The sequence below is a fragment of the Pseudomonas sp. QS1027 genome (assembly GCF_002814235.1).
Lineage (GTDB): Bacteria > Pseudomonadota > Gammaproteobacteria > Pseudomonadales > Pseudomonadaceae > Aquipseudomonas.
This window is the reverse complement of the sequence record NZ_PHSU01000019.1, coordinates 115,344-230,686: the sequence shown is the minus strand read 5'-3', so window position 1 is coordinate 230,686 and position 115,343 is coordinate 115,344. Positions and strand designations below refer to the sequence as shown.

Annotated in this window: 66 protein-coding genes and 4 pseudogenes (2 of these 70 cut by a window edge); 36 read left to right on the top strand and 34 right to left on the bottom strand. The window is 61.7% G+C overall.

The genetic code is table 11. The features are described 5' to 3' along the window. Nucleotides 1–1,297, top strand: a pseudogene (locus tag CWE01_RS18620) (hypothetical protein) (its annotated part extends 540 nt beyond the left edge of the window); the annotation flags it as partial. A 5-nt stretch (nt 1,298–1,302) separates the two neighbouring features. Then, the gene (locus CWE01_RS18615; protein ID WP_157815245.1) at nt 1,303–2,358 is read left to right on the top strand and encodes a hypothetical protein; all 1,056 of its coding nucleotides are present in this window, start codon (nt 1,303–1,305) and stop codon (nt 2,356–2,358) included. Between the two features lie 53 nt (nt 2,359–2,411). Here CWE01_RS18615 and CWE01_RS18610 read toward each other — a convergent pair whose 3' ends face one another. The 3 genes from CWE01_RS18610 to CWE01_RS18600 all read right to left on the bottom strand — a co-directional run bounded on the left by CWE01_RS18610 (nt 2,412) and on the right by CWE01_RS18600 (nt 5,575). Then, nucleotides 2,412–3,026, bottom strand: a complete 615-nt coding sequence (locus tag CWE01_RS18610) for an aspartyl/asparaginyl beta-hydroxylase domain-containing protein (RefSeq protein WP_100942000.1) — start codon at nt 3,024–3,026, stop codon at nt 2,412–2,414. Between the two features lie 165 nt (nt 3,027–3,191). Then, the gene (locus CWE01_RS18605; protein ID WP_100941999.1) at nt 3,192–4,574 is read right to left on the bottom strand and encodes an MFS transporter; all 1,383 of its coding nucleotides are present in this window, start codon (nt 4,572–4,574) and stop codon (nt 3,192–3,194) included. Further along, nucleotides 4,571–5,575: a cupin-like domain-containing protein gene (locus CWE01_RS18600; protein ID WP_100941998.1), complete on the bottom strand. Its 1,005-nt coding sequence runs from the start codon at nt 5,573–5,575 to the stop codon at nt 4,571–4,573. Before CWE01_RS18600 ends, CWE01_RS18605 begins: the two co-directional genes overlap by 4 nt. 232 nt (nt 5,576–5,807) lie before the next feature. Here CWE01_RS18600 and CWE01_RS18595 point away from each other — a divergent pair, with 232 nt between their 5' ends. The 5 genes and pseudogenes from CWE01_RS18595 to CWE01_RS18575 all read left to right on the top strand — a co-directional run bounded on the left by CWE01_RS18595 (nt 5,808) and on the right by CWE01_RS18575 (nt 38,339). Beyond that, the gene (locus CWE01_RS18595) at nt 5,808–21,971 is read left to right on the top strand and encodes a non-ribosomal peptide synthetase (protein ID WP_100941997.1); all 16,164 of its coding nucleotides are present in this window, start codon (nt 5,808–5,810) and stop codon (nt 21,969–21,971) included. 133 nt (nt 21,972–22,104) lie between these two features. Further along, a pseudogene (locus CWE01_RS18590) lies at nt 22,105–35,577 on the top strand (amino acid adenylation domain-containing protein); the annotation flags it as partial. 284 nt (nt 35,578–35,861) lie between these two features. Next, nucleotides 35,862–36,695 (top strand): helix-turn-helix transcriptional regulator, encoded by an 834-nt coding sequence (locus tag CWE01_RS18585; RefSeq protein ID WP_100941995.1) that lies wholly within the window; start codon nt 35,862–35,864, stop codon nt 36,693–36,695. Next, the gene (adeC, locus tag CWE01_RS18580; RefSeq protein WP_157815244.1) at nt 36,695–38,113 is read left to right on the top strand and encodes an AdeC/AdeK/OprM family multidrug efflux complex outer membrane factor; all 1,419 of its coding nucleotides are present in this window, start codon (nt 36,695–36,697) and stop codon (nt 38,111–38,113) included. The genes CWE01_RS18585 and adeC overlap by 1 nt, the downstream gene beginning before the upstream one ends. A gap of 19 nt (nt 38,114–38,132) precedes the next feature. Then, nucleotides 38,133–38,339 (top strand): hypothetical protein, encoded by a 207-nt coding sequence (locus CWE01_RS18575; protein WP_100942012.1) that lies wholly within the window; start codon nt 38,133–38,135, stop codon nt 38,337–38,339. 108 nt (nt 38,340–38,447) lie between these two features. Here the strand turns inward: CWE01_RS18575 and CWE01_RS18570 are convergent, their stop codons facing one another. From CWE01_RS18570 to CWE01_RS18560, 3 genes are read right to left on the bottom strand one after another with little or no spacing between them, the layout of a single operon-like run. After that, a complete protein-coding gene (locus CWE01_RS18570) occupies nt 38,448–39,788 on the bottom strand; it encodes an MFS transporter (RefSeq protein WP_100941993.1) in 1,341 nt (446 codons plus the stop codon). 41 nt (nt 39,789–39,829) lie between these two features. Beyond that, nucleotides 39,830–41,371 (bottom strand): AMP-binding protein, encoded by a 1,542-nt coding sequence (locus CWE01_RS18565; RefSeq protein WP_100941992.1) that lies wholly within the window; start codon nt 41,369–41,371, stop codon nt 39,830–39,832. Between the two features lie 2 nt (nt 41,372–41,373). Next, nucleotides 41,374–42,552 carry an acetyl-CoA acetyltransferase gene (locus CWE01_RS18560; RefSeq protein ID WP_100941991.1) on the bottom strand — a complete coding sequence of 393 codons (1,179 nt, stop codon included), beginning with the start codon at nt 42,550–42,552 and terminating at the stop codon, nt 41,374–41,376. A gap of 149 nt (nt 42,553–42,701) precedes the next feature. Between CWE01_RS18560 and CWE01_RS18555 the strand changes: the two genes are divergently transcribed. Continuing rightward, nucleotides 42,702–43,274, top strand: a complete 573-nt coding sequence (locus CWE01_RS18555; protein ID WP_100941990.1) for a LuxR C-terminal-related transcriptional regulator — start codon at nt 42,702–42,704, stop codon at nt 43,272–43,274. A 174-nt stretch (nt 43,275–43,448) separates the two neighbouring features. Continuing rightward, nucleotides 43,449–44,015 (top strand): TetR/AcrR family transcriptional regulator, encoded by a 567-nt coding sequence (locus tag CWE01_RS18550; protein ID WP_100941989.1) that lies wholly within the window; start codon nt 43,449–43,451, stop codon nt 44,013–44,015. 25 nt (nt 44,016–44,040) lie between these two features. Here the strand turns inward: CWE01_RS18550 and CWE01_RS18545 are convergent, their stop codons facing one another. The 3 genes from CWE01_RS18545 to CWE01_RS18535 are packed head-to-tail and all read right to left on the bottom strand — an operon-like array spanning nt 44,041 to nt 49,892. Next, on the bottom strand, nt 44,041–45,534 hold the full coding sequence (locus CWE01_RS18545; RefSeq protein WP_100941988.1) for an efflux transporter outer membrane subunit: 1,494 nt from the start codon (nt 45,532–45,534) through the stop codon (nt 44,041–44,043). Then, nucleotides 45,534–48,668, bottom strand: coding sequence for an efflux RND transporter permease subunit (locus CWE01_RS18540; RefSeq protein WP_100941987.1), 3,135 nt, complete (start codon nt 48,666–48,668; stop codon nt 45,534–45,536). The genes CWE01_RS18545 and CWE01_RS18540 overlap by 1 nt, the downstream gene beginning before the upstream one ends. A 9-nt stretch (nt 48,669–48,677) precedes the next feature. Beyond that, entirely contained in the window at nt 48,678–49,892 is a 1,215-nt protein-coding gene (locus CWE01_RS18535) for an efflux RND transporter periplasmic adaptor subunit (RefSeq protein WP_100941986.1), read from the bottom strand. A 580-nt stretch (nt 49,893–50,472) separates the two neighbouring features. On the opposite strand from CWE01_RS18535, the gene CWE01_RS18525 reads away from it, so the two are divergent. From CWE01_RS18525 to CWE01_RS18510, 4 genes and pseudogenes are all read left to right on the top strand, one after another. Beyond that, complete coding sequence (locus tag CWE01_RS18525; protein ID WP_100941984.1) at nt 50,473–50,661, top strand: KGG domain-containing protein; 189 nt, start codon at nt 50,473–50,475, stop codon at nt 50,659–50,661. Nucleotides 50,662–50,886: 225 nt separating this feature from the next. Next, nucleotides 50,887–51,444 carry an ATP-dependent Clp protease proteolytic subunit gene (locus tag CWE01_RS18520; protein ID WP_100941983.1) on the top strand — a complete coding sequence of 186 codons (558 nt, stop codon included), beginning with the start codon at nt 50,887–50,889 and terminating at the stop codon, nt 51,442–51,444. A 367-nt stretch (nt 51,445–51,811) separates the two neighbouring features. After that, a pseudogene (locus tag CWE01_RS18515) lies at nt 51,812–52,089 on the top strand (type II toxin-antitoxin system RelE/ParE family toxin). A 14-nt stretch (nt 52,090–52,103) separates the two neighbouring features. Then, the gene (locus tag CWE01_RS18510; RefSeq protein ID WP_100941982.1) at nt 52,104–52,391 is read left to right on the top strand and encodes a HigA family addiction module antitoxin; all 288 of its coding nucleotides are present in this window, start codon (nt 52,104–52,106) and stop codon (nt 52,389–52,391) included. A 30-nt stretch (nt 52,392–52,421) separates the two neighbouring features. On the opposite strand, the gene CWE01_RS18505 is transcribed toward CWE01_RS18510, so the two are convergent. From CWE01_RS18505 to CWE01_RS18485, 5 genes are all read right to left on the bottom strand, one after another. After that, nucleotides 52,422–53,471, bottom strand: coding sequence for a HAMP domain-containing sensor histidine kinase (locus tag CWE01_RS18505; RefSeq protein WP_100941981.1), 1,050 nt, complete (start codon nt 53,469–53,471; stop codon nt 52,422–52,424). Between the two features lie 9 nt (nt 53,472–53,480). Beyond that, nucleotides 53,481–54,941 carry an ATPase domain-containing protein gene (locus CWE01_RS18500; protein WP_100941980.1) on the bottom strand — a complete coding sequence of 487 codons (1,461 nt, stop codon included), beginning with the start codon at nt 54,939–54,941 and terminating at the stop codon, nt 53,481–53,483. Beyond that, complete coding sequence (locus CWE01_RS18495) at nt 54,938–55,372, bottom strand: hypothetical protein (protein ID WP_256579380.1); 435 nt, start codon at nt 55,370–55,372, stop codon at nt 54,938–54,940. The genes CWE01_RS18500 and CWE01_RS18495 overlap by 4 nt, the downstream gene beginning before the upstream one ends. A gap of 149 nt (nt 55,373–55,521) precedes the next feature. Next, nucleotides 55,522–56,763, bottom strand: a complete 1,242-nt coding sequence (locus CWE01_RS18490; RefSeq protein WP_100941978.1) for a M20/M25/M40 family metallo-hydrolase — start codon at nt 56,761–56,763, stop codon at nt 55,522–55,524. Between the two features lie 66 nt (nt 56,764–56,829). After that, entirely contained in the window at nt 56,830–57,720 is an 891-nt protein-coding gene (locus tag CWE01_RS18485) for a LysR family transcriptional regulator (protein ID WP_100941977.1), read from the bottom strand. Nucleotides 57,721–57,951: 231 nt separating this feature from the next. Here CWE01_RS18485 and CWE01_RS18480 point away from each other — a divergent pair, with 231 nt between their 5' ends. Both CWE01_RS18480 and CWE01_RS18475 read left to right on the top strand, forming a co-directional pair. Continuing rightward, nucleotides 57,952–59,151, top strand: coding sequence for an MFS transporter (locus CWE01_RS18480; protein WP_100941976.1), 1,200 nt, complete (start codon nt 57,952–57,954; stop codon nt 59,149–59,151). 53 nt (nt 59,152–59,204) lie between these two features. Further along, nucleotides 59,205–60,143, top strand: coding sequence for an alpha/beta hydrolase (locus CWE01_RS18475; protein WP_218274289.1), 939 nt, complete (start codon nt 59,205–59,207; stop codon nt 60,141–60,143). Nucleotides 60,144–60,275: 132 nt separating this feature from the next. Here the strand turns inward: CWE01_RS18475 and CWE01_RS18470 are convergent, their stop codons facing one another. The 3 genes from CWE01_RS18470 to CWE01_RS18460 all read right to left on the bottom strand — a co-directional run bounded on the left by CWE01_RS18470 (nt 60,276) and on the right by CWE01_RS18460 (nt 61,675). Continuing rightward, nucleotides 60,276–60,719, bottom strand: a complete 444-nt coding sequence (locus CWE01_RS18470; RefSeq protein ID WP_100941975.1) for a hypothetical protein — start codon at nt 60,717–60,719, stop codon at nt 60,276–60,278. Between the two features lie 613 nt (nt 60,720–61,332). Next, the gene (locus CWE01_RS34335; RefSeq protein WP_315975349.1) at nt 61,333–61,494 is read right to left on the bottom strand and encodes a type II toxin-antitoxin system RelE/ParE family toxin; all 162 of its coding nucleotides are present in this window, start codon (nt 61,492–61,494) and stop codon (nt 61,333–61,335) included. Further along, nucleotides 61,481–61,675 (bottom strand): stability determinant, encoded by a 195-nt coding sequence (locus CWE01_RS18460; RefSeq protein ID WP_100941974.1) that lies wholly within the window; start codon nt 61,673–61,675, stop codon nt 61,481–61,483. The genes CWE01_RS34335 and CWE01_RS18460 overlap by 14 nt, the downstream gene beginning before the upstream one ends. Nucleotides 61,676–61,807: 132 nt before the next feature. Here CWE01_RS18460 and CWE01_RS33900 point away from each other — a divergent pair. Next, nucleotides 61,808–62,005: pseudogene (locus tag CWE01_RS33900) on the top strand (IS4 family transposase); the annotation flags it as partial. Nucleotides 62,006–62,135: 130 nt separating this feature from the next. On the opposite strand, the gene CWE01_RS18455 reads toward CWE01_RS33900, so the two are convergent. Beyond that, nucleotides 62,136–62,495 carry a hypothetical protein gene (locus tag CWE01_RS18455; protein WP_100941973.1) on the bottom strand — a complete coding sequence of 120 codons (360 nt, stop codon included), beginning with the start codon at nt 62,493–62,495 and terminating at the stop codon, nt 62,136–62,138. Nucleotides 62,496–62,504: 9 nt separating this feature from the next. Continuing rightward, nucleotides 62,505–73,715 (bottom strand): filamentous hemagglutinin N-terminal domain-containing protein, encoded by an 11,211-nt coding sequence (locus CWE01_RS18450; RefSeq protein WP_100941972.1) that lies wholly within the window; start codon nt 73,713–73,715, stop codon nt 62,505–62,507. A gap of 377 nt (nt 73,716–74,092) precedes the next feature. Between CWE01_RS18450 and CWE01_RS18445 the strand changes: the two genes are divergently transcribed. The 10 genes from CWE01_RS18445 to CWE01_RS18400 all read left to right on the top strand — a co-directional run bounded on the left by CWE01_RS18445 (nt 74,093) and on the right by CWE01_RS18400 (nt 84,573). Continuing rightward, the gene (locus tag CWE01_RS18445) at nt 74,093–75,010 is read left to right on the top strand and encodes an ABC transporter substrate-binding protein (RefSeq protein ID WP_100941971.1); all 918 of its coding nucleotides are present in this window, start codon (nt 74,093–74,095) and stop codon (nt 75,008–75,010) included. Further along, a complete protein-coding gene (locus tag CWE01_RS18440; RefSeq protein ID WP_100941970.1) occupies nt 75,010–76,179 on the top strand; it encodes a phosphotransferase enzyme family protein in 1,170 nt (389 codons plus the stop codon). The genes CWE01_RS18445 and CWE01_RS18440 overlap by 1 nt, the downstream gene beginning before the upstream one ends. Further along, nucleotides 76,176–77,060, top strand: coding sequence for a sulfurtransferase (locus tag CWE01_RS18435; RefSeq protein ID WP_100941969.1), 885 nt, complete (start codon nt 76,176–76,178; stop codon nt 77,058–77,060). The genes CWE01_RS18440 and CWE01_RS18435 overlap by 4 nt, the downstream gene beginning before the upstream one ends. A gap of 120 nt (nt 77,061–77,180) precedes the next feature. Further along, nucleotides 77,181–79,349: a TonB-dependent siderophore receptor gene (locus CWE01_RS18430; RefSeq protein ID WP_100941968.1), complete on the top strand. Its 2,169-nt coding sequence runs from the start codon at nt 77,181–77,183 to the stop codon at nt 79,347–79,349. A gap of 36 nt (nt 79,350–79,385) precedes the next feature. Next, nucleotides 79,386–80,000 carry a nicotinamide riboside transporter PnuC gene (gene pnuC / locus CWE01_RS18425; RefSeq protein WP_100941967.1) on the top strand — a complete coding sequence of 205 codons (615 nt, stop codon included), beginning with the start codon at nt 79,386–79,388 and terminating at the stop codon, nt 79,998–80,000. A 73-nt stretch (nt 80,001–80,073) separates the two neighbouring features. Further along, nucleotides 80,074–80,811, top strand: coding sequence for a UTRA domain-containing protein (locus CWE01_RS18420; RefSeq protein ID WP_100941966.1), 738 nt, complete (start codon nt 80,074–80,076; stop codon nt 80,809–80,811). Between the two features lie 130 nt (nt 80,812–80,941). Next, complete coding sequence (locus CWE01_RS18415; protein WP_256579379.1) at nt 80,942–82,540, top strand: lactate dehydrogenase; 1,599 nt, start codon at nt 80,942–80,944, stop codon at nt 82,538–82,540. Nucleotides 82,541–82,957: 417 nt separating this feature from the next. Next, nucleotides 82,958–83,443: a Spy/CpxP family protein refolding chaperone gene (locus CWE01_RS18410; protein ID WP_100941965.1), complete on the top strand. Its 486-nt coding sequence runs from the start codon at nt 82,958–82,960 to the stop codon at nt 83,441–83,443. A 167-nt stretch (nt 83,444–83,610) separates the two neighbouring features. Next, nucleotides 83,611–84,171: a YSC84-related protein gene (locus CWE01_RS18405; protein WP_100941964.1), complete on the top strand. Its 561-nt coding sequence runs from the start codon at nt 83,611–83,613 to the stop codon at nt 84,169–84,171. Between the two features lie 60 nt (nt 84,172–84,231). Next, complete coding sequence (locus CWE01_RS18400) at nt 84,232–84,573, top strand: hypothetical protein (protein ID WP_100941963.1); 342 nt, start codon at nt 84,232–84,234, stop codon at nt 84,571–84,573. Between the two features lie 12 nt (nt 84,574–84,585). Here CWE01_RS18400 and CWE01_RS18395 read toward each other — a convergent pair whose 3' ends face one another. Together CWE01_RS18395 and CWE01_RS18390 are read right to left on the bottom strand one after the other, a co-directional pair. After that, the gene (locus CWE01_RS18395; protein WP_100941962.1) at nt 84,586–84,786 is read right to left on the bottom strand and encodes a hypothetical protein; all 201 of its coding nucleotides are present in this window, start codon (nt 84,784–84,786) and stop codon (nt 84,586–84,588) included. Nucleotides 84,787–84,873: 87 nt separating this feature from the next. Beyond that, the gene (locus CWE01_RS18390) at nt 84,874–85,158 is read right to left on the bottom strand and encodes a hypothetical protein (RefSeq protein WP_100941961.1); all 285 of its coding nucleotides are present in this window, start codon (nt 85,156–85,158) and stop codon (nt 84,874–84,876) included. A 362-nt stretch (nt 85,159–85,520) separates the two neighbouring features. Here CWE01_RS18390 and CWE01_RS18385 point away from each other — a divergent pair, with 362 nt between their 5' ends. After that, on the top strand, nt 85,521–87,104 hold the full coding sequence (locus CWE01_RS18385; RefSeq protein ID WP_100941960.1) for a diguanylate cyclase domain-containing protein: 1,584 nt from the start codon (nt 85,521–85,523) through the stop codon (nt 87,102–87,104). Nucleotides 87,105–87,109: 5 nt separating this feature from the next. On the opposite strand, the gene CWE01_RS18380 is transcribed toward CWE01_RS18385, so the two are convergent. From CWE01_RS18380 to CWE01_RS18350, 7 genes are all read right to left on the bottom strand, one after another. Next, a complete protein-coding gene (locus tag CWE01_RS18380) occupies nt 87,110–87,841 on the bottom strand; it encodes a Crp/Fnr family transcriptional regulator (RefSeq protein ID WP_100941959.1) in 732 nt (243 codons plus the stop codon). Between the two features lie 104 nt (nt 87,842–87,945). After that, the gene (locus CWE01_RS18375; RefSeq protein ID WP_100941958.1) at nt 87,946–88,860 is read right to left on the bottom strand and encodes a LysR family transcriptional regulator; all 915 of its coding nucleotides are present in this window, start codon (nt 88,858–88,860) and stop codon (nt 87,946–87,948) included. Between the two features lie 188 nt (nt 88,861–89,048). Next, nucleotides 89,049–89,675 (bottom strand): isochorismate family cysteine hydrolase YcaC, encoded by a 627-nt coding sequence (ycaC, locus tag CWE01_RS18370; protein ID WP_100941957.1) that lies wholly within the window; start codon nt 89,673–89,675, stop codon nt 89,049–89,051. A gap of 69 nt (nt 89,676–89,744) precedes the next feature. Beyond that, entirely contained in the window at nt 89,745–91,583 is a 1,839-nt protein-coding gene (locus CWE01_RS18365; RefSeq protein ID WP_100941956.1) for an amidohydrolase, read from the bottom strand. Next, complete coding sequence (locus tag CWE01_RS18360) at nt 91,580–92,212, bottom strand: antibiotic biosynthesis monooxygenase (protein ID WP_100941955.1); 633 nt, start codon at nt 92,210–92,212, stop codon at nt 91,580–91,582. Before CWE01_RS18360 ends, CWE01_RS18365 begins: the two co-directional genes overlap by 4 nt. Continuing rightward, nucleotides 92,205–93,152, bottom strand: a complete 948-nt coding sequence (locus tag CWE01_RS18355) for a LysR substrate-binding domain-containing protein (RefSeq protein ID WP_100941954.1) — start codon at nt 93,150–93,152, stop codon at nt 92,205–92,207. Before CWE01_RS18355 ends, CWE01_RS18360 begins: the two co-directional genes overlap by 8 nt. A gap of 20 nt (nt 93,153–93,172) precedes the next feature. Further along, entirely contained in the window at nt 93,173–93,997 is an 825-nt protein-coding gene (locus CWE01_RS18350) for an alpha/beta fold hydrolase (protein WP_100941953.1), read from the bottom strand. A gap of 130 nt (nt 93,998–94,127) precedes the next feature. On the opposite strand from CWE01_RS18350, the gene CWE01_RS18345 reads away from it, so the two are divergent. Further along, nucleotides 94,128–96,929: a winged helix-turn-helix domain-containing protein gene (locus CWE01_RS18345; RefSeq protein ID WP_100941952.1), complete on the top strand. Its 2,802-nt coding sequence runs from the start codon at nt 94,128–94,130 to the stop codon at nt 96,927–96,929. On the opposite strand, the gene CWE01_RS18340 is transcribed toward CWE01_RS18345, so the two are convergent. After that, nucleotides 96,876–98,372 (bottom strand): winged helix-turn-helix domain-containing protein, encoded by a 1,497-nt coding sequence (locus CWE01_RS18340; RefSeq protein ID WP_100941951.1) that lies wholly within the window; start codon nt 98,370–98,372, stop codon nt 96,876–96,878. The genes CWE01_RS18345 and CWE01_RS18340 overlap by 54 nt on opposite strands. A 187-nt stretch (nt 98,373–98,559) precedes the next feature. Continuing rightward, on the bottom strand, nt 98,560–99,510 hold the full coding sequence (locus tag CWE01_RS18335; protein WP_100941950.1) for a GlxA family transcriptional regulator: 951 nt from the start codon (nt 99,508–99,510) through the stop codon (nt 98,560–98,562). Between the two features lie 223 nt (nt 99,511–99,733). On the opposite strand from CWE01_RS18335, the gene CWE01_RS18330 reads away from it, so the two are divergent. From CWE01_RS18330 to CWE01_RS18315, 4 genes are all read left to right on the top strand, one after another. After that, nucleotides 99,734–100,456, top strand: coding sequence for a pirin family protein (locus tag CWE01_RS18330; protein ID WP_100941949.1), 723 nt, complete (start codon nt 99,734–99,736; stop codon nt 100,454–100,456). A 268-nt stretch (nt 100,457–100,724) separates the two neighbouring features. Next, a complete protein-coding gene (locus CWE01_RS18325; RefSeq protein ID WP_100941948.1) occupies nt 100,725–102,251 on the top strand; it encodes an efflux transporter outer membrane subunit in 1,527 nt (508 codons plus the stop codon). Between the two features lie 101 nt (nt 102,252–102,352). Beyond that, nucleotides 102,353–103,462: an efflux RND transporter periplasmic adaptor subunit gene (locus CWE01_RS18320; RefSeq protein ID WP_256579382.1), complete on the top strand. Its 1,110-nt coding sequence runs from the start codon at nt 102,353–102,355 to the stop codon at nt 103,460–103,462. Between the two features lie 12 nt (nt 103,463–103,474). Next, nucleotides 103,475–106,534 carry an efflux RND transporter permease subunit gene (locus tag CWE01_RS18315; protein WP_100941946.1) on the top strand — a complete coding sequence of 1,020 codons (3,060 nt, stop codon included), beginning with the start codon at nt 103,475–103,477 and terminating at the stop codon, nt 106,532–106,534. A 47-nt stretch (nt 106,535–106,581) separates the two neighbouring features. Here CWE01_RS18315 and CWE01_RS18310 read toward each other — a convergent pair whose 3' ends face one another. Continuing rightward, entirely contained in the window at nt 106,582–107,451 is an 870-nt protein-coding gene (locus CWE01_RS18310) for a LysR family transcriptional regulator (protein ID WP_177410495.1), read from the bottom strand. Between the two features lie 109 nt (nt 107,452–107,560). Between CWE01_RS18310 and CWE01_RS18305 the strand changes: the two genes are divergently transcribed. Then, the gene (locus CWE01_RS18305) at nt 107,561–108,622 is read left to right on the top strand and encodes an alkene reductase (RefSeq protein WP_100941945.1); all 1,062 of its coding nucleotides are present in this window, start codon (nt 107,561–107,563) and stop codon (nt 108,620–108,622) included. Nucleotides 108,623–108,687: 65 nt separating this feature from the next. Here the strand turns inward: CWE01_RS18305 and CWE01_RS18300 are convergent, their stop codons facing one another. After that, nucleotides 108,688–109,974 (bottom strand): MFS transporter, encoded by a 1,287-nt coding sequence (locus CWE01_RS18300; protein WP_100941944.1) that lies wholly within the window; start codon nt 109,972–109,974, stop codon nt 108,688–108,690. A 259-nt stretch (nt 109,975–110,233) separates the two neighbouring features. Then, on the bottom strand, nt 110,234–110,851 hold the full coding sequence (locus CWE01_RS18295; RefSeq protein WP_177410494.1) for a TetR/AcrR family transcriptional regulator: 618 nt from the start codon (nt 110,849–110,851) through the stop codon (nt 110,234–110,236). Between the two features lie 86 nt (nt 110,852–110,937). Here CWE01_RS18295 and CWE01_RS18290 point away from each other — a divergent pair, with 86 nt between their 5' ends. Then, nucleotides 110,938–111,549 carry an NAD(P)H-dependent oxidoreductase gene (locus tag CWE01_RS18290; protein ID WP_100941942.1) on the top strand — a complete coding sequence of 204 codons (612 nt, stop codon included), beginning with the start codon at nt 110,938–110,940 and terminating at the stop codon, nt 111,547–111,549. Between the two features lie 115 nt (nt 111,550–111,664). Here the strand turns inward: CWE01_RS18290 and CWE01_RS18285 are convergent, their stop codons facing one another. Beyond that, complete coding sequence (locus CWE01_RS18285) at nt 111,665–112,300, bottom strand: TetR family transcriptional regulator (RefSeq protein ID WP_100941941.1); 636 nt, start codon at nt 112,298–112,300, stop codon at nt 111,665–111,667. A 762-nt stretch (nt 112,301–113,062) separates the two neighbouring features. Here CWE01_RS18285 and CWE01_RS18280 point away from each other — a divergent pair. Both CWE01_RS18280 and CWE01_RS18275 read left to right on the top strand, forming a co-directional pair. Then, a complete protein-coding gene (locus CWE01_RS18280) occupies nt 113,063–113,686 on the top strand; it encodes an isochorismatase family protein (RefSeq protein WP_100942008.1) in 624 nt (207 codons plus the stop codon). Next, nucleotides 113,683–115,343: the 5' portion of an anthranilate synthase family protein gene (locus tag CWE01_RS18275; RefSeq protein WP_100941940.1), read on the top strand. It continues 283 nt past the right edge of the window; 1,661 of the gene's 1,944 nt are visible here — the first part of the coding sequence; its start codon is at nt 113,683–113,685; the stop codon falls past the right edge of the window. Before CWE01_RS18280 ends, CWE01_RS18275 begins: the two co-directional genes overlap by 4 nt.

The following is a 115,343-nucleotide window of genomic DNA, read 5'->3' as shown; positions in this document are numbered from 1 at the left end:
TCAGCAACAACAAGCCGCGCAACAGCAACAAACCAGAGCTCAAGGCGCCTTGCAGGAAACGCTGAATCGCTTCGAGGCGCAGAAGAGCAGCACGGTGTATCGAGTGCTGGATTCACTGCCGTTCACGGCGGCGGTGTTGATGTTGGAGTTGTGGAATGTAAGGAATGAGTTTGACGCGTGGGATCAGACGAAACGAGAGAAAGGAGAGTTGAGAGCGAAGTCAGGAACAAGAGCAGCGTGGCTTGACTTGATGATTGCAATAGAAGCCTTAACCGTCAAATTGGTGGGAAGTCAATCGGTACTGGCTTTCGCTCGACGCACGCTCTTCACGATACCCGAGGCGTCAGCCAAACGGGTTTTCGGGTCACTGAGCGAATACATGCTGAAAGAGTTCAGCCCCCGTGTGCTCCTTCAAACCTCTGCTGGCCTGCTCTTCGTCGGCCTCAACCTATATGACGCCTGGTACACCTATCAATGGGGTGATAGTGCTTATTGGGGTTATTTGACGATGGCCTCCGGCGGACTTGCCGGCGTTATCGGCGGCCTGACGGTGGGTGGCCCGACCTTCCTGGGTTTGGGGCCGGCCGGCTGGGCCGCGTTGATCCTGATTCTTGCAGGGGCCGGAAGCGCCTACCTGCTGAGCAGCACCCCCCTGGAGGACTGGCTGAAGCGCGGCCCCTTCGGACCGGATATCAACCACCTCGGCGCTCATCTGCAAGAACCGAAACAGGCCTTCTACTACTTGGTCAGCCTGTTTGCCGATCTGCGTATTGCCGTCGAACGCAATCCCTATCACGAACCCGATCCCAAGATCAGTTTCCTGGACGACGGAAAACTGGCCTATGACGTTCGCAAAGCCAACATGCGGGTACGCGTCGAGAGCAATCTACCCGGGCTACTGGCGAGTTTCGGCCACCTCAGTCTGAGCGTGGATTATCGCCTCCAGAAAACCCAGCAATACAACGACGGCGAACACATCCATCAGCAAAGCTCACACTCGCCGACACCCCGGCGTCTCCTGGCCCATCGCCTGCTTCCGGAGGCCCTCGAACTTTACCTCGACAGCCCTTACAGCCAATCGGTCGATCCAACGCGGCCAGGACCAAGCACTTATTACACCTGGCTGGTACGAGCCCAGGTGATCCTCAACGACGGCGACGACATCTGGGTCTTTCCGGCGCCACTACCCAGGGACCCCACAGCCTTCGGCCCTCAGCACGCCAAGCCGGACTTCGACAAGCTCGGACAGCCCTTCTGGGCAGATCAGACCACCCATAAAGCGCGACAGGAACAGTAAGCCGTATGAATGAATATTACGCATCCACCGCCTACCGTTCCGACCGTCTGCCTAACCAACCGCCTTCCAGGGAGCGACCTTGGCTTAAGCGTTTTTCCTGCATTCGCCTGCCTTGGGGAGACACCGAGGATATCGCTCCCGAGGCTTTGCTGACGAAACTTTCTCCTGAAAGCCTGCGCTTTCGGGAAAATGCCGTGAAGGAAAGGGAAGAACAACTTGCAGCGGGCACTTATGTACCCGCCCCCTACGAGCACGTGGACTTTCATGATCGGCACGACCATGAACGTTTCAGGTTTGCCGTATGGTCCAAACGCTCGCACTTTTGGCTTTATATGCTCGGGGGCGGGCGCGTCTTGTTTTATGTGGCCATAGTGATATCGCTACTGAGCTATTTTTCAACTCTGAGCCTCACAAACGAATCATGGAAAGAACATCTTTATAGCTCCCTCCCATTTGAGGCTGTATGGATTGGAACCCCCCTACTCTGCTGGGCCCTGGGCGCCCTGGTCGTCTACAAATTCCCCCGCCTCTGGGTCAAGCCTTCCCGAGGCCCCCTCTGGGAACTCAACCGCCGCACCGGCCTGGTCACTCTCTTCGACTACGACAATAACGGTGCCTACAAAAAACACGGCACCATCGGCGAAATCACCGCACCGTTCCACGAGTTCGACGCCTATCTGGTGAGCTTCCCCGACCGCCAGGGCCTGATGATGCACAAGCTGGTCCTGGGCCATCGCTACCGCGACATCCTGATCGACTTTGGCGCCCTGGTCTCAATCGGCCCCGCGCACCAGTTGCCCTGTGCCCTCTGGGACTTTATCCAGAACTATATGGATACCCGCAACCCATTGCCCGATCTGCCGCGCTACGAGGAATACCGCCACCTCGACCCCACCACCGCCGACTACGACCGCCTCTACGCCCGCCCGCCACGTCTGTGGATCGACATGGGCGACGAACTGTTCAAGGCCTGCGTCCAGGACATGCTGATCCGCATCGACAATATCACCACCCTGCAACGTCCCAACCAGATGGCCCGTCATGTGGAGTATGTCGATTGAGGCTCGCACCGAGGAGCGGCCCGATCACCCGGACCACCCCGCCCCTGCCGACCTCAGATATCCATATGTTTTTCGCGATGGAATTCGAGGTACATCACCGTGCGGTTTTCCTTTTCCGAGCCATTGAGCGCGAAGTGGTCGAGGGAGCCGTCAAAGATCACCAGGTTGCCGTTGGTGCTCTGGTTGAAGCTGCCGTTGACGTTGAGGTAGGCATAGCTCTGGTCGATCGGCGCATCGATCGTCAGTTGCATGTGCAACAGCCCCTCTTCCCAGGTACCGCCATGGGAATGGGTACCGATGAACACATTGGGCTCCATGCGCAGCAGGGCGCAAAGCTTGACCCCGGGAAGCTGGCTCAACAGCTCGATGGTCTTCGGCATGGCGGCCTGGGCATAGGGGATCGGATTGTCGTAGGCCATCAGGGCATACTGTGTCCACGTGGGCATGGGCACGTCACCGTGACCCCAACCCCAGAGCCAGCCATATTCGCCACCGGCTTCCATATGCTCGGTCATTTCTTCGACGAGCTGGGTGATCGACTTGCCCACGCGGTCGATGGTCAGGGTCGGCGCATCAAGGGCGAGAAACTCCTCACGGATCACTTCCCAGTTATCGGCAAGGTTCTGAAGCTTGGGGAAGCGCTTGAGGTCATAAAACGACGGACGCATAGGTCCTCCTTTATCGATTGTTGTCGGTTCGGATGGCGGTGCAGACACGGTCCTGTTGGATCCGGGAAACTGCGCGAAAGCCTACAAAGGTTGACCCAGCGGCCGGGGCCTGTCTGTCACGGGAATCCGGTACAGCAGGCCGGCCACCGGGTGCCCGAGGCCGTTTCACAAGGCATCGACCTGCGGTGTATCGCCCGTCCGCAGGGGCGATACCTCGGACGGCCGCCCCTCCAGGCGCCGCATTGGCCCGTAGAACAGGGCACCCAGGGCCAGCAGCGCGAAGCTGGCGCCGGTCATCACGTAGAGCATGCCCACGCCGCGCCCCTCACCGACCCCGATCCAGCGCCCGATCGACCCGGCATAGGCCCCACCGGACTGCAACGCGGGCTGCAACCAGTGATCCACCAACAGGCCTCCGCCGAAGATCGCCAGGCTGCTGCCGGCAATGGTCAACATGCTGATCAGCGCAAAGACACTGGCACGATTGCCGGCGGGGATCCGGCTCATCCACAGCGCATTGACCCCGGCATCGGCAATGCTCGCCACCATGATCGCGCCGAAGGCCATGACACAGTAGGCAATGGTCTGCGACGCCAGTCCCAGGGCGATGATGCAGAGCGCCAACAGCAAGTCGGCGATCGCCGCCATCACCATCAACCGGCGCTGGCTGCCCATGTACACCAGCAACCCGGCGCCGAGCAGCCCGCCCAGGGCCGCCCAGGTATAGGTCAGGCCCAGGCTCTGGCTGCCGAGGGTGGACAACAGCAACGGCGTCATCATCAGCGTGACCATCGATAGCAGCGCGTTGCGCATCACGGTGTAGACCAGCAGCCAGGCCATCAGGTGACTGGTGAAAAAGAATTTCAGCCCCGCCGTCACGTTGCCCAGCGCACCGCCCGAGACCGCCTCCTGGCCAGGACTCTCGTCATGCTGCGTCGGCACCCGGCGCACATAGGAAAACGCCTTGATCACCAGCAAGGTGCCGGAACAGAAGGTGATCAGGTCCAGCGCCAGCACCGTCACCAACCCGGCCTCGGCCATGATCACCCCCGCCAGCAGCGGAGCGACCAACGACGCGGCATTCTTGCTGAGGCCCATCAAGCCCGAGGCCTGGGTGTATTTTTCCGGGGTCACGATCGAGCTGACCGCCGCCTGGTACGCCGGGGTACGGAAGGCCGAAACGGTAGAGGCCAGGCAGTTGAAGATATACAGGTGCAACGGCTCCAGGCGGTCGAACCAGAGCAAGCCGATGACCCCGAGGAGGAGCACGGCCAGGCTGACGTCGCAACAGACAATGATCAGCCGGTGACTGAAGCGGTCGGCAAGTCCGCCGGCAAACGGCAGGAATATGATCGCCGGCAAGGTGGCCGCCAGCACCACATTGGCAAAGGCAACCGCCGAACCGGTATGGGAGTAGACCCAGACGCCAAGGGCGAACTCCATCAGCGCCGTCGCCATGATTGCCAGGGACTCGCCGGACCAGAGGAAGTAGAAACTCCGCCCCAGATCGCCCCCCGTGGATGAACGCCCGCGCCTCCAGAAACTCATGGGCGCAGATCCTCGGGCACGGCGGCACCACTCAACTTGCGCACCAGCCGATAAACCTTCGAGTAGAGCACCGCGCCTACCACCAGCAGCGCCCGACGGGAAAAGAAATGGGTGCGCAACACCCGCCTGGCGATGGGCGAGCGCAGATCGCCAATCACGTGCAAGGGCGTCTGGAACGTCGCCGCGACCGTCACACCGACGGCCTCATCCATCGATTGCACCGCGTGCCACCAGTAGACCGGGATGTACAGCGCATCGCCCGGCTCCACCACTGTGCGCAAGGCTTTCAAGCTCCGGGTACTCGGGAAACGCTGGGTATCGATGTTGTACAGGTATCCGACCTCTTCGATCACCGGCCGCAACGCTCGCCAGCTGGTTTCGTCCGGTGGCAGCAACAGGACTTCCTTGGAGCCGACCACCTGCGCCATGAAGGTCTCGTCGGCGCCGTGAAAATGCCAGTCGGTATAAGAGTCGCGGTACACAAAACTGCGAAACGGTGGATAGTGCAGCGGCGTGGACAGCTCCGGCATGAACGGCAGGCCGCCCACGTCATGCCTCAGCGGCTCGAGCGCCTCGCCCTCTTTGAAACCGCAACTGTCGGCCACCAGCGGATTGCGGCCCACGCCGAGACTGTCGAGAAACTCATGGAACGGGATGTCCTTGTGGACCACGTCCGAGTACTCGGTCAAGGCCGCCTTGACGTCGGGGCTCGACCAACCCATGACCTCCGAGATGACCTTCGAGCGCACCACCACGTCACTGTTGCGCGAATGGGCCTTTATATAGTCCAACTGCTTCCACTTGCTGAACGCCGGCCAGTGCCGCACGGCATTCTTGACCAGGCACGGACGGTTGTAATTGACGTAACGGCGGACGAAGTCTTCCCTGGAAATCGTCAGCGCATCGATCACTTCCACAGACCCGGCCTGGGGGTGATTGGGAAATCGGGACAGACTCCAGAACTTCGAATCAGGACGATCCACTTCAGCGATCAATGACATTGTACGACCCTCGCAAGAACACTCAGGGCCGTTGATATAACAGACTCGCGCGCGTGTTCCCAAGCGCACCGATGGCCCCCGCACGGGGTTGTCCCTGCTTCCCATGACAGACATCGCCCAGTGGATGCTCTAGTTTTTTCCCACGCTTTTCCTTCGTCCCGCCGACAGGCAGTTGACCACACTCCTACGTAGCGGAGACGAACCCACTGATTCTGCAAACAGGTGCTCTGAAATGGATTCGTCGACCGACAAGCTGTCCGCGCAAGCCTGCGCGTCCCACGAACTGGCTTCGGTCCAGCAGGGTATCTGGCTCGATCAGATCGCACACCCTGACCTGCCCTACTACAACATCGGCATGTCCCTGGAGATCAAGGGCGAGGTCAATATCCCGCTGTTCGAGAAGGCCATCGAGATGGTCGCCAACCGCAATGACACCCTGCGCCTGTGCTTCAGCCACGAGGGTGGCCTCGGTCGCCAGCGGGTCCTGCCCGAGGTCAAGGTCAAGCTGGAAGTGGTGGAGTTCTCCGAGGCCGACGACGATGCCGGGCTGGCCATGGCCTACCTGCGCGACGCCTTCCGCCAGCCCTTCGAATCGCTGACCGGGCAACTCTGGGAAGCGCGCCTGGTGCGTTGTGGACCGCAGCGCCATTACTGGCTCAACCGCTATCACCACCTGGTCACCGACGGTATCGGCGTGGCGCTGATCGGCCATGCCGTGGGCGCCGCCTACAACGGTTTGCTGGCCGGCAACGAAGAGGTTGCCGAAGGCCATTCGTACCTGTCGTTTCTCGAAGAAGACCGAGCCTACCTGCAGTCTTCGCGATACGAGCGCGACCGCCAGTTCTGGCTGGACACCTACGCCCAGTTGCCGCCGTCACTGCTGCAGCGCCGGGCCGACTTCAAGGCCGGCAAGGCCAACGACCTGGCCCCCAGCGAGCAGGTCCAGGCCATGTTGCCGCGCGCCCTGTACAACGCCCTGACGCAGTTCGCCAGCGAACGCAGCCTGTCGGTGGCCCATGTACTGATCAGCGTGGTCAGCACCTATTTCTGCCGCACCGTGGGCGTCGATGAAATCGTCATCGGCATGCCCGTGCACAACCGCACCACCGCTCGCCAGAAAGCCACCGCCGGGATGTTCTCCTCGGTCAGCCCGATTCGCCTGGCGGTGGACCCGCAAGGCTCGCTGCTGGACCTGATGAACGCCGCCGGCGGGCAACTGCGCCGCTGCTATCGCCACCAGCGTTTCCCCATCGCCGAGCTCAACCGCACCCTGCGCCTGGCCCAGACCGGTCGCCGGCAGCTGTTCGACGTTTCGCTGTCGTTCGAAAGCCTGGACGGCGACGATCAGTTCGGTGGCACCTCGTCGCGGGTGATCACCATGGACAACGGCTACGAGCAGACGCCGATGGCGATCTTCGTCCGCGACTACCACCCGTTCGAAGACGTCCACCTCGACTTCAACTTCAACACCGCCTACTACAGCCTCGAAGAAGCCCAGCGCCTGCAACAACGCATGTTCGCAATGCTCGAAGCCGTGCTGGAACAGCATGACACGCCGGTGGCGCACTTCCCGCTGATGGCCGAAGACGAACGCCAGCGCCTGCAAGTCGAATTCAATGCCACCGCCCGCGAGTATCCGCGCGATGTACTGATCCACCAGTTGATCGAACAGCAGGCCGCCCAGCGTCCGGACGCCTGCGCCGTACGCGGCGACGGCGGGCCGTTGCTCAGCTACGCGCAACTCAACCGCCGGGCCAACCAGCTCGCCCATCGCTTGATCGAACTGGGCGTGGAGCCGGACAGCCGGGTGGCCGTCAGCCTGCGCCGTGGCCCGGAAATGGTCGTCGCGCTGCTGGGCATTCTCAAGGCCGGCGGCGCCTATGTGCCGATCGATCCGGACCTGCCGAGCGCCCGCCAGGCCTACATGCTGGGCGACAGCAGCCCGCGCGCGGTACTCACCACCCATGAGTTGCTCGACGGCCTGGCATCCTTGAACGTGCCAGTGCTGGTGCTCGACGATACCAGCGACAGCGCGCAACTGGCCGCGCAGCCGACCTACAACCCGGACACCCAGGCCCTCGGCCTGCTGCCGACGCACCTGGCTTACGTGCTCTACACCTCGGGTTCCACCGGCACGCCGAAAGGGGTGATGAACGAACACCTGGGCGTGGTCAACCGCCTGCTCTGGGCCCGCGACGAATATGCCGTCGACGCCAGTGACCGGGTGCTGCAAAAGACTCCGTTCGGTTTCGACGTATCGGTCTGGGAGTTCTTCCTGCCGTTGCTCACCGGTGCCGAACTGGTCATGGCCCGTCCGGGCGGCCACCGGGAGCCGGACTACCTGGCCCAGGTGATGCGCGACAACCGCATCACCCTGCTGCACTTCGTGCCGTCGATGCTCGACCTGTTCCTCGAACACCGCGCGGCCCGCGACTTCCCCGACCTGCGTCGGGTGCTGTGCAGCGGCGAAGCCCTGCCCCGTGGCCTGCAACGGCGTTTCGAACAGCAACTGACGGGGGTCGAACTGCATAACCTGTATGGCCCGACCGAAGCGGCCATCGACGTCACCGCCTGGCAGTGCCATCCCACCGATCCGGGCGAAAGCGTGCCGATCGGCCGGCCAATTGCCAATATCCAGATGCATGTGCTGGATGCCCTCGGCCAGGTGCAACCCCTCGGCGTGGCCGGGGAACTGCATATCGGCGGTATCGGCGTGGCTCGCGGCTACCTGAACCAGCCAGAACTGAGCGCCGAGCGTTTTGTCGCCGACCCGTTTTCCAGCGATCCCCAGGCGCGCCTGTACAAGACCGGCGACCTCGGCCGCTGGCTGGCCAACGGTGCCCTGGAATACCTGGGGCGCAATGACTTCCAGGTGAAGATTCGCGGCTTGCGTATCGAGATCGGCGAAGTCGAAGCCGCCCTGGCCCTGTGCGCCGGTGTCCGCGAAGTGGTGGTGATGGCCCGCGAGGACGATCCGAGCCAGCCGGACAGCAAGCGCCTGGTCGCCTATCTATGCGGTGAACCGGCACCGGCCGGACAACTGCGTGTCGAACTGCTCAAGCATCTGCCCGAATACATGGTGCCCAGCGCCTTCGTGCACCTGGACAGCCTGCCATTGACCCCGAACGGCAAGCTCGACCGCAAGGCCCTGCCGGCACCGGATCTCGAGGCACTGGTCAGCCATGTCTACGAGGCACCCGAAGGCGATATCGAAATCGCCCTGGCGCAACTCTGGCAAGAACTGCTGGGGCTGTCCCGGGTCGGCCGGCATGACCAGTTCTTCGAACTGGGCGGCCACTCGTTGCTGGCAGCGCGCCTGATCTCGCAAATCCGCCAGCAACTGGGGGTCGAACTGGGCCTGGCGCCGTTGTTTGCCCATCCCGAACTGGCGGCCCTGGCCCAGGTGATTGCCCAGGCCGGGCGCAGCACGCTGCCGGAGATCGTGCCGGTAGAACGTAACCAGGCCTGGCCGTTGTCCTTCGGCCAGCAGCGCCTGTGGTTCCTCGCCCAGATGGAAGGCGCCAGCGCGGCCTACCATATGCCGGGCGGCCTCAACCTGCGTGGCACTCTGGATCGCGAGGCTCTGCAGCGGGCCCTGGAACGCATCGTCGCGCGCCATGAAGGCTTGCGCACCACCTTTGTCCTGGGCGATGACGAACAGCCACTGCAACGGATTGCCGCGGCGGACGCCGGCTTCAGCCTGCAACTGCACGACTTGCAGGGATTGGCGGATGCCGAAGCCAAACTCCAGGTCCTGGCTGCCGAGGAAGCACTGCAACCGTTCGACCTCGCACAGGGGCCATTGATTCGTGGTCGCCTGGTCAAACTGGCCGAGGACCATCATGTCCTGCTGGTGACCATGCACCACATCGTCTCCGATGGCTGGTCGATTAACGTGCTGACCCGCGAGCTGGCCGCGCTCTATGCAGCGTTCAGCCAGGGCCAGGACGATCCGTTGGCACCGTTGGCGCTGCAGTACCTCGACTACGCCGTGTGGCAGCGCCGCTGGCTCAGTGGCGAGCTGTTTCAACAACAATGCAGCTATTGGCAGCAGACCCTGGCGGAGGCACCGGCACTGTTGATGTTGCCCACCGACCGGGTCCGTCCGGCGCAGCAGGACTATGCCGGTGCCACGCTGCCAGTGAGCTTCGACGAGAACCTGACCCGTGGCCTCAAAGCCCTCGGTCAGCGTCACGGCACCACCTTGTACATGACTGTCATGAGCGCCTGGGCAGCACTGTTGGGGCGCCTGGCCGGCCAGGAAGAAGTGGTGATCGGTTCGCCGGTGGCCAACCGCACCCGCAGTGAAGTCGAAGGGCTGATCGGCCTGTTCGTCAATACCCTGGCAATCCGTGTCGACCTCAGCGAGCAACCGACCGCCCAGACGCTGTTGGCGCGGGTCAAGGACGTCACCCTGGGCGCCCAGGCGCATCAGGACCTGCCATTCGAACAAGTGGTGGAAGTGGTCAAACCGGTGCGCAGCCTGTCCCACAGTCCGGTTTTCCAGGCGATGTTGACCTGGCAGGACCTGGGTAGCACGGACCTCACCCTCGGCGATCTGCAACTCGAAAGCCTGGATGTGACCAGTACCCTGGCCAAATTCGATATCTCGCTGGATCTGGGCGAGACCCAAGGCCGTCTGCTCGGTTCGCTGGAATACGCCACGGCGCTGTTCGATGAAAGCACCATGGTTCGTTACCTCGGTTACTTCCAGCGCTTGCTGGAAGCCATGGTTGCCGACGACGGCCAGGTGCTTGAACACGTACCGTTGCTCGATACCGTCGAGCGTGAACTCCTGCTGGTGGGCCTCAACGCCACCGAAGTGCCTTATCCGCAGGACAGCACCATTCATCAATTGTTCGAGGAGCAGGTCCGGGCACAACCCGAAGCCATCGCGGTGGCCTTCCAGGCACAGCGCCTGAGTTACGCCGAACTGAACCGCCAGGCCAACCGCCTGGCCCATCACCTGGTCGGCCTGGGCATCGGCCCGGACGATCGGGTGGCGATCTGCGTCGAACGTGGCGTCGAAATGATGATTGGCCTGTTGGGCGTGCTCAAAGCGGGCGCGGCCTATGTGCCATTGGACCCGGCCTACCCGGCCGAGCGCCTGGCCTACATGATTCAGGACAGTGCACCATCAGCCTTGTTGACCCAGCGTGCATTGCAGGATGGTTTGCCAGCCCTGGAATTGCCGTTGGTACTGCTTGACGATGATCAGCGCCAGGGTTTCGCAGACCGTGACGACAACCCCGTGGTGCCAACGCTGGGGGCGCGCAACCTGGCTTACGTGATCTACACTTCCGGCTCCACCGGCAATCCAAAAGGGGTGATGATCGAACACCGTGGCCTGGTCAACTACAGCCTCGATGCCGCACGTCTTTTCGGTCTGACTCCGGCGGACACCGTGCTGCAACAGAACACCCTGAACTTCGACCTGTCGGTGGAAGAAATCTTCCCGGCGCTGCTGGCCGGGGCAACCCTGGCACCAAGCCGCGAGATCTTCGGCAGCGAAGGCAGCGAAAATCACGGCATTCGTCCGACCTTCCTGCACATGACCGCCGCTCACTGGCACACCCTGGCTGCCGAATGGCACAGCCAGCCGCAGGTTGCCCAGCAGCGTCTGGCCGATGTGCGCCTGATCAACGTCACCGGCGATGCCCTGTCGGCACAAAAGCTCAAGCTCTGGGATGAAGTGCGGCCGGCACATACGCGACTGATCAACACCTATGGTCCGACCGAGGCGACGGTGTCCTGCACCGCGGCCTACGTCACCCATGATGCAATGGCCGGCAGCGAGGGCAGCGGCAACGCGACCATCGGCAAGCCGATGGCCAACACCCGTATCTATCTGCTCGACGCCCATCAGCAACCGGTGCCATACGGCGTAGCCGGTGAAATCTTTATCGGTGGCGACGGCGTGGCCCGAGGTTACCTGAACCTTGAACAGGTCAACGCCGAGCGTTTCCTCGTTGATCCGTTCAGCACCAACCCTGAGGCTCGGATGTACAAAACCGGTGACCTGGCGCGCTACATGGCCGACGGTCGCATCGAGTACCTGGGTCGTAACGACTTCCAGGTCAAGGTTCGTGGCTTCCGTATCGAACTGGGGGAAATCGAATCGCGCCTCGGCAACTGTGCCGGGGTCAAAGAGGCCGTAGTGATCGCCCGCGAAGACCGTCCGGGAGAAAAACGCCTGGTGGCCTATGTGGTCGCCCAGCCGGAAGCGAGCCTGGATGCCGCCGGCTTGCGCGCCGAACTGGCACCGCAACTGGCCGAGTACATGCTGCCGAGTGCCTTCGTGATTCTCGACGCACTACCGTTGACGCCAAACCGCAAGCTTGACCGCAAAGCCTTGCCGGCCCCGGCGGACGATGCCTTTGCCAGTCGCGCCTACGAGGCACCGCTCGGCAGGATCGAGCAGATTGTCGCGACTATCTGGCAAGACCTGCTGGGCATTGAGCAGATCAGCCGTCACGACCGTTTCTTCGAACTCGGCGGCCACTCGCTGCTGGCCGTCAGCCTGATCGACCGCCTGCGCAAGCAGGGCCTGAATGCCAGTGTCCGCACCGTGTTCACCGCGCCCAGCGTGCAGGAAATGGCCCTGGCCATCAGCCTCGACAACCAGACCCTGTTCCAGGCGCCGGCCAACCGTATCCCGGCCGACTGCACGCAGCTGACACCGGACATGTTGCCGCTGGTGGAACTGAACGCTGCCCAGCTTGAACAGATCGTCAACGCCGCTCCCGGCGGCGCTGCCAATATCCAGGACATCTACCCCCTGGCACCGCTGCAACAGGGCATCCTTTTCCATTATCTGCTGGACAATGAGAGCGACGCCTACGTGGTCCGCTCGATGATCGAATTCGACGACCGCCCGCGCCTCGACGCCTTTCTCGAAGCCCTGCAAGGGGTCATCAACCGTCATGACATCCTGCGCAGCTCGGTGCACTGGGTCGGCTTGCCGCAAGCGGTCCAGGTAGTCCATCGCCAGGCGCAATTGCCGGTACAGACCCTCACACTGACGCCGGATGAAGACCTCCATACGCAGCTGGATCGCCTGACCGATCCGCAGCACGTGCGCCTGGACCTGCAGCAGGCGCCGCTGATGCGCGCCTGCATCGCCCGCGACCCGCACTCCGAGCAGTGGCTGCTGGCCCTGCTCGACCATCATATGATCAGCGATCACGTGACCCAGGAAATCGTCCTCGAGGAAATTCGCCTGCTGATGCAAGGCCAGGCGGCCGACCTGCCAGCCCCGCAGCCTTATCGGGAGTTTGTCGCGCATATCCTCGCCTCCCCCACCGAGGTCCACGAAGACTACTTCAGCCGCCGCCTGGCCGACGTCGAGGAGCCCACTGCGCCTTTCGACCTGCTGGAAGTCCAGGGCGACGGCAACCACATCGAAGAAGCCGAGGTGCAACTGAGCGACGCCCTCAGCCAGCAGATCCGCGACCTGGCACGGGAGCGCGGGATGCCCGCGGCCGTGTTGTTCCATGTGGCCTGGGCCCAGGTGCTGGCCCGCTGCACCGGTCGCGATGACGTGGTGTTCGGCACCGTGGTCGCCGGCCGCCTGCAAGGTTCGGCAGGCGCCGAACGGGCCCTCGGGGTGTTTATCAATACCCTGCCGGTACGGGTGCAACTGGCCGCGCAAGGCGCCCATGAACTGGTGCTGGCGACCCACCGTGACCTCAGCGAACTGCTCGCCCACGAACAGGCGCCCCTGGCCCTGGCCCAGCGTTGCAGTGGCGTGGCCACGGGTGTGCCGTTGTTCACCAGCCTGCTCAACTACCGTCACCAGGGTCAGGACAGCCGGTTGCAATGGCCCGGCATGCGCCTGCTGGAAAGCGCCGAGCGGACCAACTACCCGCTGGCCCTGGCGGTCAACGATTACGGCGATACCTTCGGCCTGTCGATGCAAAGCGTACGGCCGGTGGACCCGCAACGCCTCTGTGCCTTGATGCAGTGCGCCCTGGAGCAATTGACCGAGGCCCTGATACACACGCCGAAGATCGAGCTCACGCAACTGGATGTACTGCCGCTCACGGAACGCACCCTGTTGCTGGAGACCTTCAACCAGAGCCGGCAGGACTACCCGACGGACGTCTGCATCCATCACCTGTTCGAAGAGCAGGTGCGCCAGGCGCCCGAGGCCATCGCCCTGGTCTTCCAGGATCGGCACCTGAGCTATGCCGAACTGAATCGCCAGGCCAACCGTATCGCCCACCGCCTGATCGGCCTGGGCATCGGCCCGGATGATCGGGTGGCGATCTGTGTCGATCGCAGCCTGGAAATGGTTGCCGGGCTGCTGGGGATTCTCAAGGCCGGCGCGGCCTATGTGCCGCTCGACCCGGCCTATCCGCTGGATCGCCTGGCCTACATGCTGGAGAGCTGTACGCCGGTGCTGATTCTCACCCAGCAAGCCTTGCAGTCGGTACTTCCAGCCAGCGCCGTACCGGTGCTGTTGCTCGATCCGGAACATGCCGGGCGCGAAGGTTTTCTCGCGCAGCCCGAGCTCGATCCCGTGCGGGCCGAGCTGCGCCCTGAACATCTGGCCTATGTGATTTACACCTCGGGCTCCACCGGGAACCCGAAAGGCGTGCAGATCCCCCATCGTGCCTTGAGCAACTTCCTCCGTTCCACAAGCCGGGAACCGGGACTTTCGGCGCAGGATCGCTTGCTGGCCGTCACCACCATTTCCTTCGACATCGCCGCGCTTGAGCTGTACCTGCCCCTGGTCAACGGTGCCTGCGTAGTCCTGGCTTCCCGCGAGGCGGCCATGGACGGCCTGCAATTGCAGCGCCTGCTGGACGAGCAGCGAATCAGCGTGATGCAGGCGACCCCGGCCACCTGGCAAATGCTGGTGAGCAGTGGCTGGACCGGTAACCAGGACCTGCGCATTTTCTGCGGTGGCGAAGCCCTTCCTCGCAGCCTGGCGCGCGAGTTGCTGTCGCGCAGCCGTGAGCTGTGGAACCTCTACGGCCCCACGGAGACCACCATCTGGTCCTGCGTCGAGCATGTCGATGGACAGGGCGAAGCGATCTTCGTGCCGATCGGCAAACCGATGGCCAACACACAGACCTACCTGCTGGACGAGCACCGCCGGCCGGTACCGCTGGGTGTGGCGGGTGAACTGTATATCGGCGGCGCCGGCGTGGCTCGCGGCTACCTGAACCGCGACGACCTGACCGCCGAACGCTTCCTCAATGACCCTTTCAGCCAGGACGCTTCGGCACGCATGTACCGCACCGGCGACCTCGCTCGTTATCTGCCGGACGGCACCCTCGAATACCTGGGGCGGAATGACAACCAGGTGAAGATCCGCGGTTTCCGCATCGAACTGGGGGAAATCGAAGCCCGTCTCGCCGCTTATCCCGGGGTCAAGGAAAGCGTGGTACTGGCACGGGAAGACCATCCGGGCGACAAACGCCTGGTGGCCTACTTCACCACCCAGCAGCCGGAAGCGCTGCTGGAGGCCGAGAGCCTGCGCGGTCATCTGCAGGACGCGCTGCCGGAGTACATGGTCCCGACGGCCTACGTGCAGCTCGACGCCCTGCCATTGACGCCGAACCGCAAAGTCGACCGTAAAGCGCTGCCGGCACCGGAGGGCGCCGCACTGGCCAGCCGCGAATACGAAGCGCCACAAGGCCAGACCGAAGAACGCCTGGCCGCGATCTGGGCCGACCTGCTGCGTCTGGATAGGATCGGTCGCCAGGACAACTTCTTCGAACTCGGCGGCCACTCGCTGCTGACCGTGCAACTGCAGGCCCGCCTGCACCAGGACCTCGGCGTCGAGATCAATCTGCGCAGCCTGTTCGGCCTGAGCTCCCTGCCGGCCCTGGCCGAGTCCGTGGACCAGGCGACCCGGTCGCAGGTCCAGCCCATTGAAGTGACGTCGCGCGACCAGGACCTCCCACTGTCCCTGGCCCAGCAACGCTTGTGGTTCCTCGACCAGTTGGACCATGCCGCCAGCGTTGCCTACCACATGCCGGCGGCCCTGCACCTGCGCGGCCGGCTCGACCGTGATGCCTTGCAACGGACCCTGGACCGCATCGTCGCCCGTCACGAAAGCCTGCGTACCACCTTCGAACGGCAGGACGATAACGTCCGCCAGCACTTTGCTCGCGAAGACATCGGCTTTGCCCTGGCCGAGCACGACCTCCGTGCCCTGGCCGACGAAGCCCGACGAGAGCAGGTCGAGCAACTGAGCCAGGCCGAGGTCCAGGCGCCTTTCGATCTGAGCCAGGGCCCGCTGATTCGCGGACGCCTGCTGCAACTGGCCGAAGACGAACATATCCTGCTGGTCACCCAGCACCATATCGTCTCCGATGGCTGGTCCGTGGCGGTGCTGATCGACGAATTCAACCGCCTGTACAGCGCCTTCAGCCAGGGCCTCGACGACCCGTTGCCGCCATTGGCCCTGCAATACGCCGACTACGCGACATGGCAGCAACAGCACCTGCAAGGCGAGCGCCTGCAAACCCAGACCCGTTTCTGGAGCGAGCAGCTCAGCGGTGCGCCAGGTCTGCTCGAACTGCCCACCGACCATCCACGGCCGCAGGTGCAAAGCTATCGCGGCGCCACCCTGGCACTCGAGCTGCCCGCGCCGCTCAGCCGCCGGTTGCGGCAGTTCAGCCAGCAACAGGGCCTGACCCCGTTCATGACCCTGCTGGCGGCCTGGTCGGTCCTGCTCTCACGCCTGAGCAATCAGGCGCAGGTCGTGATCGGTACCCCGGTGGCCAACCGTCCGCGCCAGGAAACCGAAGCGCTGATCGGCTTCTTCGTCAACACCCTGGCCCTGCGCGTCGATGTCCAGGCCCACAGCCGCGTCGACCAGTTGCTGGCACAGATCAAGGCCCTCACCCTCGACGCCTACAGCCATCAGGACTTGCCTTTCGAACAGGTGGTTGAAGCCCTGCAACCGGAGCGCAGCCTTGCTCACAGCCCGCTGTTCCAGGCGATGCTGGTACTCGGCGATACCCCGCGTGACCAGGTCCTGGCCCTGCCCGGCCTGGAACTGACACCACTGCCCCAGGCCACCGGCGGCACCCAGGTCGACCTGAGCCTGTCGCTCAACGACGACGGCGAAAGCATTCACGGCCAGTTCGAATACGCCACCGACCTGTTCGATGAACGCACCATCCAGCGCTGGAGCCGTCACCTGCTGCAACTGCTCGATGCCCTGCTCGGCGACGTCGCACAACCGCTGGCGAGCCTGCCATTGCTCGATGCGGAGCAACGCCAGCAACTGTTGACGACCTTCAATCCGCCCCAGGCGCCCCTGGACGAAAACCCGCAGCGTCTGCCCCAGCGTGTCTTCGAGGCACAGGCGGCGCTCACCCCCGACGCCGTGGCGCTGGTCTGCGCCGGGCAAACCCTCGGCTACGCCGAACTCAATGCCCGGGCCAACCGTGTCGCCCACCGCTTGATCGCCCTGGGGGTGCGTCCAGACGACACCGTCGGCCTCTGCGCCCGTCGCAGCCCGGAAATGGTCATCGGCTTGCTCGGTATCCTCAAGGCCGGTGCCGCCTACGTCCCACTGGACCCGCAATACCCGGCGCAACGCCTGGCCCATATGCTCGCCGACAGCGCGCCACGGGCCCTGGTGTTCCAGCAAGGGCTGGACGAACTGCCATTGCCTGCGGGCCTGGCAACCCTTGAGTTGAACGACCCGACGCTGCTCGACGTGGCGGATCACAACCCGCAGGTCCCGGCGCTGAACTTCAGCCATCTGGCCTACGTGATCTACACCTCCGGCTCAACCGGGCTGCCCAAGGGCGTGATGGTGGAACATCGCGGCCTGCGCAACCTGCTGGACTGGTACCTCGAAGACCTGGCGTTGCATGCCGGCGATGCGGTATTGCTGGCCTCCTCCTACAACTTCGACCTGACCCAGAAAAACATCCTCGCCCCGCTGATGATCGGCGCCGCGCTGCACCTGGCCGAAGAACCGTTCAACCCCGATGCCATCGTCGCGCAGATCGCCGCGGCCGGCCTGACCCACCTCAATATGTCGCCCAGCGCTTTCCACGCGCTGGTGGAGTCGGATACCCGGCAAGCCCTGGCGTGCCTGAAACGAGTGGTGCTGGGTGGCGAACCGATTCAGATCGCCATGCTGGAAAAACTCGGCCAACCGCGCCCCATGGTGGTCAACAGCTACGGTCCCACCGAGTGCAGCGACGTCGTTGCCTGGCACAAGGCGGACAGCGACCTGGCGACTTACCAGGATCGCTCGATGCCGATCGGCAAGCCGATCCGCAATATGCAACTGCATGTCCTGGACGACCACGGTCAACTGTCGCCGGTGGGTGTGCGCGGCGAGATCCATATCGGTGGTGTCGGCGTTGCCCGTGGCTACCTGAACCGCGCGGATTTGAGTGCCGAGCGCTTTATTGCCGACCCGTTCTCTGATCTGGCCAACGCCCGCCTGTACAAGACCGGCGACGTCGGCCGCTGGTTGCCCGACGGCACGCTGGAATACCTCGGCCGCAACGACGACCAGGTGAAAATCCGCGGTCTGCGCGTCGAGCTGGGGGAAATCGAAGCGGTTCTCGCCGCCCTTCCCGGGGTCCGCGAAGCGGCGGTCATTGCCCGCGAGCACCAGGGCGACAAGCGCCTGGTGGCCTATCTGTGCGGTGAGCCGGCAGCGGCCGAGCAACTGCGTGCCGAACTGCTGACCCGTCTGCCCGGCCATATGGTGCCGAGCGCCTTCGTGGTGCTGGATGCCTTGCCCCTGACCCCCAACGGCAAGCTGGATCGCCGTGCCTTGCCCGAACCGGACCAGGACGCTTACGCGAGCCGTGCCTACGAGGCACCTCAAGGTCCGGTGGAACAGGTGATTGCCGAGATCTGGCAACAATTGCTCGGGCTTGAACGTGTCGGCCGTCACGACCGCTTCTTTGAACTCGGCGGCCACTCGCTGATGGCGGTGAGCCTGATCGACCGCCTGCGCAAGGAAGGCCTGAATGCCAGTGTCCGCACCGTGTTCACCGCCCCCAGCGTGCAGGAAATGGCCGAGGCCATCAGCCGCGACAAGCAAGCCCTGTTCGAGGCACCGGCCAACCGCATCCCGGCCGACTGCACCCACCTGACCCCGGACATGCTGCCACTGGTGGAACTGAGCCCCACCGAGCTTGAACGGATCGTCGCCGCCACACCTGGCGGGGCCGCGAATATCCAGGATATCTACCCCCTGGCGCCGCTCCAGGAAGGCATCCTGTTCCATCACCTGCTCGGCCAGGAAGGCGACGCCTACCTGTTGCGCTCGCTGATCGAGTTCGACAACCGCCAGCACCTCGACGCCTTTATCGGCGCCTTGCAGGTGGTGATCGAGCGCCATGACATCCAGCGCACGGCCGTGCATTGGGAAGGCCTGCCCCAGGCGGTGCAAGTGGTCCATCGTCACGTCCACCTGCCGGTGCACAGTGTCACCCTCGACAGCGACAAGGACCCGGTGGAGCAGTTGCTCGCCCTGAACGATCCACGGCACCTGCGCCTGGACCTGCACCAGGCACCGCTGGCCCGCGCCTGCATCGCCCGCGACCCGCACTCCGAGCGCTGGCTGCTGGTCCTGCTCAACCACCATATGACCAGCGACCATGTGACCCTGGAAATCGTCCTGGAAGAAATCCACGCGATCCTCCACGGCCAGGTCGACAGCCTCCCGGCTTCACAGCCCTACCGCGACTTTATCGCCCTGACCCAGGCCACTCCGGTCGAAGTCCATGAAGCCTACTTCAGCCGCCGCCTGGCCGACGTCGATACGCCCACCGCGCCTTTCGACCTGCTGGAAGTCCAGGGTGACGGCCATCACATCGAAGAAGCCGAGGTGCACCTGAGCAACGTGCTCAGCCGGCGTATCCGGGCCCAGGCCCGGGAGCGCGGGATGCCCGCGGCGGTCCTGTTCCATGTGGCCTGGGCCCAGGTCCTGGCCCGTTGCACCGGTCGCGATGACGTGGTCTTCGGCACTGTGGTCGCCGGCCGCCTGCAAGGTTCGGCAGGGGCTGAGCGGGCCCTCGGGGTGTTTATCAATACCCTGCCGGTGCGGGTGCAACTGGCCGCGCAAGGCGCCCACGAACTGGTACTGGCAACCCACCGTGACCTCAGCGAGTTGCTGAGCCACGAACAGGCGCCCCTGGCCCTGGCCCAGCGTTGCAGTGGCGTGGACAGCGCCGCGCCGTTGTTCACCAGCCTGTTCAACTACCGGCACCAGGCCGATGACAGTCAACAGCAATGGCCGGGCATGCGCCTGCTCGAAAGCGAAGAGCGGACCAACTACCCGCTGTCGCTGTCGGTCAACGATTACGGCGATGACTTCGGGCTGCTGATCCACAGCGTGCGGCCAGTGAACCCGCAACGCCTCTGCGCCCTGATGCAATGCGCCCTGGAGCAATTGACCCAGGCCCTGATGTACACGCCGAAGATTGTGCTCACGGAACTGGATGTGCTGCCGCTCGCGGAGCGCACCCTGTTGCTGGAGACCTTCAACCAGAACGTGCGGGACTACCCGACGGACGCTTGCATCCAGCACTTGTTCGAAGAACAGGTCCGGGCGCAGCCCGAGGCCATCGCGGTGGCCTTCCAGGCTCAGCGCCTGAGCTACGCCGAGCTGAACCGCCAGGCCAACCGCCTGGCCCATCACCTGGTCGGCCTGGGCATCGGTCCGGACGATCGGGTGGCGATCTGCGTCGAACGTGGCGTGGAGATGATGGTCGGCCTGTTGGGCGTGCTCAAGGCCGGTGCGGCCTATGTACCGCTGGACCCGGCTTACCCGGCCGAGCGCCTGGCCTACATGATCGAGGACAGCAAGCCGTCGGCGTTGCTGACCCAACGCGCCTTGCAGGATGGTTTGCCAGCCCTGGAATTGCCGTTGGTGCTGCTCGACGACGATCAACGCCAGGGTTTCAGCGAGCGTGACGACAACCCGGTGGTGCCAGCCCTTGGCTCGCGCAACCTGGCTTACGTGATCTACACCTCCGGTTCCACCGGTAATCCGAAAGGGGTGATGATCGAACACCGTGGCCTGGTCAACTACAGCCTCGATGCCGCCCGTCTGTTCGGCCTGACTCCGGCGGACACCGTGCTGCAACAGAACACCCTGAACTTCGACCTGTCGGTGGAGGAAATTTTCCCGGCGCTGCTGGCCGGGGCCACCCTGGCACCGAGCCGGGAAGTCTTCGGCAGCGAGGGCCGTGAGGATCACGGTATTCGTCCGACCTTCCTGCATATGACTGCTGCCCACTGGCACACCCTGGTTGCCGAATGGCACAGCCAGCCGCAGGTCGCCCAGCAGCGTCTGGCCGATGTGCGCCTGATCAACGTCACCGGCGACGCGCTGTCGGCACAGAAGCTCAAGCTCTGGGATGAAGTGCGGCCGGCGCATACACGACTGGTCAACACCTATGGTCCGACCGAGGCGACGGTGTCCTGTACTGCCGCCTATGTCACCCACGATGCCGTGGCCGGCAGCGAGGAAAGCGGCAACGCGACCATCGGCAAGCCGATGGCCAACACCCGGATCTACCTGCTCGACGCCCATCAGCAACCGGTGCCGTACGGCGTGGCCGGTGAAATCTTTATCGGTGGCGACGGCGTGGCCCGGGGTTACCTGAACCTCGAACAGGTCAACGCCGAGCGCTTCCTCGCCGATCCGTTCAGCGCCAGCCCTGACGCCCGGATGTACAAAACGGGTGACCTGGCGCGCTACATGGCCGACGGTCGTATCGAATACCTGGGCCGCAACGACTTCCAGGTCAAGGTTCGTGGCTTCCGTATCGAACTGGGGGAAATCGAGTCGCGTCTCGGCAGTTGCGCCGGGGTCAAGGAAGCGGTGGTGATCGCCCTGGAAGACCGTCCGGGAGAGAAACGCCTGGTGGCCTATGTGGTCGCCCAGCCAGAGACCACTCTGGACGCCGCCGGTTTGCGCGCCGAACTGGCGCCGCAACTGGCCGAGTACATGCTGCCAAGCGCCTTCGTGATCCTCGACGCGCTGCCGTTGACGCCAAACCGCAAGCTCGACCGCAAGGCCCTGCCAGTCCCGGGTGCCGAGGACTTCGCCCACCGCGAGTACGAAGTGCCCAACGGTGAGACCGAAGAACAGCTGGCCGCTATCTGGTCCAACCTGCTGGGCATGGAAAGGATCGGCCGTCACGACAACTTCTTCGAACTCGGCGGTCATTCGCTGCTGGCGGTGCAGGTCATCCTGCGGGCCCGCGAGACCTTTGACGTCGAAGTGCCCCTGCGCGGCCTGTTCGAACACCCGTCGCTGCAAGCCCTCGCCGACCTGATCACCACCCTGCAATTGGCGCAGTACGAGTTGGACGAGTTGCTCGACCTGCAACAAGAAATGGCTTCGCTGTCTGAAAGCGAACTGCTCGCTATCGTCTCCAAGGATGCTTGATAAATTGAACACACATAACGATAGTCTCGACCAGTTGAAACGTGCCGCCCTGCTGCGCCTGCTCAAGCAACGCGGCGCCACGCGGGTCGTCGATACCCCCCAGGACGACATGATTGCCGTGGACCGCGAAGGTCCGCTGGCACTGTCGTTCGCCCAACAACGCCTGTGGTTCCTCGATCAACTGGACCCGACGGCCAGTGCCGCCTACCACATCCCGGCGTCGCTGGTGCTGCGCGGTACCCTTGACCACAACGCCCTCAAGGCCGCGCTGGATCGCCTGGTGGCCCGGCATGAAAGCCTGCGCACCACTTTCCGCCGTGACGGCGAACAGCCGGTGCAAGTCATCGCCCCGGCCGATTGCGCTTTCAGCCTGGTGGAACACGATCTGCGCCAGCTGCCCCGGGACCAGGCCGAAACCCGGGCCGCGCAACTGACCGAAGACGAAGCGGCGGCACCTTTCGACCTGCTGCAAGGGCCGCTGATCCGTGGCAGCCTGCTGCGCCTGGCCGACGATGAGCACCGCCTGCTGATCACCCAGCACCACATCATCTCCGATGGCTGGTCGATCGACGTGCTGGTCAAGGAATTCGCCGCGCTGTACCAGGCATTCAGCGCCGGCCAGCCCGATCCCCTGCCCGCCCTGGCCCTGCAATACGCCGACTACGCGGCCTGGCAACGCCGGCACCTGGAGGGCGAACGCCTGGGCCAGCACGTTGAGTTCTGGCGCAGTCACCTGGCCGGCGCCCCGGCCTTGCTTTCGCTGCCCACCGACCGGCCACGCCCGGCGGTACAAAGCTACCGTGGTGAAACCCTGGTCTTCGACCTGCCCGTCGCGCTGTCCGGCGCCCTCGCCAAGTTTGCCCAGTCCCGCGCCGCCACCCCGTTCATGACCCTGATCGCCGCCTGGGCGGTATTGCTGGGCCGGATCAGTGGCCAGCAGGACGTGGTGATCGGCACCGTGACCGCCAACCGCGATCGCCAGGACGTGCAGGGGCTGATCGGCTTCTTCGTCAACACCCTGGCCCTGCGCGTGCGCCTGGATGCCAATCCGACCCTCGACCAGGTGCTGCAACAGGTCAAGGAACTGCTGCTGGAATCCGCCAGCCGCCAGGACACCCCGTTCGAGCAAGTGGTCGAAGCTCTCAAGCCACCGCGCAGTGCCAGCCACAGCCCGGTGTTCCAGACCATGCTCTACACCAACGCCGGCGGTGCCGGCGGGCAGTTGCAATTGCCGGGGCTGAACCTGGAGTTCCTGCCGTCGCACAAGGACAACACCCAGCACGACCTGTCGCTGCACATCGACGAAGGCGGCGCGAGCCTGTCCTGCAGCCTGTCGTACTCGACCGCCTTGTTCGACGCCGGCACCATCGAACGCCTGACCGCGCGCTTCGAGCGCCTGCTGCGCTGCTTTACCGAAGCACCGCAAACCCGCATCGGCGCCCTGGAACTGGACGCGGCACTGGTCCTGCCCGAGGTCAACGCCCTGGCACCAGTGCCGGCGCGGCTGCCGCTGTCCTACCACCAGGAGCGGGTCTGGTTCGTCGACACCTTCGAAACCGGTTACCTGTACGCGGCCAACCCGGTCTATCACAACGTCGCGCTGCTGCTGGAGCTGTCCGGCGAACTGCAGGTCCCGGCCCTGCAAACTGCCCTCGACGGGCTGCTGGCCCGCCACGCCATCCTGCGCTGCCGGGTGCATTCCGACGGCGCCAGTGCCTGGCAGAGCCTTGACGGTCCGGCGAGCCTGGCGCTGGAACAGCTGCAAAGCACCTCGGGCGAGATGAGTGCCCGCGCCCTGGCCGAAACCCGCCGCCCGCTGGACATGAACGGCGGCAGCCTGGTGCGTGCCAGCCTGGTTCGCGCCGATGAGAAAAATGCCGTGCTGGCCCTGGCCGTGCACCACCTGCTGGCCGACCGCACGTCGATGCAACTGATCAAGCGCGACCTGCTGGCCCTCTATGAAGCCGCCTGTGCCGAGCGCGAAGCCACGTTGCCGGCACTGTCCCTGGGTTACGGCGACTTCGCCGCCTGGCAGCGCCAGTTGCCGGCCGCCGTGCGCGAAAACCTGCGGGCCTACTGGAGCTATCAACTGCGCGGCAAGCTGCAGGCCCTGGAGCTGCCCCTCAACCGCCCACGGGCGGCGGTGCATGTCTTTACCGAAGCCACCCATGAGTTCGTTATCGAAGCGGCGCTGGCCCGGCGCCTGGAAAACCTGGCCCGGGAAGTCGGTGTCAGCGCCGACAGCCTGGCCCTGAGTGCCTTCACCGCCCTGCTGCGGCGCTATGCCGGACACGATGAATTGGTCATCGGCACCACCGCGGCCTGCCGCGAACCGGCCCTGCAAGACGTGGTCGGCCCGCTGGACAACCTCCTGGTGATCCGTGGCGCCTGCGATAGCGACACCACTCTGCAAACCCTGCTGGAACAGACCGCTGGCACCCTGGCCGACGCGCGCCGTCATCGGCATATGCAGTTCGACCAACTGGTGCTGGCCCTCAATCCGGCCAAGGACATGAGCCGCACCGCGCTGTTCGACGTGCTGTTCAACTTCCAGTCTGCCAGCGACAGTCGCAGCCTGATCGCCGGGCTGGAAGTCAACAGCCTGGAAACCAACCTGGGCTACGGCAAGAACGACCTGCACCTGCTGATCAGTGCCGGCGAGCAGCACTGGAAGGGGCACCTGGCCTATAACGCCGATTTCTTCGACCCTGAATTCATCCAGCAGTTGATGCGTCATTACGTACGCCTGCTACAGGCCTTTGTCGACACCCCGCAACAGCGCGTCGACGACGTCGCCCTGCTGGATGCGGCCGAGCGCCAGCGGCAGGTCCTCGACTTCAACAACACCGAAGCCGCCTGGCCCGACAACCTGACCCTGCACCAGATCTTCGAGGAACAGGCGCGCCTGACCCCGGACAATATCGCGGTCAACCTCGGCGAGGAACGCCTGAGCTACCGCCAGCTCAACGAACAGGCCAACCGCCTGGCCCACAGCCTGCGCGACGCCGGTGTGCAACCGCAGGAGCTGGTGGCCGTTGTCCTCGAGCGCTCGCTGGCGATGATCGTCGCGACCCTCGCAGTGCTCAAGGCCGGCGCCGCCTATGTGCCGATCGATCCTGCTTCGCCGGCTGAACGTATCGCCTACGTGTTGCGCGACAGCGGTACGAGCAAAGCCATCGCCGGCCAGGACATCAGCCCTGCGCTGCTGGCACTCGGCATCGAAGTCTTCGCGTCCGAATCGACCCATGCGCTGCAGCACAACGCCCGGGATTCGGCCAACCTGCCCAACCTCAACGCCCCGGATCATCTCTGCTATGTGATCTACACCTCGGGCTCCACCGGCGAACCCAAGGGCGCGCTGCTGGAACACCGTAACGTGGTGCGGCTGATGCACAACAATCGCTCGGAGTTCGCCTTCAACGCCGAGGATGTCTGGTCGCTGTTCCACTCCAATGCCTTCGACTTCTCGGTCTGGGAAATGTACGGTGCCCTGCTCTATGGCGGCCGCCTGACCCTGGTCCCCGAAGCCCTGCGCCGCGATCCGGCGGAACTGCTGGGTTTCCTCGAGCGCGAGCAGGTGACAGTGCTCAACCAGACCCCGTCGGCCTTCCTCCAGCTCAGCGGTGCCGCCCTGGCAGACAACGATGCGCGGTTGGAGCACCTGCGTTATGTGATCTTCGGCGGTGAAAGCCTGGAGCTGGGCAAGCTCGAAGCCTTCCATCAAGCCTTCGCCCATGTGGCGCTGGTGAACATGTACGGCATCACCGAAACCTGCGTGCACGTGACCTACAAGGCCATCGAAGCGGCGGATATCGCCGCCGGCATCTCCAATGTCGGGCGGCCGATCCCGACCACCGTGGCCTATGTCCTCGACGCCCAGCAGCGCCTGCTGCCGATCGGCGTGGCCGGGGAAATCTGCGTCGGCGGCCTGGGGGTCGGCCGTGGTTACCTGAACCGTGAGCAACTGACCGCCGAACGTTTTATCGCCGACCCGCTGCGTCCCGGCGAACGCCTGTACCGTTCCGGAGACCTGGGCAAGTTGCTGGACAACGGCGAGATCATTCACCTCGGCCGGATGGACGCCCAGGTGAAGATTCGCGGTTTCCGTATCGAACTGGGGGAAATCGAAGCCAAGCTGCTGGCCTGTGACGGCGTGCGCGAAGCCCGGGTCCTGGCCCGTGATGACGCCAGCCAGGGCAAGCGCCTGATCGCCTACCTGATCGCCAAGCCATCGGTCCGCCTGGAAGTGGCGGCCCTGCGCAAGCAACTGGGTGCCACCCTGCCCGACTATATGATCCCCAGCGCCTTTGTCAGCCTCGCGGCCTACCCGCTGACCGGCAACGGCAAGCTGGACCAGGACGCGCTGCCGGCGCCGGACCTGGACGCCATGTCCGAGCGCGGCTACACCGCACCGGAAGGCGCCACCGAACTGGCCCTGGCGCAGATCTTCCAGGAGTTGCTGGGCCTGGAACGGGTGGGCCGCCATGACGGTTTCTTCGAACTCGGCGGCCACTCCCTGCTGGCCGCGCAACTGGTTTCCCGGGTACGCCAGCAACTGGGCGGCGAGATGATGCTGCGCCAGCTGTTCAGCCACCCGACCGTGGCCGAACTGGCGCGGGTGGTCGGCGGCCTGCAAGCGACCGAGACCGACAGCATCGAGCCGATCGAGCGCAGCGCGCCGTTGGCGCTGTCGTTCTCCCAGCAACGCCTGTGGTTCCTCGACCAGCTCGATCCCGGCGCCAGCAGTGCCTATCACATGCCGATGTCGCTGCTGCTGCGCGGCCATCTCGACCACGCCGCGCTCAAGGCCGCCCTCGATCGCCTGGTGGCGCGTCACGAAAGCCTGCGCACCACCTTCGAACGCCACGGCGAACAGCCGGTGCAGATCATCGCCCCGGAGGACTGTGGTTTCACCCTGGCCGAGCAGGACCTGCGCACGCTGTCCTACGAACAGGCCAGCCTCAGCGCCGCCCGCATCGGCAACAGCGAAGCCACGGCGCCCTTCGACCTGAGCCAGGGTCCGCTGATTCGCGGGCGTCTGCTGCGCCTGGCGGATGACGAGCACATCCTGCTGATCACCCAGCACCACATCATCTCCGACGGCTGGTCGGTAGGGGTGCTGGTCAAGGAATTCGCCGCCCTCTACCAGGCCTTCAGCCAGCAACAGGAAGACCCGCTGCCGGCCCTGTCGATCCAGTATGCCGACTACGCCGCCTGGCAGCGCCGCACCTTTACCGGCGAGTACCTGAGCCAGCAAGCCGACTTCTGGCGCGGACACCTGGGCGGCGCCCCGGCGCTGCTGTCGCTGCCCACCGACCGGCCACGCCCGGCGGTGCAGAGCTACCGTGGCGGTGACGTACCGGTGCGGATCGAAGCGGCGCTTTGCCAACGCCTGGAACGTTTCTGCCAGGCCCACAACATCACCCTGTTCATGGGCCTGCTCAGTGCCTGGTCGGTGCTGATGGCACGCCTGGGCAACGAACGCGACGTGGTGATCGGCGTACCGACCGCCAACCGCGGCCGTACCGAAACCGAAAACCTGATCGGTTTCTTCGTCAACACCCTGGCCCTGCGCGTCGACCTGGGGCAGAACCCGAGCGTGGCGCAGTTGCTGGAACAGGTTCGCCAGACCACCCTGGCCGCCCACGAGCACCAGGATATTCCGTTCGAGCAAGTGATCGAGGCCTTGCAGCCACCGCGCTCCCTGAGCCACAACCCGCTGTGCCAGGTTGCCCTGTCGCTGGACAACACCTCCACCGGCGGCGAACTGAGCCTGCCGGGACTGAGCCTGCTCCCCGTGCTCCAGGCCCATGAAACCGCGCAATTCGACCTGATGCTGACACTGGTCAACGAAGACGGCGCGCTGTGCGGTGTCATCGAGTACGCCAGCGATCTGTTCGACCGTTCGACCGTGGAACGCTTCGCCCAGCACTTCCAGATCCTGCTGGAAGCGATGCTCGAGGATGTTGCGCAACCGGTACTCGGCCTGCCATTGCTCACCCCTGCCCAGCGCCAGGCCTCGCCGGCGCTGCTGCCGCCAAAAGCGACTTTCGCTGTCGAGCAATTGATTCACCAGCGTTTCGAAGCCCAGGCGGCCAATCACCCGCATCGCACCGCCCTGGTGTTCGGCGAACAGACCCTGACTTACCAGGCCCTCAACCGCCGCGCCAACGGTATTGCCCGCGCCCTGCTCGCCCAGGGGGTACGCCCGGATGATCGGGTGGCGATCCTCGCCCTGCGTGGCGTCGACATGCTTTGCGCGGTACTGGCCGTGCTCAAGGCCGGCGCGGCTTACGTGCCGCTGGACCCGGCCTACCCGGCCGAACGCCTCGCCTACCTGCTGGACGACAGCGCACCGGTGGCGCTGCTGGCCCAGTCGGACTGCCTCGACGCCTTGCTGGCGCATAACGTGCCAGTGCTGAAGCTCGACGAACTGAATCGCCAGGACGCCGAAGCCGACGGCAACCTGGACCTTGACCCGCAGGCCGACGAACTGGGCCTGGCGCCACGACACCTGGCCTACGTCATCTACACCTCGGGTTCCACCGGCTTGCCCAAGGGCGTGCTGGTGGAGCACGGCAACGTCGCGCGACTGTTCGACACCACCGCCGAGTTGTTCGACTTCGACCACAACGACACCTGGACCCTGTTCCACTCCTTTGCCTTCGACTTCTCGGTCTGGGAAATCTGGGGTGCCCTGAGCTACGGCGGCAAGCTGGTGATCGTGCCGAGCGACGTGGCCCGTTCGCCGGATGACTTCTATGCCCTGGTCTGCCAGCAGCAGGTCACGGTGCTGAACCAGACTCCGAGTGCCTTCCGCCAGTTTATCGAGGCGCGCAGCCGCAGCGAGGAGGAGCACGCCCTGCGCGAAGTCATCTTCGGCGGCGAGGCCCTGGACTTCCGCAGCCTGCGGCCGTGGACCGCGAGCACCCCGCTGTCGCGTACCCGTCTGGTGAACATGTACGGCATCACCGAGATCACCGTGCACGCCACCTACTACCCGGTCAGCCAGGCCGAGATCGACACCGCCGCACCGAGCCTGATCGGCCCGGCGCTGCCGGACCTGTGCCTGCGCATCCTCGACGACTACCAGCAACCGGTGCCGGTGGGTGTCAATGGCGAGATCTATATCGGTGGCGCCGGGGTCGCCCGGCATTACCTGAACCGTGACGCGCTGAACGCCGAACGTTTTATCGCCGACCCTTACTCCGCCGTGCCGGGTGCCCGTCTGTATCGCACCGGCGACGTCGCCCGCTACCGCACCGATGGCGGCGTGGTCTACGTCGGCCGCAACGACTCGCAGATCAAGATCCGCGGTTTCCGTATCGAACTGGGTGAAATCGAGGCGCAACTGCTGGCCTGTGCCGAAGTCCGCGAAGCCCTGGTGATCGTCCGTGAGGACCAACCCGGCGACAAACGCCTGGTGGCCTACCTGATCGCCGAAGACGGCAGCGCTCCCGAGTCCTCGGCCCTGCGCGGCCAACTGGCCAGCGTGCTGGCCGAACATATGCTGCCAAGCGCCTTCGTGACCCTCGAAGCCTGGCCGCTGACCACCAACGGCAAGCTCGACCGCGCAGCCCTGCCGGCCCCGGACCTGTCCGCCGCCGTCAGCCGTCACTACGAAGCACCGCTGGGGGCGATCGAAACCACCCTGGCCGGTGCCTGGCAGGAATTGCTCGGGGTTGAACGGGTCGGTCGCCAGGACCACTTCTTCGAACTCGGCGGTCACTCCTTCCTGGTCATCAGCCTGATCGAACGCCTGCGCCAGGCCGGCCTGCTGCTGGATGTGCGCACGGTATTCTCGGCGCCGACCCTGCAAGCCATGGCCACCGTCCTCGCCGGCGGCGGCAGTGCCGAGCGGGTGGTCCCGGCCAACCTGATCCCGGCCGATTGCACGGCGTTGACCCCGGAAATGCTGCCGCTGGTGACACTGAGCCAGCAGGAGATCGAGCAGATCGTCGCCGATGTTCCGGGCGGCGCGGCCAACGTGCAGGACATCTACCCGCTGTCGTCCTTGCAGGAAGGCATTCTGTTCCACCACCTGCTGCAGTCCGAAGGCGATGCCTACCTGATGCGCACCGTGGTGATCTTCAACACCCGCAGCTTGCTCGATGACTTCCTCAGCGCGGTGCAGGTGGTGATCAACCGCCATGACATCCTGCGCACCGCCCTGCGCTGGCAAGGCCTGCCGCAACCGGTGCAGGTGGTCCATCGCCAGGCACAGCTGCCGGTCATCAACCTGGTCACCCCACCCGGTGAAGACGCCCAGCAGATGTTGCGCGAGCGCACCGACACCTATCATCTGCGCCTGGACCTGCAACAGGCACCGCTGATCGCGGCCTACATCACCTACGATGCCGAGCGCGAACAGTGGCTGCTGGCATTGCTCGACCACCACCTGATCAGCGACAACGTCACCCTGCGCCTGATCACCCGGGAGATCCAGGCGGTGATGGCCGGCCAGGCCGACGACCTGCCGGCGTCCCAGCCGTATCGCAACTTTATCGCCCAGGCCGCCAACGTTTCCCAGGCCGAACATGAGGCCTACTTCCGCCAGTTGCTGGCGGATGTCGACGCCACCACCGCGCCCTACGGCGTGCTGGATGTGCGCGGCGGCGGCGCCGAGATCCTGCGTTCGGTGCAGCACTTGAGCGATGACCTCGCCGCACGGGTGCATCACACCGCGCGGGCCCAGGGCGTACCGACTTCGGTGCTGTTCCATGCGGCCTGGGGCCTGGTGGTCGCCGCGACCAGCGGACGCGACGACGGGATCTTCGGTACCGTGCTGTCGGGGCGTTCCCAGGGCACGGCCGGCGCCGACCATGCGTTGGGGATGTTTATCAATACCCTGCCGATGCGCATTCGCCTGCAACAAAGCAGCGTGCGCGATATCGTCCAGAGCGCCTACCAGCAACTCAGTGAGCTGCTGACCCACGAGCAGGCGCCCCTGGCCCTGGCCCAACGTTGCAGCGCGGTGGATGCGTCGCTGCCGTTGTTCACGGTGATCCTCAACTGCCGTCACGGCGACCTGGTCAATGCCTCGGGGGAAAGCTTCGAGGACATGGACGACCAGGAAGGCATCCATTTCGTCGCCTCGGAAACCCGGACCAACTACCCGATCGAAATTGCCGTGGCGAACGTCGGCAGTGGATTCTCCCTGACCGCGCAATCGATCAGCGGCATCGACCCGCAGCGCATCGCCACCTATCTGAATCAGGCCGTTGCCCAACTGGTCGAGGCCCTTGAACAGGAACCCGCACGCCTGGCAGCCAGCCTCGAAGTGCTGCCTGAAGACGAGCGGCAACTGCTGCTCAACGACTTCAACGCCACGACCACTCCCTTCGCCCCGGCGGAGCCAATCCATGCCCTGTTCGAAACCCAGGTGCGTGCCAATCCCGACGCCGTGGCCCTAGTCTGCGAAGACCGGCAACTGAGCTATCGCCAGCTCAACCGCCGCGCCAACCATCTGGCCCGGCAACTGCTGGCCCTCGGCGTACAGCCGGACGAACGCGTGGCCATCTGCGCCGAACGCAGCCTGGACATGATTGTCGGCCTGCTGGGTGTACTCAAGGCCGGTGCGGCCTATGTGCCGATTGATCCGGCGCACCCTGCCGATCGCATGGCCTTTATGCTGCAAGACAGCCAACCGCGCGCCCTGCTGACCCAGACGGCGCTCACCCTACCGGCCGGCGACACGCCGCTGTTGCTGCTCGACACCGCCGAATCCCTGCGTGCCGCAGACGATGAGGCTTTCGACGCCAACCCAACGGTTGCGGGCCTGACGCCGGAAAACCTGGCCTATGTCATCTACACCTCCGGCTCCACCGGCCAGTCCAAGGGCGTGATGGTCGAGCACCGTTCGGTGTTCAACTTCTGGAACGTACTGACCCGCACCACCCACCAGCATTGCCCGACGCCGGCTACCGTGGCCCTTAACGCCGGTTTCTTCTTCGACATGTCGATCAAGGGCATCTCGCAGCTGTTCTCCGGCCACAAGCTGGTGATCATCCCGCAACTGATCCGCGCCAGCGGCAGCGAGTTGCTGGACTTCCTCGAAGCCCATCAGGTGCATGCCTTCGACTCGACGCCGTCGCAGCTCGATACCCTGCTTTCCGCCGGCCTGCTGGAACGCAGCAGCTACCAGCCGATCAGCGTGCTGCTGGGTGGCGAAGCGATCAATGCCAGTACCTGGGAGAAGCTGCGCAACTGCCCGACCATCCGCTTCTACAACATGTACGGCCCGACCGAATGCACGGTGGACGCCACCATCGACCTGATCCGTGACCTCGGCGAAAAACCGAGCATCGGCCGGCCGATTGCCAACGTCCAGGTGCATGTCCTGGATGCCCGTGGCGGGCCCGCGCCGCTGGGCGTGGCCGGGGAAATCCATATCGGCGGCGTCGGTGTCGCCCGTGGTTACCTCAATCGCGACGAACTGAGCGCGGAACGTTTTATCGCCGACCGTTTCTCCGACGTACCGAATGCCCGCCTCTACAAAACCGGCGACCTTGGCCGCTGGCTGGCCGACGGCACCCTGGAGTACATGGGCCGCAACGACTTCCAGGTGAAGATCCGCGGTTTCCGTATCGAACTGGGTGAAATCGAAAACGCCCTGCTGGCCGTTCCGGGCATCCGCGAAGCGGTAGTCATCGCCCGCGACGACAGCCAGGGCGATTCGGAGAACCAGCGCCTGGTCGCCTATGTCTGTGGCGAGCCGGTGCCGGCCGAACACCTGCGCAGCGAGTTGCTCAAGCATCTGCCCGAGTACATGGTGCCAAGCGCCTTCGTCCATCTGGACGCCCTGCCGCTGACCGCCAACGGCAAGCTCGACCGCCGCGCCCTGCCCGCACCGGGTCAGGACGCCCTGGCCAGCAAGGCCTACGAGGCGCCGCAAGGCGATACCGAAGTGGCCATCGCCGAGATCTGGAAAGGTTTGCTGCACCTGGACCAGGTCGGCCGCAACGACGGTTTCCTCGAACTCGGCGGCCATTCGCTGCTGGCCGTGCAGTTGCTCTCGCGACTGCGGCGCAAGCTCGGCGCGCGGATCACCCTGCGCGAACTGTTCGATGCACCGACCGTGCGGGGCCTGGCTTCACTGGTCAACGCCTCGGCGCCGAGCGAAGCGCAATCGATTCCCCTGGCCAACCGCTCGGGTCGCCTGCCGCTGTCGTTCTCCCAGCAACGCCTGTGGTTCCTCGATCACCTGGATCACGCCGCCGGCGCCGCCTACCACCTGCCAATGGCCTTGCGCCTGACCGGCACGCTGGACAAGGCCGCCTTGCACGCCACCCTGGATCGCCTGGTGGCGCGCCACGAAACCCTGCGCACCCGCTTTGAACTGGTGGACGGCGAACCGCTGCAGAAAATCGCTCCGGCCGATACCCGCTTCCCGCTGGCACAAGAGGACCTGCGCGGATTGCCGAGCGATGAACGCGCCGCGACCCTGGCCCGCCTCGGCCAGGACAGTGCGACACAGTTGTTCGACCTGAACCAGGGGCCCCTGCTGCGTGGTTTGCTGCTGCAAATGGCCGACGAAGAGCACGTGCTGCTGATCACCCTGCATCACATCGTCTCCGACGGCTGGTCCAACAGTGTCCTGGCCCATGAGGTGAGCGTGCTGTACACCGCGTTCAGCCAGGGCCACAAGGACCCGTTGCCGGCCCTGGCCCTGCAATACGTGGACTACGCCGCCTGGCAGCGCCAGTCCCTCGACGGCCCGGCGCTGCAAGCCCAGGTCGACTTCTGGCGCCAGCACCTGGAAGGTGCGCCGAGCCTGCTGAACCTGCCACTGGATCGTCCGCGTCCGGCCATCCAGAGTTATGCCGGTGGGATCGTCAACTGCGCCTTCTCGCCGGCCTTGAGCGCCGACCTGCGCGCCTTCAGCCAGGCCCAGGGCAGCACGCTGTTCATGGTCCTGCTGGCCGGCTGGTCGGTGCTGATGAGTCATCTGAGCGGCCAGAACGACGTGGTGGTCGGTACCCCGGTGGCCAACCGTCAACGTCCGGAGCTGGAACCGTTGATCGGCTTCTTCGCCAACACCCTGGCGTTGCGCATCGCCAGCGACCGTGACACCCGGGTCGCCGAGCTGCTCGGGCGGATCAAGGACCAGACACTGTCGGCCTATAGCCATCAGGACCTGCCGTTCGAGCAGGTGGTCAGTGCCTTGCAGCCGACCCGCAGCATGAGCCACAGCCCGTTGTTCCAGGTGATGCTGAGCCTGGACAACACCCCGCCGGCGCCGCTGCAACTGCCCGGCCTGCAAGTCGAGTCCCTGGACAGTGCGCACCGCACCACCCAGTTCGACCTGTCGCTGTCGCTGGTGGACACCGCCGAACACATCGGCGGCAGCCTGCAATACGCCAGCGACCTGTTCGACACCGCGACGGTGGAAGCCATCGCCGAACTGTTTGCCAAGGTCCTGGAAAACCTGGTGGCCGGCGCGCAGCAGACCATCGGCCAGGTGCTGGAGAACACCCCGGCGCTGCCACGCTCGGTCCATGCCGTGGCGGTCCCCGCCGCCGTTGAAGAACAGCCGGCCGAGGCACTGCCTTACGAAGCGCCCCAGGGCGACACCGAAATCGCCATCGCCAATCTCTGGAAGGACTTGTTCAAGCTGGAACAGGTCAGCCGGCATGACGACTTCTTCAGCCTCGGCGGTATTTCGCTGATGGCGGTGCAGATGGCCTCGCGCTTGCGCAAGGTCCTCGGCAAGCCGATCGCCGTACGCGATCTGTTCGTCGAACCGACCATCGCCGGTTTCGCCCGGACCCTGGACGGCCAGGCCCGCCCCGGCCAGCACAGCAACCTGGTGCCGGTCCGCCGCACGGGCTCGCAACGGCCGCTGTTCCTGGTCCACCCCCTGGGCGGCGAAGTGCAATATGTCCGCGACCTGGCCCCGGTGCTCGACCCACAGGTGCCGCTCTACGGCCTGGCCGCCAGTGGCCTGGTCGCCGGCGAAACACCCTTGTTCGAGGTGCCGGCCATGGCCGCGCGTTACCTCGCGGCAGTTCGCCAGGTCCAGCCGCAAGGGCCTTACCGGATCGCCGGCTGGTCGGCCGGTGGCCTGATCGCCTATGAAATGGCCCGTCAGCTGCAAGCCGGCGGCGAGCAGTTGGAGTTCCTCGGCATCATCGATGCCTCGGCCCGCCCTGATCAGGAGGCGCCGGAGTCCTTGAGTGAAGGGCAGTTCCTGATGGACTGGCTGCCCGAGCAGGTCGATCCCGACGTGCAGCGGCAACTGACCGGACTGGCGCAGGAAAATGCCATTGAGGCGATGCTGAGGCTGTGCATGGAGCACCAACTGCTGCCGGAGGAACTGCCCCGGGATGTCGATGCCAGCTTGCTGCGCGGCTATCTGGCGGTGGCCTATGCGACACGCCTGGCCATCGGTGCCTATGTCAGCCCGCCCGCTCCGCTCAAGGTGGCGCTGTTTACCGCCAGCGGACAGGAACGCAGTGACCCTCTGCTGGGCTGGGGCGCCTTGCTCGGGGACTCGGTCAGCCTCACGGCGCTGCCCGGGACCCACGACACGCTGGTCAAGGCCCCTTATGTCAGCGCGCTGGGCCAGGCGATCGCCCAGGCGTTGCAGGCGGGTGCCCAGTCATGAAGCAGATGGAGAAGCGCGTTTCATTCTCAAAAATGTCAGCCTCAGCTAAACAGCGCCGGCTTGGCGGCGTAGGATGTCCCTGTTTTCCACTACAGACTTTTCCTACTCAACTGAGCTTAATTATCACTACTGACTGAATCGTTTTTTGTGAAGGGATTCACGGGTGATGCCTGAACTTCCAGGTATCAAGGCAAGAAATGGTTTGAGCGTCGCGGGGGGGCGGACGGACTTCGTCCCCCCCGAGGACAGAATTGCAAGCTACTTCTGATATGCAGGATCAGCATATGAACCAACAGACGAATGCCAAAGATAAAGATGTAGTGAAGGCCCACCTGTACCTGGAACTGGGGAAACTGGTTTCCAGTGTCGGCGACGATAAATTCCTGAGCAACATGCACCAACTGATCAACGCCTCGGTGGCGGTCAGTCGGATCGAGCTCAGCGAATGGACCGTCGACGACAGCCAATCGGCGGTGGTCGATGTTCAACTGCTGGGGCATGCCGGTGTTGAGTTGAGCCCGCAGATGCAGGCGGTTTGCCCGACCAATGCCAAGCACCGCAACGACCATCCCCTGGTCAAGCGCGTGCTGGAAGTGGAAGACGCACTGCTGATCCACCTGAATGCACGGATGAAAAACGAGAAGGACAATAACTGCCTCGGCACGTCCCATCAGTGCAGCCTGATTTCACGCAAGGCCAATCGCTGCTGTGTGATCTCGCTGCACCGCCCACGGGTGGATCGCGATTTCACCCTGCAAGAGCTGTCCTTTCTGAAATACCTCTCCGAGACCTTGTTGCCCCTCACGGAGCGACATGCCCGTGCCCATCGCCAATCCAGTGCAAAAAGCCCGGGTGGGTCTACCCCACGCAACCTGGTTGCCCTGGAACAGACGCAACTGCAGCGCGAGTTCAACGAGCGTCTGAGTGCTTGCGAGGTCACCCTCTCGGTGCGGGAAAAAGAGGTCTGCCTGGGGCTGCTGGCCGGCGGCACCGTACCTGAGATCGCAGAAAAACTCTGCGTCAAGAACAGTTCCATCGAAACCTACCTCAAGCGTTCCGCGGCCAAGCTGGGTGTCAGCGGGCGACATGGGTTGGCCAAGTGGATGATAGGAGCATAATGAACAAATCCCTGAGCCCCTGGGTGGCCATGGCCTTTGCCCTGAGCGGCTGCTCGCTGATCCCCGACTACCAGCGCCCCGCCGCGCCGGTCGCCGCGCAATACCCGCAGACGCCCGCCTACGCCCCGGCCCTCGCCGGAACGATGGCCGCGGACATGGGCTGGCGCGAGCTGTTCCGTGACCCGACGCTGCAACAACTGATCGAAAGCGCGGTGCTCAACAATCGCGACCTGCGTGTGGCGGCCCTCAATGTCCAGGCCTACCAGGCGCAATACCAGATCCAGCGCGCCGACCTGTTCCCGGCCATCAGTGCCAACGGCACCGGCACCCGCCAGCGCCAGCCGGCCAGCATCACACAAACCGGCAGCGCGGTGACCAGTGGCACCTACTCGGCGACCCTGGGGATCAGTTCCTACGAGCTGGACCTGTTCGGGCGCATCCGCAGCCTCAGTGAACAGGCCTCGCTGACCTATCTGTCCAGCGAAGAAGCGCGCCGCAGCACCCAGTTGAGCCTGGTGGCGAGTGTCGCCAACGCCTACCTGACCTGGCGCGCCGACCAGGAGCTGCTGGCCCTGACCCAGGACACGCTCAGCTCCTACGAGAAGAGCCTGCGCCTGACCGAACGCAGCCAGCAAGTCGGCACCGCCTCGTCCCTGGCCCTGGCGCAGTCGCGCACCTCGGTTGAAAGCGCCAGGACCAGCCTCGCGACCTTTCAGCGCCAGGTCGCCCAGGACCTCAACAGCCTGACCTTGCTGGTGGGCACCGCGGTCGCGGACACCCCGTCCAGCCGCCCATTGGCCTCCGACTGGCTCGCCGAAGTACCGGCCGGCCTGCCTTCGGACCTGCTGCAACGGCGCCCGGACATTCTCCAGGCCGAATATCAGTTGCAGTCGGCCAATGCCAGTATCGGGGCGGCCCGCGCGGCGTTTTTCCCGAGCATCACCCTGACCGCCAACGCGGGTACTTCCAGCAATGAACTGTCCGGGCTGTTCAAGGGCGGCGCGGGAAGCTGGCTGTTCCAACCGCAGATCAATATCCCGATTTTCAACGCCGGCAGCCTGCGGGCGAGCCTGGATTACTCGAAGATCCAGAAAGATATCCGCGTCTCGCAGTACGAGAAATCGATCCAGACCGCCTTCCAGGAAGTTTCCGATGGCCTGGCGGCACGCCAGACCTACAAGAATCAACTGAAGGCGCAGAACGATCTGGTGCAGGCCAACCAGGAATATTACCGCCTGGCGGAACGCCGCTATCGCATCGGCGTCGACAACAGCCTGACCTTTCTCGATGCCCAGCGCTCGCTGTTCAGCGCCCAGCAGAGCCTGATCACCGATCGGCTGTCGCAACTGACCGCCGAGGTCAATCTGTACAAGGCACTCGGCGGCGGCTGGACGGAGCAGACACAAAAAACCTTGTAACCTCGTGAGGTCACTGATGATGGGCACATTCGAACCTGGTTCACATGTACGCCTGCGCTCGGGCGGCAAGATAATGGTGGTCAAGCACGGCTCAACGGCCACCCATCTCCCGGATACCCTGCTCGTGCTGTGCGAGTACCGGGCCAAGAATCGCTTGATCCAGGGCTTCTATTCCGCCCGGGACCTGATTCTGGCGCCCCGGGAGGCGGTGTCCAATCAAGGCTGAACACGGTCCTGCAGGAGCAGGGCTTGCCCGCGAAGCTTTTGGCGGCCTCAAGTACGCCTTCGCGGGCAAGCCCTGCTCCTACAAGGTTGTGGCGTTCTCAAGATTTCATTAACTGGCCGGCATCGGTGCAGCGGCGCTCGGAACCACCTTGCGGGTCTGGGCCACATCGGTGCTGGCGACAAAATCCCCCTGGCGCAACAGCAGCAGCGCAATCAGCGATACCACTCCCGTGCCGACGTAGAAGTACCAGGGCGAAGTAATGTCCCCGGTCAGCTTGATCAGCCAGGTGGAAATCAGCGGCGCGCTACCACCGAATACCGCCACCGGGATGTTGTACGCCACGGCGATGCCGGTGGAGCGGATACGCGTGGGCAGCAGCTCGCTCATCAGCGCGTAGGTCGACGAGGCATAGAGCCCGAACAGGATTGCCACCGCCATCAGCGGCCAGAAAAACGAGGCGGCCGTTGCCGTCGGTGCCGACTTGAACATCCAGTACATCGCCAGGGTCGCCAGGGTTCCCACCACCAGCAGGAACGGCTTGCGCCCATAGCGATCGGTGAACGCCCCGCCGAACGGCATGACAAAGGCCGCCGAGAAGCTGGCTGTGAAGACATAGAACAGGGTTGTGCCGGCGTCGAATTTGAGAATGCTCGACATGTAGGTCGAGGCAAAGGTCAGCACCAGGTAGAAGATCGAGCTGTGCAGGGTGATGATAAAAAACACCAGGGCAATCGCCCGCTTCCACTGCCAGACTTCCCGCAGCGGCGCCTTCGAGGTCTGCCCGGCCCGGAGCAAGGCCAGGAACTCGGGGCTGTCTTCCAGTTTCAGGCGGATGTACATCGAGATCAGGCCCAGGGGCGCCGCCAGCAGAAAGGGAATGCGCCAGCCCCAGTCCAGCATCGTCTGGGCCCCCAAGGTCCAGGTCATGCCGTTGGCCACCGCACCACCCAGCAACAGGCCGAGCACCGCCGTGACCATCAGCCAGCAGGTGGCAAAGCCACGCCGTCCAGGCCCCGCGTACTCGGAAATAAAACTGGTGATGGTGCCGATCTCGCCGCCGGCGGAAAAACCCTGCACACAACGAATCAGCACCAGCAGGATCGGCGCGGCGATTCCCAACGTGGCATAGGTCGGCAACAGCCCCAGCAGGCAGGTTGAGCCGGCCATCATCACCAGCACGGTGATCAGGGTCTTGCGCCGGCCGATCTTGTCCGCCAGCGGACCGAAGAACAGCCCGCCCAACGGCCGGATGAAAAAGCTCAGGGCAAAGGCGGCGAAACTGGCGAGCAGGCTGGTGGTGGGGTCGTCGGAGACGAAGAACGACTTGCCGATATAAACGGCGAGAAAGCCATAGACGCCGTAGTCGTACCACTCGATCAGGTGGCCCGAGGTCGCACCGATAAACGCCCGGCGCCGTTGCCGGGCCGGGTCTGTGTGTTGCATTCCCATGGAAGGGACTCCTGTCTGATGGCTATCCGTAAAAGGGTTGTTCAGGGAACGAGGGTGTCATTGGCGCTGTGCTTTAACCACAGGCGCAGTTCGGTCTTGAGGACCTTGCCATAGCTGTTTCTCGGCAGATCGCTGCGAAACACGTATTTCTTCGGTTTCTTGAACGAGGCCATGCGCTCGATGAACCAGGCATTGAGGGACGACTCGTCGAGGGTCCCGGCCATGCGCGCGACGACGAACGCTACCACCGATTCACCCCAGTGTGCATCCGTTTCGCCGACCACACAGACTTCAAAGACCCCCGGGTGCTGTGCCAGCACTTCCTCGACTTCCCGGGGATAGATGTTGCTGCCGCCGGAAATGATCACATCCTTGGAGCGGTCGGTGAGCGTCAGGTAACCGGCCTCGTCGACAAAGCCCACGTCACCGGTCAGCAGCCAGCCTTCCACCAGGGTCTGGCGCGTTGCGGCCTCGTTGCGCCAGTAACCTTGCATGACGGTGGGCCCGCGCACAGCGATTTCGCCCATCTGGCCAACCGGCAGCGGCTGGTGTCCGGGATCGAGGATGCGTATTTCCACACAGGACTGGGCGCGGCCCACGGACGCGGTCAGCGTCGCCCATTCGGGGTGCTTGCGATCGGCGATCACCTGGCGGGACAAGGCACTGATGGTCATCGGGCTCTCGCCCTGGCCATAGATCTGCACCAGTCGTGGCCCGAAAGTAATGAGGGCCTCCTTCAGGTCCGCGTGGTACATGGGAGCGCCACCATAGACAATCGTCTTGATGCCCTCCCCGCTATAGCCTTGACGGCGGGCCTGCTCGACCATGCGCTTGAGCATGGTGGGCGCCGTGAACAAACTGACATTGCCCAGCCAGTTCGCCAGGCCGAACAGCTCGTCGGCCCTGAAGCCACGGGACTCAGGGACCACATGGCGCGCGCCACGGCGCACGTGGATAAAGTTGTAGAGACCGGCACCATGGGACATCGGTGCCGCATAGACCACGGCATCCTCGGCACTGACCGGGTCCACATCCAGCGGATAGCACAGCGACATGGCCATCAGGTTGCCATGGCTCAGCATCACGCCCTTGGATCGACCGGTGGTGCCCGAGGTGTAGAACAACCAGGCCAGGTCATCGGCATGACGCAGACAAGGGGTATCCAGCGCCGTCGAAGCCACCGGCTCGAACTCGCCCATGTCTTCCCGATCCAGCTCTCGGCAACCCGGCAGCGGGATATCGGGCGCGAACACCTCGCCACCGTCAGTGAAAATCAGCCGGGCCTGGGCGTTCTCGACGATCCAGCTGACCTCGACGGGGTGCAGCTTGCAGTTGATCGGCACTGCCACGGCGCCGACCCACCAGATGGCGTAGAGCAGCTCGAGGTATTCACAGCAGTTCAGCATGAACAGGGCGACACGATCACCAGGGACGATCCCGTGCTCGTTGACCAGATACGCGGCCCGGTGCCGGACCAGGGCCACAAAGGTCCCATAGTTGGCGACTTGCCTCAGCCCCTCGAACAAGGCGGGTTGCTCCGGACAACGCATGGCGGTGTCTTCCAGCCAGTTGGCGATATTCATGCTCAGCTCCTGCGTGCCTGAAGAACCGAAGCGTAGTTGGCGACCGCCATACCGCCCATATTGAATACCAGACCGAACTCGGGATTCTGCGCCGCGAGGCCAATCGGTTCGCCGGTCAGTTGCCGAAATGCCAGGGCATGCATCGAGACCCCGGTCGCGCCCACCGGGTGTCCCTTGGCCTTGAGTCCGCCGGACAGGTTCACCGGCAGCCGTCCGCCCGCCCGCACAGTGCCGTCATCCAGGGCCCGATGCCCTTCGCCCCGGGGCGCCAGGCCCATGGCTTCGTAGATCAACAGTTCGGCGATGGTGAAACAGTCATGGACTTCGGCAAAACCGAGGTCGCCGAGGGTCACGCAGGCACCGCGCAAGGCCGAGTGGATCGCCCGCTGCGGCCCTTCGAAGGCGAGGATGTCACGGCGTGCGATCGGCAACAGGTCATTGACCTGGGCGGTCGAGCGGATCTGCACCTCGCGGCGGAACTGCCGCGCGCGCCTGGACGAGGCCAGTACAATGGCCGCCGCGCCGTCGCTGATCAGCGAACAGTCGGTCAGACGCAGCGACGGCGCGACATAGGGATTGCTCTGGGAGACATTGTTGCAGTGTTCGAAATCCATCACCCGGTGCATCTGCGCCAGGGGATTGGCCATGGCATTGGCGTGGTTCTTCGAAGCGATGGCCGCCATGGACGCCATGGGGCAGTGGTAACGCTGGCGGTACTGCTGCGCGGCAAGGCCGAACAGTTGCGGAAAACTCAGGCCCGCCTCCTCGATATCGTTCTGGTACCCGGCACCGGCCAGGGCCCGGGTGACCTCGGCCGTGGAGTTGGCGGTCATCTTCTCCGCGCCCACCACCAGCACCAGTTCGGCGGAGCCGGAGAGAATCGCGTTGATTCCCGCCTGGATCGCCGCCGAACCGGAAGCACAGGCGTTTTCACAGCGGGTGGCGGGTTTGAAGCGCAGCCCCGGGTCGGCTTGCAACAGCAACGAACTGGCGAAACCATCCGGGACCATGCCCGAATTGAAATGCCCGAGGAACAACGCATCGATCTCCGAAGCCGAGATCTCGGCGTCCGTCAGCGCCTGGCGGGTCACTTGAACGATCAGATCTTCCAGGGTGGAACCGTCAAGACGGCCAAAACGCGAGTGGCCGGCCGCAACAATGGAGACACAATCATGAATCATGGTGATTTTCTTCTTGGCATGGATCAGGCATTGCTTACAATGGCGCACCGCCGGTATCGCCCGCCAGTTAGTACAATTACGTACCTGGGTACGTAGCGCCCCCGGACCTGGAATCGCCAGTATCGGACTCACCTTGAGGCAGGATGCCAATGACCGTCTTCACGCAAGAACTGAAAGACCTTCAGCGCCTGGCATTCATGGTCTCGCCCGCCGCGCAATTGATCACCGGCAATCGCCTGATGCTCGATTGCAACGAGGCCTTCCTGGAATTGTTCGGCTACCCGCGCGAAGAGCTGCTGGGACAATTGACCCTGCTGATCTACCCGTCCCAGGCGGACTACAAGACCATCGGCAATCGCAGCCGCAGCTGGTTGCGCCGCAGCAAGAGCGGCTCCTACGCCGACGAACGTTTTATGCAGCACAAGAACGGCGAGGTGTTCTGGGCCAGGTCCCAGGGCTATACCCTGACCCCGGACGATCCGTTCAAGCTGATGGTCTGGCACTTCGAGCGCCTGGATCGGGCCCATCACGCCACGGTGGACCTCACGCCACGGGAACGGGAAGTGTCGATGCACATCGTCAACGGCCTGACCTGCAAGGAGGTAGCCAGGAAGCTGGCGATCTCCCACCGCACCGTGGAAGTCCACCGCGCCCGCCTGATGAAAAAGATGCAAGCCAAGAACAGCGCGGACCTGGTGTCGAAGATCATCTTTGTCGATTGAGCTGAAAGCGCCCTCCTTCTGTCGGCGTAATGAACTCCGGGCGATATCCAGCCTCAAAGATTACGACTACAATCATTAAACCCGACGATCCGCTATCGTCAACCGCTGCCGAGTGCACCCCGGGGTTATCAACCCGGGCGTGTGGCGCAGCGCTGAATGTCGCAAGAGGCCAGCATGAAAGTCACCAAGGAACAAAGCAGCCTGAACAAGGAGAAAATCCTCTCGGCCGCCTCCAGGCTGTATCGGGAACACGGCATCGACGGTATCGGGATTGGCGAGCTGGCCAAGTCCGCCGGGCTGACCCACGGCAGCTTTTATCGGCAGTTCCCCAATGGCAAGGACGAGTTTGTCGCGGCGGCGGTGAGCCGGATCTTCGAGGAATACCAGGACTTCTGGACGACCGCGCAGACCACTGAAGATATCGTCAGGTCCTATGTCACACCCAAGCACTGCCAGGAGAAACAGGCGGCCTGCCCGATCCCGACCCTGGCGGCGGATGTGTCGCGGGTTGGCGGCGCGGCCAGCGAGGCCTTTAGCCTGGGTGTGGAACGCTTGCTGAAAACCCTGATGAGCAAGCAGGACGGTGACGCCGGTAACCTCTCGGAAGAACGCGCCATGCAGGTGCTGGCGTCGATTACCGGGGCCATGCTGATCGCCAAGGCCACCCACGATCCGGTCCTCGCGGACAAGATCATGACCTCGGTGATCAACCAGTGGTGCGGCGAAACCGCCGATCGCTGATCGACGGTTCAGCCAGCCTCGCCGGCTATTGCGGTTTGCCGGCGGCCACCACGCTGGAACTGTCCCAGCCCCCGCCAATCGCCCGGAACAAGGTCACCGCCGCCCGGGCCGAATCAGCCTGGGTACCGTTGAGGCTATCGCGGGCCACCAGCAACTCGCGGTTGGCGTCCAGCACATCGGTCAGCGGCGTGGCACCGGCCTTGTAGGCGATCTCCGAGAGATCACGGGCACGGGTCAGGGCACTCACCTCCCCGGCCAGTTCTTCCCTTCGCTGCTCGGTCTGCGACAACGAGACCAGCGCGTTCTCGACATCTTCGGCAGCCTTCAACACCGCCTGGCGGTAGAGCGCCAGGGCTTCGCGGTTGGCGCCCTTGGCCTGGGCCACTTCGGCGTCGATCTTGCCGAAGTCGAACAGGCGCCAACGCACCAGCCCGGTGATCGAGGGCTGGAACGAGCGCTGGGTGAACAGGCCGTTGCCGGTGCCGCTGTCAAACCCGAGCGCGCCGGACAACGAGACGCTGGGGTAGTACTGCGCGATGGCTTCACCGATACGCTCGTTCGAAGCCGCCAGGCGCCGCTCAGCCGCCATGATATCCGGGCGCCGACGCAATACATCGGCCGTCGCCAGGCTGTCCTTGACCGCCGGCAACCCCGGGATCGCCGTGGCCTTGGCCAGCATCTGCGCCGAGCTGCCCGGCTGCTTGCCCATCAGCACATCGAGACGATTGAGCTGCGCCTCCAGGGCAATGCGCAGCAGCGGCACGGTCGAACGGGCCTGTTTGAGCAAGGCCTCGGCCTGGGCGACATCGCGCTCGTCCACGTCCCCGACCCGCCGGCGAACGTTGACCAGTTCCAGCAGTTGCTCATCGGTACTGATCTGGTCGGTGGCGACCGCCAGCCGGGCCTGGTAGCCGCGGATCTGCACATAGGCATCGGCCGCCTCGGCCACCACGGTGATCCGCGTACCCAGGTGCGTCGCCTCCGCCGCCTGCACTTCGGCCTGGGCCGCTGCCGCACCTCGGTGCAGTCCCTGGGCTAGATCGGCCTCCCAACTGGCGGACAGGCCTGCGGCCAGTTCCTTCTGGTTGCGGTCGTAACCTGGCAGGCTGCTGCCCAAGGCGCCCAATGGACTTTGCAGACTCTGCCGCTGGCGGGTCGCCGAACCGTTGAAATCCACCGTCGGGTACAGCGCGGCACCGGCACCACCGGCCGCCGCCCGGGCCTGATCGACCCTGGCCAGCGAGGCCTCCAGGTCGAGGTTCTGGGCCACCACCTGATTGACGATTTCCATCAGCAACGGGTCCTTGAAGCCGTACCACCAGGTCGACAACTCGGGCGCCGGCAGGCGGCTTTCGGGACTGCCGGCCAGGGTGTTGTGGAAGGCCGCGAGCGGTATCTGCGGCGCCTGGTAGTCGGGACCGACCGAACAGCCCGCGAGCCCCAGGCCGAACAACAATCCGCCAGCCAACAGCGTCGATTTGCCGTGCACGTTCAGATTGAAAGCAGTGTGGGCAGCCATCAGCGTCTCCCATGGAAGTATTTGCGGATGAAGATGTAGAACGCTGGGGTGAACAACAAACCAAAGCAGGTCACCCCCAGCATGCCGAAGAACACGGTGGTGCCCAGCGACTGGCGCATCTCGGCGCCCGCGCCGGTGGCCACCGTCAGTGGTGCGACCCCGAGAATGAACGCCAGCGAGGTCATCAGGATCGGCCGCAGGCGGGTCCGCGCGGCATGCACCGCCGCCTCCACCGCCGTGCCGCCCTCGTCCTGTTTCTGCTTGGCGAACTCGACGATCAGGATCGCGTTCTTCGCCGCCAGGCCGATCAGCACGATAAAGCCGATCTGGGCCAGGATATCGATCGGCATGCCACGCCCGATCAGCCCGCTGATGGCCGCCAGGATGCACATCGGCACGATCAGGATGATCGCCAGCGGCAAGCGCCAGCTTTCGTATTGCGCCACCAGCACCAGGAAGCAGAACAGCGCCGCCGCCGCGAACACCAACAGGGTCGGCGTGCCGTGCTGCTGTTGCTGGTAGGCCAGCTCGGTCCACTCGAAGCCGATGCCTTGCGGCAGGGTCTTCTGCGCCAGCTCTTCCATCTTGCGCAGGGCATCGCCGGTGGCCACACCCGGTGCCGCCGCGCCCTGCACTTCCGCCGCCGGATAGAGGTTGAAGCGCGGCACCCGGTAGGCAATGGTGTTGTGCTCGATGCTCGCCACGCTGCCGATCGGCACCATCTCGCCAGCATCGTTGCGCACCTTCAGGCGGGTGATGTCTTCCGGCGTGGCCCTGAAATTCGCATCGGCCTGGGCGACCACCTGGTAGGTCCGACCCAGGTAGTTGAAGTCGTTGATGTACTGCGACCCCAGGTAGACCTGCAAGGTGGAGAACACGTCGGTGGGCTTGAGGCCGACCTTCTCGGCCTTGACCCGGTCGATATTGGTGAAGATCGACGGCGAGCCGGCGTTGAACAACGTGAACATGCCGACAAAGGTCGGGTCCTGCCGGGCCGCCGCCACCAGCTTGTTGGCCGCCTCGGCCAGGGCCTTGGAACCGAGTCCCGCACGGTCCTCGAGCATCAGCTTGAAGCCGCCGGAGCTGCCCAGGCCCTGCACCGGAGGCGGTGGAATGGTCAGGACATAGGCATCCTTGATCACCGAGAGACGCCGACGCAGATCCGCCAGCACCGATTGCGCGGTGAGCCCCGGCATATCGTGGCTGTACAACGACGGCAGCCCGGTGAATACGGTGCCGGCGTTGGAGGCCACGGTGGAGGTGGTCGCATCCAGCCCGACAAAGGGCGCGGCGTGTTCGATGCCCGGCGTGGCCAGGGCGATATCGATCACCTGGCGCACCACGGCCTCGGTGCGCTCCAGGGAGGCACCGGGCGGCAGTTGCACGATGGTGATGAGATAACCCTGGTCCTGCTCGGGAATAAAGCCGGTGGGCGTGCTATGGAACTCGAAGCCGGTCAGGCCGATCAGGCCGACATAGACCGCCAGCACCAGGCCCAGCACCCGCGCCAGGCGCCGGGTCAGGTTGCCATATCCGAACGAGAGCTTGTCAAAGGCCCGGTTGAAACGGCCAAAGCTGGCGTCGAGGAGACGCCCGGCCCAGGACAGATGTTCCGGCCCGTGGGCGCTGGCGGGTTTGAACAGCACGGCACACAGCGCCGGGCTCAAGGTCAGCGAGACGATGCAGGAGATAATGGTCGAGGCCGCAATCGTCACCGCGAACTGTTTGAAGAACAGCCCGGAGATACCGCTCAGGAATGCCGCGGGGACAAACACCGCACAGAGGGTCAGGGCAATCGACAGCAGCGCGCCGCCCACTTCATCCATGGTGTGGTGCGCCGCCTCACGGGGCGACATGCCGCCGTGGATATTGCGCTCGATGTTCTCCACCACCACAATCGCGTCGTCGACCACGATCCCCACCGCCAGCACCAGGCCGAACAGCGACAGGTTGTTCAGGGAGATCCCGGTCAGGTAGAGCACGGTAAACGAGCCGAACAGCGAGATGGGGATCGCCACCACCGGAATGATCGTCGCCCGCCAGTTCTGCAGGAACAGGAAGACCACCAGCACCACCAGCAGGATCGCCTCGAAAATGGTGGTGATCACCTCATGCACCGACTTGCCGATAAAGATCGTCGGGTCATAGATGATCTTGTAGGCCACCCCGGCGGGGAAATCCTTCTGCAAGTCTTCCATCTTGGCCAGCACGTCATGGTCGACATCCAGCGAATTGGCGCCAGGCTGCGCGTAGATCAGCAAGGCGGAGGCATCGCTGCGGTCCATAAAGGCCGTAGAGCCATAATCCACCGCCCCGACCTCGACCCGACCGACATCGGCAATCCGGGTAATCCGGCCCGCGGCATCGGTCTTGAGAATGATCTGGGCAAACTCATCCGGGGTGGACAGCCGTCCCAGCGCCTCGATATTGATCTGGTAGGCCTGGCTGCTTTTGGTCGGTGGCTGATTGAGCACCCCGGCGGAGACTTGCAGGTTCTGCGCACGCAGTGCCGCCAATACCTCGCTGGCACTGAGGTTGTGGGCCGAGACCTTGTCCGGGTCGAGCCAGATGCGCATGGCGTATTCGCGACCGCCCTGGAACTGCACATCGCCGACGCCCGACACCCGGGCCAGCACATCCTTGATATGCAGCGTCGCATAGTTGGACAGGTACAGCGTGTCCTTGCTGCTGTCGTCGGAATAGAGGTGCACCGCCAGCAGGATGCTCGGCGTGGCCTTGCGCACCTGCACGCCCAGGCGCTGGACGTCCTCGGGCAGCCTCGGCAAGGCGTTCTGCACCCGGTTCTGGGTCAGGTTCTGGGCGATGTTCAGGTCCGTGCCGATGCGGAAGGTCACGGTGATGGTCAGCTTGCCGTCACCGGTGGACTGACTGTTCATGTAGAGCATGTTCTCGACGCCGTTGATCTGCTGCTCCAACGGTGTCGCCACGGTATGCGCAATGGTTTCGGCCGAGGCCCCGGGGTAGGAGGTGATGACCTGTACCGTCGGCGGGACGATTTCCGGGTACTGCGCCACCGGCAGGACAAACAGCGCGCCGACGCCGATCAGGGTCAGGAAACAGCTGACCACCACGGCAAAACGCGGGCGATCGATAAAGAAATGGGCGATACGCATGATATGGGCCTATTCCTTCGCGGGATCGTTGTCAGCTTTGAGGGTCGTGTCCTTGGCATTGACCAGGGCACCCGGCGCGGCAAACGGCAGCCCGCCGACGATGACCCGATCCTGCGCGGACAACCCCGACTTGATGACCCGCAGGCCATGGCGCATATCGCCGACACTGACCTCCTTGGGCGCGACCCGGCCATCCTTGTCGACGGTCAGCACGTTGAAACGGGATTGATCGGGCAGCACCACCGCATCAGGCAGTAACAACGTCGGCGCGCTGGCGGAGGTGACCACCCGGACCCGGGCAAACTCCCCCGGGGTCAACCCACGGTCACCGTTCCTGACGATGGCGCGGGCATGAATGGTGCCGCTGGAACGGTTCAAGGCGTTGTCGATAAAGTCCAGGGTGCCCGGCGTCGTGTAATCACGCCCCCCGTCGGCGGCGATCTGCACGTTGTCCGCCGAGACGCCCTGGCCGTTGGCCTTGTAGCGTTTGTATTGCTGGTAGTCCGACTCGCTCATATCGAAATCGAGGTAGATCGGGTCCACCGACACCAGGGTCGCCAGCAACGTGGTCGGGCTGCCCGCGGCACGGCTGCCGGCGATCAGGTTGCCGACCGAGACCAGGTGGTTGCTGATCCGGCCCGAAAACGGCGCGACAATCTGGCAATGATCGAGGTCGAACTGGGCGTCGCGAACCTGCGCATTCGCCTCGGCCACCGCAGCCTCGGCCTCCTGCCATTCGGATTTGCGCTGTTCCAGGCTCTGCACCGAACCTGCGTTGTTGCGCACCAGCTCGTCAGCACGCTGGAGTTCATTTTTGGCGTAGGTCAGGCGCGCGGATGAACGCTGCACTTGCGATTTGGCCTGGGCCAGGCGGATCTCGTAAGGCACCCGGTCGACACTGAACAGCAGCGCGCCTTTCTGTACGAGTTCACCATCCTTGAAGTGGATGCCGGTGAGCGTGCCGCCGACCTGGGCCCTCAACTCAACCCGGTCGACCGCGGAAAACTGGCCGAGGAAACCGAGCCGGGTCTCCAGCGGTTGCACCAGGGGCTGGCTGACCAGCACCTCGGGAAGCGCCGGAGCGGCACCCGCCGAAGCCGTGTGGCTACCGCCCCAGACCATGAACAGCCCGGCGCAGAGCGCCACCGACAACAGCCCTCCCCCCGCGACCCCGACTACCTTGCGCTTATGGAAAAGCCGCGCCGACGGCGACTGTTCCTCCATCCGTTCAGATTCCACTGGCACACCCTCAGCTTGCAGACACAGACATCGAGGGGCACCCACGCACCCCACTCCCAAGCGCTGGACGCGCTGCCGCGGATTGCGGCAAACGCTCATGCACCTGCCGCATTGATGATATCCATCATCATTGTGATCGTAAAGATGATGGCCGAAATAATTAATCCATCCCCCGAATCAGACCCGGGCCAGCCGTGCCCAACCTGGTCAGTGATCGGCGCCCGCCAAGTCGACATAAACACCTGCGCCTGGAGGCCCGTCGCCCAGGTACGACACAAGTCGAATCAGATCAATTTTATAAACAGAAAAGGAAGGAAAGTTAGACGCTTCAAACACTTTCACTCTCAAACGAGCCTATAAAATATTCGCTATAAACTTACCGTGTTTATTTCGTTGACTAATAAGCCACCCAAACAACCGATCCGCGCCAATATCAAATCAATATCAAACTACCGTTCGTCGCACTTCCAGAAAATTATATTCAACTTTTCACCCAGGCCGGCAATCCCAATAAGTGCTTGCTGTTATTGCAGGTAACATTCAATTAACCAAGAGGTACTGAACCATGGCTAATACCGGAAATTCAAATCCTGGGAATCATTCAAACGATCGTGAAAAAGCGTCTGAGGCCGGCAAGAAAGGCGGCCAGGGAGCGGGTGGCAACGTTGCCAACGACCGGCAGAAAGCGTCGGACATGGGCAAGCCTGACGCCAACAAGAAAGGTGGTCAGCATGGCGGCGGTGGCCGTAGCTGATCATTGATCCAACCGTGAAGTCATGCGGTCAGGCCGCTTTCCCCTCTCTTCGGTGGAAAGCGGCCTTTTTATTGATAAGGCATGAAGGGAAGTTCCGCCGTAGCGACGTTTGAACAGAGAAAACTGTTGGGGAGCGCAGCGCCGAAGAAACCTTTGCCCGGTTTTTGCACTCCATTCAATAGAGCCCGTGTTCATGCCAGAATCGTTCAGCCTGGGAGGCCCGCAATGACCGAGCACATCGTCCACTTTCATTGCCAGATTGATCAGAGCACCACTGAACGTTTTCGCGACTGTTGCCTGGAGGCCATTGAACAAGGCGCCAGTTCACTGTTGCTGAACCTGTCCACCACCGGCGGCAGCACCAACTTCGGTTTCTCCCTGTACACCTTTCTCAAGTCGCTGCCGGTGCCGCTGTGCGCGATCAATGCCGGCAACATCGAATCCATGGGCATCATCATGTACCTGGCGGCCGGCCGACGTATCACCGCGCCCCATTCGCGGTTCCTGATCCATCCGATGAACTGGTATTTCAACCAGAGCTCGGTGGACCACCAACGGCTGCGGGAATACCTGTCGAGCCTGGACAACGACCTGGCGCGCTACGTGAAGATCTACCAGATCGAAACCGCCGATGCGGCGACCCAACTGGATATATTCAAATGCCTGTCGGCCGAGGAAAAAGTGATTGCCGCCCATGAATCACTGGCCTACGGCATCGCCCACGAAATGAAGCAGATGATTTTTGCCGAGGATGTCAAACATTGGAAAGTCGGGGGCAGCTGAGTTGGATGAATGGATGCCAGGCCAATTGCCAAGTAGGGCTGGATGTTAGCGCTTGGCCGGCTCCTTGATAGTCGTTCGTTGGATGAGCTACGCGCTGACGTCCAGATGATCGCTTGCATCCCTCGCCTCTGCTAACCCGACATTCCCCTCCGTTAGCCATACGATCTGCCGTTAACCAACCTCAAAAAGAGAAATTTCTACTCGGATCAAAGCCGCATCCGATAGAAACGCTGCCTGCTCGACTGGATCATGAGTTCGCTTGAATTGATTTCTCGGTAGTCCCCTCTCAAGGAACTCATATGGTCTTCGCAAAAGGAGCAGACACACGGCCATTGCAGAGTGTGATGTATCACATCACAATCAAACCATGATCGTCAGCTGGAGGCATAAAGGCCTTCGGATTTTTTTGAAAGTGGCTCAACCAGCGGCATCAGAGCGGACCAGGCGAAGCGATTATCTGGCGTATTGCTCGCGTTGAACCGCGCAGAGACGCCAGATGATGTCAACCTTCCCGGTTGGAGGCTGCACGCTCTAAAAGGTGAAATGTCAGGATTCTGGTCAATCACCGTGACCGCCAACTGGCGTGTAATCTTCCGTTTCGTAGGAGCGGACGTCGAATTGGTCAACTACTTGGACTACCACTGAACGGAGGTTCTTCCATGGGCATGTTCAACCCACCTCATCCTGGCGGAATCCTTCTCGATGATGTGATACCCGGTCTGGGGACCACCATCACCGAATTTGCTCGCCATCTGGGCTTTGCTCGAGAGACGCTTTCGAGAATCCTGCATGGCCATGCCCCCATCAGCCCGGACCTTGCTGTAAGGCTGGAGCGCGCAGGGATCAGCACTGCACGTCTTTGGCTGAGCATTCAAGCAGACTACGATCTTTGGCAGGCAGAACACCGCGAGCACCCACCTATAGAGCGTTATACCCAGGCGGGCTGATGCAAAGCCACGGTGAATCCCTTCGCCTTCCTAGAAACACGGTGCCTGCATGTCGCAAGGTTTCACCAATGGCAAGGTCACGACAAACTCGCTGCCTTTGCCATCACCGTCACTCTTGCCCGTCACGGTGCCGCCGTGGGCTTCGACCAGCTCACGCACCACCGTCAGGCCGATGCCCAGGCCCGCGCCGTTGAAACCGATCGCGTGGACATCCTGCACAAACGGTTCAAAGATGAAGGGCAGCGCCTGGGCGGAAATGCCAATGCCGTTATCGCGGACCCTGATCTCCACTACGTCCGCCGAGGTCGAGACCAAAAGCCTGACCGCCCCTCCAGCGGGTGTGTATTTGGCCGCGTTGCCCAGCAGGTTGCCGAGAATCTGCGTGAGCCGGACCGGATCGCCATTCACCGCCACCCCGTACGCGGGCAGTTCGCTGCTGAAGTGCAGGTGGTGAGCGACCATCACCGGACTGCAGACCTCGATGGCCTCATGAAGGATCTGCGCCATATCGATCACGCGGCAATCGAGGCGAAACTTCCCGGTGCTGGCCCGTGAAACGTCGAGCAAGTCTTCCACCAATCGAGACATGTGCCGCACCTGCCCTTCGATCAGTTGCTGCATGCGCGGCAGCTCCTCGCTGGGCACCCGCACCAGGCGGCCGGCAATCATGCTGATGGGGGTCAGTGGATTGCGCAGCTCGTGGGCCACCAGGGTGAGGACATTGCGTTGCTGTTCCAGCGCGTGTTCGGCCGAGGCTTGCAGATGTTGTGCGCTGAGGGCGGCGATCACCAATTGCTCGTTGGCTTCGCGCAACGCCAGGTACAGCCGCTGTTCTTCCTGCGCAAGATCGGGCTTTTGCGCATCGGACTGCGCCAGGAGAATCGCCAGCACCAATTGCTGGTTGGCCTCGATCAGTTGCTCGACCTGCTGGAGGTCGATCAGACGGCTGCTGGCATCGCTCAACTCTTTTTGCAGGGCCGCCAGGACAGCGCGCGCCTCAACGGTTTTCTGGCCGAGCAGAAGCAGTTCGCGAACGGCAATCGCCTTCGCGCCCTCCTCCTTGCTATCGGCTTCGCTCATGGCCTTGACTCACCCATTGTTGACTTGAGGAGACTGCCGGGTTGGCCGTCCCCCCAGCAAACCTTCCTGATCCGGCAACATTTCGCCGATCTGCACACCGTTATCGTCGATACGATACAGACGCAACTCATCGGAGTGGGCACTGGCCCGCACCTTGACCACGGCCATGATACGCAGCAAGCGGCTCTGCACTTCGATATAGCGCTGGACAATGATCGCGTCGGTGAGAAACGCCGTGCCGTAGGGGCTGAAACGCAGGTCGGTATAACGGTCTTCCAGCTCCGAGGTCATCAGCACGCTGACGCCCGCGCTGGTCAGTGCGGTGACCATGCGCGACAGCGACTCGCGAAAGTCTTCGCGGAAGGTCGGCGCCAGTGCCAGTTCGAACCCCGACAGCGAATCAATGACCACACGGCTGGCTTTCAGCCGGTTGATCTCGCTGAGCAGCAACTGGACAATTTCATCAATCGACAGATCGGGAGCGCGACTGTCCACCAGGCCGACCTGCCCGCTCTGGATCAGTCCGGCAAGGGTAGCGTTCTGGGAGTGATTGGGGCGTTGCTCAAACACCGCGATCACACCGGTTTCACCATTGCGCACGCCTTCGGCGAGGAAGGCAGCCGCCAGGATGCTCTTGCCCGAACCCGAGGGCCCGGCGACCAGCAAGGAATAGCCGCGAGGCAAGCCGCCACCGAGCATGTCGTCGAGCTGCGGAACGCCCATCTTCAAGCGCTTGATCGGGAACTCCAGCGGCGCTTCCACCGGGTTGAGCGCCGCGGGCGCAAACACCTTGATCCCCGAGCTGGCAATGCGGAAGGTGTGCAGGCCTGGCAGCGTAGGCTGGCCGCGCATCTTCATGATTTCCATCTTGCGCACCATGGAGTTGCGCTCGACGCTCTGGCGCAGCCAGATCAGGCCGTCGGCCACGGTGAAAATCGGGTTGGTATCGGTTTCGGTGAAGTACTCGCCGATCAGGAAGGTCGTCGCCTGCCAGGTGGTCATCAACATGCCCAGTTGCTGAACGAACTGTGGCAGGTTGTTGTTCGGGTTGTCCTGGGTCTGGCTCGCCAGCACCACGGAGCGGAACGAGTCGACAAACACCAGCGCCGGCGAGTGCGCCTCGACCTCGCTGACGATGCGTCGCAGCACTTCGTCCAGATTGCCGGCCAGGGTGTCATCGGCCAGGTTGACGTAACGAATCGACTGGTTGATCGCTTCGCTGTCGAAAAAGTCGAATTGCTGCTGATAGCGCAGCATCTTCAGCGGCGGCTCGCCCAGCACGGTAAAGAACAGCGCCGGGCGCTCGGGGGTCGCCAGGGCAAACATCATCTGGTGAGCCAGGGTGGTTTTGCCACAGCCTGGCGGGCCGGCGATCATGTTGAACGAAAATTCCGGCAATCCCCCGCCCAGCACCTCGTCCAGTCCTGGCACACCAGTGGCCAGGCGGTTGATAGTCACTTTGGTGCTCATGGCGAATTTTCCTGCGAAGGGGTGTCACTCAAAGAAGGTTCCCACACGCTACTCAGCAAACGCGCGGTGAGCGAAGGCCCGATCAGTGTGGTCAGCAACTCGTAGTAAGTGGTCAGCAACACTTCACCGAAAAACAGCGCATCGGTTTCGCTTTGCTCGGCGAGTACGGATGAGAGGGCCGTCAGATCCATGGAGCCCTGCACACTGTCATAGGTGCTGGCCAACCGAGGATGAGTGGAGGTACTCAGGTGGAGACTGCGGCGATAGAGCGCGGCAACCCCTTGCTGGCCGATAATGCCAGTGAGGGCAGCGCCCATATCTTGCAAGGTCGAAATAATCGCGTGGGCGACTTTTTCAATGTCAGCGTTAGGGCCGACGCGGTGCGCCAGAGAAGCTACGATCCGGCGGCTCTCTTCGCTTAGCGTGGACATGGCTAACTGATATCTGATGGACAGAACCTTGATAGTACACCCAATAGCGTGCAGCCGAGATGCTTTTGATACGGAATTGCAACTGCACGCGGTGGTAGGGGCGATTCCAGGTTACCCGCTCTGCAAAAGAGATCTGAACCAACCAGGCCCTAGCGCTTGGCCAGTTCCATGATCATCCGACTCAGCAGATAGATCCGGGGGGACACGCTTTCCACCTCGGCGTACTCCTCGGGGGTATGGATATTGCCGCCGACAATCCCGAAGCCATCCAGCGTCGGCGTGCCCACGCCCGCCGACAGGCTGGCATCCGCCGCCCCGCCGCTGCCCTCGATGGTCAGTTTGCGGCCCAGTTCGCCGTAGATCCCCTGGGCAATAGTCACCAGCGCATCCGACTCGGCGGTTTCCGGCATCGGCGGCAGGCCGCGCAGCAAGCTGGTCTTGACCTCGGTTTCCGGAATCAGCTTGTTGGCCGAAACCCGGGCCAGGTCCTTTTCGATCCGATCGAACTCCTCCGGCAAGGCCGCCCGCACATCGGCCTTGGCAATGGCCTCGTCCGGAATCACATTGACCCGGTCCCCGGCCTTGAGCACGGTGAAGTTGATGGTGGTTTTCTTCTCTTCGTCGCCCAGCTTGCTCAGTTGCAGGATCTGGTGGGCCGCCTCCATCGCCGCGTTACGCCCCAGCTCTGGCGCCACACCGGCATGCGCGGCCTTGCCCTTGACCTCGACCACCGCGGTGGCGCTGCCTTTGCGCCAGACCACCAGGCCATCGGCCGGACGACCGGGTTCCAGGTTCAGGGTGACGTCGTGGGCCTTGGCGGTTTTACGGATCAGTTCGGACGCGATATCCGAGCCGGTTTCCTCGCTGGCGTCGAGCAGGAAGGTGATCTGCGCGTAGTCCTGGAAGTTCTGGTTCTTCAGCACCTTGAGGGCATAGATCCCGGCGACGATGCCGCCCTTGTCATCCATCACCCCGGGGCCATAGGCGCGGCCGTCCTTGATATGAAACGGCCGCTCGCTCGCCGAGCCTTCCTTGAACACGGTGTCCATATGCGCCATCAAGAGGATTTTTGCCTTGCCGGTGCCTTTGAAGGTAGCGAGTACATGACTGTTGTGGGCGTGCGCATCGGGAACCAGCTCGATGGTGGCGCCGAGCTTTTTCAGCTCATCGACGGCGATATCACGCACCTGGGTCAGGCCCGGCTCGTAGCCGGAACCCGAATCGATATTCACCAGACGCTCCAGCAACTTCAAGGCTTCAGCCTTGTACTGTTCGGCATCGGCCTGGATTTGTTTATGGGGTTCGGCGCTCCAGGCCGGGGCGGTAAAACCGCAAGCGAGCGCCAGGCCGAGGGTGGTGGCCAATACGGTGCGGGGGAGATTGAACGTCATGAACGGATCCTTGTTTTTTGTTGGCGTGATGCGTGTTGCTGTTCGGATATTTGATGTCGCGTAAAATTAGTCGGCCTGATCCGCAAACAATCCAAGGATGAAATCGCGCACATGGACAATGCTCGGATTGCGCATCGAGGCTTTTTTCCAGACCAGATACAGATTATTCGTCGGGGCGTCCTGGAGCGGCGTAATAGTCACCAGCCTTCCCGATTCAAGCGCCTCGGTACACTGGTAATCGGGAAGGACGCTCCATCCCTGCCCCTTCACAACCAGGTCCTGGATAATACGCAGATCCGCAATGGTGAGTGCAGCCTGCAAGGTCGGCGCGAACCGGAACAGGGCTGTCCACACCGGCCGAATCAGCGGTAGATCTTCGTCGAAAGCAATCAGCGGCAGCTTCGCCAACCCCTGTTCGGTGGGCTGTTTGCCAAGCGCCTTCGCCAGATGGGGGGCCATCACCAGCAGAAACCGTTCGGTCAACAGCCGTGCAAACCCATGGGAACGCTCATCCGGCATGGAGGCCGTAATGGCCAGATCGACGGTTGAACTGTTGAGTAGGCTATAGATGCGCTCCCGGTTACCGGTATGTAAACGAATCTGAAACCCCTGGGCCATTAGAGGCGCCAGCCCCGATGTAATCTTTGAATAGATAAAGTCGGAGGGGCCGGCGATATGGACGGTCCCGCCAATTTCACCGCTGAGGCGGTAGGAAGCCAGGCGTGTTTCCAGCCCGTCCAGCATCGGCCCAATTGCTCGTGCCAATTCGTCTGCGGCCTCTGTCGGCGTGACACCACGGGCTCGCCGTACGAACAGGGGTTTGCCCACGAAGGCTTCCAGCGCTTGAATGTGCAGCGACGCGCCGGGCTGTGTCATCCCCAACGATTCGGCCGCACGCGAGAAGGATTGCAGCCGGTAGGCCTCAATGAATGTCCGTAAATGATCAAGATGACTCATGAAGCGCTACCACGCCGATGCCGGCGCCCTCTCGGAGTTTTCCAGGCGGGTAAGCCCGGGACTATCAGGCGCCTGATGGGCTGTCAGCATAGTGCCCAGCCTGAACAGACGTATAAATATATTTATCTATAGACCCATAAACAATAATTTCCAGTATCAATTCAACCTCTCTAGGATTCCGGGCAATCACGGCAAAAGGCCGATTTTTTCCCAATTCCGAAAGAGGCTCATATGCCATTCATCGTGTACATATTCACCCTCAGCGCCTTTGCGCTGGGCCTCGCCGAATTCGTTCCCATCGGCCTCACCGAGGTCATGGCCCAGGGCCTTGGCGTCAAGGTCGAGCAGGCTGGCGCCGCCGTCACCCTGTATGCATTGGGCGCGACCTTCGCGGCACCGATTCTGACGGCGTTGACTGCGGGGTGGTCGCGCAAGCGCGTCATGCTGATGACCGTGTTGGTGTTCTCGGCCGGTAGCCTGATCGCGGCATTCGCCACCAGCCTGTCGATGCTGCTGGCCGCACGCTTTGTCGCAGGGATGGGGCATGGCCTCTTCCTCGCAGTGGCCTCAAGTACCGCCGCACGCCTCGTTGGGCCGAAGAAAGCCGGCAGCGCAGTGGCTGTCGTCTTTGGTGGCTTCACTATTGCCATGGCCATTGGCGTCCCGATCAGCACCTATCTGGGCGGCATGATCTCCTGGCGCCCCGTGCTTGGCGCCATTGCCGTATTCGGTGCACTGGGTTTCCTTGGCCTGCTGCTGGGCATGAAAGAACCTGAGAAAGCACCAGGTCATGGAGGCAACGCATCCGTAGGGCAGGCCCTCAAGGCCCTCTTCCATCCTGCATTGCTGGCCGCCGCCTTTGTGACCGTGCTGGGTTATGCCGGTTCGTTCACCGCCTATACCTACATCGCCCCGCTGCTCACCGAGGTGACGCACGTCAGCAGCCACACCGTCGGCATCTTCATGCTGGTCTATGGTGTGTTTGCCGCAATCGGCAACGTGCTCGGTGGCAAGCTGACCGATCGTCTCGGGGTAAACCGGGCCAGCGTGATCATGATCGTCGGTATTGCCCTTTCCGCACTCGGCATGTGGGTCTTTGCCCAGTCTGCCGCGGTCATGGGCATCCTTGTCGCCTTGCTGGGCATGTTCACTTTCGCTGCTGTACCTGCCTTGCAGGCCCGTCTGATGGGGGTCGCTGAGCAGTATGTGCCGCACGCCCATGGTGTCGCGGCCGGGCTGAACATTGCCGGCTTCAACTCAGGTATTGCACTGGGATCGTGGCTGGGGGGCGTCACCCTCAGCACTGTCAGCGTTTCCTACATGGGCATGACGGGAGCCATCGTCTCAGCGCTGGGACTGGCATTACTGCTCCTGCTGATGGCCAGAAACCGCAGCGTCGACTATCGCGCCTTCGCCGGCGCAGGTCATTAATTTCAAGCTTCCGCCAAGCGGAGCCGAGCAGTAATGAAAGGAAGGCAATGCCCATGACATCCCCCAACAAGTCCTCCACCAGGCGTATCACCGTGCAGATTGCGACGGCGTCGGGCGACATGATCGAAGCGTGGGTCTACCTGCCCGAGAGCAGCGGCCCCCACCCTGCCGTGGTGATGGCTCACGGTATCGGCGCCATCAAGGCGGGAGGACTGGCGCCGTTCGCGGAGCGCTTCAGCGAGGAAGGATTCGTCGCCATCGCCTTTGACTACCGAAATTTCGGTGGTTCCGGTGGACAGCCGCGCGAGGTGCTCTCTGTCCCACGCCAACTCGCGGACTACAGCAGCGTCATCGGTTGGGCCGTTGAGCAGGCCTACATCGATCCGCGCCAGGTCATTGTCTGGGGGACTTCGTTCGCCGGCATGCATGTCCTCGAACTGGCTGTCTCCGACACTCGGCTGGCTGGAGCGATTGCCCAGGCCCCACTCACGGACGGCTTGGCCGCGGCGATGATGGCCCCGCCCAAGAACGGAATCCGACTCTTTGGGCTGGCGCTGTTTGACCTTCTCGGTTCCCTGTTCGGCCGCCAGCCGATCTACATTCCCGGTCATGGGAAACCTGGGGAGCTGTCCATCGGCGCCACACCGGACGGTCTGTTCGGAGAGAGGCTCATGACACCGAAGGATGGGACACAATGGCACAACCGCGTGGCCGCGCGGTCTCTGCTGAGCTTCTCCTGGCGCCGCCCCGTGCGCCGCGCCGCATTCGTGCGTGTTCCGCTCCTGCTGGTTGTCCCGGAGGCAGACTCCATTGCACCGGTGCCTGCCGCGCTCAAGGTCGCACGCCGAGCACCACGGGCCGAATTGTTCCGCAGCAGCGGTGGCCACTACGATGTCTACGAAGGTGGGGCGGCGTTCGACGACGTGTTGCGCACGGAGGTCGAGTTCCTCCATCGTCACACAAGGTCGGTTCTGATGCCTGTTCAGGGTTAGAGCGCCGAGAGGCATGCTGAGTGAAGTTTCAGCCTGGTGTGTTTTGCGCAGCTCTTAACGAAAAATAGATCAAGCGGCCAAGCTTGATCTCTCTAAGTGGGGAAACGGGAACAGATTTATTTGCTCACTACCTCAATCAACCGAATGGTTGCCCGCTACGGCGGACAGCTGATTGGATGGGGACGCGCCTTCAAGCAAGGCATCCACCACCGCACGCGCCACCTCCACCGAATGCAACATACCCCAGAACAACGCTCGCTCGACGGGGTTGGTATGCAGGCTGATTTCGTCGCCGTTGAGTTCCGCCGTTTCGAGCAGATTGGAAACGTAGATCAGTGCGTCCTGGGCGTTGATGCCGGGTTGGATGGCGAACAGCGTGGGCTTGTATGGGGCTTCGGGGGTGACGGGTTTGGCGCAGGTGAATGCGAGGGTGTCGAGCAACCGAGGGGGATTGGTCGGGACCGACTCGGGCTCGTTGGATGGGGTATCAGAGAGTTTGCGCAGGTAAACGCTTCTGTCAGCGGTACCGAGAGGTTTGCGAACAACCGGCGGATCGGGGGTGATTTTCTTTGACATGGTGACGCTCCTTCTTAACTGTAAGAGAACTCGTCATCTCCACGCTGCAAAACGAAAGGTGGCGAGCCGTACACAGGTTTGCAGACCGGTAAGAAGGAACCGGCAGGCCGAAGCCTCCTGCGCACAGCTCGCCATAACGCGAGCAAAAAAACCGCTTCCGCGGTGCTGTACGCCTTCTTAGAACCCGGGCTGCAAAACCCGATGTCGCTGAATTTTCAGCGACATCCGAACTGTAGCCCTGGCGTTTGGCGCACGCAATATTCTCCCATGCCTGAAGCATGTGGGAAATATGAGTTTTTTCGGAAGGATTCTTCGCGTGCTGATTGAGGGTCGCGGGCTGCGCCTGCGGTAGAAAAAGCCGCCGACTCGCAGTCCTACGATGCCATCGACTTAGTCGACGAAACGCCAAGCCCTGCCCTTGCTAATGACAATACATAGATCAGCGAGGACCGGTGTCAGGAAAAATAGATGCCCGAAGAAGGATAAGTAAATACCACTCACATCAGGGGTAGTGTTGCCGGGAATGTAGCACCGTCACTATATCGATATGCTCGACCACTTGGTACACCACCACGTAGTTTGGATGGACAACCATTTCCCGAATATCGGGCAATCAGCCATGCTTGAAGCTGTAGGGCATTGCGGATAGCCCCTCGGTAGCGGCCACAATTGTGCGGTGCAGAGAAGCGGCGGCAGCGGGGTTGTATTGCTCAATGTAATCGAGAATCTCGGCCAGGGCGTCGAGGGCCTGAGGCCTCCACTTAACGAGCAGCACGCCAAGCCTTGCGCTTGTCCTCTAACATCTGCTCAAGCCTAGCCATAGCTTCGTCGTGATGGATGCTTGGGCGCGGATCATCAAGCGAAGCCTGCACCTTGGCGCGAAACCAGCGGTCATAGCTGGCAGCCTGCTCTTCGGTTTCGAACTCTGAAACGATGGGGGAAAGTTGGGCGTTCATGGAGACCTCCGCAATTGACACCTGGTCAGCCTAATCTGTCCATGGCGTGCTGTCATTGGTGTCAAAATGGAGCGTATGTGAATGGCACTTGTTCAGCACCTAACTAGCTGATATGGCTTAAAAAATCAAACCAACCAAGCAGCCTACCCGCAATCTCGTGCGCAAAAAGCTGGGCTGGGCGTTCCCATTTGCAGGTTGGTGGGGATCGTCTGCCTCGCCAGTGGGGAATGCCTCGCTAGGGCGTTTTCACAGTATGAGCAGATGCTGCCCAGAACCCTGCCAGACACTTTGGGCCGAGGTGATATTGCGTTGGGGGATGCCTACGTGGCTTGCCGGTGGTGTTCGCAACTATCACCTTAGACCAAGACCGGCCTTTTTCATTTCTTGCTTTTAATTCAGACACTTAGCCGTTAAGTAAGTGCCATTCAAATCCGTCCCCTTTTCGATCCTTTGCGAAACTTCAAATAATCGCAACAGGACAAATACCCAAACGGCTAGTAAATACGTAAGACTCCAGCCCATTTCTCTCAGGAAGAATAGTCACCCCCCCTACATCAAATCTCATTATCAAAGTACCATCACTTTCAATTGAGACCTGTTCCACCCGATGATTTAAAAATGAAAATAATAGTGCACTATCAATCGCTTCCTCACCATGCCCCCATTTAACCCCACCCTCTATCTCACACTTAAAAGGGCATTGAATCAAAATGGAAACACTGTTCTCAAAATTCAAAACCTGCGAACCGAGCCCGACGGTTACACCAGTGAACAATGATGACTGTAGCTCCGCTAAATCGGCATTATCAATAACAACCATAATTACTCCTTATCGCGCAGGTGGAAATGTATCAGGTGGCAACGGAACATGAGTCTCACCCCTAGTACCTGTCCCACCCGTTGCAGGGTTAATCGGCTGCCCATCTTTCACAGAAATCCAATAACCATTATCTAGTCCTGAAATAGGGGTTGAGCCGGAGGGCATCACACGAATATATGTACTCCCAGGAGCGCTTGGGTCAGTACCCGGCGGGTAATAAATCATGCTATCTGGCGTCCTACCTAGCCGGCTGACCCAGTTTGAAGGAATAACGGGACCTTGAGGAGGGTTGGTGAACGGCTGCAATTTAGGAGGCACCTTGGGCCCACCAGATGATGCTTTACCCACAATCAATGTAGCAAGCGCAACAGCCGCACTGCTCACTCGAGGATCAGAAGGATCAAGCCCCAAAGCCTGAATGAAGGCCTCAACCGAAGGCATCGCTATCGTAGCAGTAGGAGCGGCACTCGCGTCGATGTTGAGCTCATGGAAGGCCTCAAAGGTACGCTTGAGCTCCGGGGACAAATTGTCAACATCGTAGTCACCCTGCTGGAACCCCAACACTGCGTTGTAAATATCGAGTACGGCGGTCTGGCACCCTGTTCTATCTACAGCACAAACCGCCTTGAGGGTCTGCTCATTGGCCAGGTGCTTTTCAAAATATTTGGTAGAGACTCCGTCGCAGGTATTGGTTTGCTCGCAGGTATTGAGCTCCTCCGCAAGCTTTTCCATATCCGCATGATTCAAGTAGTTGTACAGCGTTCCGTTCGCCGATACCGCGGCTGCGACTGAGGCATCCCCTCCTGTTGCGGCGGCTGCCAATACTCCAATCAGCTGGGACGCTGCCAGGAGTTTATTCACACCCTGCTTGTAGTCTTCACCGTCACTACTCCCCCCAGCCGGCAGTAATTTTTCTGCCAGAAAATCCACCAAAGCTGCGTTGGCTCCAGCGGCCAGAGCTCCAGTACGGAAATCCCCCCCCATGGCCTCGGCCATTAGTCCACCGAGAGCAGCATGCATCGCGACTTGAGTCAGCTTTCCATTTTCAAACGCGGTGACATCGCCAATCTTGTTGGCGCCAATAGCCCCACCAATGCTGATCCCCGTCCCCACTGCTGACTCAAGCAGGTTATCGGTCAAACTACCGCCCATGATCGCAGTTTTGGCCAGCGCGTTAGCTGCCACGTTAGTTGCGACGGTTTGAGCACTGGGCAAATCGAACGTCAAATCGGTTGGAGTAAAACCAAACTGGGAAGCAATACCTGCCTCGACGCCAGAAAGTACGGCTCCCTTGAGGCTGCCCGAAGAGAAGGTATCCTGAAGAGCTGCGCCCAAATTACCCTTGTTATTAATGGTACTGACCACAGCGGTGCTGGCCAGGGAGGTCAACATTGCCGATCCAATGATGTTTCCCAGCCCGGCTGAGGTAGCGACGGTTGCAGCAGTCGTAGCAGTGGCAGCAGTAGCTGTCGTAGCGGCCGCCATGGTACTGCCAGCCCCCACTGATTCACCTGCTGATGCCACCAAAGTGCTTGCTGTACCTGCCGTCAGCACGGAGACAATGATGATGATCGCCAGCATCGCCCCTTGCCCAAGGCTGGAGCTGCTGTAGCTGTAGGAGTCATGCAGTTCCTTGATCTGCTTCCAATCAACATCCCCGCGTTTCTCGGCATCCTTGAGCCAGGCCAGTTGCGGATCGGCCTGGACCATTGCGTCAATGGCCTGGCTCACCGTCTGTTCATTGACCTGCTTGACGTCGATATGCAGCCCATCGACCGCCTTGATAACCAACTGCCCCTTGGCCGACATCTCGGTCTGCTTCAGGGTTTCGTCGGTGCTACCGCTACCGCTCATGCTGGTCCAGGCCAGGCTGTTGTCACTCTTGGCGTGGTCTTCCTTATGCAGGTCTTTCACACCTTCAAAGTCGATGCTCCCGTCACTCTGCAGGGTGAGGTCCTTGCCACTCGTAAGCTTCGCCGCCTGATAGTGCTGATCGCTGCCGCTGATCAACGCGACATCGCCACCGGCCTTGATCTCACTACCAACATTGGTGATCTGCGTGACTTCATCGTGCCGGCTGCTGCTACTGCCCCAGCCACCGCTGTCCTTCTTGTCGTACAGCGTGTAATCGGTATTTTGCGCAGCGAGTACGTTCAGCTTGCCACCGGCTACCAGGTCTGCCTCATTCCCGGCAGTGACCTTGCTTGAAACAACCGTCATGTCCTGGCCTGCGCTAAGCCGGACATCACCACCGGCGCTGACGCTGGCCGCCACCTGAGCAACATGATCCGCCTGCTGGGTTCTATGGTTGCCATCGGAGTAGGTGTGAGACTCATTGGCCACCGAAGCCAGAACCAGGTTCTCCTTGGCGGACAGAGTGGCATCACGGGCTGCATCAAGCTGGCTGGCAATGGCCGAAAGATCGCGCCCCGCGCTGACCGAGAGGTCGCGACCCGTCGTAACGGACCCGGTCAATTGCGTGACTTTGTCGTCGAGGAAGTCCTTGCCACCGGCGAGTTTGTTATCGGTCTGCACTGCCACCAGGTTTACGTCACGTCCTGCCGTGATGCTGGTGTCGCGACCGGCTTGCAACACGCTGCCGGCGTTGTTGACGTCACGACCGGCGTTGATGGTGAGGTCGTTGGCGGCCTCGATACGTGCGGCCGCGTCAGCATAGGCGTAGCTGGAAGACATATAGCCGTCGGAGCCGGCGGCGGTGGTCACCGGGCGATCGTTGACCACATCTCCGCTGACCGCGGTCAACGTCACATCGCGCCCGGCAATCACGCCCCCGGCCGTGTTGGTCAGGTTGTTGCCGGCCAGCATGTCCAGACGCGCGTAGGCCTGGGTCAGTCCGCTGTTGACCAGGTCGTTGCCCGCCGCCGCCGACAAAGTGTTGTTGGCGTGCAGGGTGCCGCTATTGGTCAGGTCCTGGCCGGCAATCAGGTTGACATCGTTGCCCTCGATCAACGCGCCATTGGGCGCCAGGCGGTTGTTGGCCTGGGCCAGGTAGAGCACTGGCACCATGACTTCCTGACCGTCCACCACCTCCTTTTCCATCCAGACGATGTCGTGGGTCAGGGCCGCAACCTGCTCGTTGGTGAGGCCGACGCCGTAGCTGAGGTTGAGCTGCTTCTGGCTGCTGATGGCGTTGTCCATCAGGTATTTGAACTCGGCGTCGTCCGAGGTCTGGCCGTCGATGAAACGCTGCCCCGTACGGGCCGCCACAGCCTGGTCGATCAGGCGTTCCTCGTAGAGCCCGTCACCCAAACGCTTGGCGCTGTCATCCGGGTTGTAACCCAGGTTGGACAGAAGATAGTCCGAACTCATGAACTGCTTGAGGTCGGTGAGCACCGGGTTGGTTTCGATCAGGTATTTCTGCGGATTGGACTTGACCGAGGTATCGGGCAGGCCCAGGACGCGGGGGATGCTCAGGGCACCGACCGGAACGACCTGCGTCACCGGGTCGTTGGCCGAGACACCGAGGTTGATGGCTGGCGCGCTGATATTGGCCGGCTGACGTGCCGCAATGCCCGGGTCGACGCTGCTAGAGGTGAGCTGAGTGGCGTTGACGGGCCCAATATCCTGGGCCTGAGTGACCGACGCAACGGGTTGGCGTTGTGCGACACCCAGGCTGCTACCTCCGATGCTCCAGGTTTGCGGGGCGAGGCTGGCTGAAGTGCTGCCCTGCCCGCTCAGACGGAAAAGACCGTTCTGACCGCTCGGCAGGGTGAATCCCGGCAAGGTGATTGGGTTGACCTGCTGCTGGGCCAAGTCGGGGCGCAGTTGGGCATTGAGGCTAACGACGGTGGGCGCCGGCAGGCTGCTGACCTGGGTTGAGCCGACCCGTGACGCTCCGCCAACAAGGCTGACGCCTTGGCGGACCACGCTGTTGGTGAGGTTCTGCGTGGCGGTGATATTGACCGCGCCACCGGCCTGCACGATGGCGTTGGCGTAGGTTGACGGGGTGTTGTAGGTCAGGGTGTTTTCGAAGAAAGCCGCGTTTTGCACAAAGGCCGGAGCTGCGGCTCGTGGCTCATCCGGGTTGTAGTGAGGCGAGGTAAAAATCTCATAACCGCCACTGTAATCAACACTGATCGGGCCAAAGCCGATCTCGGAGTTACCTGATCGTCCTCCACTGCGCTCCATTACACGGGCCATGGACTCAACGTTGTCGCTGGTCCAGAGATGCAAACCGGGATGAGTAAATGGCCCACCCCCCCCTGCCTCTGCATGCCCCAAAATTCCGTCGTCATAGGCAGGATCATTAGCAGCGTTGTAGTCCATCAACGCATGCCAGCTATCTAAATCTTGTTGCGCTGTGCCAGGAGCAGCAAACGAACGCCGTACGCTGTAATCACCTACAGAGGCGCCCTGATTGGTGAACGTCTGCAAGCTGAGGGTCAAGTTGCCGCCAGCGCTAACCGTCGAAGCCTGATTGAGAAAATCCCCACCGCTGGCCAGAAAGTTACGTCCTGCCGTCATACTGGCCGACGCAGAGTCCTGCACGATCTGAGAAGCGTAGTTTTCCACCCAAACCAGATGACTACTCACATTGGTTCCATCAAATGCAGAGCAGCTGTAGCACTGCACCCCGATATACGCCGAAACCAACCCCCCAGTCGTTTGAAAAACGTCCTTGCGATTCTCGATATGCGTAGCCGACAGACTCATATCGCCGACACTTTCCATCGTCGAGGAAATGTTATTGATCGAAGCACTCGCCCCGTTATTGTCATCCTTGGCAATGCTGATATTTCCAAGGCTGTAGACGTCGGCGTAACGATTAGTGAAATTGTTGGTGCGCAGCGCCATATCGCCGCCGCTGAAGATCAGGCCATTCTGGTTGAGCAACGTGTCGGCATTGACCCGCAGATTCGCGGCGCTGCCCAGGGTGCCCTGGTTGGTCAGGTTCGCGGAATTGACCGTAAGATCGCCAATAGCCGTCACTCGACCATTGTTCGTCAGGCTCCCACTACTGCTCACCAGGCCCGTGCTACCCGCCGTAATGCCAGCCGCCGACCCCAGATCAATTTGTGCCGCGCTCACCCCCAGGCTACCCAGACTGCTGACCTTGCCGTTGCCGCTGTAGTTGCCGCTCAGGTTCAACGCGAGGCTGCCGTTACTGGCGATCAGACCATCGTTGCTCCAGTTGCCACCGGTGCCGGTAAGACTGTCGGTGGCCAGCAGTTGGCCGCTGCCGGTCTGGGTCAGATTGTTGATATTCAACGTCAACCGACCGACCTGAAGCACGCTGCTGTTGGTCCAGCTATCGGCGGTCAAGGTCAGCCCGCCGCGGGTCACCAGGTTGCCGGCTCCAGCGTTGAAGATATTGGCCGTCGACATGTCCAGGGTGCCCGTCCCCAGGTGCAGCAGGCTGCCGCCCTGGTTCAGGAAACTGCTGGCATTGAGCGTCAGGTCGGTGGTGGCGGTTTCCAGCTTGCCGTTGCTGTTGTCGAACAGCCCGCCGATCTGGAATTCGGTCTTGCCGCTGGTCCCCAGTGCGCGCAATTGTCCGGTCTGGTTGTCGAGACTGGCCGCGCTGATCGTGAGGTTGTTGCCACTTTCGATAATGCCCAGCCGGTTGTTCAGCGCACCGCCCAGCGTCAGGGCAATCTGGTTACCGCTGATCTGCCCGTCGTTATCACCGCTGTTATCAAAGTTATGGCCCGTGACCTGGACCAGGCCCTTGGCATACACACCGCCGTTGCGGTTATCAAAGTCCCCTGCCCCGGTGGCGATCACGGCATCGCCGGTTTGCGCGACAAGATGCCCGCCGTAGTTGTCGATACCGCCCCAGGCTTGCAGGTCCAGGCGTTGGGCCTGAAGCACACCGCCCTGGCTGTTGTTGTTGAGGTCGTAGCCGTTTTTCAGCACGCCGACGACACGGGCTTGCAGTGCACCACTGATGCTGGACAGCAGACCGCCGCTACTGTCGATATTGGCCGCATTGAGGGTCAGGTCGCCGTTCTGGGCGATCACCTGGCCACTCTGGTTGTCGATATCGCCGCTGATATCCAGGCTGACCGCGCCCTGGCCTTGCAGCGAACCTTTACCGTTGCCGAAGCTGCTGGCGCTCAGTTGCAGGTCGGCGTTGCGGCTGGCGATCAGGCCGCCGCTGCCGTTCTGTAGCGTGCCGGTCGAGGTGATCAGCAGCTTGTCGCCGGAGCCAATAGTGCCGTTGTTGCTGTTATCCAGGCCGCCAGTCAGCAGGGTCAACAGACCCTGGCTGGAGAGCTGACCGCCCTGGTTATTGATCTGGGTGGAACGCTGGACCAGCAGCGGACCGACCGCGGAGAGCTTGCCGTTGGTGTTGGTCAGTGTGCCGAGCAGGTCGAGGGTGACGCCGGCACCGCCACTCAGGGTGCCGTTGCTGTTGTCGAGATCAGTACCGGTGAAGGTCAACGCCTGTTGTGCATTGATCGTACCGCTGCTGGTCAACGCCATGGCGTTCAGGGTCAGGGCCGCGCCGCTGTCGATCAGGCCGCCCTGGGCGTTGTTCAGCAGACCGCTGACCGTCAGCGCTTGCCCCGCGCCACTGGAAAGAATGCCCTTGTTGCTGTTGTCGATACTGGCAGCGTTGACCGTCAGGGCTTGCTGGCTGGCCAGTGCCCCGGCATTGCTGTTGAGCAGCGCACCACTGAGGGTCACGGCAACGTTGCCGCTGCGGCTGGAGACCGTAGCGTTGTTGCGGTTGTCGAGCGAGCCAGCGTTGATCGTCACGCCTTGCCAACCGGACAGCAAACCAGCGTTCTGGTTGATGAGGTTGTCGGCGCTCAGACTCAGCAGATTGTTGCTGATCAACTGGCCAGCGTTGCTGTTGTCCAAGGTCCGCGCTGTCAGATTCAGGTTTTGCGCACTGCTGAGCACACCGCCCTGGTTATTCAGGTCACGCAGGTGGTTGATCGTCAGGTTGCCGGCGGTGGTGATCTGGCCGGCAGCGTTGTTCAGATCGCCCGTTGCCGCGCCAAAGTCGAGGGCGATGGCGCTGCCCAGCAGGCTGCCGCCCTGGTTGTTGAGGCCGGCACTGTTGAGGGTCAGGTTATTGGTGGCGTTGATCAGACCGAGGTTCTGGTTGGTCAACTGACCATCAACGATCAGGCCCAGGTCGGCGCGACTGGTCAGGGTGCCGCCGCTGTTGTCGAGGCTGCCGGCATGCGCATCCACCGAAGCCGCCGCGATCATGCCCTTGATATTGCTCAGCGCCTGGTCGATACGCAGGGTCAAGGCCTGGTTGCTCAGCAATTTGCCGTTGTCGTTGCTCAGGCTTTCAGCCGCCAGGGTGAAGGCCTGGGCGCTGGAGATCTCGCCGCCCTGATTGTTCACACCCTTGAGGTTGTTCAGAACCAGCAACGGCGCGTTGATCAGGCCGCCCTGGTTGTTCAGTTGACCATGGTTGAGGTCCAGGGTCAGCGACGCATCGCCCTTCAGCGAACCGCCTTGCTGGTCCAGGCCGGTGACGCTGGCAGTCAGGTCCTTGGCGCCGATACGGCCGCCATCCTGGTTGGTCAGTTGGGCGGTGGTCAGACTCAGGTGGTCGCCGCTGCTGAGGAAACCGCCGTGACTGTTATCGAAATTGCCGGTGGCGATCAGCACCGGACCCAGGCCGCTGATCGTGCCTTGCTGGCGGTTGTCGAGGCTGGTGCTGTGCAGGTCGAGACCGCCGTCGGTGACCAGACGACCGCCCTGGTTATCAAGCAGGCCAAGACCACCCAAGCTCAACTGACCGGCACTCGACAGGCTACCCAGGCGGTTGGCCAGGCTGGCCGCGCTGACGGTCAACAGCCCTTCGCTGCTGATCGTGCCGGCGCCGTTGTTCAGGTCGGCACTGAGCGTCAGCAGCAGATTACGCTGGCTGCTCAGGCTACCCGTGGTGTTGTCCAGACTGCCGCCCAGCAGGGTCAGGCCGGTTTGGGCCGAAAGCAGGCCCTGGTTGCGATTAAGCACGCTGCCTACGTTCAGGTTCAGCGCCTGATCGGTCACGACACGACCGCCATCGCTATTGTCGAGCTGGTCGCCGCTCAGGCTCAGGCCGGTTTTGCCCGACAGTTCGCCGCCGCGGTTGTCGACCTGATCGACCGCGAGCGTCAGCGCTTGTGTCGACCCCAGCAGTCCGCCCAGGCGATTGTCCAGGCTGGTGCCGGTCAGGCCCAGCGCCCCTTGGGCGATCAGTTGGCCGCCCTGGTTGTTGAGGCTGGCAATCGTCCCGTGGACATCGGTCTTGCCGGAAATCCGTCCCAGGCTGTTATCGAGGCTGGCGGCATTCAGCAGCACTGCACCATCGCCAATCATGAGGCCACTCTGGTTGACCATCGAGGTATCGGCGGTCAACCCGAGGCTGCCATAACTGCTGATCAGGCCATGGCTGTTGTCCAGGCTACCGCTATGGCTATCGATCCCATTGGCGGAGATCTTGCCATTGAGGTTGCTCAACGCCTGGGCAATGCTCAGGGTCAGGGCCTGGTTGCTGATCAGTTTGCCCTGGCTGTTGTCCAGGCTCGCGGCGGCCAGGGTAAAGGCCTGGGCGCTGGAGATTTCGCCACCCTGGTTGTTCACGCCCTGAAGGTTTTTCAGCATCAGCAATGGTGCGTTGATCAGGCCGCCCTGGTTGTTCAACTGACCTTGGTTGAGGTCCAGGCTCAGGAAGGCCTGGCTGCCGAGGCTTCCGCCCTGCTGGTCGAAACCACTGACGCTGGCGGTCAGGGCGCCGTCGCTGGCAATCCGGCTGGCATTGCTGTTGCTGACCTGGCCCGCGGTCAGGTCGAGCGTTGCGTTACTGGTCAGTTGGCCGCCCAGACGATTGTCCAGGGTGCCGGTGCTGATGCGGCTGGCCCCCTTGCCGCTGATCACCCCAGCCAGGCTGTTGTCCAGGCTCTGACTGGTCAGCGTCAGGCTGTCACCACTGGTAATCGAGCCCCCCTGGCTGAGCACTGCGCCCGTGCTGCTGAGCACCAGGCCAAGGCCGCTGGACAGGGTACCGCCGGTGTTATCCAGGCTGGCAGCGCTGACATTCAGATGGCCGTCGCTGCTGATCAATCCCTTGAGGTTGCCCAGGGCCTGATCCAGGCGAATATCCAGGTCGCCGTTGGTGACTACCTGACCGTTGCCATTGTCCAGGTGCTGGCCGAACAACAACAGGCTGCCCTGGCTGGACAGCAATCCCTGGCCCTGGTTGATCACCTGGGCCACTGTCAGGCCCAGGTGAGTGGTCGCCAGGACTTTACCGAGATTACTGTTATCGAGGGTCGAGCCGGTCAGGCTGACGTCGGCGCTACTGGAGAGTGCGCCAGCGCGGTTATCGATAGCGTTGACGTTGAGGGTCAGCGCTTTTGTCGAGGAGACGACGCCGCCATTGCGGTTATCCAGGGAGGCACCGCTCAGGCCCAGGCTGCCGGCAGCCACCAACTGGCCCTGCTGGTTGTTCAATTGGGCGATCCGGGCATCCAGGTCGCTTTGGCTGGAGATCCGCCCACCGCCATTGATGGCGCTGATCAGATCCAGCTGCAGTGGGCCGATGGCACTCAGCAGGCCACCCGCGTGATTGTCCAGGCTCGCGGCAGTCAGGGTGAAGGCCTGATTGCTGGCGATCTTGCCGCCCTGGCTGTTGTCGACGGTTCCCGCCTGAAGATCAAGGGTACCGAGGCCGGTGATCTGCCCGCCCTGGTTGTTCAGGGCGCCCGTGCTGCTCAGGTGCAGGGCCTGCCCGGCGGAAACCAGCCCGGCGACGTTGTCCAGGGAGGCCATCTGTACGGTCAGGGTATCGAGGCTCGACAGTTCGCCCCCTTGATTGCTCAGGGTGCCCAACTGGCCATTGAGTGCTCCACTGCTGTGGACCAGACCGCCCTGGGCATTGAGCAGTTGCCCGACAGCAACGCCTAGGGTGCCCCCCCCCAGGACCCGACCTTTGTTCTGGTTGTCCAGCGTGCCAGCGGTGACGCTGGTTTGCCGCTGCCCACTCAAGGTGCCGCCCTGGTTGCCCAGGGTTTGCGTCGCGGTCACCGTCAAGTCGCGACTGGCAATCACGCTCTGCCCGCTGTTGACGACGTTCTGCGCCGTAACGCTGACATCGCCCGTGGTGTTGCGCGTGTTATCCGCGTTGACCCCGGCCTCGATGATGCCGTGGTTGGTCAACTGGCCGCCGCTGTTGAGGGTGATACTGTTCCTGGCCGCCAGGTTGTTCTGGCTATTCAAGTCACCCGTGGTCTGCACGTTCAAGGTGCTGCCGGCGTAGACCGGACCTTGCGCATCCAGGCTCGCGGCCTTCACATTGACGGCGCCACTGGCGGTGGCCTGGACCATGCTCAGCTGGCCGTTGGCATCGAGCTGGATATCGCCGCCGCTGGCCGCCAGATTGCCGGCCAGTTTTACCCCTACCCCGGCTTCGGTCCCCACCAGCTTGATGGCGCCGGCGTACATGCCACCCAACACCGAGGAATCGATCGCCACTTGTGGCTTGGTGCTGCCGTCATCGGCACGCGCCGTGGCCTGGAGAGTGCGGGCGTCAACATCATTACGACCGGCAATAACGGTCAATTGGTTGGCATTGATCTGCGCGTTGATGCTCGCGGCGCGGGTGATGATTTCGAACTGGTCGATATTGCTGGCGTTAAGACCCGCGCCATCGATGGAAACACTGCCCTGGTCGACCTGATAACCCGTGACCTGGCCGTTGGTAATCACCGCCTTGCCGGTGGTCAGCGTCACCTGTGGCGTATTGATAAAACCACAGCCGTTACAACTGATGCCATACGGGTTGGCGACGATCACATGGGCGGACTGCCCCGCCACTTCGGTGTAACCACGCAATTGGCTCGGACTGCCGCCATTCACTTCGTTGAGGATGACATTGGCCGCCGTGCCATTGAGATTCTGGTTGCCGAGGATGATCCCGCCCAGTTGCGTGGACTGGGTACGCGCGGTGGCGTTGTTGAGGATGACCCCGTTGGCCCCGACGTTGTAGTCGCTGAACTGGTTATGCGACAGCCCCTGGGCATTCGGCGCGGCGATATTGACGATCGGTACGCCATTACCCGCCTGGCCCAGCGTGGTGCCCGGCGCATTGACCACGATCCCATCCGCCTGGGCCAGCAACGGCTGCCAGAACATCGCGTTCGCCAGAATGAACGCCAACCCGCGCTTGGGCAGCCCGAGGAAATGCTCACGGTTTTTCAGGGCAGCAGAAGGCTGGCGGGCCAGGAAGGCAAACTGACGAACGTCCATGTCGAGATCTCGATACACGAAGGCGACAAGGCGCCCTTCAGATGGCGCTATGCCATCAACCGGCGGCGATACTAGGGCGACAATCCAGTGGCGTCAATTTGTCCAACATTAAATATTTTCAAAACATTTCAAGGTGTTCGCCTGAACTGAGGGGCCGCTTTACAGGGATGTACGGTAATCCCTTGATACGTATCGGTTTAGATACCGAACGGTACCGATCTCCCATCCAGCACCCGGCGAAGACCCCTTTGCGCATTCCCGGCATATCCATAGTGATAAAGGGTATTTGGTATATACCAGATGACTCCCTTATAAATCGGCCCCATCAAACACAGTTGCCTCGGTCCTGAGCGGAACCGAGGCTGGAGTCGAGCACGATGGTTTCTGTCAGGGTAATGCTGGAGTACTTTCATCCATGGCCAAATTCGGCGGGGCTGTATCTGGCCCGTGAACGCGGCTGGTATCAGGAGGCTGGACTCGACGTCGAGCTGGTGGTCCACGACCCGTGGCGCGGCGATACCCTCGATCATCTGTTGACCAAGGCCGTGCATTTCGGTGTCTTTCCCAGCAATCGCCTGTTGGTGCGTCGTGCCCTGGGGCAACCGCTGCGCGGGATCGCGGCGATCAATCATCAGGGCCTGGAATCGATCCAGACCCTGACCGACTCCGGCATCCAGCGGCCACGGGACCTGGCCGGTCGGCGCCTGGCGCTGAATCCGACACCTCGGGGCCTGGCGATGGTCCGGCACCTGGTGCGGGTTGACGGTGGCGATCCCGATGCGCTGATCCTGGTGGACAGCGGCACCCGAGAGCTGCGTCCCGAGCAATTGGCCGAAGGGATCGCCGATGCCAGCTTCGGCGGCTACTGGGCCTGGGAGGCGCTGATGAGCAGTCCGGTCGCCACCGAACGGCGGGTGGTCTGGCCGGTCGATGAGATCGGTGCGCCGGCCTACCACAGCTATCTGCTGGGTGCCCACGAAGAGACCCTGGAAGCCGAACCGGAATTGACCCGCGCCTTTCTCGCCGCCAGCGAGCGCGGCTATCTGGCCGCCGCCGCCGATCCCGTCAGCGCCCTGCAAGCCTACGAACGTGTCACGCCCTACTTCCCCAGTGAATTGCTGGAGCAGTCCCTGCACAAGATCGCGCCGACCTGGCTGCATGAGGGCACCTGGGGCCGGCAACGGGATGAGCTGCTTGAGCCCTACGCCCACTGGTTGCAGGAAAATGGCGTGCTGGACAATGCCCAGGCCTGGCGCCAGGCGACCAGCAATGTATTCCTGCCGGAGCCTGTCTGATGGCCGCGCTCAAGGCGTTGAACGCCCACGGCCTGGGTCTTGAACCGGTGGCCGCCGATTGGCCGGCGCTGAGCGCCGATGACGTGGCCAGCCTGCTGAGTGGCTATGGGCAAGTGGGAACGCCGCTGGACCTCACCTGGCACAGCCCACGGCCTTTTTCCGCCGCCTGCCTGGTGCGAACCACCGCCGAAACGGTCTTCGTCAAACGCCATCACTCCAGTGTTCGCACACCGGCCTGGCTGAGCGAAGAACACCGGTTCATGGCGCATTTGCGAACGCGTGACGTGCCAGTTACCCAAGTACTGGCCAACCGCGAGGGGCAGACCGCTGTCGCCCAGGGCGAATGGACCTACGAAGTACATGCCGCAGCCGAGGGACATGACCTTTACCGCGACGCCCTGTCCTGGACACCTTTCCTGAGCGAGGCCCAGGCCTGGTCGGCGGGAGCGTCCCTGGCCCGGCTGCATCGGGCCGCCGAGGACTATCAGGCGCCGGCGCGCGAGGCCCAGGTGTTGCTGGCCAACTTCAAGCTGCTCGCCGGCAACGATCCGGCGGCGGACCTGCGCAGCGCTGTGCAGCGCACCCCGGCATTGCTCGAATATCTGGGCCGACGCGACTGGCAGGACGAATTGCTGCCGCTGCTGTTGCCCTGGCATCGAGAGCTGCAACCCCATCTGGCCCGCCAGACGCCGCTCTGGACCCACAACGACTGGCACGGCTCCAATCTGCTCTGGAGCACCGGGGCAGCCGATGCACAAGTGAGCGGCGTGCTCGACTTCGGCCTGGCCGACCGCACCTTCGCCCTGTTCGACCTGGCCACCGCCATCGAACGCAGCTGCATTCCCTGGCTGGACCTGGACAGCGGCGGCGATGCCCCGGCCTTTCTCGATCAGGTCGACGCCCTGCTGGCCGGCTATCGTAGCGCCAGGCCCTTGTCGGCAGACGATATAAGGACGCTGGTTGCCCTTCTGCCGGTGGTGCATGTGGATTTCGCGCTGTCCGAAGTGGCTTATTTCCAGGGTGTAGTCGGTTCCAGCGCAAGTGCCGATGTGGCGTATCACACTTACCTGATCGGCCATGCGCGCTGGTTCGCCGACAGCCAGGGCCAGGCGTTGCTCGGGCACCTGCGCGAGCGGGCCAATCCTTCACCACGGAGCAGCAGGACATGAGCCAGGTATCGCCGCCGCTGTTGATCAGCCCCGAAGCACTCGCGACCCTGATGAGCCACACAACGTTGAACATCCTCGACGCCACGGTCGAACTGCCGACACCGCGCTTCGACATGGACTATCGCGCAAGCAGTGGTCGGGCCGGTTGGTTGCAGGCACATATTCCCGGTGCCGTGCATGCCGACCTGATGGAAGACCTGGCCGATCCCCAAGCCACTTTCAGCTTCGCCCTGCCCCCTGCCGAGTCACTGGCCCAAGCCCTGGCGAAACTGGGCATCAACGCCAACAGCCAGGTGGTGATCTATGACCGGGCCGACGGTTTCTGGGCCGCACGCCTGTGGTGGATGCTACGCGCAGTGGGCCTGCATGCCCGCGTCTTGGACGGTGGCTTCAAGGCCTGGCGGGCCGCCGGATTGCCGGAGCACCAGGGTGATGAAACGCCCCGGGCCGCCGAAACCCTGCCTCTGGAACAACGGCCCGGTTTCTGGATTGACCGCCAAGGTGTGCAGTCGGTGCTCGCGGGTGAACGTCCGGGAAAGCTGGTCTGCGCCCTGTCCGCGGCCCTGTTCGACGGTTCCGCCCCCAGCCGTTACGCACGGCGCGGGCATATCCCCGGCAGCCACAATCTGCCGGCCCGACAACTGCTGGACGAACAGGGCCGCTACCTGGAAAACGAGCCGCTGAAGAAGGCGATCGGTCTCGAACTGCTCACCTCGGATGAACCCCTGGTGCTCTATTGCGGTGGCGGTATTTCCGCCGCGGCGGTGGCTTTGGCGCTGGCGAAGGTCGGACGCGACAACGTGCTCCTGTATGATGGCTCGCTTCAAGAATGGGCCGCGGATTCAGAACTGCCAATGACCACCGGAGCAACTCCGGCCTGACGCCCCAGGGCACACCGCTTTTTTTCCAGTCTTAACAGAACGACTCTTTCCCGAGAGCGTCTGGGCCCCTGCGCCCGGAATTTCGCTGTCGGGGGGACAGTCGTCGTCGAGGAGCTTTGCATGAATAGGTTTTACCGGACGCCTCCCCCGGGAGAGTCCGCCCCGCGGTTCGCGCTCAATCTCTTGACCCTCGGCCTGCTGATCGCCGGCAGCCTGCCAGCGGCCCATGCCGCCGATACCGAACTGGCGCCGGTCACCGTCGTCGGCGAGGACAACTCCGGCTATAACGCCGGCAGCGCGTCGGTCAGCGGCTTCGGCACAGCGCCCCTGCTCGACACGCCGGCGTCGATTTCAGTGGTCACCGACGCCCTGATCAAGGACCAGCAGGCGCGTCTGCTCAGCGAAGTGCTGCGCAACGACGCCTCGGTGGGCGACAGCTATGCACCGGTCGGTTACTACGAGAACTTCGTGGTGCGCGGCTTCTCGCTGAACGCCGCCAACAGCTACCGGATCAACGGCCGCAGCATCACCGGCGAACAGAACGTCGGGCTGGAGAACAAGCAGCAGGTGGAATTGCTCAAGGGGCTTGCCGGGCTGGAAAGCGGCGTCAGCGAACCCGGCGGGTTGGTCAACTACGTGACCAAGCGACCGGCACCCGTGCGTTCGGTCACCGTGTCCACCGATGACCAGGGCAGCGGTTACCTGGCCGCCGATGTCGGCGACTGGTTCGGCGCCGAGCAGCAGCTGGGGCTACGGGTCAACGTCGCCCATGAAGATATCCAGTCCTATGTCGAGCACACCAATGGCCAGCGCGACTTCGCCTCCCTGGCCCTCGACTGGAACATCAACCCTGATGCCGTCCTGCAACTGGACGCCGAGTATCAGACCAAGCAGCAGCGCTCGGCCCCCGGCTACCAGTTGCTCGGCGGCACCGAGCTGCCCCACGACGCGTCACCGAGAAGGCTGCTGGGCTACCAGATCGGCTCGCCACCGGTCACCAACGACTCGCTGAACCTCAATGGTTTGTTCGAATACCACTTCAATGATCGCTGGAAAGGCAGCCTCAGTGCCTCCCGCAGCCGCGTGGTGATCGACGACTACAGTTCGTTCGCCTGGGGCTCCGCGGACGGGACCTACAATCACTTCAGTCCCGAGGGCGGCTACGATATCTACGACTATCGCAGCCCCGACGAAACCCACCGCAACGATGAGCTCCAGGCGTCCCTCAATGGTCGTTTCGACAGCGGTTTCCTCGGCCATGACCTGACGGTGGGGACCAGTGCGTTTCGTCGTATCGTCGACCAGCACGACCCGATCAACGAGTTGATCGGCAGCGGCAATATCGACAGCGATCCAGAGCAGTTCCCACGCTACGACGGACCGATCGGGCCCTCCTACCGACACCTGGACAGCCGCCAGTACGGGCTGTTCTTCAATGACCGGATCAGCCTGAACGAGCAGTGGCAGACCATCCTCGGTGGACGCGAAGTACGCCTCGACGAAAGAACCTTCGACGAACAGGGCACCACCACCCGGCATACCCAGGAATATGTGTTCCTGCCTTCGGCCGCCCTGATCTACAAGCCCATCGAGAACCTGTCGCTCTACACCCGCTACAGCAAGGGGTTGTCACTGGGCGGCGAAGCACCGTGGTTCGCCACCAATGCCTTCGAAATCCTCGCGCCGACGGTCTCGCGGCAGATCGAGGCCGGGGTCAAGTACGACTGGCAACGGATCAGCCTGGCCGCGGCGCTGTTCCAGATCCGCCAGGCCTATCAATATTCCAAGCCCAATGACGACGGCAGCTTCACGTTCACCCAACAGGGCGAACAGAAGAACACCGGCCTGGAACTCTCGGCCAATGGCTGGGCGACCCAGCGCCTGCAGGTGGCGGCCAGCGTCGCGGCGATTCAGGCACGGGTTACCGGCAGCGGCACGCCGGCCTATGAAGGGCATCAGGCAATCAACGTCCCGAGGCTGCGCGCCAGCCTCTCCGGCGACTACGCCCTGCCCTGGTTCGATGGCCTGGCATTGCTCGGCGGGGTTCAATACAGTGGCAGCAAATACGCCAATCGCGAAGGCTCGGTAGCCACCAGCGCCTACGCCATCTTCAATATCGGCAGCCGCTACAGCACCCGCATCGAAGGCTATGACACGGTTTTTCGACTGACCGTGGACAACCTGTTCGACAAACGCTACTGGCGTGATGCCGGTGAATACGAAGGCGACGCCTACCTGTTCCAGGGCGCCCCGCTGACCGCACGACTGAGCGCATCGATCAATTTCTGATTGCGTGTCCCTACTGTTTCCGTTGAGGAACCCTGCATGTCCACACTTGAAATCATCGCAGTACTGGTCAATGTTCTCGGCGTCTGGCTCACGGCCCGGCGTATTCGCTGGTGCTGGCCGGTCAGCGTCGTTGCCGTGCTGCTTTACGCCTGGATTTTCTACGATGCCAAACTGTATTCCGACACGCTGCTGCAAGGCATCTTCGCCGTGTTGCAGGGTTATGGCTGGTGGCGCTGGAGCCAGGGCGGGCTGAGCGAGGGCAAGGTCCATGTGGCCCGTTTGTCCCTGCGCGAAGGCCTGCTCGGCCTGCTCAGCGGCGCCGTTGGCGCGGCGCTGCTGGGGGGCCTGATGGTCCACTTTACCGATGCAGCGGTGCCGTGGGTCGACGCCTCGCTCACCGCCTTCAGCCTGGTGGCCAGTGTCTGGGCGGCGCGCAAGTATGTCGCCAGCTGGTGGCTATGGATCGTGCTGGACGTGATCTACGTCGGCCTGTTCCTGTTCAAGGACCTGCAACTGACCGCCGCGCTGTACGCCGGCTTCGTGGTGCTGGCGATCTATGGCCTGCGGGCCTGGCAGCAGGACCTGAAGTCCCAGGAACAGCCGTCCCTCCCAGGGTCGGCGGACTCGACGAGCGGCGAGCTGATTCGTTAGTGTAGGCACCTTACACCCGGCGCCTGCCCTCCAGGCGCCGCGGTCTCTTGCGACCAACCGGCGGTCCCCCTGAATGCCTTTCGATCCCTTATCACCGCATTACCTGCGGATCCGCGACGAGATCGCCAGAGACATCAGCGCCGGTACTCCACCGGCCAATGAAAAGTTTCCTTCCGAACGCGACATGATCGAGCGCTTCGGCTGTACCCGCGTGACCTTGCGCCAGGCACTGCAACAGCTGGAAGCGGAAGGCCTGGTGTACCGGGAAAATCGCCGGGGCTGGTTTGTCAGCCCGCAACGCATCCGTTATGACCCGACCCGCATCACCGGTTTCATGGACTACGTCAGCAGCCAGGGTCGTATACCGAAAACCGAATGCCTGCAGGCCCGCCTGCAACCGGCTGGAGCCTGGCTGGCCAAGCGCATGGGCCTGGACTCGGCGGACGAGCCGGTGTTCTTCCTGCAACGCCGACGCTGGATCGACCGACGCCCGGTCTTGCTGGAATTCAACGCCTTGCTGGCCAGCTGGTGCCCGGGCCTGCTGGAAGAAGACTTGAACACCTCTCTCACCCGCCTGCTGCGCGAGCGCTTTTCGCGGGTGCAGTCGCGTTGCGAGCTGGAGATGCATATCGGCACGGTCAACGAGGAACAGGCGCAGTTGCTGCAACTGTCGGTGGGTTCCACCAGCGTCTACCTGGAACGCCTGAACTTCGGCGAAGCCAACCAGCCGGTGGAATTCGACCAGGAATTCTGGCGGCCCGATGCGCTGTCGATCGTGATGGAGACGCGGTATCCGGGGACAGCTTCCTGAATCCCGCTATGACAAGGGTTCAGTGCACTGGACAAAAGTTCTCCGGTCTGCCAAAGACACCCTAAAGTTATTTGTGTCGTCGTCGATACACTCCTGTACATAGAATAATTCTCTTGCTCCAGGAGGTTCCATGACAGGGATATCGTCGATCAATGTTTTGACGCTGAACCCTTCCCCGCTTGTAGGTAATCAGCCGGCTGGCGTCCAGTCTGTCGCAACAACCGCTGCTGTTTCCGCACCGGCCGCCACCGTGATTCTCGGCCAGACCAATGTGGTCGAAATCAACACCTACAATGCCCGTGGAGCCTTGCCTAACGCCGCGCTGCAACCTGCCTGGGAAAGCAGCCCGCTGGACAAGGTGTCGTTCACGATGGGCGGCAACTTCAGCAGCAGCTCCAACTCCAATGCCTCGCGCTTTGCCGGTCTGGGTGCGGCGTTGCTGTCGCAGTTGGCCGATGGCAAGAAGAACATCTCGCAATCGGTTATCCAGCAGTCCGGCAGCAAACCGCTCAACGCCGCCGAGCTTGCGGCCGCGCAAGCCAAGCTGCACGGCAGCAATGCCGACAGCACGATCAGCCTGACCCTCAAGACCGCCAGCGGTAAAACCGTGACCTTGAGCCTGTCAAACCAGGACGATGGAATGGCCGTGCAGGCCCAGGTGGAAGGCGGCGACCTCACGACTGAAGAAAGTGCGGCCCTGGAAAAAATGGCCAAAGGCTTCCAGTCGGCGATCGATGGTTTGACCGCCGAGCCGCCTCAACTGAAGCTGGATGCCCTGACCCAGTTCGATTCGAAGGTGTTTTCGTCGGTCGACCTGAGCACCAAGCTCAAGCTGGGCGACAACAGCGTCCAGACCCTGGAGTTCCACGCCGACAACCAGAAACGTTCGGTGAACATGAGCGGCCCTTCGGGTGATCTGCAACTGTCCGTGGACCTGAAGAGCCAGGCGATTCTCGGTAATGCCAGCCAACAGGCCAAGGCCCTGCAGAGCTACCTCAAGCAGATCGATGCGGCTGCCGCCCGAGGTCACGCCGACCGCGATCTGATGTCGATGTTCAAGGATGCGTTCTCCTCCCTGAACAGCAACTATCCCGCCACCCGTGCGACCTCCACGCCGGCAACCGTCGATCCACTGGCACCCACCAATCTGGACCGCAAGCTGTTGAGCGGCCTGGCGGACTTCTCCGCGTCGATGACGCAGACAAGCCAGTCAAGCAACCCGATGCGTCCCAGCGAGCGGGATACCTTTGCTTATAACGTGTCCCAGACCACTCGACTCACAGGCAGTGATCCGCAGAATCGCTCCATTAAGCAGGACCAGCAATCGAGCCTGACCGCCAGCTATCACCAGGCGCTGTCCGGGGGCCAGAAGCTGAAGCTGTCCACCAACGCGGAATCGCAGAACTACCTGTTCTACCAGGTCGACGACCAAGCCAGCAGCCAGACCAATATCGGCTACAAAGACGGTGAGTTGACCAATGCGTCGGTGACCCAGTCGGCCAGCCAAACCACACATATCTCCAAATACGTGATGGGCCACCTGGTGAGCCAGACGTCGACTCCGGTCAACACATCGAAAACCCAGAGCTTCCTGAATGTGCTGGAACAGGCATTGCACCCGGAGACAGCGGACAAGACGTCATCGGGCGTTGCGCGCTTGAAGGAAACCCTGGATGGCCTCCAGGACAAGGTACTGCTGGATTCGTACCCGAAAAAACTCAACAGCTGACCCTGGGGGTCAGCCTTACCCCAGCCACATGGGCAAGAGGGCGGGTCTTTACCCGTCCTCTTGCCGTGGACCTACCCGCGATATTCCTGACTCCCTCCTCGCTCGTCACCGTAGTAACGGCCATGGTCACGCCCGCCACCGTGTCCGCCATCATGCCAAAAAGGCCAACAGCCCCCCAACAGCAGGGCGCCAGAAAGTATCAGGATCCATAGGCTCGTGCGTTTCATGTGATCGTTCTCCAGTGCAACGGATTAGCGGCTGCTCTCATTGCCATGGGCAAGTGTTGTTGGCACAGCAAAATCCCTGAATGCCGGGTAAGGAACGATGACATATCATCGACAGTTCGTCGGTTCGCTGCCGCGCTTAGTGGTAAGGTTGGCGACATAGATGCCGCCCTTTTAATCCGGATAGACGAATATGAAAAACTTCGCATTCAAAGCGGCCCTGCCCGCCGTGTTGATGCTGGCCGCCCTCAGCGCTTCTTTCTCGGCACCGACGATGGCAGCGAGCAGCTCTGACGCTGTCTCACAGGCAGCCGCCCGTCATGCCAAAAAATACGAAGACCTGGTAGAAAAACGGATCAACGAACTGCACGCCAAACTGAAGATCACCGACAAGCAGTCCGTCCAGTGGGAGGCCTATGCGAAAACCATGCGTGACAATGCACATGGCACCGATAAAGCCTACCTGGATCAGGCGCAGAAGCTGCCCTCGCTGAATGCCGATGACGCGATGCAGTCCTATGCCAGGCTGGCCCAGATGCACGCGGACAATCTGCACAAGCTTGCCACTTCATTCAGCGCGTTGTACGGCACGCTTTCCGCCGATCAGAAAAAGACCGCCGATAAACTGTTTCGCAGTGAGCGCGGGGAGCGCCACGAAGTCGCGGATAGATTTCATTGATGTGAAGTGTGTTGTGCGCTACCGAACAGACATGGGTCGGTAGCGGCTCCTAACCTGATCAAAGGTCGGCCGTGGCCGAGTCATGATCGGATGATCGCAGATACGGCCACGAGCAGGGCCATCGCAATGACTTTGTTCATCCGTATCACTGGCATTGGAGTACAACCATGACCTCTTCACTACGCTCACTTCTCTTTATCGGCGCTGCAACCCTGTCACTGCTTTCCACGGGGTTGCTCAATAATGCAAGCGCCGCCACCGCCGAGGATCTGAACAGAGACTCCCGACAGGCGTTGCAAATACTCTACAAAGCTCATCCATTTGCCGAAACCATCTCGCACCGGGCCAAGGCTATATTGGTATTCCCTAAAGTCATCAAAGCCGGCCTGGTATTTGGTGGCAGTTATGGTGAAGGGGTCATGTTCAGCGGCCCGAAAGTGGACGGTTACTATAACTCCGTGACCGGTTCATGGGGACTGCAGGCCGGCGCCCAGTCTTATGCCTATGCGGTGTTCCTGATGACTGACAAAGCGGTCAACTACGTCCGTGAAACCAAAGGCTGGGAAGTCGGTGTCGGCCCTACCGTCGTCCTGGTTGACCAGGGAATCTCGAAAAACCTGTCGACCTCGACCTTGAAGGACGATGCCTATGCGTTTGTCTTTGACCAGCAGGGCCTGATGGCGGGCGTCAGCATCGAAGGCACCAAGATTTCGCTGATCAAACGTTAGACCCTCCATGCCCCGCCTCTGGGGCATGTAACCCTGGCGTACGCGCCAGGAAGGTTCGTCATGAATACCCTGACCATCGAAGGCTGGTACAAGACCAGCGAAACCAGTAAACCCGTGGAATTGGGGCAAATCCATTTCCACGTCAGCGTCGCTGACCATCTGCGCCTGGAACAGGCGGAAGAGCGCCTGAACAAGACCCACGAAGCGGAAATCATGGTGGATGTCGACATGAGTCGGATGGAGCTGATCATGCCGCAGGAATGCGGTCCGTTATCCGATTGTCAGTTCCGTGTCTATTTGAGCACACGGGACCAACGTGGACAGTTTCATCTGGTCGGACATCGCGAGAGTGACGGCAGTCTGGTCTATAGCAACGCGGTGATGATCGACCAACTGGGTTAGCAGGGCTATTGCTCAAGGCAATCGCTCCCAGACTTCCGCATTGGCCAACTCCCTGTCGGTCACGTGTCTTGCACGGCCACTGACAGGGCTCAGTTCATAGCTGCCGACCACCTCACAAACCGCCAGATAACGCACACCACTGAGCTTATGAAGATAACGCAGTAGTGGGTGGCACTGCGCGTTGATGCGCAGTACCAGGGCTGAATCGGTCATTGCGTTCATGGTCATGCCTGCTGCAGCGAAGACTGCTCTGTTATTATTTTTATTCTGCTCCTGATCGCCGCCATGCTCTGTACGCCATCACACGAAGGGTTGCCCCTGGAATCCCCGTGGCAGTCTCTGCAGCCCTGGCAGTGCAGTGAGTCTTTCCTGCCAGGAAATGCGCCAGCCGTTGACGCCACGCATCCCCTTGGCTTTTCGCGCGGATCGGCGCGCTGCATTGCGCGCATCTTTACGAGCCGCCTTGAATGCATCGGTACCACGACAGCTGCGGCATTTCACACGGGCAAGTTCGACAGTGGAGGTGAGGTTGTCGCCATGATGGCCGCAGGCGAGATGCCCGGCGACCTTGAAGTGAGTGAGCATGGATAAGTGTCCTTCGGAGTGAGTGCGCAGCCCGGGATATAACTCAGTCGCTCGGCTGCACGGGGCCCATCGGTATGTAACGAGGGACCGCTACCTGGCAATCCCATGTCCCGAGTTTGATTGATCGCCGGCAGATGATCTGTTCGCTGAAGCACATAGGCTCCGCGAACAGTCCATTGATCCGATGGTTTAACTCAAGTGGAACCGTTACCCCTTTGAACGGTCGCGCGCAGAACAATGTTTTTCAAACCATTCTGTCTAATAATGAAACTATCCGATAAGCCCAGCTGACTATAGAGAAGACTGTTCTTTCCTCATCACAATAATTAATAACGAAAGCTCCCGGAAAGAGAAGAGATCAGATGAGCGACAAACTTGAGGGCGATGAAAAGGCGCTTTTCACCGCCAAACGCGAGCTTGCCAGGATCGACGAGGAAGCACAGAAGGCGCAAGCAACGCTGAGGCGTTTGAAGGAGGCACTGTTGCACGCCCAGAAACGCCTGAGTGAAAGTCAGAGACAGTGTAATTTGCTCGATGCCAATGAACACTTGGTGGTGGAAATAATGCGCTTGCACAGTGACGCGGAAACGACAGCGAAGACACTCGACCAAGTCGTGCATTTCGCGGATCTGGATGAACTGACCAATCTACCCAATCGACGTCGGTTGCTGGAACGCATAGAGCGCTCCATTGGTCACTCCATCCGACATGACGACGGTTTTGCCCTGCTGTTCCTGGACGTTAACGGCTTCAAATACATCAACGACAAGCTTGGGCATGCGACCGGAGACCTTGTGCTGAAAAAAATAGCTCAATGTCTGACGACCGCCGTCCGCGAGACTGACACGGTCAGTCGTTACGGTGGCGATGAGTTCTTGATTCTACTCAGCAACGTATCGAGAAAATCGGATGCGATGTCGGTCGCCGACAAGATATTGAGCACATTCGGCTCCCCCCATCCGATAGGTGACCAGAGCCTGCGCCTGTCAGTCAGCATTGGCATCAGCGTGTACCCCGAGGATGGGACCAACCCTCAAACGCTGATCGAGAAGGCCGATGTGGCCATGTACCAGGCCAAACGAGCAGGGCCTGACAAGTTTCAGTTTCACGGCGAGCAGGTCCCCGGCTTCCTGGATCCAACGCCTGGCAACGCCGTGGACCGGCATGTTGAGATTATGTGCGAAGCCAACGAGCAACTGGTCATGGCCGCCCTCGGAGCTCAAAAGCTGCAGTCGGATGCTGAACACGCCCTGCAGCAGCAGAAAGATCTCCTGGCCAGGGAGGCTCACGAATTGCGCAACCCGCTCACGCCATTGGGCAAGACGGCGGGTTTGCTGGCAAGAGTAAAACTGGCGGACTTGCCTCGCATCCAGGCAACTATCGAACAGCAGGTTCGGCACATGTCACGCCTGGTTGAAGACCCGCTTGATATAACCCGTGTCGATGCCGGGAAGCTGAAGCTGGATCGGCAGTCCATCGATCTGAACAACGTCATCAACGAGGCCGTGGGGTCTTGTCACTCCTTGATAGAGGCACGCTTTCAGTACCTGAAGGTGCAACTCTGCGAGCCCCCCGTGTTCATTGAAGGGGACGCCGTGCGACTGGCTCAGGTTTTCTGCAATCTACTGGACAATGCCTCCAAATACACACCCAAACACGGTGCGTTGTCGCTTTGCATGCGCAGAATCGAGCAGAACGTGGAGGTCGTGGTCGCCGATAGCGGGATCGGCATGACCGCGCAGATGTTGCCCCTGATATTTGACCCCTATGTTCAAGACATGGCAGCAATGCGCTTCAACTGTGCAGGCCTAGGTATCGGGCTCACGGTGGTCCGAGAACTGGTACAGGCCCATCACGGCAGTGTAGAAGCTAAAAGTGGGGGCCTGGATTTAGGGAGCCAGTTCATTATCATTCTTCCCCTCCCCGGGCTGTTGGAATCAATCTAGCTTGCCTATCCGTGGGCCGGCCGAGAGGGCACGTAGGGCAGCAAGCGGTCGGTTTCCTTTTTGACCACCGCGTAGCACTCGCAACTCAGTTGCTCAAGTTTGGCCCTGTCCAGCACCTTGATATGCCCGCGGCTGTATTCGATGACCCCCAGGCGTTGCAGCTTGCCAGCGGCATCGGTCACCCCTTCCCGACGGACACCGAGCATGTTGGCGATCAACTCCTGGGTCATGGTCAGTTGATTGTCCTGCAGGCGATCGAGAGACAACAACAGCCAGCGGCATAACTGCTGATCGATGGAGTGGTGCCGGTTGCAGACCGCGGTCTGGGCCATCTGGGTAATCAATGCCTGGGTGTAGCGCAGCATCAGCTGGAGCATCTCCCCGTGGCGATTGAACTCGTCCTTGAGCCGCTGGCCAGGCAACCGGAAGGCATGCCCGGCGCTCTGGACAATGGCCCGGCTGGGCGTACTTTCGCCGCCCATGAACACCGCGATGCCGATCAAGCCCTCGTTACCGACCACTGAAATCTCCGCCGAGGCTCCGCTTTCCATCACATACAGCAGGGAAACAATGGAGTCGGTCGGGAAGTAGACATGACGCAGCGCATCGCCGGACTCGTAGAGCACCTTGCCCAACGGCAGGCTGATCAGTTCGAGGCAGGGCAGCAGGCGTTCCAGCGCGTCCACGGGCAAAGCGGCCAGGAGATGGTTTTGTTGCGGCTTGGGAGCATCGAGCATATCCGCCACCGTTCAAGGAAAAATGCCTCGCGTACCAAAGATTAGGCCAAAGTGCGCTATGTGCGTTAGCGCACAGAACCGCCCATCGGTTTCCCTGTGCACACTCAAGTGTGTCGAGCGCTTTGACCGGGGGTAACACCGCAATCCAGCCGTTCACGCAAGAACTCGATCAGCGCCCCCACCGGTCGAGAGCCCTGGCGATGCTGCGGATAAACCGCCGATAAAGCCAACGGCTCAGGGCAGAAGTCAGCCAGTACCGGCACCAGCCGCCCATCCTTCAAGGCCGAATCGACAATGAAGGTCGGCAAATAGGTAATCCCCATGCCGGCGATGGCGGCGTCCTTGAGCAACTCACCGTTGTTGACCCGCATCCGTCCCCTGACATTGACGATCAATGGCTTGCCCCGCCCTTCGAAACGCCATTGCACCTGACGGCCGTGGCCGTAAGGCAGGCAGTCATGGGCTTGCAAATCCTCGGGTTTGGCCGGGGTACCGCGCGTGCTCAGGTAAGCGGGACTGGCGCAATACACCCGCTGGATGGACCCGATACGTCGGGCAATCAGCGTCGAGTCTTCCAGCACCCCGATGCGCAATGCCAGGTCGTAGCCCTCACCGAGTAAATCTACCGGCCGGTCGCTGAGATCGACTTCAACTGTAACGTCGCAATAGCGCTGCAAAAAAGCCGGCAACACCTCGCTCAAATGCGCCATGGCAAACGACAGCGGAGCACTCAAGCGAATAGTGCCACGGGGCTCGACCGTCTGACCGGCGATGCCCTGCTCCACTTGCTCGACTTCACTGAGCAGGCGCAAAGCCGACTCGTAATAACTCTGCCCCAAGAGCGTCATATCCAGCCGCCGGGTCGAGCGATTGATCAGTCGCACGCCCAGACGTTCCTCCAGTTGCATCAGACGCCGGCTGACAAACTGCTTGGACAGGCCCAACTGATCCGCCGCTGCGGTGAAGCTGCCGGAGTCCATGACCTGGCAAAAAATGCGCATATCTTCAAACGGGTTCATTGTCACTCTCTGGTTGACAGTCAAACACGTTATAGCGACTTTTCCCCGTTCTGACAGCCCATTAACCGCTATCCAGGGTGTTGATGAGTCCTGGATTGAAAGGCCCGCTGGATGGTTGCAGAAACGTTGATCCAAAAAAATGCCCGCACAGTGGCGGGCATTCATTCAAACCAGTAGCGCAGCAGAACTTATCTGGCGGCCAGGGCCGAATAGCTGTTCATCAAGTTGCGATAGTTCGGAATGCGCGGCGACAACAGGTTCGCCAGACCTTCCATGTCGTTGCGCCAGTCGCCTTGCAGCTCGCAGGCTACCGAGAACCAGTTCACCAGTTGCGCACCCGCCGCCGTCATCCGTGCCCATGCCGCCTGCTGCACGGTTTCGTTGAACGTGCCCGACGCGTCGGTGACCACAAACACTTCAAAGCCCTCCGCCAGGGCAGACAGGGTCGGGAACGTCACGCATACGTCGGTCACCACGCCGGCAATGATCAGTTGCTTGCGACCGGTCGCCTTTACCGCCTTGACGAAGTCGGCGTTGTCCCAGGCATTGATCTGGCCAGGGCGCGGAATATACGGCGCATCCGGGAAGAGTTCCTTGAGCTCCGGCACCATCGGGCCGTTCGGGCCGTTTTCAAAGCTGGTGGTCAGGATGGTCGGCAGTTTGAAGAACTTGGCCAGGTCTGCGAGCGCCAGTACGTTGTTCTTGAATTCGTTGGGTGAGAAATCCTGCACCAGCGAGATCAGGCCGGTCTGGTGATCGACCAACAGCACAACGGCATCATCTTTGTTCAGACGCTTGTACGGAACGTTGCTCATGTAAAAACTCCTTGGTGGATGGATATTGCACAGGGTGCCGACAGCTTTGGCCGGCGCTTTTTTTGATTGTCAGAAAGCAAAACACGAGCAGCCGAACGCGCCCCAGAAACCCTGGAAGTCACTGACCGGTGCATTCGACAGACGCGCCCGCTCATGGCTGTGGGAGTGAACGGCACAGGGCCCACTGCAATGGTGAACCTGAGCCTGCATCGGCGACGTCGGGCGCCAATGACCGGGCACCTTGGCGACCGGCGACCAATCCGGTAGCACTGGCACGCTGGCTGGCCCGAGTTTTTCGAATTCTCCGGCGGCATACACCACCTTGCCGCCGACCACCGTCAGCAGCGACTCGATCCACTTGATGGCCTCTTCTTCGACCTGGAAAAAATCCGCGGTCAGGGCGACAACGTCTGCCAGTTGCCCGACCTTGATCTGGCCTTTCTTGCCCTGCTCGGAAGAGAACCAGGCGCTGCCATGGGTGAAGAGCTCCAGTGCGGTCTGCCGGGAAAGCCCTTCGCGGTGCAATTCCATGCCGCCCACGGTACGCCCGCTGACCATCCAGTACAGTGAGGTCCACGGGTTGTAGCTGGAAACCCGCGTGGCATCGGTGCCCGCGCCGACAGGGACACCCTCGGCCAGCATACGTTTGATCGGCGGCGTGGCTTCGGCAGCCTTGGCGCCATAACGCTCGACGAAGTATTCGCCCTGGAACGCCATGCGGTCCTGAATCGCAATACCGCCGCCCAACGCCCTCACCCGTTCGATGTTCTGCGGGGTAATGGTTTCGGCATGATCGAAGAACCAGGGCAAGCCATTGAATGGAATGTCGCGATTGACCTTCTCGAACACATCGAGCATTCGGCTGATGGATTCGTTGTACGTCGCGTGCAAACGGAACGGCCAACGTTGCTCCACCAAATGGCGCACAACCGGTTCCAGCTCTTCTTCCATGGTCTGCGGCAGGTCCGGGCGCGGTTCGAGGAAGTCTTCGAAGTCGGCGGCGGAGAACACCAGCATCTCCCCGGCACCGTTGTGCCGCAAGTAGTCGTCGCCCTGGTGCAAGGTGACGCTGCCGGTCCAGTTCTTGAAATCGCTCAGTTCTTCCTTGGGCTTTTGGGTGAACAGGTTGTAGGCGATGCGAATGGTCAGTTGCCGGTCCTTGGCCAACTGCTCGATCACCGCATAGTCATCCGGGTAATTCTGGAAACCGCCACCCGCATCGATAACGCTGGTCAGGCCGAGACGGTTGAGTTCACGCATGAACTGGCGAGTCGAGTTGACCTGATACTCCAGGGGCAACTTCGGTCCCTTGGCCAGGGTCGAGTACAGAATCATCGCATTGGGTCGCGCCACCAACATGCCCGTCGGGTCGCCTTTGGCATCGCGCACAATTTCACCGCCGGGCGGGTTCGGCGTATCACGGGTATAGCCGGCCACCCGCAGTGCGGCGCGATTGAGCAAGGCGCGGTCGTACAAGTGCAAGACGAATACCGGCGTGTCCGGTGCGGCCTGGTTGAGTTCTTCCAGGGTCGGCATACGCTTTTCGGCAAACTGGAATTCGTTCCAGCCGCCCACCACCCTCACCCATTGCGGCGTCGGCGTGCGGTCGGCCTGCTCCTTGAGCATGCGCAGCGCATCGGCCAGGGAAGGCACACCTTCCCAGCGCAGCTCCAGGTTGTAGTTCAAGCCACCACGGATCAGGTGCAGGTGCGAGTCGTTGAGGCCAGGGATGACGCAACGGCCCTTGAGGTCGATGACCTGGGTGCTCGAACCGCGCAAGGCCATGGCTTCGGCATCCGTACCCACCACCACAAAGCGGCCGTCGTGGATCGCCACCGCACTGGCGAGGGGCTTGGCACGGTCAACCGTGTGGAATTGACCATTGAACAAAATCAGATCGGCGTTCATCGCGTTTCCTCGGACGAAGTGGAATGGGACGGGGCGGCGGTCAACCAGGGAGCAAACAGTCGGGTCGCCAGGGGCATGAACAGGTACACCACCGAGAGCACGATGGTCAGGGTGATCAGGAAGGTGGAGATCAGGTAATTGGAGAGGAACGCGTCGAGCCGCAGTACCGGCCCCCAGATCAGCGGCACCAGAAGGGTGTGCGGCAGGATCACCATCAATGTCAGCACCGCCTGCTTCCAACGCGGGGGTGGCGAGGCGGCATCCGCCGGCGGTGAAAACCAGAACGCATTGACCGGATGGACCTCGGTCCGATCACCGTCGGCGAGCATCGGGGCGGCTTCGTTGACCAGCTCCAGCCGCTGCGGCGAATCAAGCCAGCGCTGCATCGCCTCGGTGGAGCAGAAGCGCAGCACGCAGGTGAACAGGTCGAGACCGGCACTCCTGCCACGAATCACGTCCACGCCCAAATGCCCCTCGCGCTGCCCGGCAATGCCGACAATGCGCCGTAGCCAAGCCTCATAGGAGGCCTCGAAGCCAACCTTGACCCGGTGTTTGACGATCAGTGTCACGACTTCATCAGCCCCCCGCACCGGGCGACTGACAAGATCGAGGCGCGTGGAATCAGCCATGATACGAAGCTCCAGCGAAGGGATCGGGGATGTTCAATGGTTCAGACATGTACTGGCTGATCCGCGAACGTAACCAGCGCTCAGCCGGGTCGTTGTCGTGCACGCCACTCCAGGCCATCGACAGTTGCGCCGCCTCGATGGGGAATGGCGGCTCTTCCGCTCTCAAGGCACCGCCTTCAACCAACGCGCAAGCCGCGTAGTCGGGCACTGTGGCGATCATTTCGGTACCGGCGAGCATCGCCCGCAAGCCACTGAACTGCGGAACCCCCAGCACCACCCGCCGGGTACGGCCGACCTTGGCCAGGTCGAGATCGATATTGCCGCTCAGGTCGCCGGAAAACGACACCATGGCGTGGGGTCGCTGACAGTATTCATCGAGCGTCAGTTGACCGGGGCGATTGTCACCGCGTAACACTTTGCAGGGGATATCACGCAGCCTCTTGCGCTTGGCGTTGGCCGGCAACTCGGTGGTGTAACTGACCCCGACGGAGATTTCCCCGGATGCCAGCAAGGCCGGCATCAACAGATAATTGGCCCGACGCACCACCACAACGACCGCCGGCGCCTCCTCCTGCAACTGCCGGAGCAACGGCGGAAACAAACCGAACTCGGCATCGTCCGAAAGGCCGATGCGAAACACCTCGCAGCTGGTCGCCGGGTCAAACGCCTTGGCCCGGCTGACCGCACCCGAGATGGTGTCCATCGCCGGTTGCAACTCTTTGAGGATCGCCAACGCCCGCGCCGTCGGTTCCATCCCACGACCGTTACGCAACAGCAGCGGGTCGTCGAACAAATCCCGCAGGCGTCCCAGCGCAGCGCTCACGGCCGGCTGCCCCATGAACAGTTTTTCAGCCACTCGGGTCAGGTTCTTTTCGAACATCAGGGCCTCGAAAATCACCAACAGGTTCATGTCGACGCGACGCAGATCGTTACGGTTCATCAGTACGCGCTCACAAGCAATCAACCCTTGAGGAACGCCAGCAGATCGGCGTTGAGTTGATCCTTGTGGGTGTCGGTCAGACCATGGGGGGCACCGGGATAGACCAACAGCTTCGAGCCTTTGATCAGTTTGGCCGAGGCGATGCCGGCGGCCTCGATCGGCACGATCTGATCGGCGTCGCCATGCACCACCAGGGTCGGCACGTCGAACTTCTTCAGGTCTTCGGTGAAATCGGTCTCCGAGAACGCCTTGATGCAGTCATAGGCGCTTTTGTGGCCGGCCATCATCCCTTGCATCCAGAACCAGTCGATCATGCCCTGGGAAGGTTGAGCACCCGGCTTGTTGAAACCAAAGAACGGCCCGCTGGCGACATCCTTGTACAACTGCGAGCGGTCGGCCAGGGAGCCCTGGCGCAGGCCGTCGAACACCTCGATCGGCAAACCGCCCGGGTTGGCTTCGGTCTTGAGCATCAGCGGCGGCACCGAAGAAATCAGTCCCGCTTTGGCAACCCGTCCGGTACCGTGACGACCGATGTAGCGGGCCACTTCGCCACCTCCGGTGGAGAAACCGAACAGCACCACGTTATTCAGGTCCAGCAGCTCGATCAATTGGGCCAGGTCGTCGGCGTAGGTGTCCATTTCATTGCCAAACCAGGGTTGGCTGGAGCGGCCATGGCCACGACGGTCATGAGCGATGACCCGATAACCCTTGGAGGCCAGGAAGATCATCTGCGCCTCCCAGCTGTCGGCATTCAGCGGCCAGCCGTGGCTGAAGACGATGGGCTGACCGGTACCCCAGTCCTTGTAGTAGATCTCGGTACCGTCACGGGTGGTAAATGTGCTCATGGCGATTGCTCCTCGGGGTTATCGTTGCAAGAAGGCTGAGCTTTGCGTTGAACTTGAAGGATTGGATTTTTGAACGTAGAACGGGCACAGGACGAGTTAAACGTTGTTAATTTTCCAGAGGAGTAAGCTGTTGGCCCTTCCCCCCGCGCAGGCCGTGCTTTTCGGCCCCTACCGGATCTACCCCGGACAACGTCTGGTCATGGAGGGCGATCAGCGCCTGCGCCTGGGGCGGCTCGCCCTGGACATTCTGTTGATCCTGCTGGAGCACGCCGGGAATGTGGTCAGCAAGCAGCAATTGATCGCCCGGGTCTGGCCCAGAAGCGTTGTCGAAGACACCAATCTGCGCGTGCACATCGCCGCACTGCGCAAAGCCCTCGGCGACGGCCAGGCTGGCCAGCGCTACATCATCACGGTCGCTCAGCGTGGCTACAGCTTTGTCGCGCCCTTCTCTCTCGAGGCTATCGAGCAAAGCCCCGGGAGCGCCTCGGACGAGCCCAAGGGTCATAACCTGCCCGTACGTCGCACCCGCATGATCGGGCGCCACGCCTTGCTGGACAGCCTCGTGACACAACTGCCCGACCAGCGCTTCATCACCCTGGTCGGCCCCGGTGGCATCGGCAAGACCACCGTGGCGCTGCGCGTTGCCGAACAGCTGATCGGTCACTACCGTGACGGCATTCGACTGCTGGACCTGGCGCCGATCCATGACCCACGGATGATCAGCGCTCATCTGGCAACGCTGCTGGACCTGGCGCTGCATGACGGCGAGCCGGTGAACTGCCTGGCGACCTGCCTGCGCGAGCGGCAGATGTTGCTGGTCATCGACAACTGCGAACACCTGGTCGATGCCATCGCGTTGCTCTGCGAAAGCATCCTGCGCGCGGCGCCACAGGTGCATATCCTGGCCACCAGCCGCGAGAGCCTGCGGGCCGAAGGCGAATTCGTGCAACGCCTGGAGTCGCTGGACTGCCCGCCGCCCATCGCCGCACTCAACCGCACTCAGGCCTTGGGTTTTTCGGCTTTGCAATTGTTTGTCGAGCGGGCGATGGCCAGCCACGACAGTTTTGAATTGGCCGACCACGAGCTGCCCCTGGCGATCGAAATCTGCCGGCGCCTGGACGGTATTCCCTTGGCGATCGAGCTGGCGGCGGCGCAAGTGGCCAACCTGGGAATAGAGGGATTGCTGACGCAACTACAAGGCAGCTTTCGCCTGCTGACCCAGGGTTCCCATACCACACTGGGTCGTCATCAGACCTTGCGTGCCACGCTGGACTGGAGCTTCGAACTGCTCAGTGCCTGCGAGCAGGCCTGTCTGCGCCGACTGGGCATCTTCAGGGGAGGATTCACCCTGGCGTCGGCGGCGGCGGTGATCGTCGGCGAACATATCGCCTCAGACCTGGTTTTTGCCTCGATCACCCAACTGGTGGCCAAGTCCCTGCTGAACGTGGAAGTTGGTGACGAGGAGGTGTTTTATCGCCTGCTGGACACCACCCGCAGCTACGCCCTGGAAAAACTCGACCAGGCTGCCGAGCTGACGGAGGTCCGCGAGCGTCACGCCGAACGTTGCCTGGCCTTGATGCACCAGGCTCAAGAGGACTGGGAACTGACCCTGTCCGAGCTATGGATCGAACGTTACGCCCGAGGCCTGGAAGACATCCGCGCGACACTCGACTGGGGCTTGAAGGGCGATGGCCCGTCTTTGTTGGCAATCCGTTTGACAGCCGCCTCGACGCCGCTGTGGCAGGAACTGTCGCTACTCAAGGAACACGGCGGGTATGTACGCAAGTCTCTGGCCCGTCTGGAGGCAGCCGCGCACCCCTGTCCTCGCTTGACCATGGCCCTCAAGCTCGCCCTCGGCAGCTCCTGCTACCACGCCCAGGGCGGTACCGCCGAAACGGTCGACGCCTTCGTCAGCGCCCGAGCCCTGGCCGAAAGCTGCGCCGATGTGGCCGGCCAGCTCCGGGCGGTATCCGGGCATATGGCGGTCAACCTCAGTTGCGGTCACTACCAGCAGGCCCTGGAGCAAAGCCGGCAGTTCGACCGACTGGGTCTGCTCGGCAACGGGACCGCCGCGATGTCCCTCAGCACCCATCGCTTGCGGGTGCTGGCCCTGCACTTTGCCGGGGACCAGCCACAAGCACGGGAGAATGCCGAGCAAGTCATCCAGCGCATGGCCCAGAGCGGCCACCTCAATCGCTTCACCCGCGGCTTTGGCGTGCAGTACGACCAGAGCGTTGCCGCCCTGACGATCCTGGCGCGGATCCTCTGGCTGCAAGGCCATCCGGAAAAAGCCTGGCACACGGCTCGCCAGGCCCTGGATATCGCGATCCAGATCAACCACGGCACCTCCATCTGCTACACCCTGGCGCTGTCCGGTTGCCTGATCGCCCACTACAACGGCGACACTGGGACGGCCCGTGAACTGTTGCGCCTGCTGCTGGAGCAGGCACAGAAGCACTCGGTGCTGCTGTTCTACCGCTGGGCCCGGGGCTATGCCCAGGTGATCGATAGCGCCGCAGAGTACTCGTCGCCGCCACCCGGCACCGGGCTGATCAAGGACATCATGGTGACCCTGGACACCGGCTTCCTCGATGACGCCTTGCTGGAACGCGCCGAAACCGGCATGGCCGGCTGGAGTACGGCGGAGATCCTGCGGGCCAGGGCCAATACGCTGCTGACAGCTAACTGCGCGAGCGCGGCCGAGACGGTTCTGCTCAAGGCGCTGGCCGTGGCAAAAGCACAGGGTGCACTGGCCTGGGAGCTACGTAGCGCCACCTCACTGGCACAGCTTTGGCAACGCCAGGGCCACTTCCAGCAAGCCCATGAGCTGCTCGCACCACTCTACGCCCGATTCACCGAAGGCTTTGCCACACCGGACCTAACCAACGCTCGTCAGTTGCTCGACGAGTTGCAACGACACCGTGCCCCGTGATGCCCAATGTGCCGGGCTGAAGTAGCGGGCATAGCGCATTTCAAACGCCCGCAGCAGCCCACCGTGCTCAAGCTTCTCCAGCGCGAAGGCGCGGGTGGTGTTGAGCAGCCGGTAACGTGTCATGCCGTTGCGCTGTTCGACCGACAGCAGCGATTTGCGCGCCAGTCGTTCCACCACGTCCACCAGACTGGTGGGTCGCAGTACCACACAGCTGATGGCACCGACGGCGGCCTCCAGGGTAAAGGCCATTTTGAACACCGCCAGCCCCTGCAACACGGTTTGCTCCAGCGGGCTGAGGCGCTGGTAGCTCCAGTCCAATGCGGACTTGAGGGTCTGATGCCGTGGAACCGCAGTGCGTCGGCCTTGGGTCAGCAGTTGCAGGCAGTTGCCCAATTGGGCTTGCAGTCCCACCAGTGCCAGCGCATCGATCTGCGCCGCCGCCAGCTCGATGGCCAACGGCAAACCATCGAGTCGACGGCAGATTTCGCGCACGGCCCTGAGGTCCCGTTCGCGCAAGCAAAAGGCTGGCTGACGGGCCCGAGCCCGGCTGACAAACAGCTGCACGGCCGAATAGCCCATGACGTCGGCCACACTGTGCAACGCCGACGCGGGCGGAACGGCCAGGGGCGGCACGTGCAGCACTGTTTCAGCCAATGCCCGCAGCGGTTCGCGGCTGGTGACCAGGATCGACAGTCGTGGCGCCGAAACCCGCAATGCCTCGACGACTGCTCGACAGCCTTCGAGCAGATGCTCGCAGTTATCGAACACCAGCAAGGCGTGCCATGGCATCAGGGCGTCCACACCGCTGTCCAATTCAAGGGTGTGAGCCAGATACCCGATGATCCGCGCGGGATCATCGATTGCCGCCAGATCGATAATCCAGACACCGTCGCGGTAGTGCTGCAACAGTAATTCAGCCACACGCAACGCCACTGTGGTCTTGCCGATGCCGGCCGGACCCGCCAGGGTCATGAAACGGTGGACGGGCAACTGCCGGACCACACTACCGACCATCGAGTCTCGACCGGTAATGGAGGTCAACCGCGCAGGCAGGTTGTGCTGGCGCTTGTTTAAGGTATCGATCGCGAGCGCTGTACCTTGCGCCACCCGCTGCACCGGGGCGATGAAGACATAACCACGCGGGGGAATGTTGACGATGTAGCGCTGCCCCTCCAGGCCATCACCGAGGGCCCGACGCAGGGCGGCGATGTGCACGCGCAGATTGATTTCCTCGACCACCGAGGTCGGCCAGACCCGCGCAATAAGCTCGTCCTTGCCGACCACATTGCCGGCGCGCTCAACCAGCACCTGCAAAATATCCAGCGCCCGCCCACCCATGCGCAGCGGTCGATCACCGTCGAGAATCAACCTTTGCCGCGGGTGGAACATATAGGGACCGAAGCGCAGCGGCCCATCGCGGTTTAAATCTCTGAGGTCGTTCATGCACGCTCACGTGCTGAAAACCGGGTTCGGCCCAAAGGTACTGCATTCTCCGTTGCGCGCGTTGACCCAGGCTCCCGCACCTCCATGGCTAAAAGTTCATGGGTATCTTGGCAGGCGTGGGTGACGGCACAACAACCACGAGAGGAGCGGTACGGCCATCCCAGTGCGCAGGACGGACAAGAGTGCTCTAGCTGAACTGTTCGCGGTACTGGCTGGGGGTCAGGCCGAGTTTCTCACTGAACAGAAAACGCATGTGCCGCACACTGCCGAAGCCGCTTTTGTAGGCCACGGTCTTGAGCGGCAAGTCGCTCGTTTCCAGCAGACGCCTGGCGCAATCGATGCGGGCGCTTTGCACAAACGCCATCGGCGTCATGTTCACTTCCCGGGTAAATATCCGGGCAAAATGCCGCGCACTCATGTTCGCCAGCCCGGCCATGCGTTCGACACTGAAGGTTTCATCAAGGTGTTCGAGCACATGATTCTGAACCCGGGTGACCGGGGTTTCATGGGGCGACACCGCCGCAATCAACGGACTGTATTGCGCCTGTCCGCCCTGGCGCGTCATCACCACCAGCAAGACCTTGGCCACGTCCTGGGCGACTTTCTTGCCGTGATCCCGGGCGACCACCGCCAGGGCCAGGTCAATGCCGGCGGTGACGCCGCCAGAGGTGATCAGGTTGCGGTCCTGGACGTAAATCTGATCGATCTCCACCGCCGCCTTGGGGAAAGCCTTGATCAACCGTTCCGTATAGTGCCAATGAGTCGTCACACGATAGCCATCCAGTAAACCGGCATGTCCCAGCACGAAGGCACCCGTGCAGATCGAGCCATAACAGGTCACCCGCTGGACGGCGTCCTGGAGCCAGGCGAGCAGCGACGGACGTTTTTCGTTGTAGGCGCCAGGGCCGCCAGGCACCAGCAACAGCTCATAGCCCCCATCCGCCTGATCGATATGCGTATCGGCCTGCACCCGGACACCGTTGGAAGCCCGCACCGCATCGTGCTCAGTGCCAATCAGCGACAGCTGATAGTGGTCGCCGGGGGCCAGATAACGATTGGCAATGGAAAACACCTCCATGGGCCCGGCCATGTCGAGCAGGAGAAAGTCCGGGAACAGCACCATCGCCACTGTTTTCATGGTTTTCAAGTCACTGATATCAAAGGAATATAAACCTCACACCAACACTGGACAGTATGACCGGTTGTGGCGCGATCAGCGGCTGAGAATACGTGATTTGTCGCACAAAATTGTCAACCTGAAAGAGACAGTATTTCAATTTCCATCTACTTATTGCACAGAGCGGTAAACATTAACCTTCTCCTCACTCGGACGAATGCTCGTCCCTACAGGAGATCCCATCATGCTGACCCTTCGCAAAGCCTCTGATCGTGGCGCGGCCAATCACGGTTGGTTGAAGTCGTTCCATACCTTTTCCTTCGCCAATTACCGCAATCCGCGGGAGCAAGGTTTTTCCGATCTGCTGGTGATCAACGACGATCGGGTGGCCGCCGGCAAGGGTTTCGGTCAACACCCACACCGGGACATGGAGATTTTCTCCTATGTGCTCGAAGGCGCCCTTGAGCACAAGGACACCCTCGGCACCGGTTCGGTGATCCGCCCCGGCGACGTGCAACTGATGAGCGCCGGCAGTGGCGTGGCCCATAGCGAGTACAACCACTCGGCAAACCGGCCGGTGCACTTCCTGCAAATCTGGATCGTGCCGGACGTCAGCGGCGCCAAACCGCGTTATCAGCAAGAGCATTTCAGCGCTCAGAAAAAACGCGGTCGGCTGCAACTGATCATCTCGCCTGACGGGGCCAATGGCTCACTGAGCGTGCGTCAGGATGCGCGGGTTTATGCCGCGCTGATTGACGGCAAGGAAAGCGCCACCCTGGAGTTGGCCGCCGATCGCTATGCCTACGTGCATGTCGCCCGGGGCAAGGTCGAACTCAACGGCGTGCAACTGCAGGAAGGCGATGGCGTGCGGGTTCGGGATGAACAGGTGCTGACCTTGAGCAATGGCGCGGATGCCGAAGTGCTGGTGTTCGACCTGCGCCCTCAAGAACTGCCGCAAATGCCATGAGTGTAGCGGGCCCGGTGCTGTTTACCGTCGTGGGCGAGTGCTGTCCCGCGCACTTGCAGCAACGCGTCAATCGCTGAGTCCGCGCCCACGAGAGAATTCACTTGACTTATTGGTCATTAACTCAGCAATTAGTCTTCTGCTGGGCAGTAGCGCCTTGGGCCCGGCGCTACCCTCCTCCCGCAGTTTGCGCATAAATCGTCGTTCAAGGAGGCAAAGGGCGCAGGCTTGATCTATTCATAAACTAACTAATGGATTAATTAGAGAGCCCATGAAAGAGCAACCCCGGCGGCAGGCGATTTCTCGCACCTGGCAGGCTCTTGCTCCTGCCAGTGTACTTTGCATCGCCCTGCTCACGGGCTGTGCCGTGGGCCCGGACTTTGCCCGGCCCGGCGTCGCAAAAAATGCCGGTTATTCGCAGGAGAAGCTGGCGACAACGACTGCCTCGGCGGACGTGGCAGACGGAGGCGCCGCGCAAAAGCTGGTCGAGGGCATGGATATTCCCGGCCAATGGTGGACGCTTTTCCGCTCGCCGACACTCAACGCGCTGGTGGAAGAGGCACTGAAGGCCAATGCCGATGTGGCCGCCGCCCAAGCAGCCCTGCATCAGGCCTACGAACTGGTTTACGCCGAACAGGCTTCGCTGTTTCCGTCCCTGAGTGCCGGCGCGTCCCGTACGCGAGAATTGCCATCGGCGGTCACTACGTTTGGCGCGCCCTCGCAGATTTTCACCGTCAACTCGGCGTCCCTGAGCGTCTCTTACGCCCCGGACGTTTTCGGTGGCGTCCGACGCCAGATTGAATCGTCCACGGCACAGGCCGAGTATGAGCGCTACCAGTTGGAGGCGACCTACCTCACGCTGACCTCGAATGTCGTCAACACGGCTGTGACCCTCGCGTCCCTGCGCGATCAGGTGTCCGCCACCGAGGCAATCATCCGGCTGCAGAGCGACCAGCTTGAGCTGCTGCGCTCGCAACGACGGCTCGGGGCCATCGCCAATAACGACGTGCTCACCCAGCAGGCCTCACTCGCGCAAACCCGAGCAACCTTGCCGCCCCTGCAAAAACAGCTCGCGCAAACCCGCAACCAGCTGATGGCCTATCTCGGCCGTTTCCCCAATCAGGACCAGGGGGAAAATTTCGACCTGGCCTCCCTCCATCTGCCGGAGCAGTTGCCGGTCAGCCTGCCCTCGACCATCGTCGAGCAGCGGCCGGATGTGCGCTCCGCCGAGGCACAACTGCATCAGGCCAGCGCCAATATCGGCGTGGCCGTCGCCAATCAACTGCCGCAATTCAGCATCACCGGAACCCTGGGCTCCGCTGCGCTGGGCGGCACCCGGCTGTTTTCGGCGGGCACGGGGTTCTGGAGCCTCGCCGGATCGGTCAGCCAGACTGTCTTCGACGCCGGCGCACTTGAGCATCGCAAGCGCGCTGCCGTGGCTGCCTATGACGAATCCGCCGCACGTTATCGCAGCACCGTGATCGCCGCCTTCCAGGATGTCGCCAACGCACTCAGGGCGCTGCAAGCGGACGCCGAAACGCTCAACCAGCAGGTGCAGGCCGAACAGGCTGCCCGCGAAAGCCTGGATCTGGCACAAGAGCAGTTCCGCCTTGGCGCCGTGGGTTACCTGAATCTGCTGACGGCGCAACAGACCTATCAGAACGCGGTACTCACCCGCGTCAAGGTGCAGAGCGCCCGCTATAGCGACACCACCGCCCTCTTCCAGGCACTGGGCGGTGGATGGTGGAACCGAACCGATGTGGCCCCCGCCTCCCTGGGAAGCCCCGACCGTTTTTGAAACAGCGAGAAAAAACCATGGCTGATGCCAACACTGCCGCTGCTCCATCGCCCCAGCCGACTGAACCTGGCGGTGCACGTAAACGACGGCTGTTCAAGCCCATGCTGATCATGATCGCGGTGGTCCTGGTCATTGTCGCCATCATCGTGGGGGTGAAATTCACCCAGATATCGAAGCTGATCGCCCAATCCAAAGTGCCCCTGCCGCCCGCCGTGGTGACGGTCATCCGCGCCGAACTCGCCGATTGGCAGCCGAGCGTTTCCAGCGTGGGGTCGATCAAGGCGGTACGCGGTGTCGATGTCACCACCGAGGTCGGCGGTATCGTGCGCACCCTCGGCTTCAAACCGGGCCAGGAGGTGGCGGCCGCCGACCTGCTCGTCCAGCTGAATGCGGACTCGGACATCGCCCAGCTTCACTCACTCGAAGCCACCGCCAGCCTGGCCGGCACCGTCCTCAAACGCGACAAGGCACAACTGGCGGTAAGCGCCGTATCCCAGGCACAAGTAGAAGCGGATGAGGCCGACTTGAAAGCCAAGGTCGCGGCGGCAGAACAGCAACGGGCGTTGGTGGCGAAGAAAACCATCCGCGCGCCCTTTGCCGGCAAGATCGGGATCACCAGTGTCAATCCCGGTCAATTTCTCAACCCCGGCGACAAGATAGCCACCCTGCAAACGTTCAACCCCATCTATATCGACTTCAACATACCGCAAGCCCAGGTGGGGGCGATTGCCCTCGGGCAACCCGTCGCGGTCACGGCGGGCGGCCTGCCCAAGCAGACCTTCGCCGGCAAGATCACCGCCATCGATACGCGGTTCGATCCGACCACCCGCAACGTCGTGGTTGAAGCCACCGTCGAGAATCCCAAGCAAAGCCTGGTGCCCGGCATGTTTGCCCAGGCCGTCGTGGAGTCCGGCGCCAAGCAGCGCTACCTCACCGTTCCACAAACCGCCGTCACCTATAACCCTTATGGGACGACGGTCTTCCTCGCGGTACAGAAAAGCGACCAGGGCAACAATGAGCTCACCGCGCAGCAGACCTTCATCGAGACCGGGCCAACCCGTGGCGACCAGGTGGCCATCCTGTCCGGCGTCAAGGAAGGCGACCAGGTGGTCACCAGCGGTCAGATGAAGCTCAAGAACGGCTCATCGATAAAAGTCGACAACCAGAGCGTGCCCTTGAACGACGCAGCCCCCAAGCCGCAAGAAAAATAGGTCTCCTCGCCCATGAAGCTCACCGACATCTTCATCAAGCGACCGGTCTGGGCCGTTGTCATCTCGCTGTTGATCCTGATACTGGGGCTGCGATCGATCTTCGGGCTGCCGGTCAACCAGTGGCCGCGCACCGAGAATACGGTGGTCACCATCAGCACCAGCTACTACGGTGCGGACGCGGCCACCGTGGCCGGCTTTATCACCCAACCGCTCGAATCGGCCATTGCCCAGGCACAGGGCATTGATTACCTGGCGTCCTCGAGCATTACCGGCGTCTCGACCATTACCGCAACCCTGCGGCTCAACTACGAAGCCAGCAAGGCACTGACGGAGATCAACACCCAGGTCAACTCGGTCAAGAACCAGCTTCCGGCGCAGGCCCAGGAGCCGGTGCTCACGGTCGCGGTCGGACAGACCACGGACGCCATGTACCTGGGTTTCTACAGCGATACACTGCCCACCAACAACATCACCGATTACCTGTTGCGGGTCGTCAAGCCCAAGCTCGACTCCCTCGAAGGCGTGCAGACCGCCGAGATTCTTGGCGGGCGCCAGTTCGCCATGCGCGCCTGGCTGGACCCCGGCAAGCTGGCCGCCCACAACGTGTCGGCGCAGGACGTTTCGGTCGCCTTGTCGAACAACAACTACCTGTCCGCCCTGGGTGCGACCAAAGGCCAGATGGTCACGGTCGACCTGACCGCCGGCACCGATCTGCACACCGTGGATGAATTCAAACAGCTGGTCATCAAGCAGAACGGCGATGCCCTGGTGCACCTGGAAGATGTGGCCACGGTCACCCTGGGGGCGGAGAACTACAACACCAGCGTTGCATTCTCCGGCAAGCGCTCGGTGTTCATCGGCATCAAAGTGGCGCCGAACGCCAACATCCTGACCGTCGCCGCCAACGTCAGAAAGGTCTTCCCCGACCTGCAATCGCAACTGCCGAGCGGCGTCAGGGGCGAGATCGTCTACGACTCCACGGAGTTCATCAATACATCGATCTACGAGGTGGTGAAGACCCTGGTTGAGGCCATGATCATCGTCTCGGTCGTCATCTATCTGTTCCTTGGCTCATTTCGCGCGGTGATTGTTCCACTGGTGGCGATACCGCTGTCGTTGGTCGGGACCTTTTTCATCATGTTCCTGCTGGGGTACTCGATCAATCTGCTGACCCTGCTGGCCCTGGTATTGGCCATCGGCCTGGTGGTCGATGACGCGATCATTGTGGTGGAGAACGTTGACCGCCATATCAAGGAAGAAGGCAAAGGGGTGCTGGAGGCCGCCATCATCGCGGCCAGGGAACTTGGTGGTCCGATTGTCGCCATGACCGTGGTGTTGATTGCCGCGTACGTCCCCATCGGCCTGCGCAGTGGTCTCACCGGCGCGCTGTTCAAGGAGTTCTGTTTCTCCCTGGCGGGCGCCGTGACCGTGTCGGCCGTGGTGGCGCTGACCCTCTCGCCGATGATGACCTCGCGACTCTTCAAACCCGGGCAGGAAGAGGGTCGCTTCGCCCGCCTGCTGGATCGCTATTTCGACCGGCTACGCCGTCGATACCACCGGATACTGTCAAGCGGGCTCAACAACTGGCCGGTACTGGTTACCTTTGGTTTTATCCTGTTCCTGCTGGTGGCCGCCAGTGGCATGACCGCCAAGAGCGAGCTGTCGCCGACCGAAGACCAGGGGTTGGTGTTCATGCAGATCCAGGGCGCCTCGACAGCCTCCCCGCAGCAGATGGAGCGACTGGCCGACCAGGCCTTCCAGATTTCGAAAACCGAGCCCGAGTACGCGCAGATGTTCCAGCTCACCGGAGTGCCCTCGCTCAATCAGGGGCTCGGCGGCGTGCTGCTCAAGCCCTGGGGGCAGCGCACGCGCTCGCAGGCAGAATTGGTGCTGGACCTGCAACAGAAGTGGAACCAGGTGGCCGGCGCGAAGATGGCGGCCTTTCCGCTGCCGTCGTTACCGGGCTCCCAAGGCTTGCCGGTGCAGTTTGTGATTACCACCACCGAATCCGTCGAGAACTTGAATGAAGTCGCCCAGGCGGTCATGGCCGAGGCCCAGAAGCAAAAGCTGTTCTGGTTCTCCGACCTGGACCTGAAGATCGACAAGCCACAAGCCAAGCTGATCGTTGACCGTGACAAGATCGCCGCCCTCGGGATGACCCAGGCCGACGTCGGTGCGGCCCTCTCGGCGGCGCTGGGTGGGAACTACGTGAACTATTTCTCCACCGCCGGGCGCTCGTACAAAGTCATTCCCCAGGTATTGCAGGTCGACCGTCTGAACCCCGATCAGATTCTCGATTACTACATTCGCACGCCCTCCGGCGCCATGATCCAGGCGCGCACGGTGGCGCATATCGAGACCTCGACGGAAGCGGAGTCGATCAACCACTTCCAGCAGCTCAACTCGGCCACCCTTTCCGGCGTGAGCGGTGTGTCCCAAGGTGAACTGCTGGCGAAACTGGACACCATCCTCAACAACGTCGCCCCTTCGGGGTACACCTCCGATGCGTCGGGTGAGTCGCGTCAGTTCGTCCAGGAGTCGGGCGGATTCGTCAGCCTGCTGCTGTTCTCCATTCTGATCGTCTACCTGGCGCTGGCTTTCCAGTTCGAGAGCTACCGCGACCCCGTGGTGATCCTGTTCTCGGTGCCGCCGGCGCTGTTCGGCGCGCTGGCCTTTATCACCATGGGCTTCGCCTCGATCAACGTGTACACCCAGGTGGGGCTGGTGACCCTGCTCGGGCTGATCACCAAACACGGGATCCTGATCGTGCAGTTTGCCAACGAACTGCAGCGCGCCGGTCGCAGCAAGCGCGAGGCCATCGAAGAAGCCGCGGCGGTCCGCCTGCGGCCGATCCTGATGACCACCGCGGCCATGGTGCTGGGCGTGGTGCCGCTGGTCTGGGCCTCCGGGGCCGGTGCGGCCGGACGCCACGACATGGGCCTGGTGATCTTCGCGGGTCTGTCGATCGGCACCCTGCTGACACTGTTCATGGTGCCGGCCATGTACCTGTTCATTGGTTCTACTCACCATCAGGAGGCACCGGAGCAGCCGCTTTCCACACCGGTTGCATGACGATCATGATGCAGTCGTTGACGGGCTTGAGCGCGTCATGACCGCGGTCACTCCAACCGTGCGCGAAGGAACTCGATGAAGCGCTGGGTCTTGGCCGGCAGCAATCGGGTCTCGGTCACGGCATACACCGTCACCGGCTTGCCCCGCCATTCGGGCATGACACGACGCAGTTGGCCATTGCGCAGTTCATCGGCAATGATTTCCTCGTTCATCAGTACGATGCCCTGATCAAGCGCGGCAAGCCGCCGCAGCATCCCGACACTGTTGACCATGAAACGCCCGCCAACCGCCACCGAGAGGGTTTGTACACCATCACTCAGTGTCCAGCTCCCGGCCTTCTGAATATTCAGGCACTGATGCCGCTCGAGATCACTCGGTGTACGCGGCTCGCCCGAGACTTCGAGATAACGCGGCGAGGCATACAAATAAGACACCAGGGTGGTCAAGGGGCGTGCGATCAGTTGCGAGTCCTCCGATTCGCCCATCCGAATGGCGACATCGAAGGGTTCGCTCACCAGGTCGACGCGCCGGGAGGTCAGATCCAGATCGAAGGTGATCCCCGGATAAAGTCCGGAAAACTCGGCGATCAAGGGCGCCAGGTAAGTGACCGCAAAGTCCACGGGGAATGAGACCCGCAGCACTCCGCTGGGTTGCGCGAGCATCTCGCCCAACTGTTCATGGGCCAGCCGGGCCTCATCGACAATGCGCTTGCAGCGCTCGAAGTAGATCTGCCCCGCTTCAGTCACCTCGACCTTGCGCGTGGTCCGATGCAGGAGCCGCAAACCGATCGCCTTCTCCAGGGCACTGATACGCCGGGACAGGGTGGAGTTCGGCATGCCCAACACCTCGGCCGCCCCGCGAAATCCTTTCGCTTTGACGACCTCGACAAACAACGCCATATCGTTCAGAAGTTCCACGCCAATTGCTCCATATATGGATCAATAAAATCCAGAAGACCATATTTATCCCAAAAATAATAAGACTGATGATGCGCTCCCAGCAACACACACTTTTGAGGATCACATCATGAGCTCAGTCTTCGCCCCCATACACGTCGCCAACGCCACGTTTTCAAACCGTCTGGTCATGGCCCCCATGACCCGCAGCCGCGCGGAATTCGATGGCACGCCAGGGGAACTGGCAACCGAATACTATGCCCAGCGTGCCAGCGTCGGCCTGATCGTTACCGAGGGTACACAGCCGTCTGACGATGGTCAGGGTTACCTCACCACACCCGGTATCTATAGCGATGCACACGTCGCCGGCTGGAAGAAAATCACCGCCGCGGTACACGCCCAAGGTGGGCATATCTTTATCCAGCTGATGCATGCCGGTCGGATGTCCCACCCCGACAACACACCCCATCATCGCCAGGGTGTGGCGCCGTCCGCCATCGCGCCGAATACGCCCATGTTCACCCTCAAGGGTATGCAGGACATCCCGGTACCACGGGCGTTGACCACTGAAGAGGTGCGCCAGACCGTCGCTGATTTCCGCTTCGCCGCGCGCCGGGCCATTGAAGCCGGTGCCGACGGTGTCGAAATTCACGGCGCCAACGCCTACCTGGTCCAGCAATTCCTGGCCCCCAGTGCCAACACCCGAACCGATGAGTACGGTGGTTCGATCGAGAACCGCGCACGCTTTGCCATTGAGGTCGCGACCGCCATCGCCGAGGAAATCGGCGCCGAAAAAACCGCCATTCGCCTCTCGCCCGGCATCACCATGTGGGGCATCGATGAAGGCGAAGAAGGTCCGGACCTCTACCGCTATCTGGTGGCCGAACTGAACAAGCTGGGCCTTGCTTACGTCCACATCATGCATAAAGGCGACGACGCGCTTCTGGTGGACATCCGCAAGGCCTGGAACAACACCCTGATAGTCAACCGCCCAGGCCGCCCACGGGAGCAGATTGGCGCCGATCTGGCTGCCGGGCTTGCGGACATGGAGGCCTACGGCCAGATGGTTCTGGCCAACCCGGACTTTGTCGAGCGCTTGAAGGCCGATGCGCCGCTGAATCAAGCGGACAACACCACCTTCTTCGGCGGCAGCCAGAAGGGATACACCGACTATCTCGCTTTGAGCATTTGAAGACAACGAAAGGAAATAGCCAGGGCATTCTGTTGCCCTGGCTAGCGCCGTTAGACTGGAGACTGCTAACTCACCACCGATTTTTTCAGTATCACCGGGATCGACAGGGCAATCAGCGCGGCGATCACGCAGAGCAGCCCGGCGATGAAAAACGCCGGCGTGTAGGTCGCCAGCAAGGTCCGCGTCAACCCGGCGCCGTAGGCGGCAAAGGCCGCGCCCAGTTGATGGCCGGCAAATACCCAACCGAAGACGATATTGGCCCGCTCGCCGCCGAACTTCTGCGCCACCAGCTTGACCGTGGGCGGCACGGTAGCGATCCAGTCCAGGCCATAGAGCACGGCGAAAAAAGACAGGCCGAACACGGTGAAGTCGGTAAACGGCAGGAGCATCAGCGAAATGCCGCGCAAGCCGTAATACCAGAACAACAGCCAGCGGTTATCGAAACGATCCGACAACCAGCCCGAGCCCACGGTGCCGAAAAAGTCGAAGATGCCCATCATCGCCAGGATACCGGCGGCACTGGTGGCGACCAGGCCGAAGTCGCCGCACATGCTGATGAAGTGGGTCTGGATCAGCCCGTTGGTGCTGGCACCGCAGACGAAGAACGTCAGGAACAATACCCAGAACGTCCAACTGCCCGACACGTCGCGCAGCACCTTCAGCGGGCTGATCAGCATCTGCAGCAAACTGCCGCGGTGGGCGGGTGCTGGCAGAACCTCTGTCTCCCCGTACAGCGGCAAGTCCAGGTCCACCGGACGATCGCGCAACAGCGCCAGCACCGCCACCACGACCACCGCCATGGCGCAGCAGATGAAGCTCAACGCCAGGCGCCAGCCATAGTGTTCAGTCAAGGACGCCATCAGTGGCATGAACAGCAGTTGTCCGGTGGCGGAACTGGCCGACAGCAGCCCGACCACCAGGCCGCGACGGTGGGAAAACCAGCGGGTCGCCACCGTGGCCCCGAGCACCATGGCGGTGAGCCCGGTACCGACACCGACCACCACGCCCCACAACAGCACCAGTTGCCAGAAGCTGTTCATGAACATCGAACCGATCATGCCGCCCAGCACGATCACCAACGCCACCAGCACCACCCGGCGCAGGCCGAAGTAGTTCATGAAGGCTGCCGCGAATGGCCCCATCAACCCGTACAGCATGAAACGAATCGCCAGGGCCCCGGAGATCTGCGCACTGCTCCAGCCGAACTCGTGCTCCAGGGGCACGATAAACACCCCCGGTGCCCCCATGGCCCCGGCCATCACCAGCATGGTCAGGAAGGTGACGGCGGCCACCACCCAGCCATAGTGAACCTGACGCCGTGCCAGGCGGTTTGCGACCAATGTAGACAGCATGGAGTGTTCCTTGTACTTGCGGGGCGTGCCGCATCTCGTCGGGGAAAGACAGAATAGATTAGTTACAATCTTTATTTAATAGATGTTTTACATCATGTATTTATACCTGACAAGACCCTCGCCTCAGTGACAGGCAGGCTCGGCATGCTGTTTTTCTGATCTCACGCGAGGCGAGTACACCCGGACTCTGCAAGAAACAGAGCCGGCTCGGTGCCCCACACAAGGTCACGGATCACTACAACTGGACTGTATTAGCACGCTACAGAGTTGCTCTATCGACCATGCTCACTATCGTCTTGAAGAGCTCGTCGGTAGCCTGCCAGGCTTCGATTTCTCCGGCTGCCGCTGCATGCGACAGTGCCTCGGCCGCCCCCAGCATCGCTCGAAGACTGGCATGGGAAATCTCACCGCCGCCGGCGTAAGGAAGTAGAACACTTCGGCACTTTGCCAAGAAAACCGCTTCGTATTGCCTTTTGATTTTTTCGAGCTCTGGCGACCCCACCAACGCGGCAATAACACCAGGGATTTCGTTGCCCTGGGTCAGGACACAATCTACGTACGACGATGCAATAACACGCGCGGCATCGGAAAGCTCAGGTTTGAGCTGCTGAAGAGCCGCGTCCATCAGCGACGCTTGTTTCGCATCAAAATCCTGGTAGAGCGCCGCTAACAGCCCCGCCCGGGTCTGAAAATGGTCGTACACCACGGGCTTTGTCACCCCCGCGCGCTCAGCGAGCCTGCCGAGCGACAACTCCTCGGTTCCATCGCTGCGAATCAACAGCCAAGCCACGTCCAGCAACTGACGTAGCCGATCCTCCCGCAACATGCGCAGGCGTGGCGACGAGCGTCCCGGTGCTTCCCCTTCAGCGCTTGACATCGCTATATACCAATAGTAGGTTACCAAACTTACTAAAAGTATATAGCTCACTACTGCGGACCTCAACCACCGAGAGGTAGATTCAAATGCACGCACTCATCGTCGTCGCTCACCATGACCATCACTCCCTCACCCACGGGATAGCGGCTCGAATTGGGGATGGAATCTCGACAGCGGATCACAGCAGCACCTATGACATCGCGGACCTATACGGTGAAGGATTCGATCCACGATTCACCGCTGGCGACCTGGCGGTTCACCATAATGAAGCATTGCCGCCACCTGATATCCGCGCTGAACAGCAACGCATTGAGCGCGCGGATGCACTGGTCCTCGTCTACCCGGTTTACTGGTGGTCGATGCCGGCCCTGCTCAAGGGCTGGATTGATCGTGTGTTCTCGAATGGATGGGCATTCGAATTCCGCCCAGGCGCTCCGCTGATAAAGAAACTGGGTCACCTGCCCATTCACTTATTGGGGGTGGGTGGAGCAGATCCGGGTACCTACAACCGACATGGTTATGCGGCCGCGATGAAAACCCAAATTGACCATGGTATCTTCAACTACTGCGGCGCCAATGTAATAACGTCGGAACTCATGCTTGAGTCTGAAACAGCCAATCCGGCCGTACATCTGGCGTCTGCGTTTGGCCTCGGCCGTCGATTATTTATTGCGAAAACCCAAACCGCCCACATGTGAGTAGCGAGGGCAGCTAACAGGCTAGTACAGCGAAAAAGATCATATCCAAGTAATCTTTATTTCAATATAAAAAACAAGCAGTGGTGTGCATGCACCACTGCCAAAAGTGCTTTTCCTACTCAGCCTGACAACTGTAATTCAATCCCTCTTCAATCATCGCGAAAACATCATCTAATACATCAGAATAGAGCACAGAAGAGTCCTCGAGATCCTTCCAAACGTCGTACGCCGCACTATTGGCAAACTCAAGCACACCCGCCACTACACCGGGTCGGATATCTTCTTCAGGATCGACACCCATCTTGCTCGCGATCACGGCAATCAGCGACGCTTTACGAATTTGCGTTCGTTCCAGATTTCCAGCGCAAACCAGAGGATGACCACGAATAAGATGTTTCAAGACCCTAAACCTATTGGAGTCCAGGCCGTAGGAACCTAACTCACATCCATTGACCACTTCGACAACGGCGTGCCGCAAAGAGGTCAAAATGGACTCGCCTTCAGGCCTGACTTTCAAAGCAGCAATAACTTCATCGTGCTCGACTTCTTGATAGTCAAGAACGACCTCCTCTTTGGAGGAGAAATAACGGAAAAACGTCCGCGAAGACACATCAACCCTATCGGTAATGTCCTCAATCCTTGTCTCGTCAAATCCCTTTTCTTCGAACAGATTGTACGCAGACTCGATCAGAGCCTCACGCAACATTAGCTTCTTCCGCTCTCGACGGCCGAGCTCCTCAGGTTCCTTCACGATCTACCTCTTGCTAATTAATTCCTGTTTTCGCTGCAGCCTCCCTGCCAGGCTTTCAGGCTCTCAGCCTGACGCAAAAAGTTTTTAACACAGAAGGACTATTTTCTCAATGAGAAAAAATTCATCTATAGACATAAGACACGAAACGAATTATGTCACCAGATGAATGTTTATCAGCAACTGCGGCGACTTAAACCGTCTGAGGTCCACAAAAGAAGCATCAATGAAAACCTTCCACAGTCCCTGTTACAGGGTATCCAACCATGCAAACGTAAATACATCAGAGATCAATCGTAGACGATGCTCGTAATTTTGACCGATTTCTCTCCGAATCGCCCCAAATCGACACCCAACTGAATCTAAAATTCCGTGCAACACCCCCTCCTTCAGTCCATGGTGACAGCCTCGAGATCCTGCCCCGCCCCCCCCCTCTTGCCTCCTCTCCCACCACCGTCGCCCATCAGATCGAGCGACCTCCACTTCCCATTCCAAGCCAAAAACTCCCATTCCCAGCCTACAAAAATCTCAAAAAAGTCAGATCTCCGAGGAAAAACTCACTAACTTATTGATATAAAAAGACTTTAAACAGTCTTAAAGTGAATTTTATCCTTCATTGAATTTTGTCAGTTGACACATTTTGTCTCTGCACGACATAATTATTTGACGCAAGCGCATGGAGTGCCTGCCATGCGCACCGTACCGCCGAAAGGTCTGCAACTGCGCCGATCGGACACCCAGTTGTTGGTTATCAAGGAGAGACTCATGACCGGCATACCATCCATTTCCCCGTATCAAATGCCCACCTCGTTCGATCTTCCGCCGAACATTGCTCAGTGGGATGTTGATCCCGACCGCGCCGTCCTGCTCATCCATGACATGCAGCGCTATTTCGTACAGCCGTTTGAGGGACAGCATCGCAACGGTCTTATCCAGAACATTTCATTGCTGTGCGGGCGAGCCAGGAAATTGGGCATCCCAGTTGCCTATTCCGCGCAACCGGGCGGTATGAACCCCGAGCAGCGAGGCTTGCTGAAGGACTTTTGGGGCCCAGGAATGAAGGTTGATCCAGACGATCGGAAAATAGTCGAAGAGCTCGCCCCCGAGCCCAATGATTGGCTCTCCACAAAATGGCGTTATAGCGCGTTCTTCCGCTCGGGCCTGCTCGAACGCATGCGTGAAGCGGGTCGTGACCAACTGGTTATCTGTGGGGTGTACGCCCATGTGGGTGTGCTGTTTACCGCAGTCGAGGCATTTTCCAACGATATTCAGACGTTCCTGGTGGCTGATGCTGTTGCCGACTTTTCAGAAAAGCATCACCAACTGGCGCTGGACTATGCGGCGAAGAATTGCGCGGTGGTGTGCACGACCGAGGAAGTCTTTGTATGAGCACACCATTGGTTGTGCCTGGCCTCAAGGATGAGTTGCTAACAACCATACTGGGCAACTCGCCGCCCCCTTTTGCGCTGATCTATCGTCCTGAATCAACCAACAGCAAAGCAGTAGAAATCCTGACAGGCCAGGTCAAGCAGTTGGAAACGCTGACAGACCTTGCTCAGTGCTATTCGCCCCATCTGTCGAAGGGCGGTGATCACGATGTCCTCGCAATCATTCCTTATCGCCAGATTACGGAAAGGGGATTTGAGTGCGTTGATGACAAGGAACCGCTGATCGCGCTGTGTATCGAGGCAGCCGCCCAGTTGTCGAAGCTCGATTTGCTGGCACAGATTGCAGACGGCGGAATCGAGCTGAGTGGAGAGCATTACGACATTGATGATGCCACTTACACCGAAACCGCGTTGCAGATCATCAAAGACGAAATCGGGATGGGGGCAGGCTCAAACTTTGTTTTGAAGCGCTCATTCCTCGCGTCCATCAATGACTTTGATCATCACAAGGCGTTGACGCTTTTCCGTCGACTTCTGCAACAGGAAGTCGGGGCCTATTGGATTTTTATCATCTACACAGGCGATAGAGTCTTCGTCGGAGCGACGCCTGAGCGGCATGTCAGCCTCGAGCAAAATATCGTCACCATGAACCCCATCAGCGGTACCTATCGATACCCGGCATCAGGCCCCAGCGTGGAAGGTATCCTCGGTTTCCTGGGCGATCACAAGGAGACCGAAGAGCTGTACATGGTGGTGGATGAAGAGCTCAAGATGATGGGCAAAATTTGCGGCAAGGGCGGCAGCCTCCAAGGCCCCTACCTGAAAACAATGACTCGCCTCGCCCATACCGAATACCTCATCACAGGAGAAACCCAATCCCAACCGTGGGACATTTTACGCGAAACCCTGTTTGCCCCCACCATTACCGGCAGTCCTTTGGAAAACGCCTGTCGGGTCATCAAAAAATATGAACCTGAAGGCCGAGCCTATTACAGCGGTGTTATCGCGCTTCTGGGGCGTGACGAATACGGTGCTCACCGTCTCGACTCCTCGATATTGATTAGAACAGCCGATATTAACAAGTACGGCACAATCCGGATTTCGACCGGCTCCACACTCGTACGCAATTCATGCCCAGCCTCGGAGGCCGCTGAAACACGAGCCAAGGCCTCAGGCCTGCTTTCTGCGCTAGGCATCCTTGATCCTGAAACAGGCACCGCCACCTCTGGCCGAGCCCTTAGTGAGCAGGATTATAAAAATCTCGCCGCTCATCCAAGTATCAAAGTCGCCTTGCAAAGTCGTAACGACAACATTTCAAATTTCTGGCAGTCACCGACAGAAGAACGAGGGCAGCCACAAGAAGAACTGAAGGGTCTCAGGGTCCTGGTACTGGATGCCGAAGATACCTTCACCACAATGATCTGCCATCAATTGAGTGCATTCAGCCTCTCTGTGGATGTGGCCAATGCAAAACATCCAATACCCTACGACAACTATGACATTTTCGTATTAGGGCCGGGCCCAGGCGACCCGAACAACCTAGAAGATGCTCGAGTTTATAGTTTGCACAATGCGGTCAAAACGCTGATCAAACAAAAACGCCCTTTTTTGGCCGTTTGCTTGAGTCATCAAATACTCTGCACTCAGTTGGGCCTGCA

Coding starts and splice junctions, on each gene's coding strand:
- CWE01_RS18615 (WP_157815245.1), top strand. CDS start 1,303: ATGAATGAATATTACGCATCCACCGCCTACCGTTCCGACCGTCTGCCT.
- CWE01_RS18610 (WP_100942000.1), bottom strand. CDS start 3,026: ATGCGTCCGTCGTTTTATGACCTCAAGCGCTTCCCCAAGCTTCAGAAC.
- CWE01_RS18605 (WP_100941999.1), bottom strand. CDS start 4,574: ATGAGTTTCTGGAGGCGCGGGCGTTCATCCACGGGGGGCGATCTGGGG.
- CWE01_RS18600 (WP_100941998.1), bottom strand. CDS start 5,575: ATGTCATTGATCGCTGAAGTGGATCGTCCTGATTCGAAGTTCTGGAGT.
- CWE01_RS18595 (WP_100941997.1), top strand. CDS start 5,808: ATGGATTCGTCGACCGACAAGCTGTCCGCGCAAGCCTGCGCGTCCCAC.
- CWE01_RS18585 (WP_100941995.1), top strand. CDS start 35,862: ATGAACCAACAGACGAATGCCAAAGATAAAGATGTAGTGAAGGCCCAC.
- adeC (WP_157815244.1), top strand. CDS start 36,695: ATGAACAAATCCCTGAGCCCCTGGGTGGCCATGGCCTTTGCCCTGAGC.
- CWE01_RS18575 (WP_100942012.1), top strand. CDS start 38,133: ATGGGCACATTCGAACCTGGTTCACATGTACGCCTGCGCTCGGGCGGC.
- CWE01_RS18570 (WP_100941993.1), bottom strand. CDS start 39,788: ATGGGAATGCAACACACAGACCCGGCCCGGCAACGGCGCCGGGCGTTT.
- CWE01_RS18565 (WP_100941992.1), bottom strand. CDS start 41,371: ATGAATATCGCCAACTGGCTGGAAGACACCGCCATGCGTTGTCCGGAG.
- CWE01_RS18560 (WP_100941991.1), bottom strand. CDS start 42,552: ATGATTCATGATTGTGTCTCCATTGTTGCGGCCGGCCACTCGCGTTTT.
- CWE01_RS18555 (WP_100941990.1), top strand. CDS start 42,702: ATGACCGTCTTCACGCAAGAACTGAAAGACCTTCAGCGCCTGGCATTC.
- CWE01_RS18550 (WP_100941989.1), top strand. CDS start 43,449: ATGAAAGTCACCAAGGAACAAAGCAGCCTGAACAAGGAGAAAATCCTC.
- CWE01_RS18545 (WP_100941988.1), bottom strand. CDS start 45,534: ATGGCTGCCCACACTGCTTTCAATCTGAACGTGCACGGCAAATCGACG.
- CWE01_RS18540 (WP_100941987.1), bottom strand. CDS start 48,668: ATGCGTATCGCCCATTTCTTTATCGATCGCCCGCGTTTTGCCGTGGTG.
- CWE01_RS18535 (WP_100941986.1), bottom strand. CDS start 49,892: ATGGAGGAACAGTCGCCGTCGGCGCGGCTTTTCCATAAGCGCAAGGTA.
- CWE01_RS18525 (WP_100941984.1), top strand. CDS start 50,473: ATGGCTAATACCGGAAATTCAAATCCTGGGAATCATTCAAACGATCGT.
- CWE01_RS18520 (WP_100941983.1), top strand. CDS start 50,887: ATGACCGAGCACATCGTCCACTTTCATTGCCAGATTGATCAGAGCACC.
- CWE01_RS18510 (WP_100941982.1), top strand. CDS start 52,104: ATGGGCATGTTCAACCCACCTCATCCTGGCGGAATCCTTCTCGATGAT.
- CWE01_RS18505 (WP_100941981.1), bottom strand. CDS start 53,471: ATGAGCGAAGCCGATAGCAAGGAGGAGGGCGCGAAGGCGATTGCCGTT.
- CWE01_RS18500 (WP_100941980.1), bottom strand. CDS start 54,941: ATGAGCACCAAAGTGACTATCAACCGCCTGGCCACTGGTGTGCCAGGA.
- CWE01_RS18495 (WP_256579380.1), bottom strand. CDS start 55,372: ATGTCCACGCTAAGCGAAGAGAGCCGCCGGATCGTAGCTTCTCTGGCG.
- CWE01_RS18490 (WP_100941978.1), bottom strand. CDS start 56,763: ATGACGTTCAATCTCCCCCGCACCGTATTGGCCACCACCCTCGGCCTG.
- CWE01_RS18485 (WP_100941977.1), bottom strand. CDS start 57,720: ATGAGTCATCTTGATCATTTACGGACATTCATTGAGGCCTACCGGCTG.
- CWE01_RS18480 (WP_100941976.1), top strand. CDS start 57,952: ATGCCATTCATCGTGTACATATTCACCCTCAGCGCCTTTGCGCTGGGC.
- CWE01_RS18475 (WP_218274289.1), top strand. CDS start 59,205: ATGACATCCCCCAACAAGTCCTCCACCAGGCGTATCACCGTGCAGATT.
- CWE01_RS18470 (WP_100941975.1), bottom strand. CDS start 60,719: ATGTCAAAGAAAATCACCCCCGATCCGCCGGTTGTTCGCAAACCTCTC.
- CWE01_RS18460 (WP_100941974.1), bottom strand. CDS start 61,675: ATGAACGCCCAACTTTCCCCCATCGTTTCAGAGTTCGAAACCGAAGAG.
- CWE01_RS18455 (WP_100941973.1), bottom strand. CDS start 62,495: ATGGTTGTTATTGATAATGCCGATTTAGCGGAGCTACAGTCATCATTG.
- CWE01_RS18450 (WP_100941972.1), bottom strand. CDS start 73,715: ATGGACGTTCGTCAGTTTGCCTTCCTGGCCCGCCAGCCTTCTGCTGCC.
- CWE01_RS18445 (WP_100941971.1), top strand. CDS start 74,093: ATGGTTTCTGTCAGGGTAATGCTGGAGTACTTTCATCCATGGCCAAAT.
- CWE01_RS18440 (WP_100941970.1), top strand. CDS start 75,010: ATGGCCGCGCTCAAGGCGTTGAACGCCCACGGCCTGGGTCTTGAACCG.
- CWE01_RS18435 (WP_100941969.1), top strand. CDS start 76,176: ATGAGCCAGGTATCGCCGCCGCTGTTGATCAGCCCCGAAGCACTCGCG.
- CWE01_RS18430 (WP_100941968.1), top strand. CDS start 77,181: ATGAATAGGTTTTACCGGACGCCTCCCCCGGGAGAGTCCGCCCCGCGG.
- pnuC (WP_100941967.1), top strand. CDS start 79,386: ATGTCCACACTTGAAATCATCGCAGTACTGGTCAATGTTCTCGGCGTC.
- CWE01_RS18420 (WP_100941966.1), top strand. CDS start 80,074: ATGCCTTTCGATCCCTTATCACCGCATTACCTGCGGATCCGCGACGAG.
- CWE01_RS18415 (WP_256579379.1), top strand. CDS start 80,942: ATGACAGGGATATCGTCGATCAATGTTTTGACGCTGAACCCTTCCCCG.
- CWE01_RS18410 (WP_100941965.1), top strand. CDS start 82,958: ATGAAAAACTTCGCATTCAAAGCGGCCCTGCCCGCCGTGTTGATGCTG.
- CWE01_RS18405 (WP_100941964.1), top strand. CDS start 83,611: ATGACCTCTTCACTACGCTCACTTCTCTTTATCGGCGCTGCAACCCTG.
- CWE01_RS18400 (WP_100941963.1), top strand. CDS start 84,232: ATGAATACCCTGACCATCGAAGGCTGGTACAAGACCAGCGAAACCAGT.
- CWE01_RS18395 (WP_100941962.1), bottom strand. CDS start 84,786: ATGACCGATTCAGCCCTGGTACTGCGCATCAACGCGCAGTGCCACCCA.
- CWE01_RS18390 (WP_100941961.1), bottom strand. CDS start 85,158: ATGCTCACTCACTTCAAGGTCGCCGGGCATCTCGCCTGCGGCCATCAT.
- CWE01_RS18385 (WP_100941960.1), top strand. CDS start 85,521: ATGAGCGACAAACTTGAGGGCGATGAAAAGGCGCTTTTCACCGCCAAA.
- CWE01_RS18380 (WP_100941959.1), bottom strand. CDS start 87,841: ATGCTCGATGCTCCCAAGCCGCAACAAAACCATCTCCTGGCCGCTTTG.
- CWE01_RS18375 (WP_100941958.1), bottom strand. CDS start 88,860: ATGAACCCGTTTGAAGATATGCGCATTTTTTGCCAGGTCATGGACTCC.
- ycaC (WP_100941957.1), bottom strand. CDS start 89,675: ATGAGCAACGTTCCGTACAAGCGTCTGAACAAAGATGATGCCGTTGTG.
- CWE01_RS18365 (WP_100941956.1), bottom strand. CDS start 91,583: ATGAACGCCGATCTGATTTTGTTCAATGGTCAATTCCACACGGTTGAC.
- CWE01_RS18360 (WP_100941955.1), bottom strand. CDS start 92,212: ATGGCTGATTCCACGCGCCTCGATCTTGTCAGTCGCCCGGTGCGGGGG.
- CWE01_RS18355 (WP_100941954.1), bottom strand. CDS start 93,152: ATGAACCGTAACGATCTGCGTCGCGTCGACATGAACCTGTTGGTGATT.
- CWE01_RS18350 (WP_100941953.1), bottom strand. CDS start 93,997: ATGAGCACATTTACCACCCGTGACGGTACCGAGATCTACTACAAGGAC.
- CWE01_RS18340 (WP_100941951.1), bottom strand. CDS start 98,372: ATGAACGACCTCAGAGATTTAAACCGCGATGGGCCGCTGCGCTTCGGT.
- CWE01_RS18335 (WP_100941950.1), bottom strand. CDS start 99,510: ATGAAAACAGTGGCGATGGTGCTGTTCCCGGACTTTCTCCTGCTCGAC.
- CWE01_RS18330 (WP_100941949.1), top strand. CDS start 99,734: ATGCTGACCCTTCGCAAAGCCTCTGATCGTGGCGCGGCCAATCACGGT.
- CWE01_RS18325 (WP_100941948.1), top strand. CDS start 100,725: ATGAAAGAGCAACCCCGGCGGCAGGCGATTTCTCGCACCTGGCAGGCT.
- CWE01_RS18320 (WP_256579382.1), top strand. CDS start 102,353: ATGCTGATCATGATCGCGGTGGTCCTGGTCATTGTCGCCATCATCGTG.
- CWE01_RS18315 (WP_100941946.1), top strand. CDS start 103,475: ATGAAGCTCACCGACATCTTCATCAAGCGACCGGTCTGGGCCGTTGTC.
- CWE01_RS18305 (WP_100941945.1), top strand. CDS start 107,561: ATGAGCTCAGTCTTCGCCCCCATACACGTCGCCAACGCCACGTTTTCA.
- CWE01_RS18300 (WP_100941944.1), bottom strand. CDS start 109,974: ATGCTGTCTACATTGGTCGCAAACCGCCTGGCACGGCGTCAGGTTCAC.
- CWE01_RS18295 (WP_177410494.1), bottom strand. CDS start 110,851: ATGTCAAGCGCTGAAGGGGAAGCACCGGGACGCTCGTCGCCACGCCTG.
- CWE01_RS18290 (WP_100941942.1), top strand. CDS start 110,938: ATGCACGCACTCATCGTCGTCGCTCACCATGACCATCACTCCCTCACC.
- CWE01_RS18280 (WP_100942008.1), top strand. CDS start 113,063: ATGACCGGCATACCATCCATTTCCCCGTATCAAATGCCCACCTCGTTC.